This window comes from Sphingomonas sp. R-74633 (assembly GCF_013416555.1).
In the GTDB taxonomy this organism is placed as follows: domain Bacteria; phylum Pseudomonadota; class Alphaproteobacteria; order Sphingomonadales; family Sphingomonadaceae; genus Sphingomonas.
Window position 1 is genome coordinate 1 of record NZ_JACCFG010000002.1, and the last position, 112688, is coordinate 112688.

At 66.3% G+C, this 112688-nt stretch carries 108 protein-coding genes and 2 tRNA genes (1 of these 110 running past the window's edge); 42 read left to right on the plus strand and 68 right to left on the minus strand.

What is annotated here, in order from left to right:
* On the plus strand, positions 1-196 hold a 196-nt coding region (locus tag HZY97_RS06080), incomplete at its 5' end, for a hypothetical protein (protein ID WP_180141711.1).
* A 139-nt stretch (positions 197-335) separates the two neighbouring features.
* Here the strand turns inward: HZY97_RS06080 and HZY97_RS06085 are convergent.
* The 3 genes from HZY97_RS06085 to HZY97_RS06095 form a co-directional block, all read right to left on the minus strand.
* Entirely contained in the window at positions 336-21107 is a 20772-nt protein-coding gene (locus tag HZY97_RS06085) for a YDG domain-containing protein (protein ID WP_180141713.1), read from the minus strand.
* An 11-nt stretch (positions 21108-21118) separates the two neighbouring features.
* The gene (locus HZY97_RS06090; RefSeq protein WP_180141715.1) at positions 21119-22831 is read right to left on the minus strand and encodes a ShlB/FhaC/HecB family hemolysin secretion/activation protein; all 1713 of its coding nucleotides are present in this window, start codon (positions 22829-22831) and stop codon (positions 21119-21121) included.
* Between the two features lie 329 nt (positions 22832-23160).
* The gene (locus HZY97_RS06095; RefSeq protein WP_180141717.1) at positions 23161-24303 is read right to left on the minus strand and encodes a hypothetical protein; all 1143 of its coding nucleotides are present in this window, start codon (positions 24301-24303) and stop codon (positions 23161-23163) included.
* A gap of 224 nt (positions 24304-24527) precedes the next feature.
* Between HZY97_RS06095 and HZY97_RS06100 the strand changes: the two genes are divergently transcribed.
* Complete coding sequence (locus HZY97_RS06100) at positions 24528-25208, plus strand: response regulator transcription factor (protein WP_180141718.1); 681 nt, start codon at positions 24528-24530, stop codon at positions 25206-25208.
* Complete coding sequence (locus HZY97_RS06105; RefSeq protein ID WP_180141720.1) at positions 25195-27105, plus strand: ATP-binding protein; 1911 nt, start codon at positions 25195-25197, stop codon at positions 27103-27105. Before HZY97_RS06100 ends, HZY97_RS06105 begins: the two co-directional genes overlap by 14 nt.
* A gap of 62 nt (positions 27106-27167) precedes the next feature.
* On the opposite strand, the gene HZY97_RS06110 is transcribed toward HZY97_RS06105, so the two are convergent.
* Positions 27168-27243, minus strand: a tRNA-Ala gene (locus tag HZY97_RS06110).
* Positions 27244-27326: 83 nt separating this feature from the next.
* Complete coding sequence (locus HZY97_RS06115; protein ID WP_180141722.1) at positions 27327-27644, minus strand: TIGR02300 family protein; 318 nt, start codon at positions 27642-27644, stop codon at positions 27327-27329.
* Positions 27645-27746: 102 nt separating this feature from the next.
* Here HZY97_RS06115 and aroA point away from each other — a divergent pair, with 102 nt between their 5' ends.
* From aroA to HZY97_RS06135, 4 genes are all read left to right on the plus strand, one after another.
* Positions 27747-29072, plus strand: a complete 1326-nt coding sequence (gene aroA, locus HZY97_RS06120) for a 3-phosphoshikimate 1-carboxyvinyltransferase (RefSeq protein ID WP_180141723.1) — start codon at positions 27747-27749, stop codon at positions 29070-29072.
* Complete coding sequence (locus HZY97_RS06125) at positions 29069-30052, plus strand: proline iminopeptidase-family hydrolase (protein WP_180141725.1); 984 nt, start codon at positions 29069-29071, stop codon at positions 30050-30052. Before aroA ends, HZY97_RS06125 begins: the two co-directional genes overlap by 4 nt.
* Before the next feature lie 59 nt (positions 30053-30111).
* The gene (gene cmk / locus HZY97_RS06130) at positions 30112-30741 is read left to right on the plus strand and encodes a (d)CMP kinase (RefSeq protein ID WP_180141727.1); all 630 of its coding nucleotides are present in this window, start codon (positions 30112-30114) and stop codon (positions 30739-30741) included.
* Between the two features lie 70 nt (positions 30742-30811).
* Entirely contained in the window at positions 30812-33193 is a 2382-nt protein-coding gene (locus HZY97_RS06135; protein ID WP_180141729.1) for an HAD family hydrolase, read from the plus strand.
* A 49-nt stretch (positions 33194-33242) separates the two neighbouring features.
* Here HZY97_RS06135 and HZY97_RS06140 read toward each other — a convergent pair whose 3' ends face one another.
* Positions 33243-33536, minus strand: coding sequence for a hypothetical protein (locus HZY97_RS06140; protein WP_180141731.1), 294 nt, complete (start codon positions 33534-33536; stop codon positions 33243-33245).
* Positions 33537-33826: 290 nt separating this feature from the next.
* Between HZY97_RS06140 and rpsA the strand changes: the two genes are divergently transcribed.
* The 4 genes from rpsA (at position 33827) to HZY97_RS06160 (ending at position 36624) form a co-directional block, all read left to right on the plus strand.
* A complete protein-coding gene (gene rpsA / locus HZY97_RS06145) occupies positions 33827-35539 on the plus strand; it encodes a 30S ribosomal protein S1 (RefSeq protein ID WP_180141733.1) in 1713 nt (570 codons plus the stop codon).
* 172 nt (positions 35540-35711) lie between these two features.
* On the plus strand, positions 35712-35990 hold the full coding sequence (locus HZY97_RS06150; protein ID WP_116838546.1) for an integration host factor subunit beta: 279 nt from the start codon (positions 35712-35714) through the stop codon (positions 35988-35990).
* Between the two features lie 54 nt (positions 35991-36044).
* Positions 36045-36131: transfer RNA gene (locus tag HZY97_RS06155), tRNA-Leu, on the plus strand.
* Between the two features lie 97 nt (positions 36132-36228).
* The gene (locus HZY97_RS06160) at positions 36229-36624 is read left to right on the plus strand and encodes a RidA family protein (RefSeq protein ID WP_180141734.1); all 396 of its coding nucleotides are present in this window, start codon (positions 36229-36231) and stop codon (positions 36622-36624) included.
* 49 nt (positions 36625-36673) lie between these two features.
* On the opposite strand, the gene HZY97_RS06165 is transcribed toward HZY97_RS06160, so the two are convergent.
* Entirely contained in the window at positions 36674-36910 is a 237-nt protein-coding gene (locus tag HZY97_RS06165; RefSeq protein WP_180141736.1) for a hypothetical protein, read from the minus strand.
* 263 nt (positions 36911-37173) lie between these two features.
* On the opposite strand from HZY97_RS06165, the gene HZY97_RS06170 reads away from it, so the two are divergent.
* Both HZY97_RS06170 and HZY97_RS06175 read left to right on the plus strand, forming a co-directional pair.
* Positions 37174-38544, plus strand: a complete 1371-nt coding sequence (locus tag HZY97_RS06170) for an ABC transporter substrate-binding protein (RefSeq protein WP_373684306.1) — start codon at positions 37174-37176, stop codon at positions 38542-38544.
* 2 nt (positions 38545-38546) lie between these two features.
* A complete protein-coding gene (locus HZY97_RS06175; RefSeq protein WP_373684307.1) occupies positions 38547-38960 on the plus strand; it encodes a DUF4112 domain-containing protein in 414 nt (137 codons plus the stop codon).
* Here the strand turns inward: HZY97_RS06175 and HZY97_RS06180 are convergent.
* The 3 genes from HZY97_RS06180 to nadC are packed head-to-tail and all read right to left on the minus strand — an operon-like array spanning position 38957 to position 40985.
* Entirely contained in the window at positions 38957-39355 is a 399-nt protein-coding gene (locus tag HZY97_RS06180; protein ID WP_180141740.1) for a hypothetical protein, read from the minus strand. The genes HZY97_RS06175 and HZY97_RS06180 overlap by 4 nt on opposite strands.
* 50 nt (positions 39356-39405) lie before the next feature.
* Positions 39406-40128, minus strand: coding sequence for a ribonuclease T (locus tag HZY97_RS06185; RefSeq protein ID WP_180141742.1), 723 nt, complete (start codon positions 40126-40128; stop codon positions 39406-39408).
* 11 nt (positions 40129-40139) lie between these two features.
* Positions 40140-40985, minus strand: coding sequence for a carboxylating nicotinate-nucleotide diphosphorylase (nadC, locus tag HZY97_RS06190; protein ID WP_180141744.1), 846 nt, complete (start codon positions 40983-40985; stop codon positions 40140-40142).
* Positions 40986-41062: 77 nt separating this feature from the next.
* Here nadC and HZY97_RS06195 point away from each other — a divergent pair, with 77 nt between their 5' ends.
* On the plus strand, positions 41063-42055 hold the full coding sequence (locus HZY97_RS06195; RefSeq protein WP_257214937.1) for a phytanoyl-CoA dioxygenase family protein: 993 nt from the start codon (positions 41063-41065) through the stop codon (positions 42053-42055).
* A 7-nt stretch (positions 42056-42062) separates the two neighbouring features.
* Here HZY97_RS06195 and nadA read toward each other — a convergent pair whose 3' ends face one another.
* From nadA to HZY97_RS06225, 6 genes are all read right to left on the minus strand, one after another.
* Positions 42063-43082, minus strand: coding sequence for a quinolinate synthase NadA (nadA, locus tag HZY97_RS06200; RefSeq protein ID WP_180141746.1), 1020 nt, complete (start codon positions 43080-43082; stop codon positions 42063-42065).
* Positions 43083-43133: 51 nt separating this feature from the next.
* On the minus strand, positions 43134-43877 hold the full coding sequence (locus HZY97_RS06205; RefSeq protein WP_257214938.1) for a hypothetical protein: 744 nt from the start codon (positions 43875-43877) through the stop codon (positions 43134-43136).
* Positions 43878-43958: 81 nt separating this feature from the next.
* Positions 43959-44672: a DUF4230 domain-containing protein gene (locus HZY97_RS06210; protein ID WP_373684308.1), complete on the minus strand. Its 714-nt coding sequence runs from the start codon at positions 44670-44672 to the stop codon at positions 43959-43961.
* A complete protein-coding gene (locus HZY97_RS06215) occupies positions 44654-45523 on the minus strand; it encodes an MBL fold metallo-hydrolase (RefSeq protein WP_180141748.1) in 870 nt (289 codons plus the stop codon). The genes HZY97_RS06210 and HZY97_RS06215 overlap by 19 nt, the downstream gene beginning before the upstream one ends.
* Positions 45524-45678: 155 nt before the next feature.
* Positions 45679-47214, minus strand: coding sequence for a M56 family metallopeptidase (locus HZY97_RS06220; protein ID WP_180141750.1), 1536 nt, complete (start codon positions 47212-47214; stop codon positions 45679-45681).
* On the minus strand, positions 47211-47579 hold the full coding sequence (locus tag HZY97_RS06225) for a BlaI/MecI/CopY family transcriptional regulator (protein ID WP_180141752.1): 369 nt from the start codon (positions 47577-47579) through the stop codon (positions 47211-47213). Before HZY97_RS06225 ends, HZY97_RS06220 begins: the two co-directional genes overlap by 4 nt.
* Before the next feature lie 453 nt (positions 47580-48032).
* Between HZY97_RS06225 and HZY97_RS06230 the strand changes: the two genes are divergently transcribed.
* Positions 48033-49232 (plus strand): hypothetical protein, encoded by a 1200-nt coding sequence (locus tag HZY97_RS06230; protein WP_180141753.1) that lies wholly within the window; start codon positions 48033-48035, stop codon positions 49230-49232.
* Here HZY97_RS06230 and grxD read toward each other — a convergent pair whose 3' ends face one another.
* From grxD to HZY97_RS06310, 16 genes are all read right to left on the minus strand, one after another.
* A complete protein-coding gene (gene grxD, locus HZY97_RS06235) occupies positions 49233-49556 on the minus strand; it encodes a Grx4 family monothiol glutaredoxin (protein WP_180141756.1) in 324 nt (107 codons plus the stop codon).
* Positions 49557-49561: 5 nt separating this feature from the next.
* Positions 49562-49801, minus strand: coding sequence for a BolA/IbaG family iron-sulfur metabolism protein (locus HZY97_RS06240; protein WP_180141758.1), 240 nt, complete (start codon positions 49799-49801; stop codon positions 49562-49564).
* Complete coding sequence (locus tag HZY97_RS06245; RefSeq protein WP_180141760.1) at positions 49801-50124, minus strand: DUF1476 domain-containing protein; 324 nt, start codon at positions 50122-50124, stop codon at positions 49801-49803. Before HZY97_RS06245 ends, HZY97_RS06240 begins: the two co-directional genes overlap by 1 nt.
* Before the next feature lie 79 nt (positions 50125-50203).
* On the minus strand, positions 50204-50557 hold the full coding sequence (locus HZY97_RS06250; protein WP_180141762.1) for a hypothetical protein: 354 nt from the start codon (positions 50555-50557) through the stop codon (positions 50204-50206).
* A gap of 2 nt (positions 50558-50559) precedes the next feature.
* Positions 50560-51561, minus strand: coding sequence for an NADPH:quinone oxidoreductase family protein (locus HZY97_RS06255; RefSeq protein ID WP_180141764.1), 1002 nt, complete (start codon positions 51559-51561; stop codon positions 50560-50562).
* The gene (gene leuD / locus HZY97_RS06260; protein WP_180141767.1) at positions 51524-52153 is read right to left on the minus strand and encodes a 3-isopropylmalate dehydratase small subunit; all 630 of its coding nucleotides are present in this window, start codon (positions 52151-52153) and stop codon (positions 51524-51526) included. Before leuD ends, HZY97_RS06255 begins: the two co-directional genes overlap by 38 nt.
* A gap of 146 nt (positions 52154-52299) precedes the next feature.
* Positions 52300-53742 (minus strand): 3-isopropylmalate dehydratase large subunit, encoded by a 1443-nt coding sequence (gene leuC, locus HZY97_RS06265; protein WP_180141769.1) that lies wholly within the window; start codon positions 53740-53742, stop codon positions 52300-52302.
* An 80-nt stretch (positions 53743-53822) separates the two neighbouring features.
* The gene (locus HZY97_RS06270) at positions 53823-54662 is read right to left on the minus strand and encodes a c-type cytochrome (protein WP_180141771.1); all 840 of its coding nucleotides are present in this window, start codon (positions 54660-54662) and stop codon (positions 53823-53825) included.
* Between the two features lie 60 nt (positions 54663-54722).
* Positions 54723-55565 (minus strand): c-type cytochrome, encoded by an 843-nt coding sequence (locus HZY97_RS06275; protein ID WP_180141772.1) that lies wholly within the window; start codon positions 55563-55565, stop codon positions 54723-54725.
* Between the two features lie 61 nt (positions 55566-55626).
* Positions 55627-56589, minus strand: coding sequence for an NAD(P)-dependent oxidoreductase (locus HZY97_RS06280; protein ID WP_180143105.1), 963 nt, complete (start codon positions 56587-56589; stop codon positions 55627-55629).
* A gap of 73 nt (positions 56590-56662) precedes the next feature.
* Positions 56663-57349, minus strand: a complete 687-nt coding sequence (locus HZY97_RS06285; protein WP_180141774.1) for a ferritin-like domain-containing protein — start codon at positions 57347-57349, stop codon at positions 56663-56665.
* 67 nt (positions 57350-57416) lie between these two features.
* Entirely contained in the window at positions 57417-58304 is an 888-nt protein-coding gene (locus HZY97_RS06290; RefSeq protein WP_180141776.1) for an alpha/beta hydrolase, read from the minus strand.
* Positions 58304-58951 (minus strand): 3-oxoacid CoA-transferase subunit B, encoded by a 648-nt coding sequence (locus HZY97_RS06295; protein WP_180141778.1) that lies wholly within the window; start codon positions 58949-58951, stop codon positions 58304-58306. Before HZY97_RS06295 ends, HZY97_RS06290 begins: the two co-directional genes overlap by 1 nt.
* Positions 58951-60030 (minus strand): HAD family acid phosphatase, encoded by a 1080-nt coding sequence (locus tag HZY97_RS06300; RefSeq protein WP_257214939.1) that lies wholly within the window; start codon positions 60028-60030, stop codon positions 58951-58953. The genes HZY97_RS06295 and HZY97_RS06300 overlap by 1 nt, the downstream gene beginning before the upstream one ends.
* On the minus strand, positions 60027-60734 hold the full coding sequence (locus HZY97_RS06305; RefSeq protein WP_180141780.1) for a CoA transferase subunit A: 708 nt from the start codon (positions 60732-60734) through the stop codon (positions 60027-60029). The genes HZY97_RS06300 and HZY97_RS06305 overlap by 4 nt, the downstream gene beginning before the upstream one ends.
* Positions 60735-60825: 91 nt before the next feature.
* On the minus strand, positions 60826-61101 hold the full coding sequence (locus tag HZY97_RS06310; RefSeq protein WP_180141782.1) for a hypothetical protein: 276 nt from the start codon (positions 61099-61101) through the stop codon (positions 60826-60828).
* A 219-nt stretch (positions 61102-61320) separates the two neighbouring features.
* Here HZY97_RS06310 and HZY97_RS06315 point away from each other — a divergent pair, with 219 nt between their 5' ends.
* The gene (locus HZY97_RS06315; RefSeq protein WP_180141798.1) at positions 61321-61839 is read left to right on the plus strand and encodes an outer membrane protein; all 519 of its coding nucleotides are present in this window, start codon (positions 61321-61323) and stop codon (positions 61837-61839) included.
* A gap of 86 nt (positions 61840-61925) precedes the next feature.
* On the plus strand, positions 61926-62204 hold the full coding sequence (locus HZY97_RS06320; RefSeq protein ID WP_180141800.1) for a DUF1294 domain-containing protein: 279 nt from the start codon (positions 61926-61928) through the stop codon (positions 62202-62204).
* On the opposite strand, the gene HZY97_RS06325 is transcribed toward HZY97_RS06320, so the two are convergent.
* Positions 62201-62953 carry a glutathione S-transferase family protein gene (locus tag HZY97_RS06325; protein WP_180141802.1) on the minus strand — a complete coding sequence of 251 codons (753 nt, stop codon included), beginning with the start codon at positions 62951-62953 and terminating at the stop codon, positions 62201-62203. The two genes, HZY97_RS06320 and HZY97_RS06325, sit on opposite strands and share 4 nt — an antisense overlap.
* A gap of 86 nt (positions 62954-63039) precedes the next feature.
* Here HZY97_RS06325 and HZY97_RS06330 point away from each other — a divergent pair, with 86 nt between their 5' ends.
* From HZY97_RS06330 to HZY97_RS06340, 3 genes are all read left to right on the plus strand, one after another.
* Positions 63040-63909 (plus strand): energy transducer TonB, encoded by an 870-nt coding sequence (locus HZY97_RS06330; RefSeq protein ID WP_180141804.1) that lies wholly within the window; start codon positions 63040-63042, stop codon positions 63907-63909.
* 44 nt (positions 63910-63953) lie between these two features.
* Positions 63954-65606 carry a thiamine pyrophosphate-binding protein gene (locus HZY97_RS06335; protein WP_180141806.1) on the plus strand — a complete coding sequence of 551 codons (1653 nt, stop codon included), beginning with the start codon at positions 63954-63956 and terminating at the stop codon, positions 65604-65606.
* Between the two features lie 72 nt (positions 65607-65678).
* On the plus strand, positions 65679-65918 hold the full coding sequence (locus HZY97_RS06340) for a hypothetical protein (RefSeq protein WP_180141808.1): 240 nt from the start codon (positions 65679-65681) through the stop codon (positions 65916-65918).
* Between the two features lie 5 nt (positions 65919-65923).
* On the opposite strand, the gene HZY97_RS06345 is transcribed toward HZY97_RS06340, so the two are convergent.
* Positions 65924-66412, minus strand: a complete 489-nt coding sequence (locus tag HZY97_RS06345; RefSeq protein WP_180141810.1) for a helix-turn-helix domain-containing protein — start codon at positions 66410-66412, stop codon at positions 65924-65926.
* A gap of 69 nt (positions 66413-66481) precedes the next feature.
* Here HZY97_RS06345 and HZY97_RS06350 point away from each other — a divergent pair, with 69 nt between their 5' ends.
* Entirely contained in the window at positions 66482-67288 is an 807-nt protein-coding gene (locus HZY97_RS06350; protein ID WP_180141812.1) for an SDR family oxidoreductase, read from the plus strand.
* Positions 67289-67320: 32 nt separating this feature from the next.
* On the opposite strand, the gene HZY97_RS06355 is transcribed toward HZY97_RS06350, so the two are convergent.
* Together HZY97_RS06355 and HZY97_RS06360 are read right to left on the minus strand one after the other, a co-directional pair.
* Positions 67321-68004, minus strand: a complete 684-nt coding sequence (locus tag HZY97_RS06355; protein WP_218942954.1) for an ankyrin repeat domain-containing protein — start codon at positions 68002-68004, stop codon at positions 67321-67323.
* Between the two features lie 86 nt (positions 68005-68090).
* Complete coding sequence (locus tag HZY97_RS06360) at positions 68091-68294, minus strand: CsbD family protein (RefSeq protein ID WP_180141814.1); 204 nt, start codon at positions 68292-68294, stop codon at positions 68091-68093.
* A gap of 79 nt (positions 68295-68373) precedes the next feature.
* Here HZY97_RS06360 and HZY97_RS06365 point away from each other — a divergent pair, with 79 nt between their 5' ends.
* Positions 68374-68982, plus strand: a complete 609-nt coding sequence (locus tag HZY97_RS06365) for a trans-aconitate 2-methyltransferase (protein ID WP_180141816.1) — start codon at positions 68374-68376, stop codon at positions 68980-68982.
* Positions 68983-69036: 54 nt separating this feature from the next.
* On the opposite strand, the gene HZY97_RS06370 is transcribed toward HZY97_RS06365, so the two are convergent.
* Together HZY97_RS06370 and thiS are read right to left on the minus strand one after the other, a co-directional pair.
* On the minus strand, positions 69037-69816 hold the full coding sequence (locus HZY97_RS06370) for an alpha/beta hydrolase (protein ID WP_180141818.1): 780 nt from the start codon (positions 69814-69816) through the stop codon (positions 69037-69039).
* Positions 69816-70820: a sulfur carrier protein ThiS gene (gene thiS, locus HZY97_RS06375; RefSeq protein ID WP_180141820.1), complete on the minus strand. Its 1005-nt coding sequence runs from the start codon at positions 70818-70820 to the stop codon at positions 69816-69818. Before thiS ends, HZY97_RS06370 begins: the two co-directional genes overlap by 1 nt.
* A gap of 81 nt (positions 70821-70901) precedes the next feature.
* Here thiS and aroQ point away from each other — a divergent pair, with 81 nt between their 5' ends.
* From aroQ to accC, 3 genes are read left to right on the plus strand one after another with little or no spacing between them, the layout of a single operon-like run.
* A complete protein-coding gene (gene aroQ, locus HZY97_RS06380) occupies positions 70902-71336 on the plus strand; it encodes a type II 3-dehydroquinate dehydratase (RefSeq protein ID WP_180141822.1) in 435 nt (144 codons plus the stop codon).
* Positions 71337-71370: 34 nt separating this feature from the next.
* Complete coding sequence (gene accB / locus HZY97_RS06385) at positions 71371-71856, plus strand: acetyl-CoA carboxylase biotin carboxyl carrier protein (RefSeq protein WP_180141824.1); 486 nt, start codon at positions 71371-71373, stop codon at positions 71854-71856.
* Between the two features lie 6 nt (positions 71857-71862).
* On the plus strand, positions 71863-73218 hold the full coding sequence (accC, locus tag HZY97_RS06390; RefSeq protein ID WP_180141826.1) for an acetyl-CoA carboxylase biotin carboxylase subunit: 1356 nt from the start codon (positions 71863-71865) through the stop codon (positions 73216-73218).
* A gap of 53 nt (positions 73219-73271) precedes the next feature.
* On the opposite strand, the gene HZY97_RS06395 is transcribed toward accC, so the two are convergent.
* Complete coding sequence (locus HZY97_RS06395) at positions 73272-73592, minus strand: hypothetical protein (RefSeq protein WP_180141828.1); 321 nt, start codon at positions 73590-73592, stop codon at positions 73272-73274.
* Positions 73589-74458: a hypothetical protein gene (locus HZY97_RS06400; protein ID WP_180141830.1), complete on the minus strand. Its 870-nt coding sequence runs from the start codon at positions 74456-74458 to the stop codon at positions 73589-73591. Before HZY97_RS06400 ends, HZY97_RS06395 begins: the two co-directional genes overlap by 4 nt.
* 129 nt (positions 74459-74587) lie before the next feature.
* On the opposite strand from HZY97_RS06400, the gene arsC reads away from it, so the two are divergent.
* From arsC to HZY97_RS06415, 3 genes are all read left to right on the plus strand, one after another.
* Complete coding sequence (gene arsC, locus HZY97_RS06405; RefSeq protein WP_180141831.1) at positions 74588-74926, plus strand: arsenate reductase (glutaredoxin); 339 nt, start codon at positions 74588-74590, stop codon at positions 74924-74926.
* Between the two features lie 145 nt (positions 74927-75071).
* Entirely contained in the window at positions 75072-76151 is a 1080-nt protein-coding gene (locus HZY97_RS06410; protein ID WP_180141833.1) for a diguanylate cyclase, read from the plus strand.
* A 100-nt stretch (positions 76152-76251) separates the two neighbouring features.
* A complete protein-coding gene (locus tag HZY97_RS06415; protein WP_373684309.1) occupies positions 76252-77130 on the plus strand; it encodes a GyrI-like domain-containing protein in 879 nt (292 codons plus the stop codon).
* Here the strand turns inward: HZY97_RS06415 and HZY97_RS06420 are convergent.
* Positions 77112-77675 (minus strand): hypothetical protein, encoded by a 564-nt coding sequence (locus HZY97_RS06420; protein ID WP_180141835.1) that lies wholly within the window; start codon positions 77673-77675, stop codon positions 77112-77114. The genes HZY97_RS06415 and HZY97_RS06420 overlap by 19 nt on opposite strands.
* A gap of 3 nt (positions 77676-77678) precedes the next feature.
* Positions 77679-78116 carry a PAS domain-containing protein gene (locus HZY97_RS06425; RefSeq protein WP_373684310.1) on the minus strand — a complete coding sequence of 146 codons (438 nt, stop codon included), beginning with the start codon at positions 78114-78116 and terminating at the stop codon, positions 77679-77681.
* Between the two features lie 312 nt (positions 78117-78428).
* On the opposite strand from HZY97_RS06425, the gene purL reads away from it, so the two are divergent.
* The 7 genes from purL to bfr all read left to right on the plus strand — a co-directional run bounded on the left by purL (position 78429) and on the right by bfr (position 84354).
* Entirely contained in the window at positions 78429-80648 is a 2220-nt protein-coding gene (gene purL, locus HZY97_RS06430) for a phosphoribosylformylglycinamidine synthase subunit PurL (protein WP_180141837.1), read from the plus strand.
* 31 nt (positions 80649-80679) lie between these two features.
* The gene (locus HZY97_RS06435) at positions 80680-81087 is read left to right on the plus strand and encodes a DUF3052 family protein (protein WP_180141839.1); all 408 of its coding nucleotides are present in this window, start codon (positions 80680-80682) and stop codon (positions 81085-81087) included.
* A 56-nt stretch (positions 81088-81143) separates the two neighbouring features.
* Positions 81144-81818 carry a nitroreductase family protein gene (locus tag HZY97_RS06440; protein WP_180141841.1) on the plus strand — a complete coding sequence of 225 codons (675 nt, stop codon included), beginning with the start codon at positions 81144-81146 and terminating at the stop codon, positions 81816-81818.
* 31 nt (positions 81819-81849) lie between these two features.
* Positions 81850-82290 carry a hypothetical protein gene (locus tag HZY97_RS06445; protein ID WP_180141843.1) on the plus strand — a complete coding sequence of 147 codons (441 nt, stop codon included), beginning with the start codon at positions 81850-81852 and terminating at the stop codon, positions 82288-82290.
* Complete coding sequence (locus HZY97_RS06450; RefSeq protein ID WP_180141845.1) at positions 82291-83538, plus strand: DUF418 domain-containing protein; 1248 nt, start codon at positions 82291-82293, stop codon at positions 83536-83538.
* Positions 83539-83594: 56 nt separating this feature from the next.
* Positions 83595-83765 (plus strand): bacterioferritin-associated ferredoxin, encoded by a 171-nt coding sequence (locus HZY97_RS06455; RefSeq protein WP_180141847.1) that lies wholly within the window; start codon positions 83595-83597, stop codon positions 83763-83765.
* A 106-nt stretch (positions 83766-83871) separates the two neighbouring features.
* Positions 83872-84354: a bacterioferritin gene (bfr, locus tag HZY97_RS06460; RefSeq protein WP_180141849.1), complete on the plus strand. Its 483-nt coding sequence runs from the start codon at positions 83872-83874 to the stop codon at positions 84352-84354.
* A 350-nt stretch (positions 84355-84704) separates the two neighbouring features.
* Here bfr and HZY97_RS06465 read toward each other — a convergent pair whose 3' ends face one another.
* From HZY97_RS06465 to panB, 5 genes are all read right to left on the minus strand, one after another.
* Positions 84705-85115, minus strand: coding sequence for an Hpt domain-containing protein (locus tag HZY97_RS06465; protein WP_180141851.1), 411 nt, complete (start codon positions 85113-85115; stop codon positions 84705-84707).
* Between the two features lie 123 nt (positions 85116-85238).
* Positions 85239-86609 (minus strand): ribosome biogenesis GTPase Der, encoded by a 1371-nt coding sequence (gene der / locus HZY97_RS06470; RefSeq protein ID WP_180141853.1) that lies wholly within the window; start codon positions 86607-86609, stop codon positions 85239-85241.
* Positions 86610-86733: 124 nt separating this feature from the next.
* A complete protein-coding gene (locus tag HZY97_RS06475; RefSeq protein WP_180141855.1) occupies positions 86734-88056 on the minus strand; it encodes a PQQ-like beta-propeller repeat protein in 1323 nt (440 codons plus the stop codon).
* Positions 88053-88763, minus strand: coding sequence for a tetratricopeptide repeat protein (locus HZY97_RS06480; protein WP_180141857.1), 711 nt, complete (start codon positions 88761-88763; stop codon positions 88053-88055). The genes HZY97_RS06475 and HZY97_RS06480 overlap by 4 nt, the downstream gene beginning before the upstream one ends.
* A 76-nt stretch (positions 88764-88839) precedes the next feature.
* A complete protein-coding gene (gene panB / locus HZY97_RS06485; RefSeq protein ID WP_180141859.1) occupies positions 88840-89697 on the minus strand; it encodes a 3-methyl-2-oxobutanoate hydroxymethyltransferase in 858 nt (285 codons plus the stop codon).
* Between the two features lie 124 nt (positions 89698-89821).
* Here panB and HZY97_RS06490 point away from each other — a divergent pair, with 124 nt between their 5' ends.
* From HZY97_RS06490 to HZY97_RS06505, 4 genes are all read left to right on the plus strand, one after another.
* A complete protein-coding gene (locus HZY97_RS06490; protein ID WP_180141861.1) occupies positions 89822-90238 on the plus strand; it encodes a hypothetical protein in 417 nt (138 codons plus the stop codon).
* A gap of 3 nt (positions 90239-90241) precedes the next feature.
* The gene (locus HZY97_RS06495; RefSeq protein ID WP_180141863.1) at positions 90242-90664 is read left to right on the plus strand and encodes a hypothetical protein; all 423 of its coding nucleotides are present in this window, start codon (positions 90242-90244) and stop codon (positions 90662-90664) included.
* The gene (locus tag HZY97_RS06500) at positions 90657-90863 is read left to right on the plus strand and encodes a helix-turn-helix transcriptional regulator (protein ID WP_180141865.1); all 207 of its coding nucleotides are present in this window, start codon (positions 90657-90659) and stop codon (positions 90861-90863) included. Before HZY97_RS06495 ends, HZY97_RS06500 begins: the two co-directional genes overlap by 8 nt.
* 92 nt (positions 90864-90955) lie before the next feature.
* On the plus strand, positions 90956-91402 hold the full coding sequence (locus HZY97_RS06505) for a surface-adhesin E family protein (protein ID WP_180141867.1): 447 nt from the start codon (positions 90956-90958) through the stop codon (positions 91400-91402).
* 19 nt (positions 91403-91421) lie between these two features.
* Here HZY97_RS06505 and HZY97_RS06510 read toward each other — a convergent pair whose 3' ends face one another.
* Positions 91422-91769, minus strand: coding sequence for an ArsC family reductase (locus HZY97_RS06510; RefSeq protein WP_180141869.1), 348 nt, complete (start codon positions 91767-91769; stop codon positions 91422-91424).
* Positions 91770-91966: 197 nt separating this feature from the next.
* Between HZY97_RS06510 and HZY97_RS06515 the strand changes: the two genes are divergently transcribed.
* Together HZY97_RS06515 and HZY97_RS06520 are read left to right on the plus strand one after the other, a co-directional pair.
* Entirely contained in the window at positions 91967-93400 is a 1434-nt protein-coding gene (locus HZY97_RS06515) for a hypothetical protein (protein ID WP_180141871.1), read from the plus strand.
* Positions 93401-93416: 16 nt separating this feature from the next.
* On the plus strand, positions 93417-93827 hold the full coding sequence (locus HZY97_RS06520; protein WP_257214940.1) for a DUF1801 domain-containing protein: 411 nt from the start codon (positions 93417-93419) through the stop codon (positions 93825-93827).
* On the opposite strand, the gene HZY97_RS06525 is transcribed toward HZY97_RS06520, so the two are convergent.
* The 18 genes from HZY97_RS06525 to rplO all read right to left on the minus strand — a co-directional run bounded on the left by HZY97_RS06525 (position 93824) and on the right by rplO (position 110172).
* Positions 93824-94234: a GNAT family acetyltransferase gene (locus tag HZY97_RS06525; protein WP_180141875.1), complete on the minus strand. Its 411-nt coding sequence runs from the start codon at positions 94232-94234 to the stop codon at positions 93824-93826. The two genes, HZY97_RS06520 and HZY97_RS06525, sit on opposite strands and share 4 nt — an antisense overlap.
* A complete protein-coding gene (locus tag HZY97_RS06530; RefSeq protein WP_180141877.1) occupies positions 94231-94485 on the minus strand; it encodes a hypothetical protein in 255 nt (84 codons plus the stop codon). Before HZY97_RS06530 ends, HZY97_RS06525 begins: the two co-directional genes overlap by 4 nt.
* Complete coding sequence (locus HZY97_RS06535) at positions 94482-95108, minus strand: hypothetical protein (RefSeq protein ID WP_180141879.1); 627 nt, start codon at positions 95106-95108, stop codon at positions 94482-94484. Before HZY97_RS06535 ends, HZY97_RS06530 begins: the two co-directional genes overlap by 4 nt.
* A 62-nt stretch (positions 95109-95170) precedes the next feature.
* The gene (locus HZY97_RS06540; protein ID WP_180141881.1) at positions 95171-95743 is read right to left on the minus strand and encodes a DNA-3-methyladenine glycosylase I; all 573 of its coding nucleotides are present in this window, start codon (positions 95741-95743) and stop codon (positions 95171-95173) included.
* Entirely contained in the window at positions 95740-96918 is a 1179-nt protein-coding gene (locus HZY97_RS06545; protein ID WP_180141883.1) for a DNA glycosylase AlkZ-like family protein, read from the minus strand. Before HZY97_RS06545 ends, HZY97_RS06540 begins: the two co-directional genes overlap by 4 nt.
* 50 nt (positions 96919-96968) lie before the next feature.
* Entirely contained in the window at positions 96969-98525 is a 1557-nt protein-coding gene (gene guaA, locus HZY97_RS06550; protein WP_180141885.1) for a glutamine-hydrolyzing GMP synthase, read from the minus strand.
* Between the two features lie 51 nt (positions 98526-98576).
* Positions 98577-99620, minus strand: a complete 1044-nt coding sequence (locus HZY97_RS06555; RefSeq protein WP_180141887.1) for a serine hydrolase — start codon at positions 99618-99620, stop codon at positions 98577-98579.
* Between the two features lie 10 nt (positions 99621-99630).
* A complete protein-coding gene (locus HZY97_RS06560) occupies positions 99631-100236 on the minus strand; it encodes a hypothetical protein (protein WP_180141889.1) in 606 nt (201 codons plus the stop codon).
* 115 nt (positions 100237-100351) lie between these two features.
* Entirely contained in the window at positions 100352-102493 is a 2142-nt protein-coding gene (locus HZY97_RS06565; RefSeq protein WP_180141890.1) for a prolyl oligopeptidase family protein, read from the minus strand.
* A 309-nt stretch (positions 102494-102802) separates the two neighbouring features.
* Complete coding sequence (rplQ, locus tag HZY97_RS06570) at positions 102803-103225, minus strand: 50S ribosomal protein L17 (protein ID WP_180141892.1); 423 nt, start codon at positions 103223-103225, stop codon at positions 102803-102805.
* A 117-nt stretch (positions 103226-103342) separates the two neighbouring features.
* Positions 103343-104413: a DNA-directed RNA polymerase subunit alpha gene (locus HZY97_RS06575; protein ID WP_180141894.1), complete on the minus strand. Its 1071-nt coding sequence runs from the start codon at positions 104411-104413 to the stop codon at positions 103343-103345.
* A gap of 96 nt (positions 104414-104509) precedes the next feature.
* Positions 104510-104899 carry a 30S ribosomal protein S11 gene (rpsK, locus tag HZY97_RS06580; RefSeq protein WP_025495450.1) on the minus strand — a complete coding sequence of 130 codons (390 nt, stop codon included), beginning with the start codon at positions 104897-104899 and terminating at the stop codon, positions 104510-104512.
* 14 nt (positions 104900-104913) lie between these two features.
* The gene (gene rpsM, locus HZY97_RS06585; RefSeq protein WP_180141896.1) at positions 104914-105282 is read right to left on the minus strand and encodes a 30S ribosomal protein S13; all 369 of its coding nucleotides are present in this window, start codon (positions 105280-105282) and stop codon (positions 104914-104916) included.
* A gap of 402 nt (positions 105283-105684) precedes the next feature.
* Complete coding sequence (locus HZY97_RS06590) at positions 105685-106449, minus strand: response regulator transcription factor (protein ID WP_180141898.1); 765 nt, start codon at positions 106447-106449, stop codon at positions 105685-105687.
* 399 nt (positions 106450-106848) lie between these two features.
* Positions 106849-107361, minus strand: a complete 513-nt coding sequence (locus HZY97_RS06595) for an SRPBCC domain-containing protein (RefSeq protein WP_180141899.1) — start codon at positions 107359-107361, stop codon at positions 106849-106851.
* A gap of 42 nt (positions 107362-107403) precedes the next feature.
* Entirely contained in the window at positions 107404-108057 is a 654-nt protein-coding gene (locus HZY97_RS06600) for an adenylate kinase (protein ID WP_180141901.1), read from the minus strand.
* 38 nt (positions 108058-108095) lie between these two features.
* The gene (gene secY / locus HZY97_RS06605; RefSeq protein ID WP_180141903.1) at positions 108096-109454 is read right to left on the minus strand and encodes a preprotein translocase subunit SecY; all 1359 of its coding nucleotides are present in this window, start codon (positions 109452-109454) and stop codon (positions 108096-108098) included.
* A 166-nt stretch (positions 109455-109620) separates the two neighbouring features.
* Complete coding sequence (rplO, locus tag HZY97_RS06610; RefSeq protein ID WP_180141905.1) at positions 109621-110172, minus strand: 50S ribosomal protein L15; 552 nt, start codon at positions 110170-110172, stop codon at positions 109621-109623.
* 170 nt (positions 110173-110342) lie between these two features.
* Here rplO and HZY97_RS06615 point away from each other — a divergent pair, with 170 nt between their 5' ends.
* Entirely contained in the window at positions 110343-112019 is a 1677-nt protein-coding gene (locus HZY97_RS06615; protein WP_180141907.1) for an ATP-binding protein, read from the plus strand.
* A gap of 24 nt (positions 112020-112043) precedes the next feature.
* Here the strand turns inward: HZY97_RS06615 and HZY97_RS06620 are convergent, their stop codons facing one another.
* Together HZY97_RS06620 and rpmD are read right to left on the minus strand one after the other, a co-directional pair.
* The gene (locus HZY97_RS06620) at positions 112044-112577 is read right to left on the minus strand and encodes a hypothetical protein (protein WP_180141910.1); all 534 of its coding nucleotides are present in this window, start codon (positions 112575-112577) and stop codon (positions 112044-112046) included.
* A gap of 101 nt (positions 112578-112678) precedes the next feature.
* Positions 112679-112688, minus strand: partial view of a 50S ribosomal protein L30 gene (rpmD, locus tag HZY97_RS06625; protein ID WP_044333362.1) — the 3' portion only. It continues 170 nt past the right edge of the window; the window shows 10 of its 180 coding nt (coding positions 171-180); its start codon lies off the right edge, out of view; the stop codon is at positions 112679-112681.

Below are 112688 nucleotides of genomic sequence, written 5' to 3' on the forward strand. Positions count from 1 at the left end.
CTTCTCGGGTGCTCCCACCGGCACCGGCAGCTTCGGCGTCTCGGGCGTCCGCATCGCGCCGGTGCTCGGCACGCTCGGCGTCGGCATCGATGCCCGCGCCAGCAAGAATGTCCGCCTCGGCGTCGCGCTCGAAGGCTCGGCCGGCGAGAACACCCGCGAAGGCCGCGCCTCGGTGCGCGTCAAGATCGGCTTCTGATAACGGCGGAGCCGTAGTCGATAGCGGCGGAGCCGCGGTGCGAAGGGGTCGGAATCCCGCTTCGCACCGGACACCGCCAGCGGCCTCACCCTGGGGGGAGGCCGAGGGCCCGCGCAGGGGGACTGCGCGGGCTCTCTTGCTACTTGGCCCCGTCGCCTTCTGCCCCCTGTCCACCATCGCCCTCGAGATTCCGGGAAGGGTCCTGGTTGACAGAGAAGCTGACGCCGACGCCGGCCTGTAGCATCTTGAGGGCATCGCTCGCGTCCGCACCCGACTGGGTGAGGCTAATGACGAGCGTGCCGGGTATCACGGTGAGCAGATAGTTTGCGGAGAGCGCGAGCGTCCCCTGCCCGATCGCATAATGGCCTACCTGGTCGCCGGCCGCGCGGATCGGCGCACCGGCGAAGCTGTCGCCATTGACCACGCTGCCCGACGAGACCGCATAGCCGAACACCGGATCGGGCTGGCCGAGGATCTTGGTGGCGTCGTTGATGGTGACGGTCACTGCTCGGCGGGTGATGTCGGCCGTCACCGGCGTGGCGGCCAGCGATACGCTGTAGTTGCCGGCATCCGCGCCCGACAGCCCCAGCCCGCTCACCTGCACCGTGCGGCCGGTGCCGGCATTGGCATCGGCGAAGCGATAGGTGGCGGTGCCGGTGACCGTGTCGCCCGAGATAACGCCAGTCAGCGCGATGCGGCCGGTAGCGGCGGTGGTGCCGTCATAGACGCGGCTGTCTGCCGTCGCGATGCCGGTGATTGCGCGCTGGCTGATCACCGCGCTGCCGGTGGCGGTGCCGGTGATCGTGTAGTTGGCCGCGTTGGCGCCCCCCAGCGTCAGGCCGCTGGCGGTGGCGGTGCGGGTACCGGCGTTGCGGCTGTCAAAGGCGATGCCGCCCGCGCTGACCGTCACCTGATCTCCCGAGAGCACGCCGTTCAGGGCGAGCGTGCCGGTGGCGATGGTGGTGCCGTCATAGACGCGGCCATTGGCGGTCAGCGTAGCGGTGATCGCCCGGGCGAGGATGTCGGCCAGGTCGGTCGCGCTGACGTTGACACTATAGTTGCCCGCATCGGCGCCCGAGAGGGTTATGCCGCTCGCGGTGACCGTGCGGCCCGTGCCGGCATTGCCATTGTCGAATGCCATGTTGCCCGCACTCGCCGAGACGCTGTCGCCGGAGACGAGGCCAGTGAGCCCCAGGCTGCCGGTGGCGGTGATGGTGCCGTCATAGGTGCGGTCGTTGGCGGTGAGCGTCGCAGTGATCGCCCGGGCCAGGATATCGGCCAGGTCGGTCGCGCTGGCGTTGACCGTGTAGTTGCCCGCGTCGCTGCCCGAGAGGCTGATGCTGTTTGCAGTCACCGCGCGGCCGGTGCCAGCATTGCGGCTGTCGAAGGTCAGATTGCCGTTCGCAGTCACCTGGTCGTTGCCGAGCACCCCGGTCAGCGACAGCGAGCCGGTAGCGGCGGCGGTGCCGTCATAGATGCGGTCGTTGGCGGTGAGCGTCGCAGTGATCGCCCGGGCGAGGATGTCGGCCAGGTCGGTCGCATTGGCAGAGACGATGTAATTGCCCGCATCGGCGCCGGTCAGGGTGATGCCGCTGGCGGTGACCGTGCGCGTGCCGGCGTTCTTGTTGTCGAAGGCCAGCGTGGCGCCCGCCGCACTGACGTCGTCGGTGCCAAGCACGCCGTTCAGCGCCAGCATGCCGGTGGCGTTGGTCGTGCCGTCATAAGTGCGGTCGTTGGCGGTGAGCGTCGCAGTGATCGCCCGGGCCAGGATGTCGGCCAGGTCGGTCGCCGTAGCGCTGACGGTATAGTTGCCCGCAGATGCCCCGGAAAGGGTAATCCCGCCTGCCGTGACAGTGCGGCCGATGCCCGCGTTCCGGTTGTCGAAGCTCATCGTGCCGACATTGGCAGTCACGGTGTCGCCCGCGATCACGCCGTTCAGCGTCAGCGTGCCGGTGGCGGCAGTGGTGCCGTCATAGGTGCGGTCATTGGCGTTCAGCACCGCGCTGATCACCCGCGGATCGATGATCACCGTGCCAGGCACGAAGGCGAAGGTGTAGCCCATCTCGGAGGCGAGCGTGCCGATCGAGCTATAGGCGAAATAGGTACCGGCATTGCTGCCGACTCCGCTGACGTCTGCCGTGCCCGACCAGGCGTCTGCGGCGCTGTCGCCATGGACCAGGTCGGTGATCGTCATGGTGACCTGCGGCGTGGTGCCGTCATAGATGACATGCGCGCTCGACGGCGTGACCGTCAGCACCGGGCGATAGCCGTAGACGAAGCGATTGCCCGCGTTCGGCGCACTGGCGAAGCTGCCCGTGGCGAAGTTGTAGGCGTCGCCGTAATAGCTGGTGCCGGCCAGTCCACCGAAGTCATTGTTGGGATCGGCGAGGCCCGGGTTGCCGCCGGCCTGGGTGTAAACCAGCCAGCGGCCATTGGCTGCGCCGAGCGCGTTGGCACCGCCCAAATTGGTGAACAACCCGTCCGAGGCGAGCGTGATCGCGTCGCCGGCGGCGGACGAGCTGATGCTGGCGCCCCCTGCGATCGTCATGCCGCCGCGCGCCGCGATCACCACGGTGCCGCCCCCTGCCTGCACCGTGCCACCGATGACGAAGTCCACGATGGTGTTGAGCTTCAGCCCTTGGCTGGAGAGATCGCCGAGCACGGCGATGCGATTGTCGCCGCCCAGCGTCGCGGCGCCGGTGATGTTGCCCTGCAGGGTATCGGCGACGATGTAGCCGCTATTCTGGGTCAGCGCGCCGGCGACGCCGAGGTCGAGCAGGCCGCTCACCTCGATCACGCCGTCGAGACCGAGCGAGCCCAAGTTGCGGAGCTCGAAGTCGCCATTGACGGTCACTGCGCCCAGGCTGGCGACGTGCGAGCCGCTGCCGTTCAGGTCGAGATCGACATTGCCGTTCGCCGCCACCACGCCGAGCGTGCTGGCCGAGACGCTGGCGCCGGTGATCCCGCGTGCGACCGCGAGCGATACGTCGCCACCGCTCAGATTGCCGAAGGCCAGGCGGCCCGCGGCGGAGCCGATGTTGACGACGAAGTGGCCCGAGACGTCGCCGAGCGTGACGTCGCCCTGGCCGGCGATGTCGATATGGCCGGCGCCGGTGGTCACGTCGCCGAGAGTCAGCGTGCCCGACGGGCCTGAGATCGCGATCGCGCCGACCGCGTCGATATTGCCGATCCCAAGGTCGCCGGTGCGCACCGCCACCTGGACGGTGCCGCCGTCGATCGCGCCGAGCCCGTCGGCCTGGTAGAGATTGATCACGACATTGCCGCCGGCGTGGATGCTGCTGCCCCCCAGCGTCGGGCTGTAATGGCGCAGGACGTTGGTCATGGTGATCGAGGCATTGTCGGCGGCGCCGAACTGCAGATCGCCGCCCGCGGTGAGCGAGAGGGCGTTGCTGCTCGGATCGATCAGCGTCGCACTGGCGAGCGAGAGGTTGCCGCCCGCGGTGAGCGTGATCGCGCTGCCCGCGCGCAGGTCGCCGATGTTGAGCGAACCATGCGCAGCATTGATCGAGAGGGCGCCGCTGAACAGGAGGCTGGCCGAGCCGAAGTTGAAATCGCCGACCGTGTCGGTGATGCTGAGCGAGCCCGCGCGCGAACCCGCAGGGGCCAGCGCCTCGCCCGCGAAGTCGCCGGCGGTGAGCGTATAATCGTTGTCCACGCTGAGCGCGCTGACGATATCGAGGGTGCCGGTGCCGGCGTCGATTGCGACGTTATGGCCGCTCGCGCCAAGCAGGTGGACGCCTTGCCCGATCACGGTGAGGCTGCCCTGCGCACCAAGGCTCAGCGAGCCGGTGATCGCCCCACCCTGCGCCTGGACAAGGATGTCGCCCGAGGAGTTGAGCGTGCCGCTGGCGCCGAGATCGCCCGCAATATCGATGATCGTGACGTCACCAAGCGCGGCCGCGCCGCCCGCCAGCGTCGGCTGGAGCGCGTCGCCGCCAAAGTCCGCTGCGGTCAGCGCGAAGCTGCCGCCGCGGCTGCCGACGTCGAACATCGTCAACACGCCCGGCGTCGACACGGCGATATTATAGCCGCGCACCCGGTTGATCCCAAGGTCGCCCGACTGGATCGCGATGCTGGCGTCACCGGCATCGGCGTTGACGCCGTCAAGGACGCCGGTCACGCTGAGCAGGTTGACCGAGACGTCCCCGCCTGCCGAGGCGATCCAGCCACCGCCGCAACCGCAACCGCCCAGCGTACCGCCGGTCGACACCGTGTTGGTCAGGTCCGCGACTGTGCCTGCGTCCGCGCCAAGGGTGACGTTACCCTGCGCCAGGATCTGGAAGCCATTGAGCGCGGTGAGGCCGCGGATCGTGGCGGTGTCATTGGTCTCGAGATCGGCATAGCCGGTGACCGAGACCTGGTTGATCGCCAGATTGCCGGTCGCGCCGACTGTCAGATCGCCCGACGCACCAAGCGCGTCGATCGTGACCCCGCCGGTGTCGCCATAGATTTCCGCATTGCCGCCCGCACTGAGCGACGCAGCGCGTACCGTGCCGCCCTCGATATAGAGGAAGCCGCCGGCGGAGAGATTGGCGATGGCCGTGGTGTCGATCGTGCCGGTGCTGTTCAGATAGAGGTCGCCGGCGCTGATGCCGCCGCCGCCAAGAGTCAGGTCGCCGCCCACCGCCTGAAGATCGACGCTGTCGCCCAAGGCCCGGTTCACGGTGAGCGAGCCATTGCCCAGATAGGCGGTGGCGTCGCCGGTGAGGCCCTGGATCAGGCCGATCGTCAGGTCGCCGGTCAGCACATTGACCACGGCGTGGTTGGCCTGGACGAGGTTCAGCGTCGCCGAATGATCGAGGTTCACGAACGCGCCGGCGGACCCGATGACATTGGCGTTGCCGCTGGAGCCCGCCGCGCGCTCGAAATAATTGTCGTTGCCGATCGAGGCATAATCGTCCGCACCGAGCGTCGCCGAGCCGAGGACGCTCTGCACCGTTAGGTCGCCGGTGGCGCCGGTGAGGGTCGCCTGGCGCAGGATCGCGCTGCCGAACAGCGAATAGACGCTGATGTCCCCGCCCGCGCTCGCATAGCCGGCGGTCGTCGGGCCGAACTGCGCCGACAGGCCGACATCGGTGCCCGCCTCGATGCTGCCCGTGACGGTGAGCCCCTGGTTGCTGCGAAGCGTCGCGCTGCCGCTGGTGGCGGCGGCGTGGAAGACCGTGAAGGCGCCGTTCGTGGTGGAGACGTCAAGATCGGTGGCAGCCAAAATCTCGTAGACATCGGCCGAGTTGGCCGAGCCGGTCACCGCGCCCGAAAGCGAGTGGATCGTGCCGTTGTTGAGCAGGCCAGCGACCGAGAAATCGATGCCGCCATTATATTCGAGCGTGGTGCCGCCCATGTCGAGCGCGCCAAGGCTGGCCAGCGTCCAGGTGCCCGAGCGCGTGCCGATCGGCGCCAGCGCGGCGCCGGTGAAGCTGCTGCCCGTCAGCGTATAGTCGCGGCCGACATAGGCAATATTGCCGATATTGACGGTGCCGGTGCCGTTGAGCTTCACGTCATAGAGGCTGCTCGCCTCGAGCAGGTCGATATTGGCGCCGTTGACCGTCAGCATGCCCTCCATCGTCAAGCCGGCGCCGAGGCGCGTGGTGCTGCCGAGCACGTTGCCCGCCTGCGCCGTGACGGTGGCGTTGCGACGGGCAGCGAGGTCGCCTGACAGGGTCAGGTTGCCGGCAGTATCGGTGACGAAGATATCGAGCGGGCTGCCGCCCAGGATGTTGAACGCACCCGCGCTGAAATCGCCCGCGGTGATCGAATAGACGCCCGGCACGGTGACCGAGGTCATCTGCAGATTGTTCGCCGCGACCAGCGTGACGTTGGCGCCGCTGACGGTACCCAGCAGGAGGTCATCATTGTTGACCTGCGCCTGCACGTTGCCCCCGGCGGCGGCGATATCGATCGCCTGATCCATGCTGTCGAGGTTGACGGTCGCGCCATTGGCGCCGCCGTTGATCGTCACGCTGCCCGTCGCACCGTTGAACAGCAGCTTGTTGGCCGTGGTGATGCCCGCCGGCGTGCTGGCGCCGAGCGTCACGCCGCCGCCGCTGAACACCATGTTGTGGCCATCGGACTCGTCGTCATTGCCGCTCGAGCCGATCGAGGCAGCCGCGAGCGACACCATATGGGCAGCATCCGCGGAGACCGAGATATCGTCGCCGGCCTGGACGGTGAACAGGTTCACCGCACCGTTGTGGCTCATCACCGCGACATCGCCGTCGGCGTCGATCGCCGAGCTGATCGATACGGTGCCGTCCGCCTCGAGCCAGAGATTGCCGGCGGCAGTGACCATCGGCGAACCGATCGCCAGGGTGCCGCCGCCGCTGACGATAACGCTCGCGTTGCCGGGGCTGGTGAGCGAAGCGAGGACGAGGTTGCCGACATTGCTGATCGCGATGTCACCGGACAGCGTGGTCAGCGAGAGCGAGCCGAAATGATTGGCGCCGAGCAGGCTGATACCGTTCTGCGCCGAAAGCGTGGTCGAGCTCGCGGTGATCACACCGCCCGACTGGGTGATCTGGCCCGCGGTCGAGCTCAGCACGACGGCGTCGGCGACGATGTTAGTCGTGATGTCGAAATCAGCGGCCTGGGAGAAGCTGAACAGCGTCGGGTCGATCAGGCCGAGGCGCACGATGTCCTGATTGGTCAGGACGACATCGCCGATCGCCTGGATATTGAGCGTGCCGGTGTGGAGTATGCCGGTCGCGCTGTTCTGGATCGCCGGGCCGCTCGCCACCGTGCTGATCAGTGAGACGCTGTGGGTGCGGTTGGCGGGGGTCTGCCACACATCGGTGGTGATATCGGCATCGATGGTCAGCGAACGATCGGTGGCGACCAGGATGTTACCGGCGAACGCCGTGATCGCGCCCAGGGTCGAGATATGGTTGGCCCCGCCGAGCAGGAAGTCACTGGCGGAACCACCCTCGACCCGATCCGAGGTAATGACGCTGCCGGCCGCCTGGGTGACCGAGCCGTTGCCCGCCTCGAGCTCGAGTAGCTGGCCGCCCGCTATGATCGCGCCGGTGAGATCCACCGAGTTGGCGCCGAGATGGACCGTGCCGTTAAAGGCCGAAATGTTGCCGAAATGGCCGACATTGTCGGCACCGAACAGCAGTGAGATATCGCCCGTGTTGTTCGCGGCGGTGATCGTACCGCTGATATTTGAGGGCGCGCCGGTGTTGAGGATCGCGCCGTTGGCATGGAGCGACAGATCGCCGTCGACCACTGCGTTGTTCAGGCTGATCGCGCTGGTAGCCGCGGTGACATCCGCATCGCCGTTGAAGTTGAAGTTCAGCTCGAGCGTGCCCGACGGCGTGGTGATGTTGCTCAGCGTCGCGGTGCCGGCGGTGCCGGTGTTGCTGAGGCTGATCATCGGCGTGGTGATCGCGCCACCGCTGGCCATGGTCAGTGCGAAGTCGCTGGCAATGCCCGAGCGGATGAAGGCGATGCTGTTGGAGCCGTGCAGCCAGCCGGTGATGTCGGTCTCGCCGACCGCCAGCGAGATATTTTCGCCGAAGATGTTGCCGAGATGGGCGATCACATTGTCGCCGAGCATCTCGACATCGCTGCCGGTGGCGTCGATCCTGAGCAGGTTGGCCCTCACCGAATTCGCGGTGATACCGTCCACGGTGAGATCCACCGTACCCTGCGCGGCGTCGATCAGGTTGGCACCGAGGAGGTGCGAGCCGGTGACCAGCGTGATGTCGCCGTTCGCCGAGGTCAGATTGTCGATATAATTGAAGCTGCCGCCGTTCAGGTCGACGCTGCCGGCCGCGACGAAGTCGATGATGTTGGCGGTGAACAGAGCGCCGGGATTGGAGATCCCGCCGGTGTCCGAATAGAGACCGAACGTGCCCCCCACCGCGCTGTTATTGCCCCAGAGCTCGATGTCGCCGACGTTGCGGAAGAGGAAATCGCCGCTCGTGGTGACTGCGCCGAGTTGACCGACGGTGTTGGCCTGCCGCAGGTCCGCGCTGCCCGCCGCGACGCTCAGCGACTGGCCGCTGATCGTGCCGTCGGTCTGGTTGATGCCCGCAGCACCGTTCAGCGTGACGGTGGTACCCGCGGTGATGTCGTCGGTCAGCGTGTAAGCGGTCGCGCTGTTATAGGTCAGCTCGGTGCCGGCGCTGAGCGCGCCGATATAATCGATCGCATTGCCCCGGTTGAGCGAGAGCGAGCCATGCGCCGAGGCCGTCAGCGAGCCGCCGACCATAACGCCCGACTGCCAGATATTGCCGTTGGTCGAGGTCAGGTCGATCGCATGCGCGCCGGCATTGATCTGGTCGATCGTGAAGGTGCCGTCGTTGACGAAGGTCACGTTGTCGCCGAACAGCCGGACGGAGCCGCCGCTGTCGATGAGATTGGCGGCATCGAGCGTGATGTCGCCGGCGCCGGTCACATCGAGCCAGATCGACTTGATCCGTCCGCCGGTCTGCGTGACCGCACCGCCGGCATTGAGCGTGAAGGTATCGGCGACATCGATGTTGTCGGTCAGCGCAACTGCATCGAGGCTGTCGACCCTGACATGGCCGACCGTGGTGTTCACCGTGCCGAGCGACGCGATATGGTTCGTGGCGCCATTCAGGTCGATATCGCCATAGCCGTTCAGGTTGAGCAGGTTGGCGGTGATCGAGCCGGAGGTCTGCCGGACGAAGCCGCCATTCGCCACGCCGCCGAGCGTCACGCTATCGCCGCTGATATCGCCCTGGATGTCGAGCAACCCGGAGACGATCGACACGTCGCCGGTGGTGGTCGTCGCGCCGTACACGTAGCTGAGATTGCCGGTGAGCGAGATGCCCGTTGCGGCCTGGACCGTGATCGCGCCGCTGTTGACCGACCCGCCTGCCATCGAGATCGACCCGTTCAGGCTGGTCAGGAAAGTCTGGTACATCCCGTTCTGGAACGCACCGGCGATCGTGAAGCTGCCGTCATTGACGAACTCGAACTGGTATCCGTTGAACGCGCCGACCGAATTGACATGGTTCGCGGTGTTCAGCCCCACCACGCCGTTGGAGGTGTTCACCGTCAGCAGATTGGCGGTGATGTTGCCGCCGGTAATGTCGCTGGTGTTGTTGATCGTGACGTTGTGGGCGCCGGCGTTGATCGCGTCGATCTGCAGCGCCACGCCGTTGTTCAGGGTGAGGTCCGAGCCGGTCGAGATCAGCCCGATGCGGCCGATCTGGTTGCCGGCGTTGCTCAGGTCGACATTGGTGCCGGTGGCCGAAAAGGTGCCGGCGAGGATCGAGGTGCCGGCCTGCTGGGTGACGCTGCCGGTATCCGAGATCATCTCGACGATGTGGCCGGCGGCATTGATGTTGCCGAGTGCGAAATTGCCTGCGTTGCGGAAGCGCAGGTCCTTGCCGTTCGAGTTGAGCGTCGCGCTGCCAACCTGGTTGTGGTTGAGCAGGCTGATGCCGTTGGCGGCCCCTGCCCCGCTCGTCGCTAGCAGCACATCGGTATGGATGGCCTGGACGCCGGTCTGGGTGATGTTGCCGCCTGCGGTGATCTGAACCAGGTCGGGCGCGGTGATCCGGCCGTCGAGCGTCAGGCCGGTGCTGGTGTTGAATGTGAAGCCGCCACCGGCGGTGACGTCGTTGAGCGTGCCGATCGCGTTGGCCTGATCGAGCACGACGTCGCCCGCAGCCGCGCTGGCATCGAGCCGGTCAGCCAGGATGCCGCCGGTCTGGCGGATGTCGCCGCTGTCCGCAGTCAGCGAGAGCAGGCCCGGCGTGTTGACGATGCCGAGCAGGATGCCGTTTACCGAACGGAAGGTGATGTCGTCACTGGCCGTGAAGTTGCTCGCCGTCGTCGAGCCGATGTCGTTCGCGCTGAGCAGCGCGATGCCATACGCGGTCAGGTCGAGATGATCCGCGGTGATCGCGCCATTGGTCTGGCCGATATAGCCCGAGACACCCATGGTCAGCGCGCCACCGGCGTGGATGACGCCGTCCAGCGTCAGGCCGACAAAGCTGTTGTAGTTGATCGATCCGCTTGCGGTCAGGTTGCCGAGCACATCGACGAAATTATACGCGCCCAGATCGATGTCAGTCGCCTGGGTGACGTTCAGCCTGCCGGTCCAGATCGAATTGCCGGGCACCAGCAACTGGCCGACCGAGCCGGCGTTCGAGGCGAGATTGACCACGCCATTCTGCGCAGTAATCGCGTTGACGACCAGATTGCCCTGGTTGCGCAGCGTGATCGTATGGCCGTTCGCGGCGGTGGCATTATAGATGCCGACGGCGTTGGCGAGATTGAAGTCAAGGTCGCCCCCCGCATTCAGGTTGAGCGTGCCGGCGGTGACCGTGCCGACGCCCTGGCTGATCGAGCCTGTGCCGAGCGCCGTGAGGCTTACCGTATCCGTGGTAAGAATGTTGCGATTGATGCTGAAACCAGTGGCGCTGACGATCGAAATGTCGCCGGTGCCAGCGGAAACGTTCGCGAGCAGTGAGGAGAAGCTGTTGGTCGGATCGTTGAGCGTGATCGAGTCGCCCCGTACCATCAGGGTATGGACCTGGATCGCGCCGCTCTGCGTGAGCGCACCGCCATTGGTGATGACCTCGCCTGACTGTGCGGTGAGGCCAAGGATATCCACCGCCCGCGCGCCAACCAGGCTGACCATATTTCCTGTCAGATCGACATGGAGCACCGAACCGCTCGAATCGATCTGGTTCAGGAAAATGTCGCCTATCGCATTTGCTACCAGCGTATCGGTGATGATCGAACCGCTGGGATAGCTATAGCTCAAGTCGCCACCCGAGCTGATCGCGAGCCGATGGGCACCGACATTGACCTGACCGGCGATGTTCAGGCTGGTGCTGGAACGGAAGGCGCTATCTCCTCCCGCGCTGACATTGCCCAGCGCGCCGATCCGGCCACCCAGATCGATACCGCCACTCGACGAGGCGTTCAGCGTGTCGATATCGGCATAGTCGCCCAGATTGCCGATGCTGCCATTGGTAACGGTGAGCACGGCAGTCCCGCCCTGCAGGGAGCCGAACCGGGTGTCGCCATCCGAGACGACAGTGATGGTGCCCGTCGGCCCCGTGATCAGGCCGGAGATGTCGCCGAGCTGGTTGGCGGCGCGATCCAGCGTGATGTTGTTCGCGCGAACCTCGAGGAAGTTGCCCGCGGTGTTGATGATCTGGCCACCGCTCTGGGTGACGTCGCCACGGCTCCACAGCTCGAAATAGGGCGCATTGATCGTGCCGGTCAGGTCGACGCTGCCCTGGGTGTAGATCTGGGCGATGGCGCTGATGTCGCCGATGCGGCCGATCTGGTTGTAGGTCCCGGCGTTGCCGCGCAGGCTGTAGCCCTGCCCGCCGCTGAGGTTGATCTTCCCGGCAGTGACCAGGCCGGTGGTCTGGTTGACGGTCGCATTGGCATTCACCACCACAAGCGACAGCGCCTGGCTTCCCAGCGCGTTGATGTCGCCGGTGATGTTGAAGCTGTCGGCGTCGGTATAGGCGATGCCGCCGCTCGCGGCGTTGGTCAGCCCGGTGATGTTCGCGACATTGTTGGTCGTGCTGGTGAGCGTCAGGCCGGTATTGGCATTGGCGCGGAAGCTGGTGGCGGTGATCGCGCCGCTGGCCTGCGTGATCGCACCCGTGGCGCTCAACCAGACATTCTGGCCGGTGGCGGTGACATTGCCCGCCAGGGACAGGTTGCCCCCGGTCGCGAAGACGATGTTCCCGCTGGTGCTGTTGGCCAGCCCGGCGATCATGCCGAGCGCGTTGGCGCTGTCGGAGAAGTCGATGCCGGTGGCGGCGCTGAGCGAGACGCTGGCCGCGCTGACCGCACCCGTCTGGCTGATCGCGCCGCCATCGGAGGTCAGCGAGAGCGCGTCGATGGCCTCGCCCGATATCCCGGTGAAGTTGATACTGCCCAGATTGCGAATGGTGACGTCGGCGGGAGTGCTGCCATCGCCATAAGTGAAACTGGAGCCGGCGCCGGTGAAACTGTTCGCGCCGCCGAGGATGAGATCGCCGCCCGAGTTGGCGATGAGGCTCGTCGCCGCAACCTTGCCGGTACCGCTCTGCGTGATCGAGCCGGCCATGGCGAAAAGCGACGCGTTCACTGCCGAGATCGTGCCGGCCGTCTGTTCGAGATCGCCGCTCGTCGCGGTGAGCGCCGCGCTGGTGGTGGCGGTGACATTGCCGTCCAGCGTGAAGCCGGTGCTGGCGAAATCGATGCTCGTGCCGCTCAGGCCGTGCACCGTTGCGATCTGGTTGTTGCCCGCGATCGATAACGCGCCGCCGGCATTGGCGGTCAGCGAACTGGCCTGGAGGCCTGCACTGTTGACAGTGATGTCCCCTGCCGAACTCAAGGTCACATCGGTCGCGGGATCCAGGAATTGCAGGCTCAGCACATCGCCGTTCAGCCGCACATTGCCGCCGGCGCGGATAGTGGTGGGTACGACGGTGCCGAAGCTGTTGGCACCCATCAGATCCAGATTGACGCCCGTAAGCTCGGTCACATTGGCGTCGATGCGGCCCGTGCCGCTCTGCGCTACGTCGCCATTGCCACGCAGGGTAACGACGTGGGCCGAGATCGTGCCCCCGGTCTGCGAAATCCCGCCGCCGTTCGCGTAGAGATTGACCGAGCGGAGGCCCATCTTCCTCGCGCTGACATCACCCGAGATCGTGAAGCTGCCGGCATTGGTGACGAACACGTCGCCATAGGCTGCGACCAGCTTGCTGAAGCTGTTCACATGGGTGTTGTTGGTCAGGTCGATATGCCCGGCCGTGACCGACAGGTCGTTGGCCGTGACGAAGAAGCCCTGGAGGTTGCCCGCCGCGGTGATGACGGCGTTGCCCGTGGTGTTGACGCTGAACGTGGACGGGTTGGCGTTCACGTTGTTGAAGGTGACGTTGCCACCGCCATTGGACGTGCCGCCGAAGTCGCTCAGGTTGTTGTTCTTGTCGAGCGTGATGCTGCCGGCGGCGGCGGTGAGCACGGTATTGCCGGTCAAAATGCCGGTGCTCTGGGTGATCGAGCCGGCGGTGGCGATCAGACTGGCGCCGTTGAAGTTGCTCGTGGCGGCAAGGTCGATGCTGCCATCGGCGACCAGGGTGAAGCCACTGCTGACAGCGGACGCGCCCAGCTTGATGTCGCCGGCCGTATAGACCGTGGCATTGACCGCCGAGACGGTGAGCATATCGGCATCGACCTTGCCATGCGGCGTCGTGACCGTGCCCACGGTGGTGGTGCCGGTGGTGATGTTGCCGGTGCTGGCGAGCGCGACGGTGCCGGTCGCGGCAGTGAGGTTGCCCTCGATCGCGAAGCCGCCGGTATCCCCGATCCGGATGTCGCCGGTGCCGGTGGTGAGCCCGGCGAGCGTGGTGAAGTTGTTGCCCGCGCTGTTCAGCGTGATGCCGGTAGCCGCATTCGCAATGAGCGTGGCGGCGGTGATGGCGTCCGTCTGGCCGATGCTGCCCGTGTCCGAGGTCAGCGTGAGCGTGCCGAAGGTCTGGAGCGTGGACGGCAGCAGGATGCTGCCCAGGTTGCGGATCGTAACGGTCGTACCGTTGCCATGGCCGACTTCGGTCAGTGCACCGAAATTGTTCGCGCCGCCCAGCAGCAGATTGCCGCTGGTGCCGGCCGCGAGCCGGTCGGCAGTGATTACGCCGCCGGTCTGGTTGATCCCCTGGGTGGCGTGAAGGATCACGCCACCGCCGGTGATGTTGCCGGTCAGGCCGAGCGTGCTGTCGGTGAAGACTTCGATATCGGTCCCGCCGGTGCTCTTGGCAGTCAGGTCGCCAAGGCTGCGGATTCGGTTGTTGCCATAGGTGAAGCTTAGGCTGCCGTTGGCGGCGCTCGCGCTGAGCATATCGGCATCGATCGGGCCGCCGATGATGTTGCCGGTATCGGAGATCAGCGTGGTGTAGTGGTTGCTGCCGGCCTGGTTGGCGCTCCCGCTCATGTCGAGACTGCCGACCACGCGCAGCGTCAGGTCGTGGGTGACGGTATAGGTGTTGAGCCAGGGGAATTCGTTCGCGCCGAGCAGCGACACATCGGTGGCGCGGAAGCTCAGGCCGTAATCGCCAACCACCACCTTGGCACTAGCGTCCTGGAGGACCAACTGGGCGGCGTCGAGCTCGACGCTGTAGCCGCTGATCGTGCCGCTGTTCTGCAGGAGCGAGCCCAGGCTCGAGTTCAGCCGGACATAGTTAGAGTTGGTCCCACCGTTCGCGGTGACGTCGCCGTCGAGGTTGATGTCGCCCTGGTTCTCGATGTCGATGAAGCCGTTCGCCGTGGTGAGATAGCGATAGCTGCCGACATTGATCGTGACCGTCTGGTCATACATCGAGATCCCGCCGGTCGCGTTGATCCCCACCGAACGCGCGATCACGCTGTCGTTGTTGCCGGCCATGCCCCCGGCATCGACGGTCAGGTCGCCGGCCGTGTCGATCTTGAAGAAGATATCGGCATCGCCGGTGAGATTGATGTTCCCGCCATTGCTCGAGCTCGCCCAGACGACCGCGTTGCCGGTGCTGTCGAGCGAGATGTTGCCGCTGGCAGTCGCGGTGACCTTGTTGGCCAGGATCGTGCCGGTGGCGCCGTGCCCGATCGTGCCCAGATTCGCCGCCAGCGTCGCGTCGCCGCCATTGGTGTTGAGCAGGCCGGCGACGGTGATGTCCTGATCGGTGTCGATCGCGAAATTGCCGTTGGTGGTCACGGTGCCGAGCAGGATGTTGTTGCCCGCAGCAAGGTTGGCGCTCGTGGCGTTGACGTTGAGCAGGCCACCCGAAACAACCAGCCCGTTGTTGGCGGTGGTGATCGCGCCGCCCGAAGTGAGCGACAGCGCGCCCGCCGCGCGGACCTGGCCGGTGAGATCGAAGGCGTCGGCGTCGACGATCGTGACCGCGCCACCGGTGCTGCGGATCGCGCCGAGATGATCGAAGTCGTTCGCGGCCTGATCGAGCACGATGTCGCCGGCCGCATTGGCCTTGAGCGTGCCGGCGGTGATGAAACCGCCATTGGTGCTGGTCTGGCTGATCCCGCCGGTGTCCGAGGTCAGATCGACGGTCGCGCCGGCGCCCTGGACCAGATAGTCGAGCACGATGCCGCCGACATTGCGGATCGTGATGTCGTGATAGGTGCCGCTGGAATCCTTGTCGGTGTTGAGCCCGCCGAACAGATCGATCTGGTTAGCGCCGGTCAGCGAAATACTGCCGTCGGTGGTGACGTTGAGGCGGCTCGCATCGATGATGCCGCCGGTCTGGCTGAGCGAACCTTGCTCGGAACCCAGGGTCACATTTATACCGGTGATGTTCCCGGTCAGCGCCATGTCGCCGTTGTAGGTCCACAGGGAGATCGAGTTCGCGCTGACGTCGCCTACCGAAGCGATCGCGCCCGAGAGATTGACGGACCCCACCCCCGACGCGGTCAGGCGCGAAGTGATGACACCGGAGTTGGTGCTGAGGACGCTGCTCGTATCCGAGATCAGCGTGAGCGCGCCGCCGCCGCGGTAGGAGTAGCTGGCGAAGCCCGGGCTGAGATCGATAAGGCCCAGGTTGCGCAGCGTCAGGTCGCCGCCAACGTCCAGGCCCGTGATCTTGGTGAAGTCGTTGGCCTCGCCCAGCGTGGTGGTGCCACCGCTGGTCAGCGACAGGTCGGTGCTTTGCAGCGTGGCGCCGGCGCCCTGGCTGATCGTGGTGCCGGCGCTAAGCGCGATCGTGTCGGCAGTGAGCGTCGTGCCCGCGTTCTGGGTGATCGCGCCGCTGTTCGAGGTCAGGAGCAGCCAGGCGCCCGTCACATCGATCGACTGGGTGACGTTGAAGCTGCCGGCATTGGCGAAGTTCACGTTGCCGGGCGTGGTCATCGCGCCAAGGTTGCTGACCTGGTTGGCGCCTTGGACATTGATCCCGCCGGTCGCCGACATGGCTAGAGTGTCGGCGGTAATCACGCCGCCGGTCTGGAGTATGTAGCCGGCAAGATCGGTGATCGACACGGTCTGGCCCGCCGCGCTGATGTTGCCGGTAAGGCTGATATGCGACCCGCTGTAGCTGACGATGTTGATGCCGCCGCTGGTCGTGTTGGTGATCGTGCCGAAATTCTGGATGCCGTTGTTGCCGACAAGAGGCGCCCCCGGCAGGTTGATGCCGGTGACGGCGCTCAGATTCGCCGTGCCAGCCCCGAACGTCCCGGTATTGCTTTGGGTGATCGCCCCGCCCGAACTCAGCGAGATCGTGTCGAAATAGACAGATTGGTCGATCAGGAGATCGGTGGTGCTGTTGATCGAAAGCGTGCCGTTGCCGGAGGTGGAGATGAGCCTGTGGATGCGGTTCGCCTGGTTGAGCGTGACCGAATTGCCGCTGCCGACGGTGATCACACCGAGATAGTTGACGTCGATGATTCCACCGCTCTGGGTGATCGACCCCGCACCGGCGGTGCGCAGCGAAACGCCGCCGTTGGTTGCGTTCGCGGTGATGTTGCCCGCGATGTCGAAGCCATTGGCATCTCGATAGAGGATGCCGCCGTTGGTGCTCGTCGCGCCGCCAAGCGTGGCGATGTTGTTGTTGGTGCTGTTGAGCAGCAGGTCGCTTGCGCCGCTCAGGAAGAGCTGGTCCGCGCGGACATAGATGCCGGCGCCGCTGTTCTGGCTGATGCCGCCGGTGTTCGAGGTGAGCCGGAGCGTGCCGCCCGTAGCATCGACGACGCCGCCGAGCGTGATGTTGCCATCGTTGCGGAAGGTGACGTTATGGCCGGTGGTGAACAGATTGGCGTTGAGGCCACCCACCGTGGCGACTGCGTTCGCCTGGTCGAGCGTGATGATGCCATCGGCGCTGACGTTGAGCGTGCCCGCGGTGATCTTTGTGCCGGCGTTCTGGGTGATCCCGCCATTCTGCACGAGCAGGGACATACTCGTGGCAGTGATGTCGCCGGTCAGATTGAATCCGGCTGTCGAGGTGCCGATCTCGATGTCGCCGCCCGCGGTCAGCGCGCCGAGCGAGTCGATCAGGTTGCCCCCACCGCCGAGCAGGATCGAGCCGTTCACCGCCGAGGCAGTCAGCTTCACCGTGTTTACGCTATTGCCGGCGGTGATGTCGCCGGTGTCCGACGTCAGGTTGAGCGCGCCGCCGAAGGTGAAGCCACCGCCCACCGTCGGATCGAGATCGATGCTGCCAAGGTTGCGCAGCGTCAGGTCGCCACCCACCGCGAGATAGGCGATGCTTGCGAAGTCGTTGGCCTGCCCGAGCGAGACATTGCCGCTGCTGGTGATCGACAGCGTGGTGCCGTGCAGCGTGGCGCCGCTGGCCTGGGTGATCGCCGAGGCGCCCTGCAGCGAGATCGCGTCACCGGTGATCGTACCCGAATTCTGGAGCAGGCTCCCGCTCGAGATCAGGCTGACTGAATAAAGGTCCGGGGCGCTTCCGGCGGAGACATTGCCGTCGAGCTTGATGTCGCCATGAAGATCGACCCTGACATAGCCGCCGATCGCGGTGAGATAGCGGATGCTGCCGATATCGGACGCGCTCGAATCCTGCAGGTCGATCGCACCGGCCGCGGTGATCCCCAGCGAGCCTGCGGTCTGATCGCCATTGCCGCTGGCCGAGCCGCCGGACGTGACGGTGACTTTGCCCGTGGTGTTCACCGCGAAGCCGACATCACTGTCGCCGCTCAGATGGATGTCGCCGCCGCCGGTGGAGGTCGCCCAGATATTGGCGTAGCCGGAGCCGGCAAGGGAGATCGCCCCGGTGGCGTCCGCCGTCGTGGTCCAAGCCGAGATGGTGCCGCCATTGCTGGCGATCGCGCCGTTGGTGGTGGCCAGAATCACGTTGTTTGGGCCGGTCCTGATCTCGCCGGTCAGTTCGATATTGCCGTTGCTGCCCAGGTAGAAATTGCCGCCGGCAGTGCTGACATCGCCCAGCTTGATGTCGCCGGCCCCGGTCAGCGATGTGCCGCCGCCGGCGGTTACCGCCAGCGTGCCGCCGAGCGAAAGCGCGCCCGAATAGGTTTCGATCGCCCCGTCGGACTTGAGGGTGATGTTGCCCGCCGCCGCGCTGATATCGCCATCGATGGTGAAGCCATCGTCTTCTCTAAGACTGATATTGCCCGTCGCGCTCGTCAGGCCGGTGACGCTGCCGACGTTGCTCACGATGAAATCCGCATTGTCGAGCGTGATGTTGCCATGCGCCTGGACGTTCAGCGTGTCGGCGGTGAAGCCGCCGTACACCTCGACGTACCCCTCGTCCGAAATCAGCTTGAGCGCGTGAAGGGGAACGAGCCACCCGAGACTAGTTACATTATCGACATACAGATCGCCGACCGAGTGTATCGTGACGTTAGCGTTGGCGCCCCAGGTCAATAGGGGGAAAACGAACCGGTTCGCGCCGGCTAATAGCAGGTCGGTACCGGCAATTGCCTCAAAAGCACTATTGCTTGTCTGCTGAACGCTCGCGCCGCTGTCCTGGTTGATCGCGTAGGTGGCGCGGAGTGAAATGTCGGCTCCGAAGATCGTGCCGGCGGCTTGGGTGAGCGTGCCGTTCGGCGCGACCAGCTCCACCCGACCGACGTCCGCTCGGCCGACATCCCCGTCGACCGTGAAGTCGCCGTCGTTCCAGACACTGATGTTCGTGCCAAGCAGCCGATGATAGGTGGTGACATCGGCCTTGTTGGTCTGGCTGCCGATCGACATGTCGCCGGCGGCCTCGACGGTCAGCGAATCGGCGACGAGGCCGGAGTTCACGACGACATTGCCACTCTCGCCATACAGGCTGACATCGCCGAGCGTGCCGTAGAAATTGAGGTTCAGCGCGTCGCCGCGAATCCGCACGTTGCTGCCGTTGCCGCTCATGACCTCCGAGACGTTGCTCCCGGCGTTGCCCAGATGGTTGCCCGTCTGGTTCAGGTCGATCCCGGTCGCGGCGTTGAGGGTATATCCGGTGCCCAGGCTGATCGTGCCGCTGGTCTGCCGGATCGCGCCGCCGCGCGACGTGAGCGAAAGCGCGCCGCCCGCCTGGATGACGCCACCGAGGACGAGGTTGCCGTCCATCGCGAGCGTGATGTTGCCGCCCGCGCTCAGATCCCCGAACCCGGCGTCGCCGCCGTCGGAGCTGAGATTGATCGCGCCGCCTGCGGTCACGTTCAACCCGCCGGCGACCAGTGCGTTCGTGCCCGAAGACGTCGCATCGCCCCCGACGGTGAAGCGCGCGACCGAGAAGGTGTTCACCTTGAAATCGAGATTGCCCGTCGCGTTGACCGTGACGCGCTCGCCACCGGTGGAATTGGCCGTAAGGCTGGTGAAGCTGTTGGCGCCGCCGAGGTCGATCTCGCCAAGGGCATTGGCGATCACGCTGCCAGCCAGCCCCGCCCCGCCGATCTGGCGGATCGCGCCATTGCTCGCGGTGAGCGTCAGGGCGTCCGGCCGCGCGGTGTTCCCATAATCGAGCGCGATCTTCAGATCGCCGTTGCTGCGGATCTCGAGCGCACCGAGAGGATCGACGCCGTTGAGCGTCGTGTTCGTGTCGAGATTGACCAGGCCGCGGCCGATGATCGCAGCGTTGGCGCCATAGAGGGTGCCAGTGCCGCTGAAGCTGCTGCCCTGCGAAACCAGCGTGATGTTGGCGGCGGTGCGCAGATCGCCGGCAATCTCGAGATTGTCCTCGTTCTGGACGTAGATATCGTCCTGGAACAGGTTGCTGGAATCGAGAACGGTGAGCCCGCCGATCTTGGCGATGTGGTTGTTGTTGCTCTGAAGCGAGATGCCGTAATTGGCGGCGGCAGTGAGCGTACCGGCAGTGATGCCGTTATTGGCTCCGAAGCCGTTGTTGATCCCGCCATAATGCGAGACCATGTCGACCGTGCCGGTGCCGGCGTTGATGGTGCCGTTGGCGTAAAGCGTGTTCGCGGCGAGCAGCGAGATCTTGGACGCAGTGAGCGCGCCGCTGGCGCCCGTACCGGTCACCAGGTCGCCATAGCCGGCATCGGTAACGAAGGTCGCATCGCTCGCCGCGCCGCCCACGATGTTATGCCCGGTGCTCAGCACGATCGCACCGGTCTCGTCGAGCGCCGCGTCGGTCGCGGTAATCGTGCCGGTGTTGATGATCTGGTTGGTCAGCCCGGTCTTGGCGATCGTCGCCACGAACACGCGGTTGCCGCTGATCGCACCCGCCAGGCTGGTGCCATTATTCGAGTTCGTGCCGTCTGCCGCGCTGGCCACTTCGAAGCTCAGCAGGTCCATGTCGTCGGTCGACGTCGGCCGGAAGCTGATCTTGTACTTGGCCGCCCCGCCGATCAGCACATTGCCGCCGTCCTGCGCGGAGATGCTCGATCCCGCCTCGGCAGTCACGGTAGTCGACACCAGCGCGATCGCGCCGCCATGGCTGGTGATCTGCGCGCCGTTCTGCACGGTGATCCCCGCATCGGTCGCCGCGCCGGTGAAGCCGAACTGGGTGGCGTTGCCGTCGAGGAAGCCGCCTGCGCTGGAATCGGTCGCGCGATCGACCGCCGCGGTGGTGACGAGCAGGCCGCCGGTGCTGATCCGGGCGTTGGCGCCGATCACCACGCCATTGGCGTTGTAGATCCAGATATTGCCGCCCACCGCGCCGCCGGTGGAGCCGATCGTGCCGTTGAGGTTGCCGTTAATCGTGCTGCCCGCGCCGCCCACGCGGTTGAGCACGATGTCGCTGCGGTTGGCGAAGACGAAGTTCGCCGTGTCGCCCGAATTGATGTCGAACTTATCCCAGTCGACCACCGTGCGCGATCCGCCCAGCGTCACCGTGGTGGTGTTGCCCGCCTGATTGATCGTCGGCGCCGAGCCGTTGCTTTGCGCGGGCGTGGCGCCCTGGACGAGCTGCGCCTGCGCGGGCGCGGCCCAGAACACGGCGAGCGCGAGCGCACCGAATGCCGAGGTGGTGAAGAGGCGGCTGCTGCGGCGGCGGGGGGCGGACATGATCATATCCCTCAGAAAATCGAGGCGGTGAGGCTGACGAGGACGCGATTGGCGGGCTTGGGCAGATTGGGCGCGAGCCGGTCGAACGGATGCGCCCAGGCCGCGTCGAGCGCGAACCACGGGCCGATCTGGGCGCGGATGCCGTAACCGGCGGAGCGCAGAGTCTGCTGGTCGGCACCCGGGCCGATATTGGTGAGCCGTACCGCGTCGAGGAACGCATAGGGGCGGAACACCGAGCGCTTGGCGAACTGGAAGGGCGCGGTGCTGATCTCAAGCGTCGAGCCCAGCGCCCGGTCGCCCGAGGCTGCCGAAGGATCATAGCCGCGGCCGATCGACATGGTGCCGGCCGAGAACTCTTCGTACGAGAGCAGCGGGGTGTCGGTGTACTGCCAGCTGGTCGAGACGCTTGCGGTGATCGGACCGAACAGGCGGGCGGCGACCTGCAGATCGGCGCGCACCACCGTCGCATCGGGGCGCCCACCGAAGCGCGAGGCGAGCGGATTGCCATAAGGCGTGGCACCCAGCCCATTGATACCCTTGCGCAGTTCGAGCGAGCCCGTGGCGGCCACCGAATGCGAAGCCAGCTCGCGCGGCGCTAGATGCCCGTCGAAGCGAGCGAAGAACACGCGCAGCTTGTCGTCGGTCAGCGTGGCGATGCCGCCTCCGAAATCGACCTTCTGGTCGATCCATTCCAGCCCGCCGGCGACGTTCAGATTGTAGCGGCGGTGGCGCAGGATGGGATAAGTCAGCCGGGCGTTGCCGGCGAAGCTGTTGCCGAGCAGGTCGAGCGGCTTGAGCGCCGCGCCGGGCCGGGTGCGCGCGAACGAGCCCGACAAGTCGAGCTGCAGCCCCTCCCCGCCCAGCTTGACGCTCTCAGTCACCTGGATGACCCGCTGCTCGGGGCTGGCGATCGTGCCATAGCCTATGATCGAGGTGCGCTCGCCCAGCGGCGTGAAGCTGTTGTAATCGACCCGCACAGTGGCGAGGTCGCGGCCGATCGACTGCGAGCCGTAGTTGTTGATGCTGAAGCTCGCGGTGACCGGCGTGCGCGAGATCGCGATATCGAGATCGACCGCGCCATTGCCGCCGGGCGACTGCTTGAGCGACGCCTGGACGATGACGCCGGGAATGTCCGAGGCCAGCAGCAGATAGCGCTGGGCGACGTTCAGGTCGAAGGGCGTCATGCCCTTGAGCTTGTCGAGATAGCGCTCGACCTGGCGCTGCGCTGGGCCGACATCGCCGTGGTAGCTGACCGAGACGACATGCGCTTCGGTGACCGAGAGGATCAGCTTGCCGTCAGCAATGCGCTGCTCGGGGATGTTGACCGAAGCGAGCACGCCGCGGCGCAGATACAGCGCCGCCACCCGGTCGCGGATCGTGCAGATCGTCGCGATCGGCACTTCACGGCCCAGCAGATCGGCATAAGCGAGGCGCAGCTTGTCGTCGCTGAGCGCAAGCTTGCCGCCGGCGCCCTGGAACTCGACGCCGGTGAGCGTGACCTTCAGGTCGCTATTGGCGAACGGGCATGGCCCGGCCTCCATGTCGCGGAACAGTTCGCCGCGCGGCGCGGCCGGCACGGTCCCCTGCTGGGCCGGGTTGAGCTGCTGGCGCGATGGCAGCACCTGGGCCGCCGCCGGGCTGGCGAGCGCGGTGCCCGCGAGAAGGAGAAACGCAGCAAGATTCTTATGCGCGTTGGGGAGATGCTGCACGGCAACCTTCGGCATCGCTCTGCCTTTTTTTGTCTGAAAATTAGAAACCGGAAGGCCGCCCTGCCCCACGACCCGGGCGGGTGATCCTGCGTACGTAGAGTACCGGAGGCGGCGTTTGGCGTCTGTCGCTACTAATAGTGACAGAGGCGGAATGACGTTACGGAATGCTTGGTTCGCACCTGTCGGACCGCGCAACGCACGGCTTTCCCGGCATAAAGTCCCCCAATGCACCGGCGCGATCTCCCCGCCGCGATGACCCGGGCACGGGTGCTAGCAGCGGGCTTGGCGGCCGATAGCTCCCATATGGGAGTGAATTCGCGAGATGGCGTCCGCGAACCTGCGAATCAGCGCAGATTTATCCCGGGTACCGACATTGCGAGCCGCACCAGGTCAAGCTGGCGGTGGCAGCCGGTCTTGGCCTGGATTGCCTTGAGGCGCGTGCGTGCGGTGGAAAGCTGGATGCCCAAGCGCTCGGCGGCGTCGCTGAGCGGCACCCCGGCGACCACCGCGTCGGCCAGCTTCTCCTCGGATGGAGAAAGCCCGAAGCGGCGCGCAATCCACGTCACTGCGCCGGGCGGGGTATCCTCGGGATCCGAGACGATCAGCAGTACTTGCCCCGGCGCCGTCGGCAGCCCGAAACCAGTCACCGAGGCGAGCGGCCACAGCATCGCGTGCAGCGGCGTGCGACCCTCCCGCGGCAGCATGACCCCGTTGAGCGCGCTATCCGCCAGCTGCAGGCGGCAATGGACGATCGCCGTGTCGAGCGCGCGGCTGCACCGGTCGTCGAGGCTGCGCGGCTGCCCGAGGCGGTTGAGCGTGATGCCGTTGCAGCTTGCGACCAGCGCTTCGGCGCGCCGGTTCATCGTGGCGACCCGCCCCTCGGCATCGAGCACGAAGGCCGCGTGCGCCCAGCCGTCGAACACCGCCTGCTGCGCGGTGCCGGGCGTACGCGCCGCGATCATCGCACGCCGCAGCTTTAGCGCGCGGGCGAAATGCGGGGCGAGCAGGCCGAGCAGCGCCATCTGGTGCGCGCGCCGGTCCACATCGTCCTTCTGGTCCGAGAAGGAGAGCGATGCCCAGCCCTCCGGCTCGCGCTCCAGCACCATGCCGCAGCCGTGCAGGCCGAGCCTGTGCGGCCGCATGAAGTCGTTATAATGCTCGGTGCGGAACAGCTCGGCCTTGCTGATGATCGTTTCCGAGCGCGTCGGCAGCCCGACCTGATTGCGGGGCACGAAATCGACGAACGGGCTGTTGGAGAAATAATAGGCCGAATAGTCGCGCAGCGCTGCTTCGGGATAGTTGAGCACTACGCTCAGCTCGTCGGTGGCGCCGGCCTCATGGCTGAACAGCATGATCGTCAGTTCGGGGTAGATCGCCTCGATCCGCTCGACCAGCGGGCGCCACAGCAGCGGATCGAGCGCGGCCTCGTAGATGCCGCCGACCAGCTCCGCCACCAGCATGGGCGTCAGGGGTTGGGGACTTGGCATCGCGCGACTCGTTCTGTCTGCCGGACCTGTCAGGCCCGAAACTACCCGGGACAAGCCTGGGAAACAAATTGTACCGCCTGCGAAATCATGCGTATGTCGCTATTTATAGGGACAGGCTCAGGGCGTATCCGATGATACAAGCGCGAAAGCAGGGCGTTACCACGCGCCCAACATATCGCCGCTCCGTCCGCGCCGTGGAACGCGCGCCGCTCCAGGATGTACCGATGGCCGATGCCGCCCCGCCTCTGCTCAAGGTCGCGCTGGTGGAAGACGACATCGCCTTCCAGAACAGCTTCGCTGCGGCAGTGGGCAGCTCTACGGACATGCGGCTGATCGGCATGGCGCACAATGTCGCCCAGGCGCGCAAGATGCTCGCAGGCGACCCGCTCGACGTGCTGGTGGTCGATCTCGGCCTGCCCGACGGCTCCGGCATCGACGTGATCCGCGACGCGCACGCCGCCTGGCCCGATTGCGGCATCATGGTGAGCACCACCTTCGCCGACGAAAAACACGTGATTGCCTCGATCGAGGCTGGGGCTGCGGGCTATCTGCTCAAGGACAGCTCGCCCGAGAAGATCGCCGACGAGATCCGCGCGCTCCATGCCGGGGGTAGCCCGATCAGTCCGCGCATCGCCCGCCAGATCCTGCTGCGCTTCCGCCCCGCCGAGCCGGTGCCGCCGGCGGCGACGCTGGCGGAAGTGACGCCGATCGCCTCTCCCCTCTCGCCGCGCGAGCGCGAGGCGCTCGAACTGATCACCAAGGGCTTCAGCTATGACGAGATCGCCGAACTGATGCTCGTCTCGCGCAACACGGTGATGACCTTTGTGCGGCGCATCTACCAGAAGCTCGAGGTTAGCTCGAAGGCGGAGGCGATCTTCGAGGCCCGCAACCATGGTATCCTCTAGGACGCTACGGGCCTTCCTCGTCTATACGGGGCTGGCGGTCCTGCTTCTGACCCTCCTGTACATCTGCACGCAGCCCCGGGGCATCCACCTCGCCCGCGCCCAGCTACTGGTCCAGTACACGCAGGATTATCCGCCGCCTTCGCGCACGCAGGACTGGCAAGCCCTGGCGGGCCAGTGGCGGGAAGTCGAGCTGCCGCATGCGCCCAGGCCGAACATGCTGCCCGGAGGCGGTGACGCCGGCCTGCTGCCGACCCAGACCAGCTGGTATCATTTCACCCTGGATCCCGCGCAGGAAGCGCCGCACGGCGCCTATCTCTACATCCCGCGCTGGAAGACCGATGGCGAACTGGCGATCTATGTCGACGGCCGGCTATTCTGGCAGACCCACGCCAATCTCCAATGGAACGGCTCCAACCGCCCGCTGTGGATCCCGCTCGAGGAAGCGGCGGAGAGCAAGCCACCCCGGGACCTGCTGATCCGCATCCGCCATGTCCGCGGCATCGGCGGCGCGCTGTCGACCTTGTGGCTTGGCGACTATCGCCAGCTCGCCGCCGCCTATTACACGCGCGCCTTCTTCCAGGCCGAGCTGCCCTATATCAGCTCGGCGATGTTCCTGGCGACGGGAGTGTTCGCCTTCCTGATCTGGCTGCGCAGGCGCAGCGAGACGCTCTATCTTCTCTATGCGCTGATGACGCTCGTCACCTTCCTGCGCGTGATGCACGCCTATATGGGCGCGGACCGGCTTCCGGTGTCCGATGCGTGGTTCGGCTGGGTCACGGTCAACTCGGTCGGCTGGGCCGTGCTGGTCACGCATCTGTTCCTCACCGCGGTGCACCACCATCATGCCCGCTGGCTGACTGCGATCATCGCGATCATGTGCCTCGGCTTTGGCGGGATCACGCTGCCGCTGCTCAAGGGGGCACCCGACGCGACGATTGTATCGCCGCTGATGTACATCACCATGGTTTCGGTGGGCGCCGTCACCTACGTCCTGCACATCGTGTGGAGCCGGCGCGTCGGCAGTGCCGAGGGCGCCGGCCTCGCGATATGCGGCTTGCTCACCTTCGCGCTCGGTGGCCGCGACATGCTGCTGCAGAACAACATCATCAACATCGAGAGCCTGTTCATCTCCTTCTACGCCCAGATCGCGCTGATCATCGTCTTCTGCCAGATCATGCTGAGCCGCTATCTCAAGGCGATGAAGGCCGTCGCCGATTCCAACGTCGTGCTCGCCAGCCGACTGGCCGAACGCGAATCGGAGCTCAACGCCAGCCACCTCAAGCTGCGCGAGATCGAGCGGCGCGAAGTGCTGCTGCAGGAGCGCCAGCGGCTGATGCAGGACATGCATGACGGACTGGGCTCCTCGCTGGTCAGCACGCTGCGCATGGTCGAGCACGGCCATATCGACGAGGCGGACATCGCTCAGCTGCTCAAGGGCTGCATCGACGATCTCAAGCTCACCATCGATTCGATGGAGCCGGTGGAGACCGATCTGCTGCTGCTGCTCGGCACGCTGCGCTTCCGCCTGCAGCCGCGCCTCGAATCGACGGGCATCCGCCTGCGCTGGGAAGTCCGCGACGTGCCGCCGCTGGCCTGGCTCGACCAGCGCCACTCGCTCCATGTGCTGCGAATCCTGCAGGAAGCCTTCACCAACGTGATCAAGCATGCCGGGGCAAGCGAGATCACCGTCACCACCGGCGTGCGCGATGGCCAGGTATGCGTGGGAGTGGCGGACAATGGCCGCGGTTTCGACACCGCGGCGGAAGCGGCCGGCCGGGGCCTCGGCAACCAGGCGCGCCGGGCCGAAGTGATCGGCGGCTCGGTACTGCTCGAATCGGGAGCCGATGGCACGCGCTTCACGCTGCTGCTGCCGATCGAGGGGGCTGCTGCACGCTAGATTCGCGAGCGGCCGGGAAACGAAAAAAGCCCGCATTTCTGCGGGCTTTTTCTCGAGGGGAATGGTGGAGCCGAGGGGGATCGAACCCCTGACCTCTGCAATGCCATTGCAGCGCTCTCCCAGCTGAGCTACGGCCCCAAACCCCGGGAAGACGGGCGCTCTAGATGCGCCCTTCGGGTCTGGCAAGGACCTTTTTGGGGTCCCTGCCAATTTCCCGAAAATTACTGCTCGTCGTCGTCGCCGCCGGTCTCGACGCCCAGGTCGTCGTCGCCGCCCAGATCGACGTCGTCATCGGCCGAGGGCTCTTCGTCGTCGGCACCGATGTCCAGATCCTCGTCACCCAGGTCGGAATCCTCCGCCACGGGCTTCTCGGTCTTCACCACCTCGAACGGCAGCGGCTGCTTGGACTTGAGGATCGGTTCCGGCTCCCAGCTGTAGCTGCAGTTGATGCAGGTAACGGGCTCGTCCTTGGTCAGATCATAGAAGCGCGTTCCGCACTTCGGGCACGCGCGCTTGGTGCCCCATTCCGGCTTCACCATGTGTTGCCTCTTCGCCTTTCAGAATCTTGGATTTCGGGATGTTGTCCCGGAAAGTGGGGCGCGCCTTGCCATGCCGCAAGGGCGCTGTCAAAGCCGCGCATCATGTCCGGTTCTACTCCCCGCCCGCTCAGCATCTCCTCACGCGGCCCGCTCAAGGGCCATGTCACGGTTCCCGGCGACAAGTCGATCAGCCATCGATCGCTGATGTTTTCAGCGCTCGCGGTCGGCGAAAGCAAGATCGAGGGGCTTCTCGAAGGCGAGGATGTCCTGGCCACCGCGGCGGCGATGCGGGCGATGGGCGCGACGATCACCCGCGGCGAGGATGGCGTGTGGACGGTCAACGGCGTCGGCGTCGGCGGGCTGCTCCAGCCCGAGACCGCGCTCGACATGGGCAATTCGGGCACCTCGACTCGGTTGCTGATGGGGCTGGTCGCCAGCCATCCGATCACCGTCACCTTCACCGGCGACGCGTCGCTCTCGAGCCGCCCGATGGGCCGTGCGATCGAGCCGCTCAGCCAGATGGGCGCAGAGATCACCGCCAGCCCCGGCGGCCGCCTGCCGCTAATGCTGCGGGGTATCAACCCGGCGGTGCCGATCACCTATACGCTGCCCGTCGCCTCGGCGCAGGTGAAGTCGGCGGTGCTGCTCGCCGGGCTCAACACGCCGGGCATCACCCGCGTGATCGAACCGGTGCCGACTCGCGACCATAGCGAGCGGATGCTGCGCGGCTTCGGCGCCGAACTGACCGTCGAGGAGAGCCCCGAGGGCAAGATCATCTCGATTCGCGGCGAGGCCGAACTCAAGCCCCAGCACATCATCGTGCCGGGCGATCCCTCGTCGGCGGGATTCTGGATGGTCGCCGCGTCGATCGTGGCGGGCTCCGACATCACGATTTCCAACGTCTGCATGAACCCCACCCGCACCGGCCTGATCCAGGCGCTCCGCATGATGGGCGCGAGTATCGAGGAGGTCGATTCGCGCGAAGTAGGCGGCGAGCCGGTAGCTGACCTGCGCGTCCAGCATGCCCCGCTCAAGGCGATCGAAGTCCCGCCCGAGCTCGCGCCCAGCATGATCGACGAATATCCGATCCTCTTCGTCGCCGCCTCGGTCGCCGAGGGCCGCACCGTGGCGCGCGGCGCGCATGAATTGCGCGTCAAGGAATCGGACCGGATCGCGACGATGCGCGCGGCGCTGGAAGCGAACGGCGTCGTGACCGAGGAATTTGAGGACGGCCTGGCGATCTCCGGCACCGGCGGCGCGCCGATCCCGGGCGGCGGCGGCGCGGTCACCATGCTCGACCACCGAATCGCGATGAGCATGACTGTCGCCGGCCTCGCCGCCGCCGCGCCGATCGCCATCGACGATGTCGCCCCGGTGCAGACCAGTTACCCGGCCTTCTTCACCGTATTGGACAGCCTGACCGCATGATCCTCAATCGCCGCTCCTTCCTGGGCGGCATCGCCGCCAGCGCCATCGCCCTCCCCGCCTGGGCGCGGATGCTCGGCGAGATCCGGTTCGCGCCGGACAAGGAGCTGATGGTCCCGGTCGAGGGCGGCAGCGTCTATGTCCGCGTCAACGGCGATCTAAAGGGCCCACGCCCGCCAATCATCTATGCGCATGGTGGCCCGGGCGGCGATCATTCGGGGCTGCTGCCGCTCACGGCACTCGCCGGCGAGCGCGCGGTGATCCTGTGGGACCAGCTCGACAGTGGCCGTTCGGACGCGCCGCTCGATCCGAAGAATTGGCGCGTCGGCCGCTTCGTCGACGAGATCGACCGGATCCGCGACGCGCTGGGCATCACCCGCTGGCACGTCGGCGGTGGCAGCTGGGGCGGTACGCTCGCGATCGAATATGGCGCGAGGCGGCGGCCCGACACGGCGAGCCTGATCGTCCAGTCGCCTTTGGTCTCGACGAAAAGCTGGATCGCCGACGCCAATCTGCTCCGCTCGCAGATGCCGCCCGAGCAGCGCACCACGCTGGAGAAGTGCGACACCGCCGCCCCGCCCCCGGCCGCGACCTGCGAAGCGGCGACCTGGGACTTCTACCGCCGTTATGTGATCCGATCGAAGCGCGCCGACGGCATCGCCGAATACCGCGCCCGGGCGCCGCGCGATGCCGGCGACACGCTGTACAACCGGATGTGGGGCAAGGCCGAGTTCGTCTCGACCGGCACCTTGCGCGACTATGACGGCGAACCGCTGCTCAAGAAGCTGGATGGGCCCAAAACCCTCTTCGTGTGCGGCGAATATGACGAGGCCCGGCCGGAGACCGTCTCGCGGTTTGCCGCCGAGGTCCCCGGAGCGACCTTCAAGGAGGTTGCGGGATCGGCCCATTCGATCCTTTCCGACCAGCCAGAGGCCTATCTGGCCCTGCTTCGCGACTGGATGGCGCACCACGACGCGGTTTGATGCAGATTCGCGTCCGAATCGCTTGACGCAGCGCCTGCGTAACGCGAACGCTCAGACATATGATCATCGCAGTCGACGGACCGGCAGCCTCTGGTAAGGGCACCATCGCGCGCGCCCTCGCGCAGCATTACGGGCTGCCGCATCTCGATACCGGGCTGCTCTATCGCGCCGTCGCCGCCACCGTGCTGCGCGAGGAGCTCGATCCGGCCAAGGAAGCCGATGCCGTCTCGGCATGCAGCTTCGAGGATTATCTCCTCAATGACCCGTGGCTGCGCACCGACGAGGTCGGCAAGGCAGCGTCGGTGGTCTCCGCGCATCCGCTGGTCCGCGCCGCCCTGCTCAATCGCCAGAAGAAGTTCGCCCGGCAGAAGAGCGGTGCTGTGCTCGATGGGCGCGACATCGGCACGGTGATCGCACCGGACGCGGACGTGAAGTTGTTCGTCAAGGCGACCCCGATGATCCGCGCCCAGCGCCGCCATCTGGAGCTGCGCAAGCACGGCATCCTCACCAGCCTGGACAAGGTGCTCGCCGACATCCGCGCGCGCGACGAGCGGGACTCGCGCCGGTCCGAAGCGCCGATGCTCCAGGCGCCCGATGCAGCGCTGCTCGACACCAGTTTCCTGTCGATCGATGCCGCCGTGCAACGCGCGATCGCGATCGTGAACGGCAAGATGCACCCGCCCCAATAAGCTGGTTAACGGCTTTCTAACCATGACTGCTCAGTAATGTCCCGGAGGAACCAGGGGATTACCAATGCAGATGACGGTGCGTGCTTTCGAGATCGAAGGCCTGCTGGACAAGGCGCCTGAGGGCATTGAAGTCCTGTCGCTCGACTGTTTCGACACGCTGATCTGGCGCAACACCCATGCGCCGACGGACATCTTCGCCGATATTGAATTCCTTGGCGGCGGCGTGGAACCGCGCATGTGGGCCGAATCGCATGCCCGCAAGCGCGCACATCTGCGCACCGGTGCCCGCGAAGTGGGCCTTACCGACATTTATCGCGAGATGATGGGCAACGCCGACGATGCCGAGATCGAGGCCGCAATCGGCCGCGAGCTGGCGATCGAAGCCGATCACGCCTTCGCCTTCGCTCCCACCGTTGCGCTGATGCGCGAGGCCAAGCGCCGCGGGCTCAAGCTGATCATCGTCTCCGACATGTATCTGACCGAGCCGCAGCTGCGCGCCCATATCGCGGGCGCGGCGGGCGAGGACGTGCTGGCGCTGGTCGACCATGTCTTCGTTTCCAACGCGCACGGCGAAGGCAAGCGCGACGGCCTGTTCCCGATCGTGCTCAAGACGCTCGGAGTCGCGGCCGACAAGATCCTGCACGTCGGCGACAATCGCGCCGCGGACTATGACGCGGCGCACGAGCACGGCCTGCACGCCGTCCACTTGCTCCAGTTCGATTCGGACGCTGCTTCGCGCCTGCGCATGGAGGCGGCGACCGCGCTCATGCTCGATCCGCAGAGCGGCATCACCCGCCCGGTTGCCCAGCCGCACCGCGCGCAGATCGCGATGCGCAGCTCGGACGATCCCGCCTATATGCTTGGCCACGACATCGTCGGCCCGGGTCTCGAGACCTTCGCGCACTGGCTGAAGAACGAGCTCGACGAAGCCAGCGCCAAGGCCGGCCGCCCGGTCCGCCCGCTGTTCGTGATGCGTGACGGCTATCTGCCCTACAAGGTGTTCGAGGCGCTCTATCCCGAGATGGACGCGAAGACGGTCGAGATCAGTCGCTTCGTCGCGCTGCGCGCCAGCATCAAGGACGAGAAGTTCCTCGACCATTATCTCGAGGAATGGACCGAGCGCCTGCCGGTCCGCTCGCTTGCCCGCCAGCTGATGCTGTTCACCCATGAATATGCCAAGTTCGACAAGGGCGGCGACGATTACGAGGCGCACAAGCTCCACCGCCAGGCATTCGTGAAGTGGATCCGCAAGGATCGCGACATCCAGCGCAAGATCTTCACCCGCCGCGACGCCTTCCTGAAGAAGATCATCGCGCACCTCGCCGCCGCCGGCGTCGAGCAGGGCGACGCGATCATGCTGGTCGATATCGGCTATAACGGCACGGTCCAGAACCTGCTGACCCCGATGCTGGCCGAGGCGATGAACGTCAGCGTGAGCGGCCGCTACATCTTCCTGCGCGAGAAGCGCCAGTCGGGCCTCGACAAGCGCGGCATGATCGATGTGCGCAACTTCGACTATCGCACGCTCCACGCGCTTTCGCGCTCGATCGTGGTGCTCGAGCAGCTGTGCAATATCGAGCAGGGCTCGACGATCGACTTCGACGCGGACGGCACGCCGGTGCGCGAGAAGATAGACGCCAAGGCCGCCAGCAATGCCTCGCGCGGCAAGGTCCAGGCCGCGGCCCTCGATTTCGTCGCCGCCGCCGGCAACAGCCGCGTCCGCGCACCCCGCGCCGATGACCTGGCGAGCCGCTGCCGCGCCGCCGCGGCGAGCTTCGCCCGCCTGTTCTTCCTGCCGAGCGCCGGAGAAGTGGGCGTCTTCGAAAGCTTCGACTTCGATTACAACATGGGCAGCGCCGCCTCGGTGACGCTGGTCGACAAGGGGCGCGGCAAGCACGGCCTGCGCCGCCGTGGCCTCACCTTCTACAATGATCAGCTGCCGCAGTTCATGTCGGCCGAGCTCCAGGCCCAGGGCCTGCCGGTGAGCCTCGCCAACTTCACCGCGTCACGCTTCAAGCTCGACCTGCGCTCCACCGATTTCGAAGTCGGCGGGCTCCAGGTGCCGGTGATCCTCGCCGGTGCCACGCAGCAGGGCGTGATGGACTTCACCGCCTGGCCGACCGCCGAGGGCTATTATCATCTCCGCGTGCCGGTGGGCCCGCAGCGGCCGGTGGTCGCGGTGCAGCTCGGCCAGGTCTGCGAATGGGTTCAGGTCGAGGAATTCGGCTTCATGCCGCTCGAGGACATGTGGGACGGCAAGTCCGCGTCGACGATCGCCGCCAAGGCGACCGCCGACGCGATGGAGCAGATGAGCCCCGGCCTGTTCCGCGCCACTCCCACCGGCGTGCTGATCGCTGCGCCGCCCGAGGGCAGCGAGCCGATGGTGCTGTCGCTGGTGTTCCGTCCCGTCGTCGCCCGCAAGGCGACCGCGCAACTGCGCGCCGTGGCCTGATCTTCCGTCCCTTCCCCACCCCGGCAGGGTGGGGGCGACGACAGCGCCCTCAGACCTTGATCTGAATTTCGCCGCCGGTAACGTCCGGATCGGTGAAGCCGCGGATGATCTGCAGCATGCCTTCGGTGCCGAACAGCTGGTAGAGCGTGAACAGCCCCTGGGCGAGATCGCCGCCGAAGCGGAAGGAGAAATGATCCATCCCGCACTCGGCCATCTCGACCGGCCCGCCCGAATATTGCAGTTCGACATTCTTGAAGCTGCACTTGCGGTAGCTATTGCCGTCCAGCGTGACCGTCACGCCTTCGAAATGTTCGTTCTCATATTCCATCGTCATGTCTCGCATGGCTGGGCTCAAAGGCCGCACCTCGCATCCCCGCTGCCGCTTCGCAATGCTTGCGGCAAAAGCCGGTTTCCGCTAAGGCGCGCGCGTCCGGCGGGCGGTGCTCGCGGAGGAAGGCGCGGAGAGGTGACTCTCACGCGCCCTTTTCGCTTTAATCGGCGGTCTGCTTTTTCCTCTGCTTGTCATCGCGCATCGGATGCCGCGAACGGCGATCGGCCGCCGCGGCAAATCTGGCCCCAAGACCGCCGGACCCAACCGGTTGGCCGGAAAAACTGAAGTAGGAACTCTAACACATGGCCACTACGGCAAACCCGAGCCGCGACGATTTCGCGGCACTGCTCGATCAGACGCTCGGCGGCGCAGAAAGCTTTGAAGGCCGCGTCGTCATCGGCACCGTCACCGGCATCGAGAACGACCTCGCCGTCATCGACGTCGGCCTGAAGTCGGAAGGCCGCGTGCCGCTGCGCGAGTTCGCAGCGCCGGGCCAGAAGGCCGACCTGAAGGTTGGCGACGAAGTCGAAGTCTATGTCGACCGCGTCGAGAACGCCAATGGCGAAGCGATGCTCAGCCGCGACCGCGCCCGCCGCGAAGCCGCCTGGGACAAGCTCGAGGGCGAGTTCGCCAAGACCGCGCGCGTCGAGGGTGTCATCTTCGGCCGCGTCAAGGGCGGCTTCACTGTCGACCTGTCGGGCGCAGTGGCCTTCCTCCCGGGTTCGCAGGTCGATATCCGTCCGGTGCGTGACGTCACGCCGCTGATGGACATCCCCCAGCCCTTCCAGATCCTCAAGATGGACCGCAAGCGCGGCAACATCGTCGTGTCGCGCCGCGCCGTGCTCGAAGAGACCCGCGCCGAGCAGCGTTCGGGCCTCATCCAGAGCCTGGCCGAGGGTCAGATCATCGACGGCGTCGTCAAGAACATCACCGATTACGGTGCGTTCGTTGACCTGGGCGGCATCGACGGCCTGCTGCACGTCACCGACCTGAGCTACAAGCGCGTCAACCACCCGTCGGAGATGCTGGGCATCGGTGACACGGTGAAGGTGCAGATCATCCGCATCAACCGCGACACGCAGCGCATCTCGCTCGGCATGAAGCAGCTCGAGAGCGATCCGTGGGATGGCGCCGCCGCCAAGTACCCGGTCGGCGCGAAGCTGTCGGGCCGCGTGACCAACATCACCGAATATGGCGCATTCGTCGAGCTCGAGCCGGGCATCGAAGGCCTGGTTCACGTCTCGGAGATGAGCTGGACCAAGAAGAACGTGCACCCGGGCAAGATCGTCTCGACCTCGCAGGAAGTCGAAGTCGTGGTGCTCGAGGTGGACGCCGAGAAGCGCCGCATCTCGCTCGGCCTCAAGCAGGCCCAGGGCAATCCGTGGGAGGCCTTCGCGGCTGCCCATCCGGTCGGCACCGAAGTCGAGGGCGAAGTCAAGAACGCCACCGAGTTCGGCCTGTTCATCGGCCTGGACAACGACGTCGACGGCATGGTCCACATGTCGGACATCGCCTGGGGCATTTCGGGTGAAGACGCGCTCAACCTGCACCGCAAGGGCGAGACCGTGAAGGCGATCGTTCTGGCGGTCGAGCCGGACAAGGAGCGCATCTCGCTCGGCATGAAGCAGCTCGAGCGTGGCGGCGTCGCCGCAGCGGGCTCGACCGATTCGGCCGATCGCCTGAACAAGAACCAGGTCGTCACCGTCAGCATCCTCGAAGTCCGCGACGCGGGCCTCGAAGTGCAGGTCGGCGACGATGGCGCGACCGGCTTCATCAAGCGCACCGATCTCGGCCGCGACCGCGACGAGCAGCGTCCGGAGCGCTTCCAGGTCGGCCAGAAGCTCGATGCGATGGTCACCGGCTTCGATCGCTCGAAGAAGCCCACCTTCTCGGTCAAGGCGATGCAGATCGCCGAAGAGAAGCAGGCTGTGGCGCAGTATGGCTCGTCCGATTCGGGCGCGTCGCTGGGCGACATCCTGGGCGAGGCCCTCAAGGCCCGCAGCGAAAAGAACTAAGACCTTGGGACGGGGAGCGGCAAAAACCGCTCCCCGTTTCGATTAGACCTGATTATCATGGGTTAATCGGCAATCTTCGCCTTGATGAAGATTGGTGAACGGGGCTAGAGACCGCAAAGGGATTGAGCGCGCGGCGGAAATCGCGGTCCGCTTGCGCAAAGGGAGGTTGCGGATGATCCGCTCGGAACTGGTTCAGTTGCTGGTGCAGGACAATCCGGGCCTTTCGGTCCGCGAAGTCGAAAAGATCGTGTCGGTCTTCTTCGACGAGATCGTCGGGCGCCTGCAGGAAGATGGCCGCGTCGAGCTGCGCGGCTTCGGCGCCTTCTCCACCCGCGCACGCGATGCGCGCACCGGCCGCAACCCGCGCACGGGCGAGACGGTCGAAGTCGACGCGAAGCGCGTCCCCTATTTCAAGCCTGGCAAGGAAATGCGCATCAAGCTCAACGTCTGAGCGGTGCGCACCGCTTGACGCCGGCATCCCCATGCGCTTGGCAATGGGGCGGATGCGGACGTGGCGGAACCGGTAGACGCCGGAGACTTAAAATCTTCTGCCCTTAGGGGCGTGCGGGTTCGAGTCCCGCCGTCCGCACCATTATTGTCCCCGCAACGATTTCGGCAGGCAGCGCCTGGCTGCCGGCTATTGTGTGCAGGCCATGTAGCGGGGGCAGCCGAGTCGCGCGAGGAAGCTAATGACCAACGCCATTGAAGCGATCAGCAGCCCCAACACCGCACCGCCGGGCGGCCATTACAGTCCCGCCGTTGCGGTCGGCGACCTTGTCTTCATCTCCGGTCAGCTGCCGATCCTGCCCGATGGCAGCCACACCGCCGATCGGGACTTTGACACGCAGGCAAAGGTCGCGCTCGACAATTTCCTCGCCGTCGCGGCAGCGGCGGGTGCCGGGCCTGAAGATGTAGCGAAGGTCACCGTCTACGTCGTCGGTATCGACAACTGGCCGCGCTTCAACCGCCTCTATGCCGAGCGGATGGGCGCACATCGCCCGGCGCGGGCGGTCGTGCCGGTGCCCGAACTGCACCATGGCTATCTGATCGAGATCGAGGGCGTCGCCCTGCGCAGGCACAGCTGAACGGCCCGCCCATGAACCAGGCAGGCCGCTCCGCCAGATTTAAATCAGCCTAGGGGCTGTCGGGGCTGTCGTCGCTATCGGTAGCGATAATCACCCCGCCCGCGACGATTGCAATCAGCCCGATAACCGCGATGATCGGCACACCGGCGATATCGGACTTATGCTTAGAAGCGGTGGCTGCTCGCAGAGAGAGCTTCGAAGCCGGCGCACCCGGCGCGGCAAGTGCCGGCGCAGCGGCCAGCGAGAGGATAGCGACGGCGGCTGCCGCACGACCTAGGATACGCATAACATTACACTCCCTTTCGAGACATAACGACAAACACACGCGCGCCCGCTCCGGTTCCCGATGCCGCATTGCAGCACGACGAATCGGTGCTGCTGCAGGACAAGCGCCGGGGGTTGGCAGCCGGTGCCCGGTTCCATACACCTGCTTTCACCCTGCCCGGATGTCTCTGAATGCGCCTCTACCCCTCCTGTCTGCTTCCCTTGCTCGCGCTTGCGGCGTGCGGCGGTGGTGCGGGACAGCGACGGGACGATACCGCGGTGGTAGTGAGCGCGATCGGCGCAGGCAGTGCACTCGCCGATCCCGATGCGGGCGCGCTCGACCCCGCCCGCCGCGCGCTGCTGGGGGCAACGGCGCAGGGATTGGTGCGCTTCGATGCCGGCGGCCAGATCGAGCCCGGGCTCGCCGAGCGCTGGATCGTGATCGACGATGGCCGCAGCTACATCTTCCGCCTGCGCGACGACGCGACCTGGCCCGATGGCGAGGCGGTAACCGCCGAGGAAGTGGTGCGCACGCTGCGCCGGGTGATCGCGCCGCGCTCGCAGAACGCACTTTCGCCCTTCCTCGCGGTGATCGACGAGATCGTGGAAATGACGCCGCAGGTGATCGAGGTGCGGCTGAAGCGCCCCCGCCCCGATCTGCTCAAGCTCTTCGCCCAGCCCGAAATGGCGGTGTTCCGCCTCGGCAAGCTCGACGGTAGCGGCCCGTTTCGTGCGTCTGCGCGCGGGGGTGGCATCGTGCTGCGCCCGGCGCCCGGTCCCGGCGATGGCGAGGATGGGGCAGTGCCCCGCCCCCAGGAAACGCTGCTCTTCCGCGGCGAGCGCGCCGCCGCCGCGGTCGCGCGCTTCCGCGAGGGTCAGTCCGATCTCGTGCTCGGTGGCAGTTTCGTCGATTGGCCGCTGATCGACGCGGCCGGCATCGCCCAGGCCAATGTGCGGCTGGATGGCGCCTCGGGCCTGTTCGGGCTCGCCGTGGTGTCGCGCAGCGGCTTCCTCGGCGATGCCGCCAATCGCGCCGCGGTTGCGATGGCGATCGACAGGCCCACGCTCACCCACCAGGTCCATCCTGATTGGGCGCCGGTGGAGGCATTGCTCCCCGCCCAGCTCGATTCGGCCGCCGCCCCGGCCCAGCCCGGCTGGGCGCAGTTCAACCTCGGCCAGCGCCGGCAGAATGCGCGCGCTACGGTCGCCGCGTGGAAGCGCGGACATCCAGGACCAGTCACGCTTCGTATCGCCCTGCCCGCCGGCCCCGGCGCGACCCTGGTCTGGTCGCGGATCGCCGAGGCACTTTACGCGATCGGGATCACGCCGGAGCGTGTTGGTGCAACTTCCCCCGCCGACCTGCGCCTGATCGACGCAGTCGCCCCTTATGACAGCGCGCGCTGGTTCGTCGCCACCGCCTGCCAACCCTGCTCGCCCGAAGCCCAGGCGCTGGTCGATGCTGGCCGCGAGGCACCCGATCTCGATGCCCGCGCCCAGCGGATCGCCGAGGCCGACGCGGCGCTCACCGCCGATGGCGCCTATATTCCTATCGCCCAGCCCCTCCGATGGTCTATCGTCGCGCTCAGGCTTCAGGCGTGGCAGGGGAACGCACGGGCATGGCACCCGTTGAACCACCTGCGCAACGAGACGAGGTAAAGGTGGCGAAAACGACGCGGATGGCTTCGGCAGCCCTGCCTTTGGGCCGGCACGCACAGGATGTGCGCCGCCGGATCGAGATGATGGAGCATCTGCTCGAGCGCAGCATCCCCATCCCCGGCTTCAAGTCCAAAGTGGGCCTCGACGCGGTGCTGGGCCTCGTTCCGGTCGGCGGCGACGTGATCGCAGCGCTGCTCGGCCTCTACATCGTCTGGGAAGCCCGCAACCTGAAGATGCCGGCGACGACGATGGCGCGGATGCTCGGCAATGTCGGCTTCGACTGGCTGATCGGCCTGGTGCCGGTGGTGGGCGATGCGGCGGACTTCGTGTTCAAGTCGAACACCCGCAACCTCAAGCTGATCAAGCGCCACCTCGACAAGCACCACCCGGGCACCACGACGGTCAACCACCGCTAACTGAAGGTCTCTTCGAGCAGTTCGGGTGGGTCGGGCGCCTCGCCGCGCAGCCATGCGTCCGCATCCGGGCGGAAGAGCAGCCACATCAGACCGAACTGCGCCGCGAGGGAGAGGACGATAAAGCCTGTCCGCCAGCTAAGGAGAAGGGTGCCGAGCACCCTTATCTCCTCGCCTATCACGTAGAGCAGGTATGCCGTGCCGAGCCCCAGCAGCGCCGCGAAGGTCGTGCGCGCAGCGCGGCGCGGGCGCACCATGATGAAATGGCGCAGGACGAGGTTGAGCGCGAGATGCAGCGCGATCGCCCCGAAGGTCACGACCGCGAACGACGCGGGAAGATAGGCTCCGCTCAGGCGATCGAGCACGACCCAGATCTCAAAGCCGATGGCCACGACCATCCAGAGCAGATAGCCAGCATTGAACCGGCGGATCGAAGCCGGCCGCACGCTCAGCGTCGCCCGCTACCGCGCCAGATCTTGAGCGTGTTGCCGTCCGCCGCGCCGCCGCTGCCGGCCTTGCAGCGCTCATAGCGCAGGCCTGTGTCGAGGCAGAGCCACAGCTCGTCGAGCCAGTCTTCCTTGGTCACCGTCACGCGGATCGCCCCGGCGGGGATGTTCGGGTTGGCCGCGGCGAAGCGGGCCTTGAACTGGCCCACGGTCAGGTCGCCGCGCGAGAGCCTGTCCATGTCCGGATAACGGACCTTGTCGTAAAGCAGCTTGGCCGTGCCAAAGAAGGTGGCGGGCGACATCGTCGTGCAGGTGCCGTGCTTGGCCCATTCGTGCTGGATCAGTTGGGCCGAGGGCGTGGTGCAGAGCATCTGCTTGATCTGCGCGGGCGGCAGGATGCGCGTGTCGGCGCAATATTGCGGCCAGGTCTTGCCAACCCCATCCGGCCACAACCCGTGCAGCGTGAAGCCGAAGCGCGCGCTTCGCCCACAGCGGAAGCGATTGTCCGGATCGCCACCATTCGCGCGGCACAAGCCCGGGTTCCAGGTAAGCGCCAGCGTGTACGAGCCGATCGGCAGGATGCGGCGCGGCTGGCTGGCGTCGGGCAGGTCCGGACGCGGGCGCAAGCTTACGCCCGCCGGGCGGCAGACCAGGGCCTGGGCCGAGGCGATGCCGGGCAGCAGCGCGAGCCCCGCGCCGAGCAATCCGAGAGCCAGCTTGCGCATTGCCACTTTCCTCACTCCTGCCCGAAATCCAGGCCGATATCGGCCGCCGGCGCCGACTGGGTCAGCCGGCCGACGCTGACATAGGTCACACCGCTCTCGGCGATCGCCCGGATCGTGTCGAGCCGCACCCCGCCCGAAGCTTCGGTCGGCACGCGTCCGCCGACCAGCGCCACAGCCTCGCGCAGCGTCTCCGGGCTCATATTGTCGAGCAGCAAGTGGGTGGCGCCTGCGTCGAGCGCCGGCGCGATCTGGTCGATCCGGTCGACCTCGACGATGATGCTCGCGATGCCCGCAACGACGGCGCGGCGTACCGCCTCGCCCACCGATCCGGCGACGGCGACATGGTTATCCTTGATCATCGCCGCGTCCCACAGGCCCATGCGGTGATTGGTCGCGCCGCCCATCCGCGTGGCGTATTTCTCGAGCACGCGCAGCCCCGGCAGCGTCTTGCGCGTGTCGAGCAATGTCGCGCCCGTCCCTTCAATGGCATCCACATAGCTGCGTGCCATGGTCGCGATGCCCGACAGATGCTGCACCGTGTTGAGCGCCGAACGCTCGGCGGTGAGCAGCGCACGGGCCTTACCCCGGATGCGCATCAGATCGGTTCCCGCCACCACGCGCTCGCCGTCCTCGACGAGCCGCTCGATCTCGACCTCGGGATCGAGCGCGCGGAAGAACGCCTCCGCGATCGGCAGCCCGGCGACGATGATCGCGTCGCGGCTGTCCATCACCCCGGTGAACACCGAATCGGCGGGGATCACCGCCGCAGAGGTGATGTCACCCTTGTCGCCCAGATCCTCGGCAAGCGTGGCAGCGACAAAGGCGGGAAGGTCGAAATGATCGAGCGTGAAGGCCATGCCCCGCCTCTAGCCCGGCTCGGCCCCGGTTTGAACTGGAATTGACCACAAGGCGCCTCGCAAGGCAGGTTCCGGCGATGGCCGATGCCGAACCCGTCCCCTTCCCCAAAGTCCGCCGGCTGCACGGCTATTGGGAGCGGCGCCGGCAGTTCGTCTCCTCGCCACCCGAGGAGTGGATGGCAGACAATATCCTGCTCGACGCGCTGGGGCTGGGGATCGAGCAGACGGCTGAGTTCTTTGCCGCCGGTCCATCCGATTTCGCAGGCTTTTGTCGCTGGATCCTGGCCACCGCCGGTCGGCCCGATCCGCTGGTGATCGCGCGCTATCATGCCGCGCTCGACAAGGCCCCGCCCCCGCCCGGCATCGTCGCCCGGCTCGCCGCGATCGACGCGATGCCGCCTTCATTGGACGCGGACGATCTCGCCCATTGGGAAACCCAGGGCTATGTGATCCTGCGCGGGGCGATCACGCCGGAGGAAGTCCAGGCCGCGGCAGCGCTGCTTTGGGAGACGGTGGGCGCTGATCCGGCCGATCCCGCGACCTGGTATTCACAACGCAGCCAGGGGATGATGGTCCAGCGCTTCCAGCACCCCGCGCTCGACGCGGTGCGGCGCTCGGCACGCGTGCACAAGGCCTTCGCCCAACTCTGGGGCACCAGCGACCTGTGGCCGCATGTCGATCGGTTGAGCTTCAACGCGCCGCTCCGCCCCGGCCGCAGCTTCGCCGCACCGCGTTTGCACTGGGACGTAAGCCTGGTGCCGCCGATCCCCTATGGGATGCTGGGCGTGCTCTATCTTGCGGATACGGCCGAGGACCAGGGCGCGTTCGAGCTGGTGCCCGGCTTCCACCACGGGCTGACGGAATGGGTGGCCTCGCTCGGCGATGCCGATCCGCGGACCGTGGACCTGAGCGGCCAGGCGGCGCGCGTGCCGGCCGGCGCGGGCGACCTGATCATCTGGCGCCACGACCTGCCGCACGGCGCCAGCCCGAACACCACCGACCGGCCGCGGCTGGCGCAATATGTGACCTTCTATTCGGCGAGCATGGGGGTGCAGCCGGAGTGGCGGTGAACCGGGATCAGTCGCCCTTGGTCGGATCGCCGCCGATCGCGCCAAGATCGCCCTGTCCCACCGTGGCGCTCGCCATTTCGAGCATCCGGTCGAGGCTCTTCTTGGCCTCGAGGCGCAGCCCCTCCTCGATCTCGATGCGCGGCTCGAGGTCGCGCAGCGCGAGGTAGAGCTTCTCCATCGTGTTGAGCGCCATGTACGGGCAGATATTGCAGTTGCAGTTGCCGTCCGCACCGGGCGCGCCGATGAAGTTCTTGCTCGGCATCGCCTTCTGCATCTGGTGGATGATGTGCGGCTCGGTCGCGACGATCAGCGTGTCGCCGGCCATCGCTTGCGAGAATTCGAGGATGCCGCGCGTCGAGCCGACATAGTCGGCGTGGTCGAGCACGTGCGGCGGGCATTCGGGGTGCGCCGCCACCGGGGCGCCGGGGTGCTGTGCCTTGAGCTTGAGCAGCTCGGTCTCGCTGAAAGCCTCATGCACGATGCACACCCCCGGCCACAGCAGCATGTCGCGGCCGATCTTGCGCTTCAGATAGCCGCCCAGATTCTTGTCCGGGCCGAAGATGATCTTCTGGCTCTCCGGGATCTGCGCCAGAATCTTCTCGGCCGAGGAGCTGGTGACGATGATGTCGCTGAGCGCCTTAACCTCGGTCGAGCAGTTGATATAGGTCAGCGCGATATGGTCCGGGTGCGCGGCGCGGAAGGCGGCGAACTGGTCGGGCGGGCAGCTGTCCTCGAGCGAGCAGCCGGCATTCATGTCGGGCAGCACCACGATCTTCTGCGGGCTCAGGATCTTGGCGGTCTCCGCCATGAAGCGCACGCCGCAGAACGCGATCACATCGGCGTCGGTCTCGGCGGCCTTGCGGCTGAGATCGAGGCTGTCGCCGACAAAGTCCGCCAGGTCCTGCAGTTCAGGCTTCTGGTAATAATGCGCCAGGATGACCGCGTTGCGCTCCTTGCGCAGCCGGTCGATTTCCGCGCGGAGGTCGAGCCCGCTCAAGCTGCCGCCGATGCCGTTACGCGCGTCCATGATCACCTACTCCCTTGCCCGCGCCGCACATGGCCCGGGCAAGGCGCAGGTTCAAGGCCAACGCGCAGCCATAGGCCGTTCGGCACCGGGGGTGCCCGCTACCACCGCCCGCGCGATCGTCTCGCCAAGCGGCGAGAAGGCAATCGCCTGCGCCACCAGGAAAGTGCCCGCCATCGCGCCGAGGCCCCAGAGCCAGGCGGGATGCACGCGGCCGCTGCGCTTCCAATCGACCGCCATGCCGATCAGCGGGAAGATCGACGGCGCGATCAGCGCCGCGACGGTCCACGACCAGGGGATCATGAACGGCACCGGCAACAGCCGTCCGAAGCCTGGCCCGGTAATCGCCGCCATCGAGCAGAGCATCAGCCGGCGGTGCCAGTCCGAGCGTTTGCGCAGCGCGAAGCCGGAGAGCGCCAGCCCGCCGAAGCAAAGCAGGCCCGCAGGATTGCCGATCAGGAACTCGGGCAGCGCGAAGAAGGGCGGGCCGCCATGGTCACGTACAGAATAAAGGACGATCGCCATCCCCATCGCCACCATCATCGGCACCCAGACGAGCGCGATCCAGCCAAGCTTGCGGTGGAGGCGCAGGTTCTCGGTGGCGATCAGCAGGTTCTGGACGAGGAAGATCGCGATCCAGCCCATGAACACGAACGCATGGACATGGTAGATCAGCGGCAGCCCGAAGCTCGACCGGCCCGCGGCAAGGTTCAGCGAGAAGCCGCCGATGATCACTGCGATCATCGCGAGCGACAGGATCAGGAAGAAGCGATCGCGGCGGTGTGCGACGCGCGGCATCGGTTCGGCAAGGCTCGCCATTGCTCAGTCCCCCAACTGAAAGCTGCAATGGCGTGAAGCTACCGTATCTGCCGCAGCCGCTCAACGGCTGTTGGAGAGCACGTCCTCGGGTCGGCGCGATTCGTCCCAGCGTTCGGTCGGGCGATTGGCCTCGTCGGGGAAGATCACCTGCACGCTGGCATCGATCCCCGCCGCCTTGAGCGGCATGACGAAGCTGCTCTCCACCGCCTTGCGCGTCGCGTCGCGCGCCATGCGCATATAGGGGCCGGACTGGGCCTGCTTGAGCAACTCCACCTGCCCCGCCTTGCGATTGGCCTCGTCGAGCTTGCCGCCGACATCGGTGACCGAGAGCAGGATGCCGCCATTGTCGTACTGGCGGATATTGTTGAGATCGACGGCGGGATCAGTGGGCTCGACCTGCGGCAAGGTGACCGTCAGCCGCTTGGCCGCCGCGTCCCACACCACATCCTCCTGGCGCAGCTTCGACAGATCGACTTCGTAGCGCACGCTGCCGGGCATGATCATCGTCTTCTGGGCGGTGAAGCCGAGCTGGCTCTGCTTCGACGTGACCACCGCGACGAACTTGGCGGCAAAGGCGGACAGGCGGTTCTGCTCGCGCAGCCCCTGCAGGCTGGCCTGCGCCACAGTCTCGGGCGTCGGCCCCTGGAATTGCTGCTTGATCGTGTTGCCGAGGAACCAGAAGCCCGCGCCGATCGCCAGCACGATCACCAGCAACGCGCCGACCAGCTTCAGGCAGCCCCCACCACCGCCCTGCTTCACGCTGTCGTCTTCCACGCATCGCCCTCCTCGATGACGAGCCCGCGGTCGCGCAGGTCGATCAGATGCGCCAGCACCGATCGTCCGGCCGCGCCGGTCAGCCTTGGATCGAGCCCAACATACATGCGCGCCACCAGATCGGGAACCGCGCCGGTGCCGGCCTTGAGCAGGCGCAGTATCTGCCCCTCGCGCTGCTTGCGGTGCCCGATCAGCCCGCGCACGAAGCGGTGCGGCTTCTCGACCGGCTCGCCGTGCGCCGGGAAATAAATGCGGTCCTCGGCGCGGCCCATCAGTCTGTCGAGGCTGGCCATGTAGGCCGCCATGTCGCCATCGGGCGGCGCGACCACGGTGGTCGACCAGCCCATGACATGGTCACCACTGAACAACGCGCCGCTTTCCGGCAGTGCGAAGCAGAGATGGTTGGAGGTGTGGCCGGGCGTTGCGACCGCGGTGAGCGTCCAGTCCGGCCCGGTCACGCTCTCGCCATCCGCCAGCACGCGATCGGGCACATAGCTGGTGTCGAACGCCGCATCGGCGCGCGGTCCGGCATCTGCGAGCGACAGCGGCGCGCAGCCGATGATCGGAGCGCCGGTCAACGCCTTGAGCGGCGCGGCGCCGGGGCTGTGGTCGCGGTGGGTGTGGGTGCACAGGATCGCCACCAGCTTGCGCCCGCCGATCGCAGCGATCAGCGCGTCGATATGCGCGGGGTCGTCCGGGCCCGGATCGATCACCGCAAGCGCGGTGGTGCCGACCAGATAGGTCTGCGTGCCGGTATAGGTGAAGGGCGATGGGTTCGGCGCCAATATGCGCGTCACCAGCGGATCGAGCGCCATGGCCAGCCCGGTCGGGGCGTCCGCGATGATGTCCATATCCCGCAAATGGCCTGTGCCGCGCCGCAGCGCAAGGCCGGCCCCATCCGCTAGGTCCAAAACGAAACGGGGCCGGCCGAGAAGGAGATCGGCCGGCCCCGTCCGAAAGGCGCTCGTGAAAGGGGCAATTTTAACGAGCGCCCTTCCCCTCAGTATCAGTCGTCGCGCCCGCCGGACTTCTCGACTTCGGCGATCGCCTCATCGATGCCCTTCAGCGCCTTGGCGCGCTGCTCGGCGCTCAGGTCCGGCTGGCTCTCGATCGAGCGGCGCGCCATGCGCAGGCCCATCATCGCCGAGTTCATGCCCATCCGCTTGGCGTCGAAGGCGACCTTCTGGGCGTTGACGGTGATCTTCTCGATGCGGTTCGAGCAGATGATCATGATCTTCTTGCCGCCCTCCTCGCGATTCACGATCACCGGCTTGCCGTCGCTGGTGTCGGCGCACTTGCCGTCGCGGATTTCGGGAACATTGACGCGGATCTTGTCCATGTCCGGCATCTCGTTCTCGGTCTGGCTGCCATCGGCATGGACCATGACGATCTTGGTGACGCGCTTGCCGTCCTTCGCCTTTTCGTCGCCCTTGCCGTCCGAACTGACGGTGTAGCTGTAGGTGCGGACCTTGACCGGGCCTTTGGGCTCGGCCGGCGCCTCGGGCGCGGCGGGCTCGCTCGGCACGGCCTGCGGCGCCGGCGGGGCGGGCACGTCCTGGGCGAGCTTGATGCCGGTGACATTCTCCACCTTCACCTTGATCGTCTCGGCAGCCTGGGTGCCCGAGGCAGTAAGGCCAAGCGCGGCGAGGCCAAGCGCACCGGTGCCGACCAGGCCGATGGCCAGGCGTGCCGGGGTATTCTTATGGGTCTTCGAAAGCATGCGGAGCCTCCCTTTGACTTCGTTGATTGTGTGCAGATGACATGCCGCCGAGACCGCACCCCCATGCGCGGACTTGACGATCGCACGGCCATAAGCATGGCGCAGTGCCTGGGCGCGGCCGGCGAGCACGAGGGCGTCGCAGGCCATTTCCTGGTCGGCGCGGAAGGCGCGGAACGCCCTCCAGGCAACCGGGTTGAACCAATGGAGAGCGAGGACGATCAGCGCGACCCAGTTCGCGATCAGATCGCCGCGGACGTGGTGGCCAAGCTCATGGGCCAGCGCGAGGTCGCGCTCCTGCTCGTCATAGCGCTCGGTGAAATCGCACGGGAAGGCGACATATTTGCGCCAGACCCCGAAGGCGAGCGGACCGTGGACCGCATCGGTCTCGATCACGCGCACCCGACCCTGCGCCACGGTGCGATCGACCCGCGCGGCCTTGAGCAAGCGGCGGCAGTGCCTGGCATGGGCGATCAGGTGATAACCGAGAAAGGCCAGCCCGCCGACGACCCAAAGAGCCAGCGCCACGAATATCCAGTCGATAGACGAGACGACCGCCGTGCCGGCGACCGGTGTGGAAGAGAGCGAGATCGGCTCGACGACATAATAGGCGATGACGTCGCTCGCCGCCGCCATCGGGGCGGCAACGCTCTGCTCGCGCCATTCCTGCGGCAGCGCCGGCAACAACATCCTCGCGACCGGCAGCAGCCACAGGGCATAGGCGATGTTCGCGCCGAATGCGCGCCGTACCGGCCCGCGGATCGCCAGCACCAGCAGCATCAGCAGCGTGGTGGCGATGAGCATCTCGATAGCCCAGCCGATCATTGCTTCAACTCCCGCAGCAACGCCTCGATTTCCGCGATGTCCTGATCGGTCAGCTGATCGCGCTCGGCGAGATGCGCGACGAGCGGCGTCAGCTTGCCACCGAACAGCCGGTCCATCAGCTTGCGCGATTCACCCGCGACATAGTCGCCGCGCACCACCAGCGGACGGTAGAGGTAGCGGCGCCCCTCTTCCTGGTGCGCGATGATGTTCTTGGCGAGCAGCCGCCCGAGCAAGGTCTTGACCGTATTGGCGCTCCAGCCGCGCTCCGCGGGAACGCGCTCGGCCACGTCCTGGGCGCTGAGCGGCGATTCATCCCACAGCACTTCCATCACGGCGTGCTCGGCGTCGCTGATCCGTTCGGTCATCATTCCCTCTTCACATGACTACTTGTGTAATCGTCACGATTACGTCTGTAGTCAAGCGGGTGAACGCTGGCTGAACGATTTCTGACAGCTTTCACGCGAGGAACAGCGCCAAGCCCTCCGAAACTGTCGGAATCGCTTACAAGTGCGGGGGCTGGTTAAAATCGGCTAACCAGCAAGATCCGCGGAAAACTGCGGTTCCGTGGAACTGGCATGAGGGCTGCAGAGTATAAGGCACCCCAAGCGTTCAACGCTTCATAGGGTGGGTCGACCGCTACTTCCCCGGTCTCGCGTCGACCCACCCGACCCGGGTTCTCCCCATGACAGCATGATGCCTTGACGCCGTGACGTCACACCATGGCGGCGCGCAGCCATGACGTCATCAATTGCCACCCAAACAGACTATTCGCCTCGCATGCCTGCTGGTTTATGCAGGTGTTCCTGAGGGGGCACCGCATGACCGACTCGCGCACCGATATTGCCGTAACGCCACCTGCAACCGGCAGGGACCGCCTCACCCGGCTTGCGCATTCGGCGAAGACCGGCGCGCTCAAGCTCGCCGGCACGGTGCGCACCGAGGCGGGGGAAGCGATCGAGGCGGCGGGCGTCTCGGTCGCGCGGCTGCACCGGCGGATGATCCTGGTCATCGCGGGTCTGATCCTGGTGCTGCTGCTCGGCGCCGTGTTCCGTGCGCTCGGCATGGCCTGGATGAACTATGCCCTGATCGCGCTGGTCGGGCTCGGCGCAGCCTGGGCCTTTCTCCAGCCGATGCACCTGGCCGGAATGCTGCTGGTCGGCGGCGGTGTCGCGGCGCTGCGGGGGATGGGTGACGCCGGCGCAACTGTCCTCGGCTATGCCAAGCTGCTGGGCCGCGTCCTGCTCGCGCTGCTGGTGCCGCTGCTCCTGTTTGCGCTGGCGCCGGGCGACCGTTCGCTGGGCGCCTCCCTGCCCTTCCTCGTGCTGGCCCCCTTCGTGCTGCTGGCGAGCTGGATGTTCGGCAAGCTCTCGCCCAAGGTCGAGCAGGCGCTGTTCGTTGCGCTGCCGCTCGGCGCGCTGCTCATCGCGCTGGGCAACATGCTGGTGCCCGAGCGCACCCTCGCCGGGCTCGGCGTTCCCGCCTGGTTGCGTGCCGGGCGCCCGCAGGACGAGGAACTGGCGACGGTAGAACGTCTCCGCGTCGAACGGGCCAATGCGTTGCGCGCCGAACAGCTTCGCGCGATCCGGCGCAAGCTCGAGGCGAACCAGCCGCTCGATGCCGCGGACGAAGCCGTGATCCTGGCGGCGCAGAAGGATCGCGTGACGCTCACCGGCTGGTTCGGCGATCGCTACACGGATCTCGCCAAGCAGGTGAAGGGCTTGGCCGCCGTCCCGACCCGCGCAGTCGCCGCCCCGGTGGTGCCACCGCCGGGCACGATCGTGGCGCCCGGCAAGGGCTGGTCGGCGCGCGTGGTGGTGCCGGCGGGCTTCCGCCTCTGTCACAGCGGCGCGTTCCGGGCGCAGTGCCACCCGACGGGTAAATCGGCAGGACTATGGATTGAAGGCGCGCAGCGCTGCCTCGACACGGCAACGGACGCGATGCGCTTCCGGGGCAGGCGCGCCGCCACGACGATAGACTATCGCTTCGTCGCGGCGGGCGCTTCCTGCGCTAGCCGGTAATCAGGCGGCCTTGCTGTCGGCCAGCAACTGGGCAAGCTCGCCGCTCTCGTACATCTCCATCATGATGTCCGAACCGCCCACGAATTCGCCCTTCACATAGAGCTGCGGGATGGTCGGCCAGTCGGAGAATTCCTTGATCCCCTGGCGGATGCCCTGGTCCTGGAGCACGTCGACGGTCTCGAACTCCGTGCCGAGATGGGTGAGGATCGCAATCGCGCGGCTGGAGAAGCCGCACTGCGGGAACAGCGGGCTGCCCTTCATGAACAGCAGCACGTCATTGGCGTCGACCAGCGTCTGGATGCGCGCCTGGGTATCGTCGGTCACTTCACTCACTCCTCGACAGGCGCTTCGGTGGTGAGCTGGAGCGCGTGCAGCACGCCGCCCATGCGCCCACCGAGCGCGGCATAGACCGCCTGGTGCTGGCGCACTCGCGGCATGCCCTTGAACATCGGCGCGACCACGCGCGCCGCATAATGATCGCCGTCACCGGCGAGATCGGTGATCTCGACCCGGGCATCGGGGATGCCGGCCTTGATCAGCTCCTCGATCTCGGTGGCAGCCATCGGCATCAGATTTCGCCCATCAGCTGGCGGCGCGCCTCGACCGACTGCTCCTCGATCGCGCGACGCACGGTCGCTTCGTCGGTCTCGACACCGGCGGCGAGCAGGTCGCCAAGCAGCTTGCGGATCACGTCCTCGTCACCCGCTTCCTCGAAATCGGCCTGGACGACCGCCTTGGCATAGGCATCGGTCTCTTCCGGAGTCAGCTTCATCTGCACCGCGGCCCATTGCCCGACCAGCCGGTTGCGGCGGGCGGTGACGCGGAAGGCCATGTCCTCGTCGCGCGCGAACTTCGCCTCGAATGCCTTTTCGCGATCGTCGAACGTGGTCATTGCAGTCCCCTATATGGCTTTGGTGCGGAGATAGGGGGGCGATGGCCGGAGGGCAAGCGAAGCGCGAACGCTTAGCGGGTCACCGCCATTTGTCGGCAGCCCAGCCGATCGACATCAGCACGGCGACGCCGATCAGCAGCCACACGCCCATCAGCACCCGCCAGTCCCTCCGCCGGAATCGCCAGAGCAGAGCCGCCAATGCCAGGTTGGCGACCACAAGCGCAGCCAGCCCGCCTGCGCCAAACTGCCCGCTGGCTTCGCGTGGAAATAGCTGGAGCAGGCTCATGAGAAGAAAGAGCCAACAGGCGCTGGCCAGCAGCAAGCCCAGGGAGCGGAGTGCTTCACGCCGGAGCAGCCCCACGAGGCCGCCTGCTGTCTCGACCGCGCGCATTTCGCCCCGGAAGCGCGCGATGCTCTCGTCTTCCCCCGCCATGGCTATTCCCCGATCGTCACCACGACCTTCCCGATCACTGCGCGCGCCGCCATCTTGGCGATCGCCTGGCCGGCATCGGCCAGCGGGAAGGTTTCGGTCACCTTGGGCGAAATCCGGCCTTCGGACCAGAGGCGGAAGAGCTGGCCGACATGCGCGGCATTCGCCTTGGGATCGCGCGCCGCAAAGGCGCCCCAGAACACGCCGCACACGTCGCAGCTCTTGAGCAGGGTCAGGTTGAGCGGCAGCTTCGGGATGCCCGCCGGGAAGCCGACCACCAGATAGCGCCCTTCCCAGCCAATCGACCGCAGCGCCGGCTCTGCATAGTCGCCGCCGACCGGATCGTAGATCACATCGGCGCCCTGCGGCCCGAGCACCGCCTTGAACTGCTCGGCCAGCGCCTTGGACTGGTCCTTGTCGAACGGCGCGCGACCATAGACCAAAGTCTCGTCCGCGCCCGCCGCCTTGGCCGCCGCAGCCTTCTCGTCGGAGGAAACAGCCGCGATCACGCGCGCGCCGAATGCCTTGCCGAGCTCGACCGCCGCGAGGCCCACGCCACCCGCGGCACCGAGCACCAGCAGATTATGCCCCTCGCGCAAATGCCCGCGATCGAGCAGTGCGTGGATCGTCGTCGCATAAGTAAGCAGCAGTGCGGCGCCTTCCTCGAAACTGCGGCCCTCGGGGAGGCGGAACAGCCGCACCGCCTCGATCGCCAGCTTCTCGACCAGCCCGCCATGGCCGGTAACTGCGATCACCCGGTCGCCCACCGCCCAGTCGGTCACGCCTTCGCCGACGCTCTCGATCACGCCGGCGATCTCGCCGCCCGGCGCGAAGGGCCGCGGCGGCTTGAACTGATACTTGTCCTCGATGATCAGGAAGTCGGGATAGTTGATCGCGCAGGCCTTCACGGCCACCACAACCTGCCCCTTGCCGGCCGCCGGATCGGCGACCTCTTCCAGGATTAGAGTGTCAGGTCCGCCCGGTTGCTTCGAGAGCAGTGCCTTCATTCGCCGTCTCCACCGCGACCCACGGGCGGCTTTGCGCCATCCCGGATTCGAATTTCGAAATCGCGGTATCTTGTGCCAGCGTCATGCCGATCTCGTCCAGCCCTTCCATCAGGCATTGGCGGCGGAAGGCGTCGAGTTCGAACGGAAAGCGATCCTGGAACGGCGTGGTGACGGTCATCGTCTCGAGATCGACGGTGATCTCGTCGGTCTTAGCCACTTCGACCAGCCGGTCGACGGCGTCCTGCGGCAGCACCACCGGCACGATGCCGTTCTTGAAGGCATTGCCCGAGAAGATGTCCGAGAAGCTCGGCGCAATCACCGCCTTGATGCCGAGGTCGGCGAGCGCCCAGGCGGCATGCTCGCGGCTCGATCCGCAGCCGAAATTGTCCCCGGCGACGAGCACGGGCGATCCAGCATAGCGCTCGTCGTCGAACACATTCCCCGGCTGCGCGCGCACGCTTTCGAACGCGCCCTTGCCCAGCCCTTCGCGCGTCGTGGTCTTCAGCCAGTGCGCGGGGATGATGATGTCGGTGTCGATATTCTTGGCGCCCCACGGATAGGCGCGCCCCTCGACCTTGCGAACGGCTTCCACTTTACACAACCTCCCCGATCAACGGGCGGCTGCGATCTCCGCCTTGGCTTCCACGACCTTGCCCGTCGCGGCATAGGCGGCCACCAGGCCGCTCAACACCGTGCCCGCGATCAATGCGATAAGTGCCCGCTTCACTGTACATCCCCTTACGCATCCTCCGACATCAGCTCCCTGACATCGGTGAGGCGTCCCCGGATCGCCGCTGCCGCCGCCATTGCGGGTGAAAGCAGGTGCGTCCGCGCCCCAGGACCTTGTCTTCCTACGAAATTTCGGTTCGAGGTGGAAGCACAACGTTCGCCGGCGGGGACCTTGTCCGGGTTCATCGCGAGACACATCGAGCAGCCGGGCTCGCGCCACTCGAAACCGGCCTCGAGGAAGATGCGGTCGAGCCCCTCAGCCTCGGCCTGCAGCTTGACCAGCCCCGAACCCGGCACGATCAGCGCCTGGCGAATGCGGTCGGCGACATGATGGCCCTTCACCACCGCGGCGGCGGCGCGCAGGTCCTCGATCCGGCTGTTGGTGCAGCTGCCGATGAAGACATGCTCGATCGGCACGTCCTCCATCCGCATGCCCGGCGTCAGGCCCATATAGTCGAGCGACTTCTGCGCCGCGACGCGCTTGGCCGGATCCTCGAAGCTCTCGGGATCGGGCACCGCGCCGGTGATCGCCACCACGTCCTCGGGGCTGGTACCCCAGGTGAGCGACGGGGCGATGTCGCTGGCCTGCAGGACCACGCTCTTGTCGTAGCGCGCGCCGGCATCGGTCGGCAGCGTCTTCCAATAAGCGAGTGCGCGCTCCCACGCCTCGCCCTTGGGCGCCATCGGCCGCCCATTGATATAGTCGAAGGTCGTCTGGTCGGGCGCGATCAGGCCCGAGCGTGCGCCGCCCTCGATCGACATGTTCGAGACCGTCAGCCGCCCCTCAATCGACATGGCGCGGATCACTTCGCCGGTGAACTCGATCACATAGCCGGTGCCGCCGGCCGCGCCGATCTTGCCGATGATCGCCAGCACCACGTCCTTGGGGCTGACCCCGAAGCCGAGCGTGCCGTCGACGCGGATCTCAAGCGTCTTGGAGGGCGAGAGCAGCAGGGTTTGCGTGGCGAGCACATGCTCGACCTCGCTGGTGCCGATGCCGAACGCCAGGGCGCCGAGCGCGCCGTGCGCGGAGGTGTGGCTGTCGCCGCAAACCAGCGTCGTGCCGGGGAGGGTGAACCCCTGTTCCGGGCCGATGACATGGACGATCCCCTGCCGCGTATCGAGCGCGTCGATATAGGGCACGCCGAACTCGGCGACGTTGGTGCGCAGCGCCGCAAGCTGGCTCGCGCTCGCCGGATCGGCGATCGGCAGTGCGTGCCCCGCGGCATCGACCCGCGCCGTGGTCGGCAGATTATGATCGGGAACCGCGAGCGTAAGATCCGGGCGGCGTACCGGCCGCCCCGCCGCGCGCAGGCCGGCAAAGGCCTGGGGGCTGGTCACCTCATGGACCAGGTGGCGGTCGATATAGATCAGGCAGGTGCCATCGTCCCGGCGCTCGACCACATGGTCGGCCCAGATCTTCTCGTAAAGGGTACGCGGTTGCTCGGTCATGATCTGGGCGCTCTAATCGATTCTTGCGCGAGAGCAAGCCTATCAGCAACTTTCCGTCGCACCGTTGAACGATCTGCGCGTCACTTGCCGGCCATCTGCTTGTCCGCTTCGCCCTTCAAATAGGTCTGCAGCGCGGCGATTTCATCATCGCTCAGCGCGTGCAGCGATTCCTTGGCGACACCGCTCATCAGCCCGAGGTTCGGCTTGCTCATCCCGACACCCGTGCGCAGCAGCTTCTTGAACGCCGCCGCGTCATAGCTCGCGGCCATCGGCGCCAGCGCAGGCGCAGTCTCGCCCTCCACGGTGTTGGTCTTGTCGAGCAGATGGCAATCGGCGCAGATCGACTTGTAGAAATAGCGGCCCACGTCCGCCGGGCGATGCACCTCGGCCACCGTCTCGGGGTGCACGCTCGACTTGAAGCCCCCGGTCAGGATCCCGAAGCGCGGCATCGGCCCGAACGACGTGTCGGCCAGCGAGTCCTTCGGACCAGGCTTCAACGTGCGCAGCCAGGCGATGATCTTGGCGAGATCGTCATCGGCAAGGTTGCGGTGCGCGCCCGTCGACATGATGAACAGCGCGCTGCCGTCCCTCTTCACGCCGTGGCGGATCAGGCGGACCAGTTCATCGTCGGAATAACTGGCGATTTTCCGGGCGATCGCCGGCGGGGCAATCGTGCCGCCGAGCAGATCCTTCGACCACACCAGCCCCTCGCTGTTCGGCCCGTGGCAGCCGCGGCACCCTTCGATTGTCGCCAGCCGCCCGCCCTCGGCGATCGAGGCGGCATCCCTGGGAATATCGATATGCGCGAGCGGCACGGCATGGCTGCGCCCGATCACCCATTGCGAGCCGCCATACAGCACCGCCATCAGCACCAGCACGATAGCAACCAGCGCCCCCAGGACGCGACCCACGATCCGCATTGCACTTCCCCCGGTTTCCCGGGCGGAATGCATAGCATCGTTACGCGCCCGCCACGAAGCCTATTTGGCCGCGGCCTTCTCCGCCTCGCCCTTCAGATAGGCGTGCAGCGCGGCGACCTCGTCATCGGTAAGGTGCGACAGATCGCCCTTGGCGACGCGCGCCATCAGCCCCAGATCGCGCGGCGACATGCCGACGCCGGTGTGCAGGAGCTTGCGAAAGGCAGGCAGGTCATAGGCCGGTGCGCTCTCGAGCAGCGGCGGCACGCGCCGGCCATCGTCATGCGCCTTGCGCGGCTCGGTCAGCGAATGGCAGCCGGCGCACACCGTATTGGCGATATAGCCGCCGATCTCGGCGGGACGCTTCGCCACCGCCATCGGCTTCTCGATCACTTCCTGTTTGAGCCCGCCGGTGAGGATGCCCAGCCGGCCGAGCGGGCCGAAGCTCAGCGTGTCGGTGCGGTCGGCGGCGGAGGGCTTGAGCGTGCGGATCCAGCCGATGATCCGCGCGACATCCTCGTCGGCGATGCGGGCATGGCCCTCGATCGGCATGATGTAGACGCCCTGGCCGTTGCGCTTGACCCCGTGATGGATCAGCCGCGCCAGTTCGGCGTCGGAGTAATTCGCGGCGACGCGCGCCAGCGACGGCGTCGCAGCATGGATCACGCCCGGCACTTCGGCGAGCAGCACGCCATTGCCGTTCGGGCCGTGGCAGCCGCGGCATCCCATCGCCGATGCGATCCGCCCGCCCTCGGCCACGCCGGCCGGCGAGCGATCCGCGACGATGCTGGGCAGCGCCACGGCGTGGTTCTTGCGGATCGCCCATTCGGACCCGCCATAGATCACCGCCAGCGCGAGGCAGGCGACAGTAACGAGCACCAGCAGCCCGCGAACGATCCAGCGCATTCTTCAAATTCCCCAAGGTTCGAATGTGTCACGCCACTTCACACAATCGGAACCTCGGCAATCACGCCGCGTCCAAACCCTCTTTCGGCGAGATGTAAGCCGGATCATGCGCGAAAGGCAGTGGCCTCCCCGCGCGCAACGCATCCAGAACTTCAGCGAACCCGGTTTCACACCGAAAGCCGAGTCTCCGCTCAGCATGACCGGCGTCGTACACGCGACCGATGCTGCGCGGAAGTTCCCACCCCTGCGCACGGTATAACTTCGTTGCATCGGCGAAATGGCGAGTGATTACTGCCACGGCGTCGCGTTTTAGTTCGGCGCACTCGTCGCGCGTGAACGGCGTCGGCGCCGAGACGATGAAACTGTCGAAGCCGATCTCGGGCGCCTTCTCCAGCGCGATCAGATGCGCGCGGGCGGCATCCTCCACGGTCAGCCGGCGATGGAGAAGTTCGTTCGCCTTCATATTTTCGCCGGAGAGCGCACGGTGGGTGTCGTCCTCCTCGGGAAAGAAGCGGCTGGTGCGCAGCACGACGCAGTTGAGCCCGTCGTTCAGCCAGGCCAGCCGGCAAAGCTGCTCGCCGGCGAGCTTGGTGACACCGTAGATGTTGCGCGGCTCGAGCGGGCCGGATGCCTCATCGAGCCACACGGCGGCGGCGCCCGCCTCGTCGCGGATCGCCTGGCTGATCATCAACGAGGTGGTCGAAGTGAAGACGAACCGGTCATGCCCAGCTTTGGTGGCGGCCTCGAGCAGGTTGAGCGTGCCGGTGGCGTTGACGTCGATGAACGCCTGGGCCGGGTAGCGGGCGATGTCCGGCTTGTGCAGCGCGCCGCCGTGGATGACGGCCTCGATCCCCCGCTCGGCGAAGACGCGGTCGACCAGCGCGCGGTCAGCGACCGATCCGAGAATGTCGGTATCCGCGCCCTGGGCGACGTCGAGGCCGGTCACTTCGTGGCCATTCGCACGCAGCAGAGGCGCAAGGAAGCGGCCGAGCCAGCCGGAGGAGCCTGTCAGGAGGATATGCATGGGGACGAAATAGCCGAGGCGGGCCGGCAAGAAAACTCCCCTCCCCGGACGGGAGGGGAACTGAAAGGATCGGTTACGCCGCCAGCACCGGCACCGGCGAAGCCCGCACCTCGGCCGGCTCATCCGCATCCTGCCAATCCGTCCGCCGCTTCACCCAGGGATTGAGGAACAGCGCCGGCAGCTTGAGGAACAGCAGCTCGGAATGGATGAACGTGTCGATCCCCCGCTCCCACCATTTGGAATCGCGCTTGCCGTTGGCCCGCAGCCAGCCCTCATAGGGCGCCCAGTGGCTCGGCTCATCCTTCTCGATGATCCGGAAGATCTTCATCAGCACCTTGTCGCCGGTGACGAGCGGGTGCTTGAGCAGGATCTCGACCTGCTTGTGCCCGCGCTGCTCGGTGAGCGAGATCACCCGGCAGAGCTTCTCGAACTCGTCGTCCTCGGCGATGATCTTGTTGGTGTCGAGCTCGTCGATCGTCCGGCGGAACATGATCTCGACGAACCGGTCGATATGCCCGCAGGTCCGGTCGACCTGGAGGGGCATTTTGCCCTGCAGCTCGAACCACCGCTTGAACATGACGTAGTGCTTGCGCTCGTCGGCGCGGTGCTTCTCGATATCGGCGATCAGCTGGTGATCGTCCGGCGCACGCGCCTTCACGGCCTCGAGCACCCGGTCAATGCTCGTATAACCGCGATGCTCGTTATAGATGTAGATGGAGCCCAGCAGGTCCAAATAGCGGCGGCGAAACCAGGCTAACATACGGTTAGGCTTACGCGTTTGCGCAGACCTTCGCCAATTAATTCGAGTCCATGCTGCGATGCGGCATCTACCGAGGCTCGAGCGCAGCGTTCAGGAACGCCACGCTGTCCGCGAGCGTCGGCCCCTTGCCGCGAAACGGTACGGACAGCGCCATCACCACCTCCTCATGCGTCAGCCCGGGGTAGTTTTTGAGCGTCACCGCCGCGCCCGCCGCATGCAGCCTGGCAGCAAGGTTGATGGCGTTCCTGGGCCGCACCTCGGTGTCGCCGCCCGACGTGACGAGCAGCAGCGGCGGCGCGTCGGCGCGCGCGAAATGGATCGGCTGGGTCATCGCCGGATCGGCCACGCCCTGCATCGCATCGATCGAACGCTTCGCGGTGAAGGGATAGAAGTCATACGGTCCCGACAGCCCCACGCCCGCCCGCACGATTGCCGGGTCCACCCCTTCCGCCTTCAACCAGCGCTGGTCGAGCGCCAGCATCGCCACGGTATAGGCGCCGGCGGAATGGCCCGCGAGCGCGATCCGGCCCGGATCACCGCCGAATTCGGCAATGTGATCGCGCGTCCATTTCACGGCCTGCGCACCGTCCTGGAGAAAGGCCGGGAAGCGCACGCCCGGTACCTTGCGATAGTCGGGCACCACGACGACGAAGCCAGCCTTGGCAAAGGCGCGGGCGGCAAAGGCATAGGCGCGGCGATCGCCCTTCACCCAGCCGCCGCCATACCAGAAGATCAGGACGGGCCGCGGAACATGGGAATCGGCGGGGTCACGCCAGATGTCGAGCGTCTGGCCATGCGTCCCGAACGGGACCGCGCTGCCCGCAAGCACCACCTCGTCCCCGCCACCCATGGCAGCGTCCGCCAGCGACAACAGACCCGGCGGCGAGACGAATATCGCCAATGCGCCACCCGCGAGCACCAGCGCCAGCGCGGCGCCCGCGGCCCAGCGCCACATCAGGCAGTGGCCAGCGCTTCGTACTTCGCCGTGGTCTTCTCCGCGACTTCCGCCTCGCTCACGCCCGGCGCCAGCTCGATCAGGCGGAAGGGCGAGTTGTGATCCGCCCGCTGGAACACCGCGAGATCGGTGATGATCATGTCGACGACATTCTTGCCGGTGAGCGGCAGGCTGCAGCCCGGCACGAACTTCGGCGCGCCGTCCTTGGAGTTGTGCTCCATCACCACGATGATCTTCTTCACGCCGGCGACGAGGTCCATCGCGCCGCCCATGCCCTTGATCATCTTGCCGGGGATCATCCAGTTGGCGATGTCGCCGGTCTCGCTGATCTCCATCGCGCCGAGCACGGTCAGGTCGATATGCCCGCCGCGGATCATCGCGAAGCTCTGCTCCGAGCCGAAATAGACCGACTGGGGCAGCTCGCTGATTGTTTGCTTGCCGGCATTGATCAGATCGGGATCCTCTTCGCCCTCATAGGGGAAGGGCCCGATGCCGAGCATGCCGTTCTCGGACTGGAGCGTCACTTCGACGCCCGCCGGGATGTGGTTCGCCACCAGCGTGGGAATGCCGATGCCCAGATTGACGTAGAAGCCGTCCTGCAGCTCCGTCGCGGCGCGCGCCGCCATCTCGTCGCGGGTCCAGGCCATTACTTCTTCTCCTCGGCCGGATCGGCCCATTGCTTGTCCTTGGGGAACACCTCGTCCATCCCGCCCTTCAGGCCCGAGCCGTAGACCGGGTTGGGCAGGATGAACCAGCCATGCCCCCAGAGCGGCGCGATCAGCGTGTTGCCGGTGGTATTGCGCCGCGCCGGCGTCGACAGGTCCTTGCTATTGAACAGGTCGCTGAAATCGCCCAGCTGGTCCCCGCCCATCGCGACGATGCAGTAGCGTTCGGCAATCTTCCAGCGCCGCTCGTCCTTGCCGCTCGGGGCATTGTCGTCGCGCAGGATCAGCGTGTCGCCCAGCGTCACCGGGCCGAGACCTGCCTTGTCCAGCGCCTCGATCGTGAACGCCGCGGTGCTCGCCGAGCGATTGCTGTTGTAGATCACCGTGATGCCGTCGCCACGGATCGCGGCGATTGTCTCGGCAGCGCCGGGCACCGCCTCCACCTTGTCGGCGCCGGTCTGTTCCCAGCGCGTCCAGCGGCCCTGATCATAGCCCGGGCCGCGCCGCGCGGCATCGCTCTCGAAGCCGAGGTTGAGCAGCACGGTCTCGTCCACGTCGAACACCACCGCCATCGGTCGCTTCCCGCACGCCTCGAACTTGGGCGAGATCAGCGTCGAATCGCGCGTCATCACCACCGAGCTGACCTGGCTCTTGTCGCGACGGAAACGCAGGTCATTGTGGATATAGCTCCACAGTGCCGCATAGGCCTGAAGGCTCAGCGCCGATCCCTCGCCCGAGCCGTAGAGGAACTGCATCTCCGGCGGCACACTGCCGGGCGCAGGTGCAGGCGTGGATGCCGGCGCCGCGGCTACCGGCGCGCTGCCTGGTGCCGGTAGCGCAGGGAGGCTGGTGACCTGCACCTTCTGGCCGTCCTCGGTCGTATAGACCTGGCCCGGCTTCGGCGCAGGGGCGGGCTGCTGGCGCTTGGCCTTCTTCTCCCCTTTGTCCTGCCGCGCCTTGAGCACGCCCGCCGCAGCCGCGATCGGCACGGCGGCGGCAATGCAGCCCGAAAGGCTGGTCGCGGCGAGCGCCAGGCCCGCTATCGCCAGCGCGCGGTTCATGCCGTCTCGCGCGGCCGGGTGGTACGGAACTCGATCTTCTTGTCGTAGGGGCTGCCCACGATCAGCCGGTTCACATAGATACCCGGCAGATGGATCTGGTCGGGATCGAGGCTGCCCACCGGCACCACTTCCTCGACCTCGGCGACGCAGACCTTGCCCGCCGTCGCCATCGGCTGGTTGAAGTTGCGTGCGGTCTTGCGGAAGATCAGGTTGCCGCTCTCATCGGCCTTCCAGCCCTTGATGATCGACAGGTCGCTGCGGATGCCGCGCTCGAGGATATAGTCCTCGCCGTCGAAGCTCTTCACTTCCTTGCCCTCGGCGACCAGCGTGCCGACGCCGGTCTTGGTGTAGAAGCCCGGGATGCCCGCCCCGCCCGCGCGGCAGCGCTCGGCCAGCGTGCCCTGGGGGCAGAATTCCACCTCGAGCTCGCCGCTCAGATACTGCCGCTCGAATTCCTTGTTCTCGCCGACATAGGACGAGATCATCTTCTTGACCTGGCGGGTGCGCAGCAGCTTGCCCAGCCCCTCGCCGTCGATGCCGGCATTGTTGCTGGCGATGGTCAGGCCGGTGGTCCCGGCATCGCGGATCGCGTCGATCAGCCGCTCGGGAATCCCGCTCAGGCCGAAACCGCCCGCGCAGATCGTCATCCCGTCGAACAGCAGCCCTTCCAGCGCTGCCTCGGCGTTGGGGTAGAGCTTCTTCATCGGCGATTCTCTCCTGACTTCGCCGCGGGCGATAGTCCGCCGCGCGCGGCGCGGTCAAGCGAACCTGAACCGACTTTCAACTTCCGCGCTATCAGGGGTCATAGGGCCAGGGGTTCGAGCGCGAGCGCGAACCCTGGCGGAGCAGCTCCTCATTGGGTTCGCCCTCGGTCGGCACATAGCGCCCCTGCCCCGCGTCCCACCGCTCGGTCGGCGGTCGGTGGCGCTCTTCCTGCTCAGCGCGGCGGCGGCTTTCGGCGGCGGTGTGCGAATTGACCCGGCGCATCTGGCGCCACATCGCGCGCATCAACAGGAAGGTGAGGCCAAAGACGATGGCCACCCCGGCGAACGGCAAGACGATTTCCCCCATGGGCGCCATGCTAGCGAGGCCATCGCACATCGCAAGCGGGCCCCGGCAAGCATTCGCTCCAATATGAACAGAACATGATCAAGCGCGGCGGTGTGGCACGATCGCAACACGCCCGGATTGTAATCAAAATGCCATATTGCACTGCGGAATCGAGCGCCTACGTAGAAGCCCGGATGGCCATCCGAACCTGAGTAAATAAGTCCAAAGGTAGGAAAACAAATGCGAATTCTCGCAACGACCGCGCTCGCCCTCGTGGCAGCCACCGCCGCCCCCGCTTTCGCGCAGGACAGCGCCGCGCCGTTCAACGGCCCGCGCATCGAAGCCGAAGCCGGCGTGGATCATGTCGGCGCCGACGGCTATGGCCGCTCGGGCTTCGTCTATGGCGGTGCGGTTGGCTATGACAAGCAGTTCAACAACGTCGTGATCGGCGCCGATGCCGAGATCACCGGCGCGACCACCAAGGACGGCGGCGTGGAAGCCGGCCGTGACCTCTATGTCGGCGGCCGTGCAGGCGTCGTCGTCGCTGGCTCGACCCTGGTGTACGGCAAGGCCGGCTACACCAACGCGCGCCTCAGCCTCGGCAATAACGGCATCAACAATGACGGCTACCGTCTGGGTGCCGGCGTCGAGCAGAACTTCGGCCGCTTCTTCGGCAAGGTCGAGTATCGCTACTCGCGCTACGAGAAGATCGACCTGAACCGCGACCAGGTCGTCGCGGGCCTCGGCGTCCGCTTCTAAGCGAACCGAAGATCCGGACAGCAAGGGGGCCGCGCGGGCAATCGCGCGGCCCTTTTGCTTTGCCCGCCTCTCTGCAATATCGCCCGATGCTCCTCGCCGCCCTTGCCTGGGCCATCCTGATCAACCTGTGGACGCTGCTGCGCTTCTGGCAAGACAAGCGCCGCGCGATCGCCGGTGCGCGCCGCATTCCCGAAGCCCGGCTTCTCCGCCTAGCCGCACTGGGTGGCACCCCGGCGGCCTATGCCGCGCGCAGCCTGTTCCGCCACAAGACGCGGAAACAGCCCTTCTCGCTCTATCTTTTACTGATCGCGCTCGCGCAGACCGGCCTGGCGACCGGCCTGCTGATCCTGAGCACCCGCCCCTAGCCGGCCGGCCCGTCGTCCAGCATGATCGAGCGGTGCGGCTCGCGCCCGCCATAGCTGTGCTCGGCCACCGTCGCCCCCGCCGCCCGCAGCGCATCGGGCCGGTCGACCGAACGCACGCCGACGATCGCCGCCTCGAACTTCATCGTCCCCGCGAACGCCGGCACCGCCTGCGTCCGCGCGATCCATGCGGCGGTGCGCGGCCAGCGTCCGGCGTCGATTTCGAACCCGGCAAGCGACGCGTTGCGGAAGAAGCAGGCATAACTGAAGTCCGCGGTGCAGACATGGTCGAACAGGAAGCCGTCCGCCGGCGCCCGCGCCTCGATCCAGTCGAGCGCTTCGGGCAGGTCCTGCGTCGTCACTTGCTCGATCAGCGCATGATCAATCTCGCGCTTCCACACATAGGGAACGATCGTCTTCTGGTAGAACAGCCGCCAGATGATCAGGTCGCCCAACCGGCTGTCGGCAAACTCCTCCATCCAGCGCGCCTTGGCGCGATCGGCGGCGCCCTTCGGCATCAGCGGCGGCTCGGGCCAGCGCTCATCGACATATTCGGCGATCACGGTCGAATCGTTGAGCACCAGGTCGCCGTCGATCAGCACCGGAATGCGGCGCAGCGGGCTGACCTCGGTGAACGCATCGGTGCCGAAGAACGGCACGATCGGATCCAGTTCGTACTCCACGCCCTTGTGATCGAGCGCGACGAATACCTTGCGGGCATAGGGCGACACGTGATTGCCGATGATCAGCATGACTTCCTCCGGCGCGCAGGCCTAACGATCCGCTTCGGTTCCGTCGAGCTGTTGACCGTTACGGAGCCGACACGCATCTTCCCGCCATGCGCCATCTCGCCCAAGCCCTTTTGGCTCTGACCGCTCTCTGTACCAGCACTCCCGCGATGGCGCAGGTCTCCGCGCTGGAGCCTCACCGCAATGCGCAGGGATGCTGGCTGGAGCCCGTGTCGGACGAACCCGAGGGCACAAGCGCCGCCTTCGGCATCGATCTCAGCGGCAAATACTGGATCCGGATCAGCACTCCACACTGGCCCTTTGCCCATGGCGTCACCTATCCGATCGTCGTGCGTGGCGCGTTCCAGCCGTTCGATGAGCGCACCGCCGCGTTCCAGCCGGTCAGCCCGGACAAGCCGGTACAGGCCGAGGGGCGCGGCTTCGTGGATTCCAATGGCCGGCACGGTATCCGCATTTCCAACGAAACCAATCTGATGCCGGCAAGCTGGGACCCAGGCCTGGCGCTGTATCGGGAAGGCGAGGCCGCGCCGTTCCTCATGATGCCCAATGGCTATCGCGACAATTCGTCCAGCCTCCGCGCTTGTCTGATGAAGCTTGCGCGTGCCGATCGCGGCTCGGGCAAGCCGGTCGTCCGGCCGGTGCAGCATGGCACTGCCTATATCTCCATGGACGATTATCCCGCCGCCGCCATTCGCGCCAACGAACAGGGATCGACCAGTGTGCGGCTTACGATCTCGGCACATGGATTTCCGAGCGACTGCGCGGTTATCCAGTCGAGCGGCAGCGCATCGCTCGACAAGGCGACCTGCCTGCTGATCCAGCGCCGCACCCACTTCAGTCCCGCGCGCGATGCCACGGGGCAGCCGACCGAGGGCAGCGTTGACATGGGCTTCGATTGGGTGATGCCGGAGCTCCACGGCATGACGGTGGCATTACCTAAACCTATACGCCAACAATGATCAGGCGGGTTGGTCCCGCCGCCTTGCCTCGCTAGACAGGCCCCATGACCGCGAAACGCACCGGGGGCCGGATCCTCGTCGACAATCTGGTGGCACAGGGCTGCGACCGTATCTTCCATGTGCCGGGCGAGAGCTTCCTTGCCGTGCTCGACGCGCTGCACGACGTACCGGCGATCGACGTCGTCACCTGCCGCCAGGAGGGCGGAGTCGGCTTCATGGCCTGTGCCGACGGCGCGATGACGCAGCGCCCCGGCGTCGCCTTCGTCACCCGCGGTCCGGGCGCGACCAACGCCGCGATCGGCGTCCATGTCGCAATGCAGGATTCGCAGCCGATGATCCTGTTCATCGGCGATGTCGACCGCGGCATGCGCGATCGCGAGGGTTTCCAGGAAGTCGATTTCCCCGCGATGTTCGCCCCGCTCGCCAAATGGGCGACGCGGATCGAGGACGCGCGCCGCATCCCCGAATATGTCGCCCGCGCCTTCGCTGTCGCCAGTTCGGGCCGGCCGGGTCCGGTCGTGATCGCGCTGCCCGAGGACATGCTGTGCGATGTCGTTGAGGCGGTGGATCGCCCCGAACTCGCCCCGCCACTCCAGGCGCCCGACGCCTATGACCTCGACCAGATGTTCGAGATGCTGGGCGCCGCCAAGCGCCCGATGGCGATCGTCGGCGGTGCCGGCTGGGATGCCGAGGCCGGCGACGACTTCGCCCGCTTCGCCGAGCGTATCGCCCTCCCCGTCGCCGGCGCCTTCCGCCGCCAGGATGCGATCCCGAACAACTCGCCGGTCTGGGCCGGCAATCTCGGCTATGGCCCCAACCCCAAGCTCGTCCAGCGGGTCAAGGATGCCGATCTGCTGCTGGTCGTCGGCGCCCGCCTCGGCGAGGCGACCACCGATGGCTATACGCTGATCACCCCCGATCATCCGGGCCAGACGATCATCCACGTCCACCCCGATCCCAATGAGCTCAACCGCACCTATCTGGCCGACCTGCCGATCTGCGCGCGCCCGTTCGAATTCGCGGTGGCACTGGCGGCGGAGGAGGAAGTCGAGCTGCCCAGCTTCGACGCCGAAGCCGCGCATGCCGAATGGCTCGAATGGTCCACGCCCAAGCCGCGTAACGGCGTGGCGCTCGATCTCGGCCAGTGCGTCGCGGCGATGCGCGCGGCGATGCCGGCGGACACGATCATCTGCAACGGCGCCGGCAATTTCTCGAGCTGGTGGCACCGCTACTGGCCCTATGCCGCCCAGCCGAGCCAGCTCGCCCCCACCGCCGGCGCGATGGGCTATGGCGTCCCCGCCGCAGTGGCCGCCGCGATCCGCTTCCCCGATCGCGCCGTGGTCGCGCTCGCCGGCGACGGCGACTTCATGATGAACGGCCAGGAGCTCGCCACCGCCGTCCAGCATGACGCCGACCTGATCGTCCTCGTGATCGACAATTCGACCTACGGCACGATCCGCATGCACCAGGAGCGCGAATATCCCGCGCGCCTGTCGGGCACGACGCTGCGCAATCCCGATTTCGCCGCGCTCGCCCGCGCTTATGGCGGCTGGGCCGAGACGGTGGAGACGACGGCGCAATTCGCACCCGCGCTCGACCGCGCGCTCGAGCAGAGCGGACTGCGTCTGCTCCACCTGAAAACCGACATCGAGTTCATCACGCCGGGCCTCACCGTCTCGGGGCTGCGCGGCAAATAATCCTGTCCGAACGCGGCTTTGGCTGCCCTGCCCCCGCTATAAAGGAGGCAGGGCAATCGAAGAGGCTGAATAATGCGCTGGCGGCACCTGCACGTCGGACAGAAGGGCGACCGTCTGACCATCCAGAACCACCGGGTCTGGCAGGAAGAGTGGCGCTGGCTCAACGCCGAGACCGTGCGCCTGCCCGATCCGCTCGTCGGGTCTGACATCCTGTCGTACATGATCTGCGAGATCGGCCCGCGGACCAAGCCCACACGCTTCGCCGCCGTGAAGCTGCAGAGCGACCTCTGGAGCTTCTACGTTCCGGACTGATCGGCTCAGTCGAGCAGCCAGCCGCGCTTGGCCGGCGCGCCTGAAACCAGCGGATCATCCGGCTGCGCCACGCGCAGCTTCGCCCCCGCCAGCGGCTTGCCGGTAAGCCGATCCACCACCACCGGCTCAACCAAAGTCTCGGTCTCGGTATCGACCAGCCGGCTGGTGCCGCCCGCGCCATTGTGGCGCCGGCCCCATTCGCCGATCACGTGCAGCACGGGCAGGAAGTCCCGGCCCGCATCGCTCAGCACATATTCGTCGCGCGGTGGCCGCTCACTGTAGCGCCGTTTCACCACCAGCCCCGCCTCGCCCAGCGCGCGCAGCCGCGCGGTGAGGATGTTCGGCGCAATTCCCAGGCTCACCCGCAATTCCTCGAACCGGCTGAGCCCGAGCGACAGGTCGCGCAGGATCAGCATGCTCCACGCGTCCCCGACCTTGGCGAGCCCGCGGGCGACCGGGCAACAGGTCAGCGAATTTTCTTTCTCGATGTCCATTGCATAATGATAGTGAGTTCCTATTAAAATGCAAGCGACTCGATCTCCGGGCCGCACCGGAGACGATCCATGAGCAATTCCACCCTCGGCACCGCCCTTGTCACCGGCGCCTCCACCGGCATCGGCGCTGTCTATGCCGACCGTCTGGCCAAGCGTGGCCATGACCTGATCCTCGTTGCACGCGATGCCACCCGCATGCAGGCGCTCGCCGACCGCCTGATCGCCGAGACCGGCGTCGGCATCGAAGTCCTTCCCGCCGACCTCACCGATGGCGACGATCTCGACCGCGTGGCGAAGCGCCTCGCTAGCGACCCGGCCATCACCCTGCTCGTCAACAATGCCGGCATGTCGCTGAACGGCGGGCTGCTCGACAACGAAGCCCCGGCGATCGAGCGGCTGATCGCGCTCAACATCACCGCCCCCGCGCTGCTCGCCTCGGCGGCAGGCAAGGCGTTCAAGGCGCGCGGCAAGGGCGCGATCATCAACATCGCCTCGGTCCTCGCCTTCGCGCCCGAGATGTTCGACGGCACCTATTCGGGCACCAAGGCCTTCCTGCTCAATCTCTCGCTCTCGCTTGCCGCGGAACTCGAGCCGCTCGGCGCGCGCGTCCAGGCCGTGCTCCCCGGCGCCACCCGCACCGAGATCTGGGAGCGTTCGGGCAAGGATGTCGACAGCTTCCCGCCCGAGATGGTGATGGGGGTCGACGACCTGGTCGATGCGGCCCTCGCCGGCTTCGACAAGGGCGAGACCGTGACGATCCCACCGCTCGCCGACGAGGAGTTGTACACCGCGTACAATGACGCCCGTCTGGCGATGGGCCCGCATCTCTCCAAGCGCGACGTCGCGCCGCGCTATCGCGAGCTGGTGGCGGCGTAACCTGGAAACTCCCCTCCCTCCGGGGAGGGGAACTAGGAAGCCAACCCCTCCGCAATCCCCTTCCACACCGCATCGCGCTTGCGCCACAGCATCTCGACCACCGTCCGCCCCTCGGCATCGGGCACATCCCCCCGCGCCCCGGCGCGCACGAACATCGCGAAATGCTCCGCCGCGCTGCCCTTCGCGAGCATCAGGTGCAGTGCGGTGCGGCCCTTCTTGTCCTGCGCATTCGGGTTCGCCCCACCGAGCAGCAATTCCTCCGCCGGGCCGAACTTGCTCCACCCCACCGCGCCGAGCAGCGGCGTGTCGCCCCGGTCCGCGCCTTCCTCGATATCCGCGCCATGCTCGAGCAGCAGCCGGATCGTCGCGCGATCCTCGTTCCAGGCCGCGGCGAACAGGGAGTAGTTCGGGTTACAGCCAAGCGTCAGCAGATGCTCGGCCAGTGCGAAATTCTGCCCCCGCGCCACTGCGAACCACAAGGGCGTCGCCCGCCACGTGCCTTCGGTGAACGCCGCATCGTCCAGCCCGAGCCCCAGTCCGAGCAGCAAATCCGCCATCGCGACCGGCGTGCCCGGCACCGAACAGGCGAGATGCAGCCAGCCGCGCCCGCGCTCGTCGCGATGCCCGAGCAGTTCGGGCCTCTCCGCCAGCCCCGCACGCACTTCGTCCACCCGCTGCCCGCGCACGCTTTCCGTGAGGCTGGTCTTCGAAACCATGGCCGCATCCTAAGCCGAAACCGCGCACAAACGAAGGGCCGCCCCGGTCTCCCGAGACGGCCCCATGCCTTGCCGGCACGTAGCGCCTAGATGTCGTCGCCGAGCGCGCCCTTCACCTTGCCGATGAACTGCTCACCCTTGCCCTTCATCTCCTGGGCCTTGCCTTCGGCATCGAGCTTGTCGTCGGCATGCGTACGCTGCGGATCGGCGGGATCGCCCGCCATCGCCTGCTTCGCCTTGCCAACCATCTCGTTGACATTGCCCTTGATCTTGTCGGTAAGTTCACCCATGATTTCAAACTCCTAGCCGCGGATTGGCGCTTGGCCGCGCTTGTGATCCGTTCGACTGAAACAACGGTCCGCGCTGGAAATGGGTTCCGTCATGCCGGATCGGATTGCCGAACATTATGAGCGCCATGCGCACGCCTTTGATGACGCGCGGCGCAAGGCGTTCGTCGAGCGCGGCTGGCTGGACCGCTTTCTGCTCGGGGTCGCGAAGGGCGCGCCGATCCTCGACCTGGGTTGCGGCGCGGGCGAGCCGATCGCGCGCTATCTCCACGATCACCGCCATCCGATCACCGGCGTCGACGCGTCGGAGAAGATGATCGCGCTATGCCGCACCCGCTTCCCGCGCGAGCGCTGGATCGTCGGCGACATGCGCCGCGTCGCGCTCGACGGCATGTACGGCGGCATTCTCCTCTGGGACAGCGGCTTCCATCTGCCCGCCGATGACCAGCTCGCGCTGATCGAGCGGCTGGCGAAGTGGCTCTCCCCCGGCGGCGCAATGCTGTTCAACACGGGCGGGGAGCGCGGCACCGCGATGGGCGAACAGTTCGGCGAGGAACTCTACCACGCCAGCGCCGACCCGGCGGAATATCGCGCGGTGTTCGCGCGGACCGGGCTGTTTGAGGTCGCGTACAAGCCGGAGGACCCGGCGGCAGGCGGGCGTTCGGTGTGGCTGGTCCGCAAGCCGCATTAGCCATCGTCATCCCCGCGAAGGCGGGGATCCAGGGTAAGTTCGTGAGAGCGCCGTCTAAGGCGCCACCTTCTGCAAGAACGCGATCACCGCCGCCCAGGCCGGCTCGGCGCCATCCTTGTTCTTCGCGCGCAGCAGCGTCGAGGAGCCATGCACCCCGCCCTGCTTGGGCACGAACTGTTCCTTCGCCCCCGGCACCGCGGCGAGGATGTCGCGCGCCGCGTCGATCTCATGCCCGTCCTGCGCCGAAGTCACGAACACCGGCGCCCGCACCTTGGCCGCCGAACGCGCCACCAGGGTCTTGTCGTCGAAATATTCGCCCGGCGAGAACGCCATCACCGCCCGCACCGCGCCCGGATGCTCGGCCGCGAGCAGGAACACCAGGGAGGCCGAATAGCTGCTGCCCCACAGGATCACCGGCAGCTTCTTCGCCTCGGCCCAGGCCAGCGCCGCTTCGAGATCGGGCTTGGCCGCCAAATATTCCGCCGCAGTCGCGACATGCCCCTTCGCCACGCCCAGACCGCGCGCCGTCTCGTTGCCGCCGAACAGGTCCCCGCCCGCCCGCTGGTCGATCCGCAGCGAGCTATAGCCCCAGGTCGCCAGCCGGGGCGCGATCGTCGCGTACTCGTCCTTGCCCGATTCGGCCTGGTGGAAGAGCAGGATCAGCGCCTTGGGCTTCTCCACGCTCGTGTAGACGCCGGCCACCTTCACTCCGTCGGCCGCGGTAAGCGCAACCGGCTCTGCCGACATCGCCCGGGTTTCCTTGGGGACGTTCGGCGGCTTGGGATGGCACGAGGAGAGCGCAAGCAGCACGAGCGCGGCAGCCGCGCTCCGCATCAGATCAGGCCCGCCAGCGGGCTCGACGGATCGGCATAGCGCCGCTTGGCCATCCGCCCGGCGCGATAGGAAAGCCGCCCGGCCTCTACCGCCGCCTTCATCGCCGCCGCCATCAGGATGGGATCCTTGGCCTCGGCGATCGCGGTGTTCATCAGGATGCCGTCGCAGCCGAGCTCCATGCCCACTGCCGCATCGCTCGCCGAGCCGACGCCGGCATCGACCAGCACGGGCACCTTGGCGCCCTCGACGATCAGCCGGATCGTCACCTGGTTCTGGATGCCCAGCCCCGAACCGATCGGCGCCCCCAGCGGCATGATCGCCACCGCGCCGACATCCTCCAGCCGCTTGGCGGCGATGGGATCGTCGACGCAATAGACCATCGGCTTGAAACCTTCCTTGGCGAGGATTTCCGTCGCGCGCAGCGTCTCGACCATGTCCGGGTAAAGCGTCCGCGCCTCGCCGAGCACTTCCAGTTTCACCAGCTCCCAGCCGCCCGCCTCGCGCGCCAGCCGCAGCGTGCGGATCGCCGACTCGGCATCGAAGCAGCCCGCGGTGTTGGGCAGATAGGTTATCTTCTTGGGGTCGATATAGTCGGTGAGCATCGGCGCCTTGGGGTCGCTGACGTTCACGCGGCGCACCGCCACCGTGACGATCTCGGCACCGCTCGCCGCGACTGCTGCGGCATTCTGCTCGAAATCCTTATACTTGCCGGTGCCGACGATCAGCCGCGAGCGGAAGGTCTTGCCGGCAACGGTCCAGCTATCTTCGTCGACGGGCTTACCGTGGTCGCCACCGCCGACGAAGTGAACGATCTCCAGCTCGTCGCCATCCTCGACGATCACCTGGTCCAGCGTCGAGCGCGGAACCACTTCGAAATTGCGCTCCACCGCCAGCTTGGCGGGCACCAGGCCCAGTTCTTCGGCCAGCTGCGTGATGGTCAGGCCGGCCGTCACGCGCTTGTGCTCGCCGTTTACGGTGATGGAGACGGTGCCGTCGCTGTGCATGAACTGTCCTTGGATATTTGATCGGGAGCGCGGGCTCATATAGGGAAGCCGCTCCCGCGCCCGCAACCGAAAGGCTAGGCCTTGGCCGATACGATCTACGTCCTCAACGGTCCCAACCTGAATCTGCTGGGGCTGCGCGAGCCGGAGATCTACGGTTCGGACACGCTCGACGACATCGCCGGCCGCATGGAAGACCGTGCCAAGGAGCTCGGGCTCGAGATCGACCTGCGCCAGTCCAACCATGAAGGCCATCTGATCGACTGGATGCACGAGGCGCAGGCACGCGGCGCCAAGGCCGTGCTGCTCAATGCCGGCGCTTTCACCCATACCAGCCTGGCGCTCTACGACGCGATCCGCGCGATCAAGACGCCGGTCATCGAAGTCCATATCTCCAACCCGCTTGCCCGGGAGGAGTATCGCCACCACAGCTATGTCGGCATGGCCGCCAAGGGAACCATCGCCGGTTTCGGGGCGCTATCCTACATGCTTGCGCTTGAAGCCGCCGCGCTCCTCTGACAAAGGGCGCGGTTTCATCGGAAGACGAGATCAAATGGCAGATAAGAACGACAAGACGGGCGCCATGCAGGTTGATATCGAGCTGGTGCGCCAGCTCGCCGCGGTGCTCGACGAAACCAATTTGACCGAAATCGAAGTCGAGGATGCCGATCGCAAGGTCCGCGTCGCGCGCACCGTGCAGGCCGCGCCCGCGATGATGCAGGCCCCGATGGCTGCGCCGTACGCGGCCGCGCCGGTTGCCGCGCCCGCTGCCGCTCCGGCCGCCGAGGCTGCGCCCGTTGCCGCGCTGAATTCGGTCAAGTCGCCGATGGTCGGCACCGTCTACCTCGCGCCCAATCCCGAAGCGGCGAATTTCATCGCCGTCGGCCAGCAGGTGAAGGCCGGCGACACGCTGGTGATCATCGAGGCGATGAAGGTGATGAACCCGATCCACGCCACCTCGGCCGGCACGGTCAAGGCGATCCTGGTCGACAACGGCCAGCCGGTCGAGTTCGACCAGCCCCTCGTGGTCGTCGAGTAAATCCAAGTGCCCGAGATCAAGAAGCTCCTGATCGCCAATCGCGGCGAGATCGCGCTGCGCATCCATCGTGCCTGCCACGAGATGGGCATCAAGACCGTCGCGGTACACTCCACCGCCGATTCGGACGCGATGCATGTGCGTCTCGCCGACGAGGCGATCTGCATCGGACCGCCGGCCGCGTCCGAGAGCTATCTGAAGATCGACCGGATCATCGCCGCCGCCGAGATCTCGGGCGCCGATGCGATCCACCCGGGCTATGGCTTCCTCTCGGAGAACGCCAAGTTCGCCGAGATCGTCGAGGCGCACGGCATCATCTTCGTCGGGCCCAAGCCCGAGCATATCCGCACGATGGGCGACAAGATCGAGGCGAAGCGCACCGCCGGCGCGCTCGGCCTGCCGCTCGTCCCCGGTTCCGACGGCGCGATCAGCGATGTCGAGGAAGCCAAGCTGATCGCCGAGGCCGCGGGCTATCCGGTGATCATCAAGGCGGCTTCCGGCGGCGGTGGCCGCGGCATGAAGGTCGTCACCAACCCCGCCGATCTCGAAGCGCAGATGCTCCAGGCGGGCAGCGAGGCGAAGGCCGCGTTCGGCGACGCCACCGTCTATCTCGAAAAATATCTCGGCAACCCGCGCCACATCGAAGTGCAGGTGTTCGGCGACGGCGAAGGCAACGCGATCCATCTCGGCGAGCGTGACTGCTCGCTCCAGCGCCGCCACCAGAAGGTGCTCGAGGAAGCTCCCTCGCCCGTCCTCTCCGCCGAGGATCGCGCCCGCATCGGCGGTGTCTGCGCCAAGGCGATGGCCGACATGGGCTATCGCGGCGCCGGCACGATCGAGTTCCTGTGGGAAAACGGCGAGTTCTACTTCATCGAGATGAATACCCGCCTGCAGGTGGAGCATCCGGTGACCGAGGCGATTACCGGCCTCGACCTCGTCCGTGAACAGATCCGCGTCGCGGAGGGCCATGGCCTCACGCTGCGTCAGGAAGACGTCCAGTTCCGCGGCCATGCGATCGAGTGCCGCATCAACGCCGAGGACCCGCGCACTTTCGCCCCCTCGCCGGGTCTGGTGAAGGGCTATCACGCGCCGGGCGGGATGAACGTCCGCGTCGATTCGGGCCTCTATGCCGGCTACAAGGTGCCGCCCTACTACGACTCGATGATCGCCAAGCTGATCGTCTACGGCACCACCCGGGCCGGTGCGCTCCGCCGCCTGCGCCGCGCGCTGGAAGAGTTCGTGATCGACGGGATGAAGACCACCATCCCGCTCCATCAGGCGCTGCTCGACGACCCCGACTTCCAGAAGGGCGACTATACGATCAAGTGGCTCGAGGAGTGGCTGGCGCGGCAGGACGAAGCCTGATCCGCGACACGGGAACCAGGAAAGGGCGAGGCTGCGGCCTCGCCCTTTTCGTTTCAGGCGAGCAGGTCGATCACGCCGTCGACGATGCCGAGGATGTTCTTCACCGCACCGATCACGTTGGCGAGCCCTTCGATGTCGCGGATCGCGTCGCCGACTTCCTCGGTCGCCGCCTTGAGCGCATCCTGGTGCGCCGCGAGTTGCGCGGTGCCGGTGCTGAACAGCAGCGAGTTGAGCATCTGCACCCGGTGGTTGATCTCCAGTATCTGGAGATAGAGCCGGTCGCTGTCCGCCGCGGTGGCGTTGTTCATCTGCGTGCGCAGCGTCTCGCGCAGGCTGCGCAGCTGCGTGGCAAGTGCCTCAAGATCCCCCATCACTTGTCCCCCGCCTTCGCGTCTTCGCGCGCCTGCTTCACATAGCCGTTGATCTGGCCGATCCAGTAATAGGTGCCCCCCGGACTGCCCTTGGCCGCCGCCGAATGCGCCTCGCCGATCGCGACGAGCGCGCGGCGCAGCCGTTCGAGGCGGTCGCGATAGGCCTGGCGCTCGTCGAGCAGCTTGCCATAGCTCACCAGCAACGGGCTGCGCGCGGCATCGGGCGCCGTGAGCACCGCGCCGAAGCTGTGCTCGACGCCGATCAGCAGCCCCGCCCAATGCTCGTCCACCATCGCGCGCAGCGTACCCGGCCGCGACTCGGGCCCGCCGACCAGTTCGGCCAGCCCGCCCATCAGCGCGCGGAATTCGGGGTCGGTGCGGCGCATCACGTCCTGCGCCTTCTTCTCCGCCGCGGCCTGGACCAGCGCCCCGCCGAGATTGGCGAACAGCCCCACCGCCTCGTTCGGGATCTTCACTCCGAAATTGGGGCTCTGCAGCGCCTCGCCGACGCCCTGCAGATCCTCGGTGATCGCGGCCGAACGCTTGGTGTCGACCAGGTCCTGGATGCCGCCCAGATATTTATCGACCCCGTCGAAGATCGCGTTCCAGCGCGCCGCGGTCTCGGGCGTGATCACCGGGGCGAAGGCTTCCTCGCTCGGCCGCGCCTTCTGCGCGAGCAGCAAGGTGATCACATCGTCGCGTTGTGCCGCGTTGATCTCGCCGAATACCTTCTCGGTCTCCGCGTCGGCGGCGGTCGCGCTGGCACGGATCGCGCCCACGCCCGTCGTCAGCACCGCGCCCTGCGTCGCGCAGGCGCTGAGCGCGAGCAGCATCCCGGCAAGCAGCAGATTCTTGAATCGGGTCGCCATCCTGTTCCCCCCAGCCGCAAAGCAGCGTGATTGAAGTGTGCGGCCCAAAGTCTATTTAGCCGGGATGCTGAATGCGCGCGGGGTGCCGGTCAATGGCCAAACCCGCGTTGGAACCGTTTCGGAGGCGACTTGAAGGCGACCATCTATCATAACCCGCGCTGCTCCAAGTCGCGCGAGGCCCTGGCGATCCTCAAGGAAACACCCGGCCTGGAGGTCGAGGTGATCGAATATCTCAAGGCGCCGCCGAGCCGCGAGACGCTGAAGGACCTGTTCCAGCGCGCCGGCATGACCGCGCGTGAAGGCCTGCGCATCGGCGAGGATGCCGCCAAGCCCTTGAAGGGCGCCGATGACGACGCGATCCTCGACGCGATGGCCGCCGATCCGATCCTGATCGAACGCGCGCTGGTCGTCACCGAAAAGGGCGTCCGCCTCGGCCGCCCGCCCGAAAAGGTCCGCGAGATCCTCTAGGGGCCCGCGCGCTACCCGATTTGGCGGTTTTGCCGGCCGCGGTAACCCGAAAATTAACGATCACAGCCGTAACAATCTTGCCGAAAGGGTGGGAAATGCGCGCTAGAGTCACGATCGTTGGTTTGCGGGTTATCGAGATGTCCGCATGAATGCGCCCATATCCCTCCACTCGCAGCTCGATCGCCTGACCTCGTGGTTCCGCCGCACCGACGCGATGCCCGATCGCGCCGCGCTCCATCGCCTGCGCTATGAGCAGATCGGCGCCTTGCTGTTCGAGCATGGCCTCGAGCCCAGCACGGCCAATTTCGACTTTGCCGGCCGCTTCCTCGACGGCCGCGAAGCCGCTCTGGTCGAGGCCGCGCAGGAGCTGATCGACACCAAGGGCGGCCTTACCGACCGCGATGTCGAGCGCATCCTCGAGCGCTGCGCGCCGGCAGACGCCTCCGACAAGCTCGACAAGCTCACCCGCGAGCTCGAAGCCAAGGTCGCCGAATGCCTCGGTGCCGTGGGCGAGGCCGCGACCTCGACCAGCGCCTATTCCACCGCGCTCGGCGAAGCCGCCGGCCAGATGGAGAGCGCGCCGGGCGAAACCTATCGCCGCCTGCTCGAAGTCACGCTCGAAGTCGCCGAGACCACCCGCAAGATCGGCGGCCGCCTGGAAAGCACCCGCGAGGACACCCGCCGCCTGCGCGCCGATCTCGAGCGCGCCGTGCGCGAGGCCGAGGAGGACCACCTCACCGGCCTGCCCAATCGCCGCGGCTTCTTCGCCCGGATGGAAGCGATGCTTGCCCGCACCGATGCCGCGCCCTTCGCGCTCGCGCTGTGCGACATCGACAATTTCAAGGCGGTCAATGATCGCCACGGCCACCACACCGGCGACCGCGTGCTGCGCTTCGTCGGCCGCACGCTGAGCGAGTTTCTCGGCCGGCGCGTGATGGTCGCGCGCTATGGCGGCGAGGAGTTCGTCTGCCTGTTCCAGGGCGCCGACGCCGAGGATGCCGCTGACACGCTCGACGCCTGCCGCGCCCAGCTGCGCGACCGGCTGCTGCGCGACCAGACCACCGACCTGCCGATCGGCCGGGTCAGCTTCTCCGCCGGCGTCACCAATGTACACGGCGACCCCGCCGACGCGCTGCGCATCGCCGACGAGCTGCTCTACGCGGCGAAGCACGCCGGCAAGGACCGCGTGGTGACGTCCACGACGCTGGTCGCCTCGGCGGCCTGAACCTCTACCTGCTCGCCGGGGAACAAGGTAACTCCGCAAGATCGGTCAGGCAGGCCCGCGCCACTTGCGGCATCCGCTCCCCTCAGGGAGACCAGGAACCGTGAAGCCAGACGCAAGCCAGCTCTATCTCGCCCGCATGGGCCGCGTGCTCGATCATATCGACGCGCAGCTCGACGGCGATCTCGGCACCGAGACGCTGGCGGCCGTCGCGGCCTTTTCGCGCTTCCATTTCCACCGCCAGTTCGCCGAACTCTTCGGGATCAGCGTCCACCGCTATGTCCAGCTCGCCCGCCTCAAACGGGCCTCGCTCGCCCTCGCCTATCGAACCGACCCGGTGCTCGACATCGCGCTCGATTCGGGGTTCGGCGGGCCGGAGGCCTTTGCGCGCGCGTTCCGGCAGCGGATCGGACAGAGCCCGAGCGCATTCCGAGCCGGCCCGGATTGGGCTCCCTGGACCGCGGCCCTCGCGCCGCTCGAACAGGCAAGGAGCCAGCACATGACGCCGACCTACACCGACGCCGATGTCCGCATCGTCGATTTCCCCGCCACGCCCGTCGCGCTGATCGAGCATCGCGGCGACCCGATGGCCATTGGCGACACGATCCGCCGCTTCATCGCCTGGCGCCGCGCCAACGGCCTGCCGCCCGCGAGAAGCGCGACCTTCAACATCCTCCACAATGATCCGGACAGCGTGCCGAGCGAAGAGCACCGCCTCGACATCGCCTGCGCCGCCGGCCGGGTGGCGCCCAACCACGACGGCGTAACCGAAGGCCTGATCCCTGCCGGCCGCTGCGCAGTGGTGCGGCTGACCGGCCCGGGCGACGACCTGCGCGCGCCGGCGCACTTCCTCTACGCCGACTGGCTGCCCCGCAGCGGCGAGGAACTCCGCGACTTCCCGATGTTCGCTGAGCGCGTGAAGTTTTTCCCCGACGTGCCGGCGAACGAAGCGGTGACGGAAATCTACCTGCCGCTCAACTGAGCCTGCCAGCAGCGCCATTCGCGCCAGAACCGGTAGATGCCCGCCACGATCAATCCCACATAGATCGCCCCGATGACCAGAAAGGCCATGTATTCCAAGCCGGAATAGGGGCCGGAATCGCGCCCAAGGCTCGTGAAGCCGCGCCACAAGAAGAAGGCCGCCATCACCAGCCATAACGAGAAGAAGACGAAGGAAGGCCGGGCCACCCCTTCGAACTTCTCCAGCATGCGCGTTTGCGCGGCCTTGCCGGGAAGATCGTCGGCATAGGTCAGTGTGGCGACCAGTGAGACATTCGCCACCACGGCGAGCGCGATCCCCAGGGCTTCGAGAACGTTGCCCTGGCGGATCAGCCAGAGGGGCAGCGCAATGCCCAGCGCGACCCAGCCGGTCCAGAGCAGCGGATTGGTCACGATCCGCCGCCGCTCAGCGGACAGTGCCTCAACTTCGGTGCGCTCGAAACGCACTGCGCCTTCCCGGACCCAATAAAGATAGGAGTCGCCCTCGGGTACGAAGCGGCTCAGGAACCAGCGCTCGAAGATCGCCATCGCCTACCCCCGTTTCAGATGCGTGATATCCTGCTTCAGTCCGTAGAGATACACTGCCCGCCCATCGCGCACCTCGACATCGGCGGTCACCCGCATCCAGCGGATCTCGCCGTCCGCGCGGCGGATCTCGGCATCGAAGGTGAAGCTGCCGCTGGTCGCGATCGCCTCGGAGCGAAGCCGCGCGAGTTCGGCCTGCGATTCGACGCTGTACATCGCGACAATATCGTCGCGGCGCACCGGCGCGTCGGGCGCCAGACCGAAGATCTCGAACACCCCGGGTGTCCAGCGCAGCGAATCGTCGGAAAGATCGCATTCCCAGGCGGCGGGCATCGGCGCGAGCACGGCAGGCTCGCCGGGCAGGATGTGCAGCTCGCGCGCCCAGCCCATCGGCACCCGCCCGGCGCTGGGTTCGGCGACCCGATCGATCCAATGACGCGCCACGCTACCAACCCCACTTCCACTCTACCCGCCTTGCTACGCCTCCCATGGTTAATGTCCAGACCGGACGCACTCCGACGAATCGGTCTTTTAATGTAGGATTTCATCTGCTTCGCTCCCCGGCGATGCCGATCCACCACCCTTCCCGCGTCACGCCGCCCGCAGGGCCGCCGGGGCTGCCCCGCGCGCGCGTGTCGTGACTTTCGTGACCTTCGGCGGCGCCTCGCCCGAAAGGCGAGTCAACGGAATCAACATTTTCGTATCGCACCCACTCGGGGGTGACGCAGCCGGAAGCCCTCGCTATGGGCTCCTGCCATGACCCAGATCACGCCTGAGACTGTCGCCGAGCACGGCTTCACCCCCGAGGAATATGAGCGCGTCCTGAAGGCGATGGGCCGCGAGCCCAATATCACCGAACTGGGCATCTTCTCGGTGATGTGGTCCGAGCATTGCAGCTACAAGTCGAGCCGCATCCACTTGAAGAAGCTCCCCACCACTGGTCCCCAGGTGATTTGCGGCCCCGGCGAGAATGCCGGCGTGGTCGACATCGGCGATGGCCAGGCGGCGATCTTCAAGATGGAGAGCCACAACCACCCGTCGTACATCGAGCCCTATCAGGGCGCGGCGACCGGCGTGGGCGGCATCCTGCGCGACGTGTTCACGATGGGCGCACGTCCAATCGCCAACATGAACGCGCTGCGCTTCGGCCGGCCCGATCACCCCAAGATGAAGCACCTCATCGCCGGCGTGGTCCATGGCATTGGCGGCTATGGCAATTGCGTGGGCGTCCCCACCGTCGGCGGCGAGGTCAATTTCCACAAGGCGTATGACGGCAACATCCTCGTCAATGCGATGACCGTCGGCATCGCCGATACCGACAAGATCTTCTATTCGGCGGCTTCGGGCGTCGGCAATCCGATCGTCTATGTCGGCTCGAAGACCGGCCGCGACGGCATCCACGGCGCGACCATGGCCTCGGCCGACTTCGGCGAGGATTCGGAAGAGAAGCGCCCCACCGTCCAGGTCGGCGATCCCTTCACCGAGAAGCTGCTGATCGAGGCGTGCCTCGAGCTGATGGCCTCGGACGCCATCGTCGCGATCCAGGACATGGGCGCCGCCGGCCTCACCTCCTCGTCGGTCGAGATGGCCAGCAAGGGCGGCGTCGGCATCGAGCTGATCATGGACGATGTGCCGCAGCGCGAAACCGGCATGACGCCGTACGAGATGATGCTGTCGGAGAGCCAGGAGCGCATGCTCATGGTCCTCAAGCCCGGCCGCGAGGATTTCGCCAAGGCGATCTTCACGAAGTGGGAGCTCGATTTCGCCGTCATCGGTCACGTCACCGATACCGGCCGCATGGTGCTCAAGTGGAAGGGCGATACCGTCGCCGACATCCCGCTCGCCCCGCTTGCGGACGAAGCCCCGCTCTACGACCGTCCGCATGTGCCGACGCCCAAGCCCGCAGAGCTCGAGAATGTGCCCGAGAGCAGTGACCCGGCCGCGGACCTGCTCAAGCTGGTCGGCACCCCGGACCTCGCTTCGCGTCGCTGGATCTGGGAGCAGTACGACCACATGGTCGGCGCCGACACCGTGCAGCGTCCGGGCGGCGATGCCGCGGTGGTCCGCGTCCATGAGAGCAACAAGGGCCTGGCGATCACCACCGATTGCACGCCGCGCTATTGCTTTGCCGATCCCGTAGAGGGCGGCAAGCAGGCGATTGCGGAGGCATGGCGCAACCTGTCGGCGGTCGGCGCGACCCCGCTGGCGGTGACCAACTGCCTCAACTTCGCCAATCCGCAGCGCCCCGAGATCATGGGCCAGATCGTCGGCTGCCTCGAAGGCATGTCGGAGGCCTGCCGTGCGCTCGACTTCCCGATCGTCTCGGGCAACGTCTCGCTCTACAACGAGTCCAAGGCCACCGGCGGCGGCTCGGCGATCCTGCCGACCCCGGCGATCGGCGCGATCGGCCTGCTCAAGGATTACACCAAGAGCGCGACCATCGCGTTCAAGGGCACCGGCGACATCATCCTCGCGGTCGGCGAGCGCTCGGGCCATCTCGGCCAGTCGCTGTGGCTGCGCGAGGTGCATGGCCGCGAAGAGGGTCCGCCCCCGGTCGTCGACCTGATGATGGAGCGCCGCACCGGCGCCTTCATCCGCTCGGCGATCAACACCGGCTGCATCACTGCCTGCCACGACGTCGCCGATGGCGGCCTGGCGATTGCACTTGCCGAGATGGCGATGGCCTCGGGCATTGGCGCGATCGTCGACCAGCCCCAGCCCTTCGGCATCGCCGGCTCGTTCTTCGGCGAGGATCAGGGCCTGTACGTCGTCACCGTGCGCGATGAGGCGCTCGCCGACTTCCTCGTCGCCGCCGACAAGGCCGGCCTCGTCGCCGATCCGATCGGCCGCACGATCAAGGACCGCATCATCTTCGAGCTCGAAGAGGGCGATTATTGCGTGACCTTGACCGATCTCAAGGCGGCGCATGAAGGTTTCTTCCCACAGCTGATGGGAGCAGACGCCGCCCTGGCATGAGGTTGGGCCGGCAATGGATGGAGGTCGCAGGATGACCGAAGGCTATTCCGGCACGCCGCTCGCACAGAAGCTGGGCCTGAAACCCGGCGTCCGGGCATGGTTCCACAACATGCCCGACCGCGTCCGCGCCGAGATCGATCCGGTGGCGCTGCAGGTCGAGGAATATGCCGCCGCTTCGAACGGGCTCCAGGCCGCGCATATCTTCGTCACCGAGCGGGCGAAGCTTGAGCGCGAACTCGATGCGCTGCTGGCACTGATCGACCGGAGCGGCTTCATCTGGGTTTCCTGGCCAAAAAAAGCGGCCAGGATGGAAACCGATGTCACCGAAGACGTTATTCGCGAAATCGCGCTGCCCAAAGGGCTGGTCGATATCAAGGTTTGTGCGGTCGACGAAATATGGTCGGGCCTCAAGCTGGTGATCCGGAAGGAAAATCGCTGAGCACCTCAGGGGAAATGCGGAGTGCGGGGCGCGATCCCGCAATGTCATGCTTTGCCATGGCCGAACATGAGTCGCAGCCCTGGCAGCCTTATCCCGCGCTGACCGACGAAGCCCGGATAGAGCGCGCCCGCGCTTTCCTTGGCGAATTGGCCACCCGGCGGAGCTGCCGGGCGTTCAGCGACACGCCGGTGCCCCGCGAAGTGATCGAGGCCGCGTTGCTCGCCGCCGGCTCGGCCCCCAGCGGCGCCAACCGCCAGCCCTGGCATTTCAGTGTCATCGAATCGGCCGAGGCCAAGGCGGCGATCCGCGTCGCGGTCGAGGAGGAAGAGCGCCAATTCTATGCCGGGCTTGGCGGCACGGCATGGCTAGACGCCGTGAAACCGCTCGGCACCGCGGCCGACAAGCCCTATCTCGAGCTCGCCCCCTGGCTGATCGCAGTATTCGCCCAGCGCTATGCCGGCGTCGACGAGCGCGACGAGCAGCGCAACTACAACGTCACCGAAAGCGTCGGCATCGCGACCGGCCTGCTGCTCGCCACGCTTCATGCCGCCGGGGTCGCCACGCTGGTTCATACCCCGCACCCGATGCGCTTCCTCAACCGGGTCTGCCGCCGGCCCGATAATGAGCGCCCGGTGCTGCTGATCGTCGCCGGCCACCCGGCAGAGGGCGCCACCATCCCGACCGACATCGCCAGCAAGAAGCCGCTGGAGGAGATCAGCTCCTGGCTGTAGCCTGCCGCCAGGAGAGCGGGGAGCGCGGGACATGAATACTGGACGCCGGATCCTGTTGGCGACGCTGGTCGCAGGCACGCTCGACATCACCGCCGCCGCCCTGTTGGCGCTGCTCGCCGGCGGAGCGCCCGACAAGATGCTCCGCGGCGTGGCAAGCGGCCCCTTCGCCGACGCGAAGCACTGGGGCGCAGGCGGAGCGCTGTTGGGGCTGGCAGTCCACTTCGCCATCATGGCGGCGATGGCCGCGGTCTTCGTCCTCGCCGCCGACCGGTGGCCGGTACTCAAAACCCGCTGGCTCGCCGCCGGCATCGGCTATGGGCTGGCGACCTGGGCAGTGATGAACCTCGTCGTGCTGCCGCTGCGCTGGCCGGCGGTCTTCCCCCATCTCGACGCGCAGAGCGTGGCGACGTCGCTCTTCTGCCATATCGTGCTGGTGGGCCTGCCCATCGCCCGGATCGCGGCGCGGCGCTGAATGGAGCCTCCCGCCGCCCCGGCGCGGCTCGCCTCTCTCGACCTAGTGCGCGGCGTGGCGGTGCTCGGCATCCTGCTGCTCAACATCCTCGCCTTCGCCATGCCCGAGGCCGCTTATGTGAACCCACGGGCCTATGGCGGCTGGCACGGCGCCGATCTCGTCACCTGGGCAGTGAACTTCATCCTGTTCGACGGGCGGATGCGCGGGCTGTTCTCCTTCCTGTTCGGCGCCTCGATGCTGCTGGTGATCGAGCGGGCCGAGGCGACCGACCGCAGCCCCGCCGAAGTCCATTACCGCCGCATGGCCTGGCTGCTCGTATTCGGCCTCGCCCACCTGTTCCTCGTCTGGCACGGCGACATCCTCGCCCATTATGCGCTGATCGGCATGATCGCCTATGCGATGCGACACCTGCCGGTGCCGCGGCTGCTGGTGATGGGCACGATGCTGACCCTGCTCGGCGCCGTCCTGTTTGCGACCATCCCGCTCACCATCCTCCAGCTGCACGCCAACCCGGCAGCCGCCGCGCAACTCCACGACTATGCGCGGACCTTTGGCGTCCCTGCCCCGGCCGACATCGCCAGGGACCTCGCCCTGCACCGTGGCGGCTATGCGGCGATCCTCGCCGACCGGCTGCGGCAGGAGAGCGGCACGCTGTTCGGGCTGTTCGTCTTCTTCGGCCCCGAGACGCTGGGCTATATGCTGTTCGGCATGGCTGCGCTGCGCAGCGGGATGCTGCGGGGCGACTGGGCACCGGCACGCTATCGCCGCTGGCTGCTCGTCTGCTGGACGATCACCCTGCCCGCTTATGCCACGCTCGCCTGGGCACAATGGGCGTCGAGCTTCGACATCCGCATGGTCTCGGCAATGATGCCGCTGACCGCGCTGATCCGCCCGCCGATGATCGCCGGGTGGATATGCCTCATCCTGCTGCTCGCTCGTCCGGGAGGCGTCCTCGGCAACGCGCTTGCCGCCGCCGGGCGCATGGCCTTTACCAATTATCTGGCGACCAGCCTGATCTGCACCACGCTCTTCTACGGCTATGGGCTGGGCTGGTATGGGCAGTTGAGCCGCTGGCAGCTCTACCCGGTAGTTTTCACGATCTGGGCAGCGATGCTGCTCTGGTCCAGGCTTTGGCTCAGCGCTTTCCGATTCGGCCCGTTCGAGTGGCTTTGGCGCAGTCTCGCCCGCTGGAGCTTCCAGCCGATCCGCGGAAGCGCGCTAAGTAGTAATGCGAGTGCCTCGCAATAGTCTTGCGAATCAGTGTCAATAGCCCTACCTCTCGATTCGAGAGTCGTGAGGGTCTGATGGTCGTTTGCGTTTGCAATGCTCTGCGGGAACGGGATGTGCGCGAAGCCGCACGGGACGGCGCGACCAGCGCCTGCCAGGCCTATCGCGCGCTCGGTTGCCAGGCGAAGTGCGGACAATGCGTGCCATTCGCACGTGAGATCATCGCCGAGGAACGTGCTGCTGCGTAACAGTCGCAACAGCTAAAACCCGCAGAAATCAGCCATTTTCCGACTGTCCAACGCAGGTTTCTGCGCCTATTCTGCTGCCGAAATCAAATACGAACAGGTGGCGGCAATGAAGGGCGATCCGAAGGTCCTCGACTATCTCAACGAGGCGCTCAAGAACGAGCTGACCGCGATCAACCAATATTGGCTGCACTACCGGCTGCTCGACAATTGGGGCGTCACCAAGCTCGCCGAGCTCGAGCGCCACGAATCGATCGACGAGATGAAGCACGCCGACAAGCTGGCCGAGCGCATCCTGTTCCTCGACGGCCTGCCCAATTTCCAGCTGCTCGGGCGCCTGCGCATCGGCGAGACGGTCGAGGAGATCCTCAAGGCCGACCTGGCGGTGGAGATGGAGGCGATCCCGCTGCTGCGCGACGCGATCCAGCATTGCGAGAGCGTGCGCGATTATGTCTCGCGCGACCTGTTCGCCCATATCCTCGAAAGCGAGGAAGAGCATGTCGACACGCTGGAGAAGCAGTTCGACATGATCAGCCGCATGGGCATCGCCAACTATATCCAGCTCAACAGCGAGCCTGCAGAGGCCAGCTAGGCGCTTCCTACAGCCTAATCCGGGGCGACTCGGCAAAGTACATGAAGGACACGCCTGAAGTGGGTTTTCGCGGGGCTTAGGTTGACCCGATTCGGGGAAACGGGGCGCATCTCGTAACGATCTTGCGCGAGCGCGATCCTATATTTCCTACGGCGTCAAAGAGCGGCCGTGCCCTGGGGCCCGGCTGCATGAGCCAAACAGACGAAATCCTACATTGCAACCCTGTCGCCGTCCCGACGAAGGTGCGGGGGCGGAACCGCACGGGACCCCGGCTTTCGCCGGGATGACGGATATGGGTTCGGGCCCCCGGCGAGGCTTCGCCAGGGACAGCTTTATACGGAAAGTCGTTTTTAACCCGCGAGCGATCGGCGGCCGAACATCGGACGGCGTTCGACCAGCGGGTTCGATTCGCGCTCCAGCAGTCCAAGCGTCGCTTCGAAGAGCGGGCGCAGCGCCACGACATGCTCGAGAATGGTGGTCGGCGTGTCCTGACGCTCGATGCACAGGCGCGCGCTCATCTCGATCGTCTCGGCCAGGTCTGCCAGCGGATCGGCGCCGAACTGGCGCGCTTCGCCCTTCAGCGTATGCGCCGGGATCACCAGAGCCGCAGCATTCTGCCCGCGCATCGCTTCCTCGATTCGCGCGACCGACTTGACGCCGTCCTCGCGAAAATAGCCCAGAATCCGCACGAAATTGGCGCCGAGTTCGCTCCGCGCCTGCGAGAAGCTGTCCCAATTCACCAGCTGATCGTTGCCGGTCATCGTGTCATTCCCCTACTCCACCCCCAGAGCGATGAGGGCAATTTAGAGCCGGTGTGTAAACACGAGGTTGATTTGCGACAGGATCGTTACGGAAGCGATTTGATTCCCGATCCTTTTCGCGCCTCAGTCCTTGCTGTGATCGAACGGGTTCTTCGACGCACGCAGGCTGAGGCGTACCGGCACGGCGCCGAAATCGAACTCGCGGCGCAGGCCGTTGATCAGATAGCGCTGGTAGCTCATCGGCAGCAGATCGACGCGGGTGCCGAACAGCACGAAGCTGGGCGGGCGCGACTTGTTCTGGGTGACGTAGCGCGGCTTGATCCGCTTGCCGCCGGGCGCGGGCGGCGGGTTCGCTTCGATCGCGCGCTCGAACCAGCGATTGAGCTGGCCGGTCGAGACGCGGCGCGACCAGGCCTCGCGCGTCTCGAAGGCGACCTTGAGCAACGTATCGAGGCCCTTGCCGGTAGCGGCGGAGACAGTGAGCAGCGGCACGCCCTTCACCTGCGCCAGGCCTTCGTCGAGCGCCTTCTTCACGCCGTTGAACAGTCCCGAGGCATCCTCGGCCACGTCCCATTTGTTGAGCGCGATGATCAGTGCGCGGCCTTCCTGGAGCACGCGATCGGCGATCTTGAGGTCCTGGACCTCGAGCCCGCGCGTCGCATCGAGCAGCAGCACCACCACTTCGGCGAAGTCGATCGCGCGCAGCGTGTCCATGACCGATAGCTTTTCAAGCTTCTCCTCGACCTTCGCCTTCTTGCGCATTCCCGCGGTGTCGATCAGGCGAACCGGGCGCATATTGCCCTCGAAATCCTCCCACTCCCAATCGATCGAGATCGAATCGCGGGTGATCCCGGCCTCGGGCCCTGTGATCATCCGCTCTTCACCGAGGAAACGGTTGACCAGCGTCGACTTGCCCGCGTTCGGGCGACCGACGATCGCCAGCTTCAGCGGTGCATTGGGGTTGTCGGGATCCTCTTCCTCGACTTCCACGTCTTCGCGCTCGACATGCGGGAGCAGCATTTCGAACAGGTCGGCCATGCCCTCGCCATGCTCGGCGGAAAGCTGGACGGGATCGCCGAAGCCCAGCGCCAGCGCCTCGAGCACGCCGGTCTCGCCGGCGCGGCCCTCGGCCTTGTTGGCGACGAGGATGATCGGCCGGTCGGTCGAGCGCAGCCAGCGCGCAATCTCTTCGTCGAGCGGCGTCACGCCTGCGCGCGCATCCACCAGGAACAGCGCCACATCGGCGTCCTGCACCGCGGCCTCGGTCTGCTGGCGCATCCGGCCGGGCAGCGTCGCGGCGTCCTCGTCCTCATAGCCAGCGGTATCGAAGATGCGGAATTCGAGCCCGAGCAGGTTCGCCTCGCCCTCGCGCCGGTCGCGCGTCACCCCGGGCTGGTCATCGACCAGCGCAAGCCGCTTGCCGACAAGCCGATTGAACAGCGTCGATTTGCCGACATTGGGTCGGCCGATGATCGCGACGGTGGGCAGTGGCATAGGATGAAACTCTTCTCAGGCGGTGCGCCCAGCAAGGACGGCATGTAGCGCAAACGGGATATAGCGCAAAAAGCAACGGGCGGGGCCTTTCGACCCCGCCCGCCTGCCATGGCCGGGACTTCGATCAGCGGAACGCGGTCAGGCGCCCCTTGTCGTCCAGAATATACAGCGTGTTGTTGACCACTACCGGCTGCAGCGAGATCGGATCCTTGAGCTCGATCTTGGAGCTGATGCTGCCATCGGCGGGCGAGACGAAGAGCAGTTCGCCGCGCGTATTGCCCAGGATCAGCTTGCCGCCGGCCAGCACGGGGCCGACCCAGCCATAGGGATTCTTGGGCTTTTTCGGGTTCTTGTAATGCGTGAGCTGCGCGATCCAGCGAACCTTGCCGCTGGTGCGCGACAGGCACATCAGGCGCGCATCGTCGGTCACCACGAAGATCCACTCGCCGGCCACCCAGGGGGTGGAGATGCCGGCGATGTTCTGCTCCCACATGCGGTTGCCCGTGGCGATGTCCATCGCGACCATCCGGCCGCCCTGGCCCACCGCATAGACGCGGCCCTGATCGATCACCGGCTCGGCATCGATGTCGGACAGCGACGAGACCGAGGTGGTCATGCTGCTGCGCGATAGCACGTCGCTCCACAGCGACTGGCCGTTCTCATAGCGATAGGCGTTGAGCTCGCCCGACGAGAAGCCCGCGATCAGCGTGCCCTGCGCGGAGGCAGGCGCCGCGACGCCGAACACGCCCTGTGTCTCGAGGCTGGCCGAAGCCGTCCAGCTGACGTCGCCATTCTCCTGGCTCATCGCGAAGAGCTGGTTGTCCTGGGTAACGACATAGAGATTGCCATTGGCCAGCGACGGCGCACCGCGCAGCGGGCCGCCCGGGCGCTTGCGCCACAGCTCGGTGCCGTCGGCGATGTTGAGCGCAACCACGTCGCCCAAGCCGTTGGTGGCGAAGGCATGATCGCCCGAGATGCTGACGCCGCCGCCGAAGCGCGCCGTCTTGTTGCCATCGGCCTTGACGGTCGCGGCGGTCCAGAGCGGGGCACCGGTGTCGGCCGCCATCGCATGAACCACGCCGTCGGTATCCATCACGAACAGCTTGCCGCCCGCGATCACCGGAGTCGCGGCGAGCCGCTCCTTCTTGGAGGTCTTGGCGACGGTCTTTTCCCACAGGCGCGACGGCGTCGCCGAGAGCGCGAGATGGCCCATCGACTTGGAGGCGCTGCCGCCCGGCTGGCTCCATTCCTCGTTCACGGCCGCTTCGGGCACGATCACATCGACATTGGCCAGCGTCTTGTCGCTCGTGATGTCGTTCTCGGACATCAGGATGGGAACGCGTTCGCCGAGCACGGGCGTCTTCTTGCCCTGCCCCTTGAAGACCCCGCAGCCGCTAACCAGCGCGAGTGCCGCAAGGGCCCCAGCCACCCTCAGCTTATTGTTCATTGAGCCTGCTTTTCCTTCGACTGATCGAGGACGTCGATCCCCAATACGCTCGCCAGCTGAACCGCGCGTTGCCGCGTCGTCTCCGGCACATTCTCGCCGCCCTTTGCGATCTTCTCGAGCAGCTGGCCGGCCTCGGTACGCTTGCCGAGCTTGATCTGCGCCGCGGCGACCATCTCGCCGGCGCTGCCGAACCAGACCGATTCCGGCTTGGCCAGCGCCTGGAGGCGCGAGATCACCACTTCCGGCTTCAGCGTGTCATATTCCGCCACGGTCTGGCGGATCAGCGCATAGTCGCGGAAGGTCTTCGGATAGGCCGTGTTGGTGGCGACCGATGCGAACCTGGCCGCGGCGCCCTTCACGTCCTTCTTCTGCAGCGCGAGGTTGCCCTCGACGATCGTCGACATCGCGGCGAAGCCGTTATTGCCGCTCGCCGAAAGCTTGGCGAGATCGGGACCCGCCTTGTCGAGCTGGTTCTGCTCGATCTCGCGCAGTGCCGCGTCATATTGCTCGCCGCGCTTGCCCGCGGCGGAATCGGTCTGGTGCTGCCAGAACAGATAGCCGGCAAAGGCCAGCAGGGCGACGACGACCGCGCCGACGATCAGCTTGCCATGGCGCTGCCAGATGCTGAGCATCTGCGCGCGGCGATACTCCTCGTCGACTTCGCGCAGGAAGGCTTCGTCTGTCGTGCCGGAGGGGGGAAGCGCCAAAATCTACCTCATGCGTCTCTTGCGGGCGCGGACCTATAGCCGCGCCGTGCGGGAATCGATAGCGCTCGGTAGCCCGTCAATCCCGCGGCGCATAGACCTGATCGGGTCCCGGAAAGGACCGCGACCGAACATCGGCGGCATAGGTTTCAACCGCGGCGGAAATGCGGCCAGCCAGATCGTCGTATTTCTTCACGAAGCGCGCGGTGCGCTCGAACATGCCGAGCATGTCGTCGATCACCAGTACCTGGCCGTCGCAATCGGCCGAGGCGCCGATGCCGATCACCGGGCAGGAGACCGCGGCGGTGATCTCCTTCGCCAGCGTCTCGACCACGCCTTCGACCACGATGCCGAATGCGCCGGCCGCGGCGATCGCGCGGGCATCGTCGAGGATCTGGGCGTGCTCGGCGTTGCTGCGGCCGCGCGCGCCATAGCCGCCAAGCGCGTTGACCGCCTGGGGGGTGAGGCCAACATGGCCGACCACGGGAATGCCGCGCTTCGTGAGGAATTCCACCGTCGGCGCCAGCGTCTCGCCGCCTTCCAGCTTCACGCCGGCCGCCCCCGTCTCGGCCAGCACGCGCGACGCGGAGGCGAAGGCCTGTTCGGGGCTGCCCTCATAGCTGCCGAAGGGCATGTCGACGATCACCAGCGAATGCCAGCTACCACGCACCACCGCGGCACCGTGCGCGATCATCATCTCGAGCGTCACCGGCAGGGTCGATGGCAGGCCGTAGATCACCTGGGCGAGACTGTCGCCGACCAGCAGCACGTCGCAATGCGGATCGAGCAGCTGCGCCATCCGCGTCGTATATGCGGTGAGCATCACGATCGGGTCCTTGCCCTTGCGATCGCGGATTGCCGGGACGGTCAGGCGCTTCATCGGCGCCGGGGTCGGGTTTGCGCGGCTCGTGGCCGTGTCCATGGTGACGTGCGACATGGCCGGCTCTCTAGCGGCTCGAAGTGCCGCCCGCCAGCGTCGAGCCGCACCTTTGTTCGAATCGCTTGACTCAATGTTCGATATTTCTAACATGAAGGCATAAATATCGAACTTGAGGTGAAGCATGCCATTCAAGGAAAAGATCGCCTGGATCTCGGTGATCACGACGATTCTGGTGTGGGGCGGCTATTTCGGCTTCATGCTGGTGACCGGCGGCAAGCTGCACGGTGCAGTCTATTTCGGCGGGTTCATCGCCGCGGTGATCGCCCAGACGATCCTGATGATCGTCGCCGCGACTGTCACTGCGGTGCTCGCCCCCGCCGATGCGGGTGCCGGCAGCGACGAGCGCGACCGCGACATCGCGCGGCGTGCCTATGCGCTCGCCTATCCGGTGCTGATCGCGCTGGTGATCTGCGTCGCGGGAAGCGTCCATCTGGGCTTCGACAAGATCGACATGGCCTATGGGATCATGGGATCGATCGTGGTTGCCGAGATTGTCCACTATGCCGCGCAGATCGCCGGCTATCGTCGGGGGTATTGAGCCATGGCGTACCGCGAAAAGACCGCCTGGCTGACGCTGATATGCATGGCGATAGCCTATGGCATCTACTTTCCGATGATGGCGCTGCGGGAAAGCCCGCCCACGCTGATCAACATCCTGTGGACCTTCGGCATCATCGCCGGAACCCAGGCGGTGGCAGTGATCATCGGGCATATCGTCCTCGCCGCCCAAGCCCCGGGCGCCGCGGGCCGCCGCCCGGACGAACGCGACAGAGCGATCGCCCGGCGCGGCGCGTCCGCGGGCTATTATACGCTGATGGCCGGCACGATCCTGGTCGGCGTGGTGATGCCGTTCAGCGAGCCCGCGCCGAAGATCGTCAACACCGCGCTGCTCGCGATCGTGATCGCCGAGGCGGTGAACCATTTCCTCGTCCTGCTGAGCTATCGGAGGGGCTGGCATGGCTAAGGTGGTCAACCAGGTGCGCACTCTGCGCTTCCTCGCCGGCGAGATGACCCAGGCCGAGCTGGGCGAGAAGATCGGCCTCACCCGCCAGACGATCGCGGCGATCGAGCAGGGCAAATATTCGCCTTCGCTCGAGGCCGCGTTCCGCATCGCCCAGGTGTTCGGCAAGCCGTTGGAGGAAGTGTTCAGCTGGGAGGAATGAAGCGCAAGTGACCCAGTTCGGGTAGCTCGACACTTGCGCAGCCGCGAAGATCGCCGCTAGCGTGGTTACCGCCAGATTGGGGGAATCAGCACATGCGCCTAGCCTTGTTCGCACTCGCCGCACTTACCTTGCCGCACGCCGCTTCGGCGCAAAGCTGGCGCCTCGCCGCCTATTCGAACCAGGCGCCGCAAATGGCCTATTTCGTCGATGTCGATTCGGTGCGCCGCAACGGCAATGTCGTGACCTTCAAGCAGCAGACCATCTACGAGACGACGAGCCCGACGCGCGACTTCGATCGCTCGATGCTCACCCGCCAGGCGGACTGCTCGGCAATGACTTCGTTCATGCGTGACAGCAGCTTCTATGTGCGCGGTACCTATCTCGACACCGAGGCCGGCCCGAGCGACCCGACGCTCGCCAAGGCGGGCACCGTGCTGCTGACCATGCTCACCACGGTGTGCGGGCGCGGCAACTACTTCTCGGAAGTGGTCGCCAATCCGGAGATCTGGGTGCTCGAGAAGTTCCGCAAGGGCTTCTGATTTCCGGGGTTTCTGCGCCTCAGAGCAGCGCCTTGGCGTAACTCTCGGGCTTGAAGCCGACCAGGATGCCGCCGGGATATTCGAGCACCGGACGCTTGATCATCGAAGGCTGGGCCAGCATCAGCGCCGCCGCCTTGCCCGCGTCGATTCCTTCGCGATCGGCGTCGGGCAGCTTGCGGAAGGTGGTGCCGGCCCGGTTGAGCAGCACTTCCCAGCCGGCGATCCCGCTCCACCGCGCCAGCCGCGCTGCGTCGACGCCCTGCGTCTTATAGTCATGGAACGCATAGGCGACGCCGTGCTCATCCATCCACGTCCGCGCCTTCTTGATCGTGTCGCAATTCTTGATGCCGTACATGGTGATGGTCATCGCGCGTCCTTGACCGATTGGATTTCGGACCGTGGATAGCGCGGGACCGGCGGGAATGCAGCAGCGCTCTCGCCACCCCCCCGACATCACACCGGAACGGCCTGAAATCCGGCTGACCGATCGACAGGAATCGGGCAGAAGCCATTGCAATGGCTTCCAAACCTTGAGACCTTGGAGGACTAGAGGGGGATCTCATCATGCGTCGTCGCCATGCGCTCATACTCTCAGCCTTCCTGCCGCTATGGGCCTGTAGCGGCGGGGGCGGAGGCGGAACCGGCGGCGGGGGCGCGACGTCCGTCACGCCGACGCCAACACCGACCGCGACCTCCACGCCGACGCCGGCCAACGCGCAGTTCACCGTCGAGGCGGCCGGCGCGGTCGGCGGGTCGCTGGACCTCATCGTCGGCGAGGATGCGACGTCGTTGAGCGCGGACTCCTCCTCCTTCGCCACAGACATATTGGGCATGCTGCTCCCTGGGGTAACACACAGCCCCTATGGCGCAGGCGGCGGCATCCAGACGGCAGGATTTCCCGGGTTCAACTACAGCGCCGACTATGCCCTGCGCGCCTATGGCGTGGAAAACCCCACCCGCCTGTTCCGCGGCCTGATCGCCCCGCGCAAATCGACGGCCGTTTCACCGCTGACCTCGCTGATCGCAGAGGTACGCGACCAATCAGCGGTGAAGCGCGCACTGGGCCTTGGCGCCACGACGACCTTCCTCCTGCCGGCCGATATCGATCTCACCACCTATTCGGCGACGCAGGACGCGGCATCGAGCGCTCCCAAGTCGAAGCCCGGCCAGGTGCTCGCCGCCAATGTCCGGGTGCTGGCGCTGGCGCAGGCGGTGGAGGTCTTCGCGGCGGCGCCAGGCACGCCGCCGCAATTCGCCATCGACTTCTCCGTGCCGCGGACGATGAGCGCGCGGATCGCCGCCTATATAAAGGCGAATCCGACCGCGACACTGGACAGCCAGGCGGGGATCAGCGCCTTTCTCCGCTCGCTGCGCGCCGGCCTGTCGCCGGCCTATCGCGACGACATCTACGAGACCGCCGCTTCGTTGATCCATAATTTCGATCTTGCGACGCGCCTGGTCGATGACAATCCGGGCTTTGCGCCGCGCTTCGCGGTCGCGGTAATGGGAGCACTTCGTCCCCGCCTGGACGACCTGGCAGAGCGGAACAGCGCCGCCGCGGCAGCAAGCGGCGCGGTGTCCTTCCTCTATCTGATGGACGAGGCGAGCAGGAACTTCTCCGATCAACTCGCCTTCCCCACCGGCGCCTTTGTGCCGCTTTCCGACTTCTTCCGCCTCGACGCAGGCGGCACGCTGACCGTCTACAAGGACAATACGGCAGGCTTTGCCCCCGGCGGAGCCGTGCCGTCGCGGCCGAACATGACGTATAACGACCTCCTCTGGTCCAATCGCGCTCCGCAACGCCAATTGCCGGCGACGATCCGCAGCATTTCGGTCCCCGCCGGCTCGGCCGCGGCGATCGCGGCGGATCTCCAGGTGGACGGAAACGTCGTGGTGACAGCGAAGCCGGGCTTCACCGGCATCGCCTGGTATGATTATGTCAGCGCACTCGACACAGGGCAGGTCGAGACCGGACGGGTCTATTTGTTCGTTCGGTGAACCGTGGAGACGGGATTTGACTGAGCTCAAGCTGCTCTCCGGCGGCAATCCGCAGATCCCCAAGGGCGACGGCAACGCTCCGGTCCAGGCCTATATCGCCGCGATGCCGGGCTGGAAGCAGCGGATCGGCCGCGCGGTGGACGGTCTCGTCGCGCACACCGTGCCGGGCGTGCGCAAGGCGGTGAAATGGAACTCGCCTTTCTTCGGCGCACCCGACCAGGAGGGCTGGTTCCTCTCGTTTCATTGCTTCGACCGCTATGTGAAACTGACCTTCTTCCGCGGCACGTCGCTCGAACCGGTGCCGCCAGGCGCATCGAAGCAGAAGGAAGTGCGATACCTCGACATTCGCGAGGAGGACATCATCGACGCGGCGCAACTGGCGGACTGGATCCGGCAGGCGAGCGCGCTGCCAGGCGAGAAGCTCTAGTCCTTCAGGAAGCGCCCCAACGTCACCACGCCCTGCGGCTCCAGACCCAGCGCCGCATAGAAGCCCAGGGCCTCTGCATTGCTGTCGCGGACCATCAGCTGGATCTTCGGGCAGCCGCGTGCCCGGAGCCAATCTTCCGCCGCGACCATCAGCGTCCGTCCCAAGCCGGTGCGACGGGCGCTCTCGGCCACGGCAAGATAATAGACCCAGCCGCGATGCCCATCGTCGCCCAGCATCACGCTGCCGGTCAGCCCGGCCTCGCCCTCCGCCACGAGCACCGTCGAGGTGGCACCTTCAAGTGCCCGGGTGAAGTCCTGCGCGGGGTCATTCCAGGGCCGGGTGAGCCCGCAAGCGTGCCACAGCGCGATCACCACCGCCTGGTCCGCCGCCGTCGCCGCGCGGATCATGGCTTCGCCCGCGCGATGCGCCACAAGGTCACCGCGCCGATCAGCATCCACACCACATTGAGCGAGGCAGAGGGGATCGCGCCGTTCCAGCCGCTGTTGAGCACGAAGCAGGCGGCGCCGACAACGTTCATCCATTGATAGAGCCGCGACTGGCCGGTCAGCCGCCCCGAGGAGAGCAGCAGATAGGCCACCAATATCAGCCCTGCGCCGGTCCAGCCGACGATCTCGATCAGCAATCTGGTGGTAGTCATCGCGCGATGCAGGTCACGCCGGCCCAGAGATTGGTCACCTTGCCATCGGGCGCAGCCGAGCTGAGCAGGCCGGACATTTCACCCAAAGTGAACTCCTGCCCGATCGTCGTCTCGCCGACTTCGACCGGCCCGGCTACCTCGAGCGCCTTGCGCGTCATGCCGATGCCAATGCCGTTCCCGGTGGTGAACTTGCCGTTTTCACGCCCGTCCAGATCCCAGCCGGCGAACTTGCCGTCCTGGAAATAGAGCGAGAGCCCGTCGCGAAAGGCCGCATAGCCGAGCGAACCCGCGCCGCAATCCTGGTTCTCCGCCTGCTCGATCGGGCTACCGAGCGCGGCGCTGAGCATCTTCACTGCATCGGCCTTCGCCATGCCGAAGCTCACATGGCGCGAAGAGCCGTTGGGCAGCACGAGAGTCAGCTCGTCGGGCGCCAGATTGACGCCGAGGCCAGGCGTTTCCTCGCTCGCATTGGCGGCATTGGCCTCATGCGCGGGCGGCACGATGATCTCGGCAGCCTCATTGGCCACGGCCTTGTTCTCCACCGGCTTGCTGGCCGGATCGGGCGCGCAGGCAGCGAGCAGGCCCAGCGCAGCGAGCGCGCACGGCAGCAGCTTGTTCGTCATCATCATTCCCCTCGCCCCATCCACGGGCATTTTCTCACTATCGCGGGCCGCCCGCAATCACTTCAGGCGAGCGCAGCCACCGGTTCACGGCGAAAGCAGCCCTGCTGGTGGTCGTTGACCAGCCCCACCGCCTGCATCCAGGCATAGACGATCGTCGGCCCGACGAACTTGAAGCCCCGGCGCTTGAGCTCCTTCGAGATGGTTTCCGAAAGCGGCGTGGTGGCGACGAAGCCATGGCCGGGCGACTGGATCGGCGTGCCGTCCACGAACGCCCAGCAGAAGTCGGCAAAATCCTCGCCGCGGTCCATCATCTCGCACCAGATCTGCGCCCCTTTGATCGTTGCCTCGATCTTGGCGCGGGCGCGGACAATGCCGGGATTGGCCATCAGCCGCTCGACGTCCTCGGGCCCGAAGGCGGCGACCTTGCGCGGATCGAAGCCGGCAAAGGCTTCGCGGAACGCCTCGCGCTTGCGCAGGATGACGATCCAGGCGAGCCCGGCCTGGAAGCCCTCGAGCATCAAGGTTTCCCAGAGTTCACGGGCATCGCGCACGGGCACGCCCCATTCGGCGTCGTGATAGGTGCGGTTGAGTGGATCGCTGACCGCCCAGGCGCAGCGTTGCAGGTCGTCGGTCATTGGGCTCCCCTCACGGTCTCGCCGATGTGTAGCTCGCCAAGACCCAGCCATTCGGCCATGCGTTTGAGTTCGACCACCAGCCGCTCCTCCGTGTCGCCCGGCGCGTTCGGCTCCAGCGTGATGCGGTGCGCGAGCAGGCGGCCATTCTGGCGATCAGCCTTGAGATCGACCCGGGCGGTGAGCGCCTCGTCCATCAGGAAGGGTAGCACGAAATAGCCATGCGTGCGCTTGTCGGCGGGGACGTAGATCTCGATCCGGTAGCGGAAGTCGAACAGCCGTTCGGTGCGGCTGCGCTCCCAGACCAGCGGATCGAACGGCGCGAGCAGCGCATCGCCGGCTACCTTGCGCGGCAGCTTCGCATCGCGGTGGAGCCAGGCCTTTTGCCCCCAGCCCTGCACCTGCACCGGGATCAGCACGCCTTCCTCTTCCAGCTCGGGGATGGCGTGGTTGGCTTCCTCGGGCTTCAATCGGAAATAGTCGCGCAGGTCGGTGGCGGTGGCGACGCCGAGCGCGCGGGCGCCGCGTTCGATCAGCGCGCGCTGGGCAGACGCGGCATCGGGCGTGGGCAAGTCGTAGGTCGCGCGGGGGATTACCCGCTCGCTCAGGTCGTAGACGCGCTCGAAGCCGCCGCGCCGCGTCGCGGTGGTGATCTGGCCCGACCAGAACAGCCATTCGAGCGCAAGCTTGGTCTCGCTCCACTCCCACCAGCCGCTCTTCGAGCTGCCATTGTCGAAGTCGGAGGCGGCGAGCGGCCCCTCGGCGGCAATCCGATCTAGAACGGTCTTCGCTTCGTCCCGACGTTCGTGCGCGAACAGACGGAGCCCCTTCCAGCCGATCTCGCCGCGCTCCGCCCGCGCCATGCGCCAGCGGAAATAGGGGTAGAGGTCGAGCGGCAGCAGCGAAGCCTCGTGCGCCCAATATTCGAAGAGCTTGCGCCCGCGCTTCGGCCCCCAGGCATCTCGCTCGAGCAGGGCCCGGTCGTAGCAGCCGAGCCGCGAAAAGGCGGGCAGATAATGCATCCGCACCAGCACGTTGACACTGTCGATCTGGTGGAGCCCCAGCCTCTCGACCGTGCGGCGGAGATGCGGCGCCCCGACATTTGCCGGGTGCCGTACGCCGAAGCCCTGCGCCACGAGGAAGATGCGGCGAGCCTGTTTGAGGGAAAGGCGCGTCACTCTTTTCCCTCCAGGGCCCCGCGGAACATAACGGGTACCTTAGCGGGTTTTCATTCCCATTCAATCGTGCCGGGCGGCTTCGACGTATAGTCGTAAGTGACCCGGTTCACGCCGCGGACCTCGTTGATGATCCGGGTCGCGGCATGCGGCAGGAAGCCGGCGGGGAATTCGAAGGCCTCCGCGGTCATGCCGTCGATCGAAGTGACGGCGCGCAATGCGAGCACCGAATCATAGGTGCGGCCGTCGCCCATCACGCCGACCGAGCGCACCGGCAGCAGCACGGCAAAGGCCTGCCAAATCGCGTCGTAGAGCCCGGCGTTGCGGATCTCCTCGAGGTAGATCGCATCGGCCTTGCGCAGGATGTCGCAGCGCTCCTTGGTGACTTCGCCGGGGATGCGGATCGCCAGGCCCGGCCCCGGGAAGGGATGCCGGCCGACGAAGATCTCGGGCAGGCCGAGCTCGCGACCGAGCGCGCGGACTTCGTCCTTGAACAGCTCGCGCAGCGGCTCGACGAGCTTCATGTTCATCCGCTCGGGCAGGCCGCCAACATTGTGGTGGCTCTTGATCGTGACGGAAGGCCCGCCGGTGAAGCTGACGCTCTCGATCACATCGGGGTAGAGCGTGCCCTGCGCCAGGAAATCAGCGCCGCCGATCTTCTTCGCCTCGGCCTCGAACACATCGATGAAGGTCTTGCCGATGAATTTGCGCTTGGCTTCGGGATCGGTGACCTCGGCGAGGCCGCTCATGAACAATGTCTCGGCGTCCACATGGACGAGCGGGATGTTGTAGTGGTTGCGGAACAGGCTGACGACCTGATCGGCCTCGCCCGAGCGCATCAGCCCGTGATCGACGAACACACAGGTGAGCTGCTCGCCGATCGCCTCATGGATCAGCACTGCGGCAACCGCGCTGTCGACGCCGCCCGAAAGCCCGCAGATCACCTTGCCATTGCCGACCTGGGCGCGGATCTCGGCGATCTTGGCGGCGCGGAACTCGGCCATGGTCCAGTCGCCCTGCAGGCCGCAGACGTGGCGGACGAAATTGGCGAGCAGCCTGGCGCCGTCGGGCGTGTGAACCACTTCGGGGTGGAACTGCATCGCGTAATAGCGGCGCTCGTCGTCGGCGATCACGGCGAAAGGCGCACCCTGGCTGTGCGCGACCGGGCGGAAGCCGGGGGCGAGGTCGGTGACCTTGTCGCCATGGCTCATCCACACCTGGTGGTTCTCGCCCTCGTGCCACATGCCGTCGAACAGCACGCAGCCGTCATCGATCTCGATAAAGGCGCGGCCGAACTCGCCGCTGTCGCCGAGCTGCACCGTGCCGCCAAGCTGGTGCATCATCACCTGCTGGCCATAGCAGATGCCGAGCACCGGCAGGCCGGAGTCGAAGATCTCCTGCGGCACGCGCGGGCTGCCGTCTTCGAGGACAGAGGCCGGCGAGCCGGAGAGGATGATCCCCTTGGGCTGCATCCGGGCAAAGGCCTCGGCGGCGGTGGTGAAGGGCGCGATCTCGCTATAGACACCCGCTTCGCGCACGCGGCGCGCGATAAGCTGGGTAACCTGGCTACCGAAATCGACGATGAGGATGGAATCTGCATGCTGGTCCATGCCCAGCGCGCTTAGCCAGAACCGGCGCCGGGGGGAAGGGCGCGGGGAAGATTATTCCGGGGGCAGCGCCGCAATGCGGTTGGCGATCTCGCTAAGGCGTCCCTGCGCGGTGTCGCTAGCCTTGTTGGCGAGTAGGACCACCGCCAGTTTCTTCTCGGGCCAGACCATCATCACGCTGGCAAAACCCCAGGTGCCGCCGGAAGTGCGTAGCACCCGCCCGCCGTCCGGCAGTTGCGAGACGATCCAGGTGAGGCCGACCCAGGTCTGCTTGTCGAGCGTGAACCAGGTCCCCTTGTGACTGAGCGCCACCGCGGGATCGCTTTCGTCGAGCTGGAGCGCGGCGTAACGCAGCATGTCGGCGGCGGAGTAGCGATAGCCGAACTGGTCGCGGGGCAGCACCGCGGCCACCCTGCCCTCACTGTCATAGCCTGTGGCTACGCCCTTGGCGTCGAAACCGGACTCGATCTCGCGGGCGAGGATCTGGTCATACGGCATGCCGTAAATGCGTTCGAGCGCATAGATCAGCAGCTGCGCGGCAGTGTTGGAGTGCGCGACATTCTCGCCCGGCTTCGTCGCCGGCTTGAGCCCATGCAGGTCTGCGAGGAACCGTGCCTTGCCATAGGCCTTGAGCGCCTCGGCATGTTTGAACCGGCCGGGATCGGGATCGAGCTTCGAGAGATCGGGCAGATTGTCCGGCAGGCCCGAGGTCATGTTGGCCAGATGCAGCAGCCGCACCGGCTCACCTTCGAGCGCCAGTCCGGGATAATCGCCGTCGAGATATTTGCGGACGTCGTCGTTGAGGTCCGCCTTGCCCGCCAGCACCGCGCGGGCGAGCAGCAGGCCTGACATCGTCTTGGAGATCGATCCAATCTCGAACGCCGTGTCCTTCGTGGGGGCCGCCCCGCGCTTCACGCTCTCGCCAAAGCCGTAGAAATGTGTCCGGCCGTTCCACAGCACGCCGATCGACAGCCCAACGCCCTTCTCTTCGGCGAGGAACTTCGCACCTTCCGCCGCCGCTGCGGCATCGAGACCCTGCGCCGGCGCCGTCACCGGCGCCAGCACGAGCATCACCCCGATCAGGCAGCGCGGCAGCATGACTGCCGGCCTAAAGCGACTTGAGGTCGGCGATCGTCACAATGGGGTCGCTGCCACGCTTGAGCGCGCAGCGGAAACCATGCACCTGCTTGGTCGTGTCACGGTAGCTGTCCGCCAGCTCGACCTGGCCCTTGATCACCCAGCTCTTGCCGTTCCACACCGTGCTGGTGACCGAGGAGACCCGGGCGAGATGCGCATAGCGCTCCCCGAGGCTCTCGGCTTCCATCGCGCAGCGGTCCGCTGCGGCGTCTTCGTCGTACAGGCCGTCGAAGCGCGCCGAATCGGGTGCCGGCGTCTCGGCGATCGGACCGCTGCCGGGCTGGGCCGGCTCGGCATAGCGGCTGCCTTCGACCGGAGCAGTGTCGATCGGTGTGCGCGCCTCGGGCGGCGGCTCGTCTTCATAGGTTTCGGCGACCGGCGCCTTCTTCTTGCCGCTCGAGACAAGCGCGAGCAGACCGCCGACAACCAGGCCGCCGACGATCGCGTCGCCCACGTCGAACTTGTCCTCGTGGTGGCGCTTGCGCTCGGGGTGCCATTGCTGAGCTTGGGCCGGCATCGCCATGCCGGTCATCGCCATCACCGCGGCCGCGCCGCCAAGAAGCTTCAGAACAGTCATGCCGCCCTCCGTTACTTTCATGAAACGAGACCTATGCCTGCGAATCTGTCGCACGGCTGAACCGATTGCGACGGGGCGCTATTCTTCAGCGACCGAAGAATAGCGCCCGCACGCTTTACTTGCTCTTGATCTCCAGCCCCGTCCACTTCGCTGCGAATGCCCAAAGGTCGGCGGCTTCATCAATGATCTTGTCGGTCGGCTTGCCGGCGCCGTGGCCGGCGCGCGTTTCGATACGGACGAGGTGCGGCTTGTCGCCGATATCGGCGTGCTGGATCGCTGCGGTGTATTTGAAAGTATGCCCCGGCACGACGCGGTCGTCAGTATCCGCCGTGGTCGCCAGGATCGCCGGATAGGCCACGCCCGACTTGATGTTGTGATAGGGCGAATAGGCGTAGAGCGTCTTGAAGTCGGCTTCCTTAGACGGGTAGCCATAGTCATCGACCCAGTAGCGCCCCGCAGTGAACCGGTCGAAGCGCAGCATGTCCATCACGCCCACCGCCGGCAGCGCCGCGGCGAACAGGTCGGGACGCTGGTTGACCACCGCGCCGACCAGCAGCCCGCCGTTCGATCCGCCCTGGATCGCCAGCTGGTCCTTGCCGGTGATCCCTTCCTTGATCAGATACTCGCCAGCCGCGATGAAATCGTCGAACACATTCTGCTTGTTCGCCAGGCGGCCGCCATCGTGCCACGCCTTGCCATATTCGCCGCCGCCGCGAATGTTGGCGAGGACGAACACGCCGCCCTGCTCCAGCCATGCAAGGCGCGAAGAGGAGAAGCTGGGGCCATAGGGCACGTTGAACCCGCCATAGCCCCACAGCAGCGTCGGCGCCGGACCGGTCACGCTCTTCTTGCGGACGATGAACATCGGCACCTTGGTGCCGTCCTTCGAGGCATAGAAGCGCTGCTCGACCTTATAATCCTCGGGCTTGTACAGCAGCTTTGGCGCGGCCCAGGGCGTGCTGGTGCCGGTCGCCATGTCGTAGCGGTAGATCGAGGTCGGTTCGTTGAAGCTGGTATAGGCGTAGAAGGTCTCGGGATCGTCCGGCTCGCCCCCGAAACCGGAGGCGGTGCCCACGCCGGGCAGCTTGACCGGACCGAGCGCGGCGCCGTCCAGCTTGAAGCGGCGCACCTCAGTCTTGGCGTCGACCAGATAGCTCGCCACCAGCGTTCCGCCGACGATCGCCGCGCCCTCGAGCGTGGCCTTGTCTTCCGGTACGAGATCCGTTGCCGCCGGGCTCGCCGCCGCCACGTCCATCGTCACGATCTTGAGCCTGGGCGCGCCCTTGTTGGTCACCCAGTAGAATTTGGTGCCGACATTGCCGGCCAGGCCCCAGCTATTCTCCAGCCCCGCGACGATCGTGCGCGGCTTGATCGCCGGCGCGGTGAGGTCGATCAGCGTGATCTGGTAGCGATCGTCGGTGCCTTCGCTGGTGGTGATCACCATCCAGTGCCCGTCATCGGTGACCTGGGCATAGTGACTCCACTTTGGGTGGTCCGGCGTCTCGTAGATCAGCTTGTCTTCGCTCTCGGCGGTGCCGAGCTTATGGAAGAAGACCTTGTGGTTCTCGTTGAGCGCCTGGAACTTGGCGTCCGCCGCGACATCCGGATAGCGCGAATAGAAAAAGCCGCTGCCGTCCTTGGCCCAAGCCGCGCTCAGCGTGAACTTCATGCCGTGGACGATGTCGCCGGTGTCCTTGCCGGTGGCGACGTCGAGCACCTTGGCGAAGCGCCAGTCGGTGCCCCCGTCCTGCACGGCGTAGAGCAGATGCTTGCCGTCTTCGGAGGGCGCCCATTCGGAGAGCGCCGTCGCGCCGTCCTTCGACCAGCCATTGGGATCGATCAGCACCCGGCCCTCGCCGGCGAGCGTGTCGCGGACGAAGAGCACCGCCTGGTTCTGCAGGCCGGAGTTGTGCATGTAGAAATAGCGGCCGCCCTTCTTCTGGGGCACGCCGAAGCGCTCATAGTCGAACAGCTGCTTGATCCGCGCCTTGAACCAGTCGCGGCCGGGCAGCGTCGCGAGATAGGCGCCGGTCACCTTGTTCTCGGCATCGACCCAGGCGGCGACTTCCTTGTCGTTGCGTACGTCATTCTCGAGCCAGCGATAGGGATCGGCGACCTTCACCCCGAACTGCTCGTCCACCACGTCGACGCGGCGGGTTTCGGGGTAGCTGAGCTTGGTCACTTGCGTCTCCGGCTGGGTCTGGGCGAATGCGGGGGTGGTGGCGAGGAGCAGCGGCAAAATCAGAGAGCGGCGCATGGTGCCTCCGAAGAGAGGGGAATGCGCCAACTCTATCGCCGCTGCCCGGCGGCACAAGGTCGGGTCTGCGGTGTCAGGCGAAACCGGTGCCCGAGGTTGCGGAGATGGCCCAGATCAATGCTGTGAGCGGTGCGAGCGCCATGCCGGCCGACAGCCAGGGGGTGAGGTTGGATTGGTGGTTCCTGTTCATACCAGGAAGGTGGGGATCGGAACGGCTGCGGAAGAGTGCAGGAAATCTTTCAGCCCCGAAACGAAAAGGGCGGCCGCACCGTGGTGCGACCGCCCTTCCCTATCTGGTTCTGAGACCGATCAGGCTGCGACGTCGAAGTCGTCGTCACCCATCACCGGGCCCGAATCCTGGCCCTTGGCCGAGACGTCGCGGTCGACGAACTCGATGATCGCCATCGGCGAGGCGTCCGAAGCGCGCGGGCCGGTCTTGATGATGCGGGTATAGCCACCGTTGCGGTCGGCGTAGCGGGTCGCCAGCACGTCGAACAGCTTCACCAGCTGGGCGTCGTCGAGGAGACGGGCATGCGCCAGGCGGCGGTTCGAAAGGCCACCCTTCTTAGCGAGGGTGATCAGCTTCTCCACATACGGACGAAGCTCCTTCGCCTTGGCGACGGTGGTGGTGATCTGCTCATGCTTGATGAGCGCGGCGCTCATGTTGCGGAACAGAGCAATGCGGTGGGCCGAGGTCCGCTGAAGCTTACGGCCGCCTACGCGATGGCGCATGATTTCTTCCTTCGTTCGTTAGGGGGCCGTTTCAGGTACCCCATACCCGGCAGCATTCGAGGCAGCTGCCCTTTGCCTTCAAATTCCTCCCCGAGCGAACCCGGGGAGGAAGAATGATCAGCCCATGATCTCTTGTTCGAGCTTCTTGGCCATCTCTTCGATGTTCTCGGGCGGCCAGCCCGGGATTTCCATCCCGAGGCGGAGACCCATGCTCGAGAGCACTTCCTTGATCTCGTTGAGCGACTTGCGGCCGAAGTTCGGCGTGCGCAGCATCTCGGCTTCGGTCTTCTGAACCAGATCGCCGATGTAGATGATGTTGTCGTTCTTGAGGCAGTTGGCCGAACGGACCGAGAGCTCGAGCTCGTCGACCTTCTTCAGCAGGTAGCGGTTGATCTGCGACGCGTCGCCCGAGCCGGTTTCCGCAGCGCCGGCAGCCGGAGCCGCCATGCCGATCGGAGCCGAACGGGTGATCGCCGAATCGTCGAAGTGGACGAACAGCGCGAGCTGGTCCTGGAGGATGCGTGCGGCATAGGCCACGGCGTCTTCCGGGGTGATCGTGCCGTCGGTCTCGACCGAAAGCGTGAGCTTGTCGTAATCGAGCTCCTGTCCGACGCGGGTGTTTTCCACCTTGTACGACACCTGGCGAACCGGGCTGTACAGCGCGTCGATCGGGATCAGGCCGATCGGGGCATCCGCCGGACGGTTCGACGCGGCGGGGACATAGCCCTTACCGGTGTCGGCGGTCAGCTCCATGTTGAGCGTCGCACCATCGTCCAGGTGGCAGAGCACGAGATCGGGGTTCATCACCTCGATATCGCCCGACACGGCGATGTCGCCGGCCTTCACTTCAGCCGGGCCGGTGGCCGCGAGCTGGAGACGCTTCGGGCCTTCGCCCTGCATCTTGAGTGCGATCTGCTTCACGTTGAGGACGATGTCCGTCACGTCCTCGCGAACGCCTGCCAGCGAGCTGAACTCGTGGAGGACGTTCTCGATCTTGATCGAAGTGACCGCGGCACCCTGCAGCGACGAGAGCAGCACGCGGCGCAGCGCGTTGCCGAGCGTCAGGCCGAAGCCGCGCTCGAGCGGCTCCGCCACGAAGGTCGACTTGCGCTTGGGATCGCCACCGGGCTTCTTCTCGAGGCCGTTGGGCTTCTTGAGTTCCTGCCAGTTCTTAGCGTTGACCGACACGGGCTTTCCTCATGTTGGGCGGGATTTGAGGCGATCCCGCCAGGTAATAACTGCAAGACCGCGGACCCGCCTCAGGGTCCGCGGTGCAAGCAGGATTTAGACGCGACGACGCTTCGACGGACGGACGCCGTTGTGCGGGATCGAGGTCACGTCGCGGATCGACGTGATCTGGAAACCGACCGCCTGCAGCGCGCGGAGCGCCGACTCGCGGCCCGAACCCGGACCCTTCACTTCCACCTCAAGGGTGCGCACGCCGTGCTCGGCAGCCTTGCGGCCTGCGTCTTCGGCGGCGACCTGGGCTGCGTACGGGGTCGACTTGCGCGAGCCCTTGAAGCCCATCATGCCGGCCGACGACCACGAAATGGCGTTGCCCTGGGCATCGGTGATGGTGATCATCGTGTTGTTGAAGCTGGCGTTCACATGGGCGACGCCGGCGGTGATGTTCTTGCGCTCGCGACGGCGAATGCGCTGCGGTTCACGTGCCATTGGTCAGCGCTCCCTTACTTCTTCTTGCCGGCGATGGGCTTGGCCTTGCCCTTGCGGGTGCGCGCATTGGTATGCGTGCGCTGGCCGCGGACTGGCAGGCCCTTACGGTGGCGAAGGCCACGGTAGCAGGCGAGATCCATCAGACGCTTGATGTTCATCGCGGTCTGGCGACGAAGGTCGCCTTCCACGGTGTAACCGGCGTCGATCGCTTCGCGGATCTGCAGGACTTCCTGGTCCGACAGGTCCTGGACACGGCGCTCAGGCGCGATGTTCAGCTTGGCGGTGATCTCCTGGGCCTTGGTCGCACCAATGCCGTGGATGTACTGGAGCGCGATGACGACGCGCTTGTTGGTCGGGATGTTTACACCCGCAATACGAGCCATGAAATTTATTCTCCCAGCTCCACGGGACGCCGCATGGCAGCTCGCGTCCCATCTCGTAGCGTTGATTCCGAAATGCAGTGGCACGACGAGCGCATAAGAACGCCGCCGCAATACCGGTTTCGGAAGAAGCGCGACATATGCGTCCGCCGGCACTGAGTCAAGCGCCGCGGCCAGGCATTTGCCGGAAAGCACTTCATACACCATCCGAAGGCCGCCGCCAAGCGGAGCAGCCCTGCCGCAGCCCCGGCCCGGGACATTCAACTGGCCGGTTGAGCGATTCGTTGATTCCGTTGACTCTCCCTTCGCGTGAGGGCCGCGGGGTCATGCTTTCGGGTGACGGTCGCGGCCGTGCCCAAGGGTCAGGAAAACAGACGAAATCCTACATTGCAAGGCCTGGGCGCCCTACCCCTCCGCCGAAAGCCGGTAGCCGGCCCCGCGCACCGTGTGAAGGATCGGCGCGTCGCCCTCCTCGAGCTTGCGGCGCAGGCGGCCGATATGGACGTCGACCACGTTCGAGCCGGGATCGAAGCGGCAATTCCAGACATGCTCGAGCATCATCGTGCGGGTGACGACTTCGCCGGCATGGCGGGCGAGATATTCGAGCAGGTGGAATTCGCGCGCGACCAGCGGCACCGCGCGCCCTGCCCGTGTGACCGTGCGGCCGAGCAGGTCGATCTCGAGATCGCCCACAACCAGCCGCGTCGCGGCCAGTTCGGTGGCGCTGCGTTCGGCCCGGCGGAGCAGCGCGGCGATGCGGGCGCGCAGCTCGGCCAGCGAGAAGGGCTTGGCGAGATAGTCGTCGGCGCCGGCGGTGAGCCCGGTGACCTTGTCGTCGACCGTGCCGAGTGCGGAAAGCATGATCGCCGGCGTGCGCAGGCCCTGCGCGCGGAGCTGGCCGAGCAGCGACAGGCCGTCGAGCCCGGGCAGCATGCGATCGAGGATCCACAGGTCGAAATCGCCCTGCGCCGCCAAGTCGAACCCGAGGCGGCCATCGGCGCAGGTCTCCGCATCGAGCCCGGCAGCGCCGAGCCCCTGCAGCACGAAGTCCGCGGAGGCGGGGTCATCCTCGACGATCAGGATCCGGGGAGAGGGTCGGCCGGCGAACAAGGGGGTGTCCGCCGGCCGTTGCGTCGATGCCAGGGCAGCACCGGCGACTTCAGGTCGCATGCCGCTTACCTTGCGCTCTTCCCGGCGGGCTCTGCTGGCGCAGGGGCACTGGCCAGGCTGTGAGCCGAAGCTTCGATCGCGGGGGCGGCGATCGGAGCTGGAGCCGGGAAGAGCAACGGGGCAAGCCGCATGCTGAAGACCTCTAATCCGCAGCCGGCGTTGCTGCCGGCTACAGGCGCCTGATAGCCGGAGGTGGTGCCGCAGGCGGTGACCGGGGCATGACAAAAAGGTAATGTTGCGGAGAGCCAAATTCCTCCCCGAGCTCGCCTCGGGGAGGGGGACCGCCGCGAAGCGGTGGTGGAGGGGTAAGATGGGTACCGGCGCTGTGCGCCAGCCCCTCCACCATTCGCTACGCGAACGGTCCCCCTCCCCCAGCAAGCTGGGGGAGGAATTTATGGGTCAGCGCTCCGCCGCTGCCTTGAGCCTGGCGACCTGCTCGCCGAGCACGCCATCGACCGGGGCGGCGATCTGGCCGAGGCCGGGGGCGCCGGCCACGGCATAGGTTATGGTGAGCGCGGTGGTCTTGCCGTCCGCGGCGGGCGTGAGGGTGAAGGTCATCACGCCGCTGGCGGGGAAGCTTTGGAGCGGGCCGAGCGTGCCGGTGAGGCGCAGCATCTTGTGCGGCTGCACGAAGACCACGCGCATATGCTCGACTCCGCCACCACCAGGCAGCTTCTCGCACCAGCAACCGCCGGGACGCGGATCGAGACTGAGGTTAGCGGCGTCGCCCGACCAGCTATGCGCGCTGCTCCACCAGCTGCCCGGCGCGACCAGCGCGGCCCAGAGCTTCTCCGGCGGTGCGGCGACGGTCACCTTCTCGGTGACGGTGAAGCTGGTTTCGGTGGATGCAGTGACTTCCGCCGCGGCGGGCGCCGCCAGCGTGAGAGCCAGTCCGATCAATATGAAGTGCATTGGATCCTCCCCCAGGCCCGAGCCCGAGGGAGGATAATCCGATCAGGCCTTGCCGTCGAGGATCGCGTCGATCTGCGCGCCGACCTCGGCGATGTCGGCCATGCCGTCCACCGCGCGCACCAGGCCCTTGGCCTCGTAGATCGGCAGGATCGGCGCGGTCTTGGCGCGATATTCGGCCATGCGGGTGCGCACGGTCTCTTCATTATCGTCCGGGCGGCGCTTGAACTCGTGATGCCCGCAGACGTCGCACGTGCCCTCGACCTTGGGCAGCTTGAACTTGTCGTGATAGCCGGCACCGCAATTGGCGCAGGTGAAGCGGCCGGTGATGCGCTCGACCAGCGCATCCTCGTCGACGACGAGCTCGATCACGAAGTCGAGCGCGCGGTCGTGCTCCTCGAGGATCTCGTCGAGCGATTCGGCCTGCGGCGCGGTGCGCGGGTAGCCGTCGAAGATCGTGCCCTGGTCTTCCGAGAGCGTCCCCAGCTTCTCGTCGATCAGCGCGGAGACGATCTCGTCCGAAACCAGCGCGCCGGAGTCCATCACTTCGGCAACCTGGTGGCCGAGCGGCGTATCCGCCTTGCGCGCGGCCCGCAGCATGTCGCCCGTCGAGAGCTGGACCATACCGCGATCCGCCTCGAGCCGACTGGCCTGGGTGCCCTTGCCGGCTCCCGGCGGGCCCAACAGGATGATGTTCACTAAGCCTATCCCCTCAGTTTCGGCTATGTAGGCCGCGCTTAACGCGCGCGGCCCTTCAGCTTCGCCTTCTTGATCAGGTCGCCATACTGGTGCGCCAGCAGATGCGACTGGATCTGGGTCACCGTGTCCATCGTCACGTTGACGACGATGAGCAGGCTGGTGCCGCCCATCAGGAACGGAACGCTCATCGACGAGAACACTGCTTCGGGAACGAGGCAGATGACCATCAGATAGGCGGCGCCGATCACGGTGATGCGGGTGAGCACATAATCGAAATAGAGCTCGGTGTTCTTGCCCGGGCGGATGCCGGGGATGAACCCGCCATAGCGCTTCAGATTCTCGGCGGTCTCTTCCGGATTGAACACCACCGCGGTGTAGAAGAACGAGAAGAACAGGATGCCGGCGCCGTAGAGCGTCATGTACACCGGCGAGCCGTGGCGCAGCCAGGTGTTCAGGTTGATCACCAGATCGCTCCACCAGTTCTCGCCTGCGGTCATGTTGCCGGCGAACTGGGTGACCGTCAGCGGCAGCAGCAGCAGCGACGAGGCGAAGATCGGCGGGATCACGCCGGCGGTGTTGAGCTTGAGCGGCAGATGGCTGCGCTCAGCCTGCACCCCGCGCGCGGTCTGGCGCTTGGGATACTGGATCAGGATGCGGCGCTGGGCACGCTCCATGAAGCAGATGAACAGGACGAGCACGGCGACGCCCACTGCAATGGCGACGAGGGTGAACCACTCGCCGCGCGTACGGCCGCCTTCGAACAGCTGGGCCAGCGTGATCGGCAGGCGGGCGACGATGCCGGCCATGATGATCAGCGAGATGCCGTTGCCGATGCCGCGATTGGTGATCTGCTCACCGATCCACATCAGGAACATCGTGCCGCCGACAAGGCTGACCACCGCGCCGATGCGGAAGATCATGCCCGGCTCGACGACCGGCTGCAGGCCCTGCGACGCCCCAAACGTCTCGAGGCCGACGGCGATGAAGTAACCCTGGACCGCGGTCAGCGCGACCGTGCCGTAGCGGGTATATTGGTTCAGCCGCTTGCGGCCGCTCTCGCCTTCCTTCTTGATCGCGTTGAGCTGCGGCGACAGCGACGTCGCGAGCTGCACCACGATCGAGGCGGTGATGTAGGGCATCACGCCGAGCGCGACGATCGACATGCGGTTGAGCGCGCCGCCGGTGAAGTTGTTGAAGAAGTCGAGCACGCCGCCCGCGGTCTGCTGCGCGAGCAGGTTCAGCTGGGTGGGATCGACGCCCGGAAGCGGCACGTAGCTCAGCATGCGGAAGACGATCAGCGCGCCGAGGGTGAACCATAGACGCTTCTTGAGATCGGTAGCCTTGGCGAACTTCGCCAGGTTGATGCTGGAAGCAAGTTGATCGGAGGCGGAGGCCATGTGTTTTTAGGTCCCGGAAACAGAAACGGCGGATGAGCGTTTCCGCCCCCCGCCGTTCATATAGGGTGTCCAACCCTTTGAGCAATCTGTTCCCCGGCCAAGGCTGGGGACAGTTGCGGAACGGCGCTGTACGGGTCCCCCGGCCGGAGCCGGGGGGTAAGCCGAATTACGCCTTTGCGGCAGCCTTCTTGGCTTCCTTGTCCGCAGCGCGGGCCTTCTGCACGACGCGGTGCTTGGCCTTGGCCTTCTCGGCGGCCGGCACGACCTCGGGGATCGTCACGGTGCCGCCAGCCTTCTCGACCGCTTCGATCGCGCTCTTCGAGGCGCCGGCAACGGTGAAGTTCAGCTTGGCCTTGAGCTCGCCCTTGGCGAGGAGGCGGACGCCGTCCTTGCCGCCACGGGTCAGGCCGGCAGCGTTCAGCGCGGCCTGGTCGAGGTCAGTCGCGGTCAGCTTGCCCGAATCGATCGCCTTCTGGATCGCGCCGAGGTTCACCTCGGAATAGTCCTTGGCGAAGATGTTGTTGAAGCCGCGCTTCGGGATACGCATGTGGAGCGGCATCTGGCCGCCCTCGAACCCGTTGATCGACACGCCTTCACGGCTCTTCTGGCCCTTCTGGCCACGGCCGGCGGTCTTGCCCTTGCCCGAGCCGATGCCGCGTCCGACGCGGATCTTGCGGTGGCGGGCGCCCTGGTTGTCGGTGAGTTCGTTAAGCTTCATGGTCGTGCACTCGCTTTCGCTTTTGTCGCGCGTTGAAAGGAAGCGGGGCCCATAGCGACGCCACCGGGCTTTGTCACCCCTGTTTTCATGCAGAGTGCGGAGTGCCCGGCGCCACCCCCGTAGAAGTTCGCACTTGCCGTGCTTCGGAAAGCTGCGCAACGGCGCAGATGATGAAGACTTTCTGGGCCATATTGCGTCAGCCTGCAGCGCGGATCGTGGTCGCGGCCGCGCTGTTCTTCGTCGTCACCGCCTGGGTCGCGGTGATCTGGCAGATCAAGGAAGACCGGGCCACCGCGCTCCAGTCCGCCTCGCGCGAGAACCGCAACCGCGTCGTCGCCTTCGAACAATATGTGCGGCGCACGCTCGAACTGGCGGACCTGGCGACCGACTATCTCGGCGAGCATTATGGCCGGCTGGTCGATCAGGGCAACCGCACCGAGCCGCGGCTGATCACCCTGCCCTCCTATTTCCAGCCGATGATCACCGGCGCGGAGATCGCCGACCGCAACGGCAATGTCCGCTTCACCACCAAGCAGCTCGGCCCGATCAATGTGAAGAAGGCCCGGGTGTTCCGCGAGCTGGAGAATTCCCCCGGGATCGCGCGCGCCATCTCCAATCCCAACCCGTCGCTCGACAACAAGGGCGCGGTGCTGCTGGTCGCGCGTTCGTGGCGCGACAAGCAGGGCAAGTTCGCCGGGGCGGTGGCGGTGGATATCCCGACCGACCGCTTCGTCGATTTCAACGCCGGCCTGCGCTACCGGCCCGACGACCTGATCTCGATCATCTCGCTGCGCGGCATGACGCTGGCGCGGCGCGAAGGCGCAGTGGTGAGCTGGGGGCAGGACCTGAAGAACACCGAGGTGATGAAACGCCAGATGGCCGATCCCAACGGCGAATATTGGGGGCCCAGCGCGATCGACGGCAAGCGCCGGCTGTTCAGCCACCAGCGGCTGGCCGCCTATCCGATCTTCGTCACCTCGGGCATCGGCGAGAGCGATATCTTCGGCCCGGCACGGCAACGCGCGAACTGGTTCCTGATCCTGGCGGCGGCGTTGACCCTGGTGGTGGGCGCGCTGCTCACGCTCTATTTCCGCCATGTCCACAACCAGCAGCAGGCGCAGCGCCGCTTCGACGTGATCCGCGACGAATTCGCCCATTCGGCCCGCGTTTCCTCGCTGAGCGAGATGGCCGGCGGGCTGGCGCATGAGCTCAACCAGCCTCTGGCCGCGGCATCCAACTTCCTCGCGGTGGGCGGGCTGCTCCTCAAGAGCGAAGGCTCGCGCGAGGCCGCCGAGGCGCAGATCCAGCAGGCCCGCGGCCAGATCGCGCGCGCCGGCGACATCATCCGCCGCATCCGCGACTATCTGGCCAAGGGCAGCGCCGAGATGCGCGTCGAGCCGATCGACGCCGTGATCCACGATGCGATCGAGCTGGCGCGCGGCGCCAAGGTCGCCCCATCGGCGCGGATCACCTATTTTGCGATACAGCCGCCCGCGCGCGCGCTGATCGACCGGATCCAGATCCAGCAGGTGCTGGTCAACCTGATCCGCAATGCCGAGGAAGCGATGGCCGGCCTGCCGCCCGAGCAGCGCGCGATCCGGATCGTCGCCCGGATCGTGTCGGACGAGTTCCTCGGGATCAGCGTCGAGGATACCGGCCCCGGCTTCCCCGATGCCGTGTTCAGCCAGATCAACATGCCCTTCATCTCGACCAAGGCCGCGCAGGGCCTGGGGATCGGACTGTCGATCTGCCGCAGCATCGTCGAGGCGCATGACGGAGAATTGAAGGCGGAGAATCTCGCCCATGGCGCGATGGTGTGCTTCACCGTGCTGCGCGCCGAGGGCTGACCCGGCACGGCAGCGAGCAGGACGTCAGGGCTTGCGGCCACGCATCTGCACGAAGCAGATCACCGGACCGTAATGCGGTACCGTGTTCTCCCCCGCGTCGAGCGTCTTGAAATCCGGCCTCGGCTTGTCGACGCCCGGTATGTCGCCTTCCTTCCAGTCGCGGACATAGGCCTGGAGGAACCCGCAGGATCGCGCGACTGCCACGAGCGGCGAAAGCGCGGCCATGGTCCCGATCAAGAGCACGCTCGTCGGCGCTGCCCGCATTACTATCGGTTCCCGATCGCAGGTCGCGCGCAGCGCCTCGCCCGCATGATAGAAGCTGACGCCTGAAACATAGGGCGCGCGGCCGCCCAGCGCCGCCTCCACCCGATCCTCGCTCCAACCGGCAGGCAGGGTGAACCGCAAAACGGTCTCCTCCCCCGCCCGGCCCGCGCAGTGCCGGGCCCAGCCCTCCTTGCGCGCCGTCTGCTCGGCCAGCGCAATCTGGGGAGCCATGCCCGTCACTTCGACTGCGATGGGCTCCGGCGGCGTCACGAGAAGCGAAAGCGCGAGCAACATATTCACCTCCTTCTGCCGGGAGCTTACTGTGCCGAGCGGGCAAACGAAAAGGGGCGACAGTCGCCTGTCGCCCCTTTCCTATCTTGCCAGATGTCGAAGGCTTAGCCCTCG

What these genes read in the sequence shown, in the direction of transcription:
- HZY97_RS06085 (WP_180141713.1), bottom strand. Translation starts at nt 21,107, where the DNA reads ATGTCCGCCCCCCGCCGCCGCAGCAGCCGCCTCTTCACCACCTCGGCA.
- HZY97_RS06090 (WP_180141715.1), bottom strand. Translation starts at nt 22,831, where the DNA reads ATGCCGAAGGTTGCCGTGCAGCATCTCCCCAACGCGCATAAGAATCTT.
- HZY97_RS06095 (WP_180141717.1), bottom strand. Translation starts at nt 24,303, where the DNA reads ATGCCAAGTCCCCAACCCCTGACGCCCATGCTGGTGGCGGAGCTGGTC.
- HZY97_RS06100 (WP_180141718.1), top strand. Translation starts at nt 24,528, where the DNA reads ATGGCCGATGCCGCCCCGCCTCTGCTCAAGGTCGCGCTGGTGGAAGAC.
- HZY97_RS06105 (WP_180141720.1), top strand. Translation starts at nt 25,195, where the DNA reads ATGGTATCCTCTAGGACGCTACGGGCCTTCCTCGTCTATACGGGGCTG.
- HZY97_RS06115 (WP_180141722.1), bottom strand. Translation starts at nt 27,644, where the DNA reads ATGGTGAAGCCGGAATGGGGCACCAAGCGCGCGTGCCCGAAGTGCGGA.
- aroA (WP_180141723.1), top strand. Translation starts at nt 27,747, where the DNA reads ATGTCCGGTTCTACTCCCCGCCCGCTCAGCATCTCCTCACGCGGCCCG.
- HZY97_RS06125 (WP_180141725.1), top strand. Translation starts at nt 29,069, where the DNA reads ATGATCCTCAATCGCCGCTCCTTCCTGGGCGGCATCGCCGCCAGCGCC.
- cmk (WP_180141727.1), top strand. Translation starts at nt 30,112, where the DNA reads ATGATCATCGCAGTCGACGGACCGGCAGCCTCTGGTAAGGGCACCATC.
- HZY97_RS06135 (WP_180141729.1), top strand. Translation starts at nt 30,812, where the DNA reads ATGACGGTGCGTGCTTTCGAGATCGAAGGCCTGCTGGACAAGGCGCCT.
- HZY97_RS06140 (WP_180141731.1), bottom strand. Translation starts at nt 33,536, where the DNA reads ATGCGAGACATGACGATGGAATATGAGAACGAACATTTCGAAGGCGTG.
- rpsA (WP_180141733.1), top strand. Translation starts at nt 33,827, where the DNA reads ATGGCCACTACGGCAAACCCGAGCCGCGACGATTTCGCGGCACTGCTC.
- HZY97_RS06150 (WP_116838546.1), top strand. Translation starts at nt 35,712, where the DNA reads ATGATCCGCTCGGAACTGGTTCAGTTGCTGGTGCAGGACAATCCGGGC.
- HZY97_RS06160 (WP_180141734.1), top strand. Translation starts at nt 36,229, where the DNA reads ATGACCAACGCCATTGAAGCGATCAGCAGCCCCAACACCGCACCGCCG.
- HZY97_RS06165 (WP_180141736.1), bottom strand. Translation starts at nt 36,910, where the DNA reads ATGCGTATCCTAGGTCGTGCGGCAGCCGCCGTCGCTATCCTCTCGCTG.
- HZY97_RS06180 (WP_180141740.1), bottom strand. Translation starts at nt 39,355, where the DNA reads ATGGTCGTGGCCATCGGCTTTGAGATCTGGGTCGTGCTCGATCGCCTG.
- HZY97_RS06185 (WP_180141742.1), bottom strand. Translation starts at nt 40,128, where the DNA reads ATGCGCAAGCTGGCTCTCGGATTGCTCGGCGCGGGGCTCGCGCTGCTG.
- nadC (WP_180141744.1), bottom strand. Translation starts at nt 40,985, where the DNA reads ATGGCCTTCACGCTCGATCATTTCGACCTTCCCGCCTTTGTCGCTGCC.
- HZY97_RS06195 (WP_257214937.1), top strand. Translation starts at nt 41,063, where the DNA reads ATGGCCGATGCCGAACCCGTCCCCTTCCCCAAAGTCCGCCGGCTGCAC.
- nadA (WP_180141746.1), bottom strand. Translation starts at nt 43,082, where the DNA reads ATGGACGCGCGTAACGGCATCGGCGGCAGCTTGAGCGGGCTCGACCTC.
- HZY97_RS06205 (WP_257214938.1), bottom strand. Translation starts at nt 43,877, where the DNA reads ATGCCGCGCGTCGCACACCGCCGCGATCGCTTCTTCCTGATCCTGTCG.
- HZY97_RS06215 (WP_180141748.1), bottom strand. Translation starts at nt 45,523, where the DNA reads ATGGACATCATCGCGGACGCCCCGACCGGGCTGGCCATGGCGCTCGAT.
- HZY97_RS06220 (WP_180141750.1), bottom strand. Translation starts at nt 47,214, where the DNA reads ATGATCGGCTGGGCTATCGAGATGCTCATCGCCACCACGCTGCTGATG.
- HZY97_RS06225 (WP_180141752.1), bottom strand. Translation starts at nt 47,579, where the DNA reads ATGACCGAACGGATCAGCGACGCCGAGCACGCCGTGATGGAAGTGCTG.
- HZY97_RS06230 (WP_180141753.1), top strand. Translation starts at nt 48,033, where the DNA reads ATGACCGACTCGCGCACCGATATTGCCGTAACGCCACCTGCAACCGGC.
- HZY97_RS06240 (WP_180141758.1), bottom strand. Translation starts at nt 49,801, where the DNA reads ATGCCGATGGCTGCCACCGAGATCGAGGAGCTGATCAAGGCCGGCATC.
- HZY97_RS06245 (WP_180141760.1), bottom strand. Translation starts at nt 50,124, where the DNA reads ATGACCACGTTCGACGATCGCGAAAAGGCATTCGAGGCGAAGTTCGCG.
- HZY97_RS06250 (WP_180141762.1), bottom strand. Translation starts at nt 50,557, where the DNA reads ATGGCGGGGGAAGACGAGAGCATCGCGCGCTTCCGGGGCGAAATGCGC.
- HZY97_RS06255 (WP_180141764.1), bottom strand. Translation starts at nt 51,561, where the DNA reads ATGAAGGCACTGCTCTCGAAGCAACCGGGCGGACCTGACACTCTAATC.
- leuC (WP_180141769.1), bottom strand. Translation starts at nt 53,742, where the DNA reads ATGACCGAGCAACCGCGTACCCTTTACGAGAAGATCTGGGCCGACCAT.
- HZY97_RS06270 (WP_180141771.1), bottom strand. Translation starts at nt 54,662, where the DNA reads ATGCGGATCGTGGGTCGCGTCCTGGGGGCGCTGGTTGCTATCGTGCTG.
- HZY97_RS06275 (WP_180141772.1), bottom strand. Translation starts at nt 55,565, where the DNA reads ATGCGCTGGATCGTTCGCGGGCTGCTGGTGCTCGTTACTGTCGCCTGC.
- HZY97_RS06280 (WP_180143105.1), bottom strand. Translation starts at nt 56,589, where the DNA reads ATGCATATCCTCCTGACAGGCTCCTCCGGCTGGCTCGGCCGCTTCCTT.
- HZY97_RS06285 (WP_180141774.1), bottom strand. Translation starts at nt 57,349, where the DNA reads ATGTTAGCCTGGTTTCGCCGCCGCTATTTGGACCTGCTGGGCTCCATC.
- HZY97_RS06290 (WP_180141776.1), bottom strand. Translation starts at nt 58,304, where the DNA reads ATGTGGCGCTGGGCCGCGGGCGCCGCGCTGGCGCTGGTGCTCGCGGGT.
- HZY97_RS06295 (WP_180141778.1), bottom strand. Translation starts at nt 58,951, where the DNA reads ATGGCCTGGACCCGCGACGAGATGGCGGCGCGCGCCGCGACGGAGCTG.
- HZY97_RS06300 (WP_257214939.1), bottom strand. Translation starts at nt 60,030, where the DNA reads ATGAACCGCGCGCTGGCGATAGCGGGCCTGGCGCTCGCCGCGACCAGC.
- HZY97_RS06305 (WP_180141780.1), bottom strand. Translation starts at nt 60,734, where the DNA reads ATGAAGAAGCTCTACCCCAACGCCGAGGCAGCGCTGGAAGGGCTGCTG.
- HZY97_RS06310 (WP_180141782.1), bottom strand. Translation starts at nt 61,101, where the DNA reads ATGGGGGAAATCGTCTTGCCGTTCGCCGGGGTGGCCATCGTCTTTGGC.
- HZY97_RS06315 (WP_180141798.1), top strand. Translation starts at nt 61,321, where the DNA reads ATGCGAATTCTCGCAACGACCGCGCTCGCCCTCGTGGCAGCCACCGCC.
- HZY97_RS06320 (WP_180141800.1), top strand. Translation starts at nt 61,926, where the DNA reads ATGCTCCTCGCCGCCCTTGCCTGGGCCATCCTGATCAACCTGTGGACG.
- HZY97_RS06325 (WP_180141802.1), bottom strand. Translation starts at nt 62,953, where the DNA reads ATGCTGATCATCGGCAATCACGTGTCGCCCTATGCCCGCAAGGTATTC.
- HZY97_RS06330 (WP_180141804.1), top strand. Translation starts at nt 63,040, where the DNA reads ATGCGCCATCTCGCCCAAGCCCTTTTGGCTCTGACCGCTCTCTGTACC.
- HZY97_RS06335 (WP_180141806.1), top strand. Translation starts at nt 63,954, where the DNA reads ATGACCGCGAAACGCACCGGGGGCCGGATCCTCGTCGACAATCTGGTG.
- HZY97_RS06340 (WP_180141808.1), top strand. Translation starts at nt 65,679, where the DNA reads ATGCGCTGGCGGCACCTGCACGTCGGACAGAAGGGCGACCGTCTGACC.
- HZY97_RS06345 (WP_180141810.1), bottom strand. Translation starts at nt 66,412, where the DNA reads ATGGACATCGAGAAAGAAAATTCGCTGACCTGTTGCCCGGTCGCCCGC.
- HZY97_RS06350 (WP_180141812.1), top strand. Translation starts at nt 66,482, where the DNA reads ATGAGCAATTCCACCCTCGGCACCGCCCTTGTCACCGGCGCCTCCACC.
- HZY97_RS06355 (WP_218942954.1), bottom strand. Translation starts at nt 68,004, where the DNA reads ATGGTTTCGAAGACCAGCCTCACGGAAAGCGTGCGCGGGCAGCGGGTG.
- HZY97_RS06360 (WP_180141814.1), bottom strand. Translation starts at nt 68,294, where the DNA reads ATGGGTGAACTTACCGACAAGATCAAGGGCAATGTCAACGAGATGGTT.
- HZY97_RS06365 (WP_180141816.1), top strand. Translation starts at nt 68,374, where the DNA reads ATGGGTTCCGTCATGCCGGATCGGATTGCCGAACATTATGAGCGCCAT.
- HZY97_RS06370 (WP_180141818.1), bottom strand. Translation starts at nt 69,816, where the DNA reads ATGCGGAGCGCGGCTGCCGCGCTCGTGCTGCTTGCGCTCTCCTCGTGC.
- thiS (WP_180141820.1), bottom strand. Translation starts at nt 70,820, where the DNA reads ATGCACAGCGACGGCACCGTCTCCATCACCGTAAACGGCGAGCACAAG.
- accB (WP_180141824.1), top strand. Translation starts at nt 71,371, where the DNA reads ATGGCAGATAAGAACGACAAGACGGGCGCCATGCAGGTTGATATCGAG.
- HZY97_RS06400 (WP_180141830.1), bottom strand. Translation starts at nt 74,458, where the DNA reads ATGGCGACCCGATTCAAGAATCTGCTGCTTGCCGGGATGCTGCTCGCG.
- HZY97_RS06410 (WP_180141833.1), top strand. Translation starts at nt 75,072, where the DNA reads ATGAATGCGCCCATATCCCTCCACTCGCAGCTCGATCGCCTGACCTCG.
- HZY97_RS06420 (WP_180141835.1), bottom strand. Translation starts at nt 77,675, where the DNA reads ATGGCGATCTTCGAGCGCTGGTTCCTGAGCCGCTTCGTACCCGAGGGC.
- purL (WP_180141837.1), top strand. Translation starts at nt 78,429, where the DNA reads ATGACCCAGATCACGCCTGAGACTGTCGCCGAGCACGGCTTCACCCCC.
- HZY97_RS06435 (WP_180141839.1), top strand. Translation starts at nt 80,680, where the DNA reads ATGACCGAAGGCTATTCCGGCACGCCGCTCGCACAGAAGCTGGGCCTG.
- HZY97_RS06440 (WP_180141841.1), top strand. Translation starts at nt 81,144, where the DNA reads ATGGCCGAACATGAGTCGCAGCCCTGGCAGCCTTATCCCGCGCTGACC.
- HZY97_RS06445 (WP_180141843.1), top strand. Translation starts at nt 81,850, where the DNA reads ATGAATACTGGACGCCGGATCCTGTTGGCGACGCTGGTCGCAGGCACG.
- HZY97_RS06450 (WP_180141845.1), top strand. Translation starts at nt 82,291, where the DNA reads ATGGAGCCTCCCGCCGCCCCGGCGCGGCTCGCCTCTCTCGACCTAGTG.
- HZY97_RS06455 (WP_180141847.1), top strand. Translation starts at nt 83,595, where the DNA reads ATGGTCGTTTGCGTTTGCAATGCTCTGCGGGAACGGGATGTGCGCGAA.
- bfr (WP_180141849.1), top strand. Translation starts at nt 83,872, where the DNA reads ATGAAGGGCGATCCGAAGGTCCTCGACTATCTCAACGAGGCGCTCAAG.
- HZY97_RS06465 (WP_180141851.1), bottom strand. Translation starts at nt 85,115, where the DNA reads ATGACCGGCAACGATCAGCTGGTGAATTGGGACAGCTTCTCGCAGGCG.
- der (WP_180141853.1), bottom strand. Translation starts at nt 86,609, where the DNA reads ATGCCACTGCCCACCGTCGCGATCATCGGCCGACCCAATGTCGGCAAA.
- HZY97_RS06475 (WP_180141855.1), bottom strand. Translation starts at nt 88,056, where the DNA reads ATGAACAATAAGCTGAGGGTGGCTGGGGCCCTTGCGGCACTCGCGCTG.
- panB (WP_180141859.1), bottom strand. Translation starts at nt 89,697, where the DNA reads ATGTCGCACGTCACCATGGACACGGCCACGAGCCGCGCAAACCCGACC.
- HZY97_RS06490 (WP_180141861.1), top strand. Translation starts at nt 89,822, where the DNA reads ATGCCATTCAAGGAAAAGATCGCCTGGATCTCGGTGATCACGACGATT.
- HZY97_RS06495 (WP_180141863.1), top strand. Translation starts at nt 90,242, where the DNA reads ATGGCGTACCGCGAAAAGACCGCCTGGCTGACGCTGATATGCATGGCG.
- HZY97_RS06500 (WP_180141865.1), top strand. Translation starts at nt 90,657, where the DNA reads ATGGCTAAGGTGGTCAACCAGGTGCGCACTCTGCGCTTCCTCGCCGGC.
- HZY97_RS06505 (WP_180141867.1), top strand. Translation starts at nt 90,956, where the DNA reads ATGCGCCTAGCCTTGTTCGCACTCGCCGCACTTACCTTGCCGCACGCC.
- HZY97_RS06510 (WP_180141869.1), bottom strand. Translation starts at nt 91,769, where the DNA reads ATGACCATCACCATGTACGGCATCAAGAATTGCGACACGATCAAGAAG.
- HZY97_RS06515 (WP_180141871.1), top strand. Translation starts at nt 91,967, where the DNA reads ATGCGTCGTCGCCATGCGCTCATACTCTCAGCCTTCCTGCCGCTATGG.
- HZY97_RS06525 (WP_180141875.1), bottom strand. Translation starts at nt 94,234, where the DNA reads ATGATCCGCGCGGCGACGGCGGCGGACCAGGCGGTGGTGATCGCGCTG.
- HZY97_RS06530 (WP_180141877.1), bottom strand. Translation starts at nt 94,485, where the DNA reads ATGACTACCACCAGATTGCTGATCGAGATCGTCGGCTGGACCGGCGCA.
- HZY97_RS06535 (WP_180141879.1), bottom strand. Translation starts at nt 95,108, where the DNA reads ATGACGAACAAGCTGCTGCCGTGCGCGCTCGCTGCGCTGGGCCTGCTC.
- HZY97_RS06540 (WP_180141881.1), bottom strand. Translation starts at nt 95,743, where the DNA reads ATGACCGACGACCTGCAACGCTGCGCCTGGGCGGTCAGCGATCCACTC.
- guaA (WP_180141885.1), bottom strand. Translation starts at nt 98,525, where the DNA reads ATGGACCAGCATGCAGATTCCATCCTCATCGTCGATTTCGGTAGCCAG.
- HZY97_RS06555 (WP_180141887.1), bottom strand. Translation starts at nt 99,620, where the DNA reads ATGCTGCCGCGCTGCCTGATCGGGGTGATGCTCGTGCTGGCGCCGGTG.
- HZY97_RS06560 (WP_180141889.1), bottom strand. Translation starts at nt 100,236, where the DNA reads ATGACTGTTCTGAAGCTTCTTGGCGGCGCGGCCGCGGTGATGGCGATG.
- HZY97_RS06565 (WP_180141890.1), bottom strand. Translation starts at nt 102,493, where the DNA reads ATGCGCCGCTCTCTGATTTTGCCGCTGCTCCTCGCCACCACCCCCGCA.
- rplQ (WP_180141892.1), bottom strand. Translation starts at nt 103,225, where the DNA reads ATGCGCCATCGCGTAGGCGGCCGTAAGCTTCAGCGGACCTCGGCCCAC.
- rpsK (WP_025495450.1), bottom strand. Translation starts at nt 104,899, where the DNA reads ATGGCACGTGAACCGCAGCGCATTCGCCGTCGCGAGCGCAAGAACATC.
- rpsM (WP_180141896.1), bottom strand. Translation starts at nt 105,282, where the DNA reads ATGGCTCGTATTGCGGGTGTAAACATCCCGACCAACAAGCGCGTCGTC.
- HZY97_RS06590 (WP_180141898.1), bottom strand. Translation starts at nt 106,449, where the DNA reads ATGCGACCTGAAGTCGCCGGTGCTGCCCTGGCATCGACGCAACGGCCG.
- HZY97_RS06595 (WP_180141899.1), bottom strand. Translation starts at nt 107,361, where the DNA reads ATGCACTTCATATTGATCGGACTGGCTCTCACGCTGGCGGCGCCCGCC.
- secY (WP_180141903.1), bottom strand. Translation starts at nt 109,454, where the DNA reads ATGGCCTCCGCCTCCGATCAACTTGCTTCCAGCATCAACCTGGCGAAG.
- rplO (WP_180141905.1), bottom strand. Translation starts at nt 110,172, where the DNA reads ATGAAGCTTAACGAACTCACCGACAACCAGGGCGCCCGCCACCGCAAG.
- HZY97_RS06615 (WP_180141907.1), top strand. Translation starts at nt 110,343, where the DNA reads ATGAAGACTTTCTGGGCCATATTGCGTCAGCCTGCAGCGCGGATCGTG.
- HZY97_RS06620 (WP_180141910.1), bottom strand. Translation starts at nt 112,577, where the DNA reads ATGTTGCTCGCGCTTTCGCTTCTCGTGACGCCGCCGGAGCCCATCGCA.